Here is a 115,343-nt window from a genome sequence, read left to right as displayed (position 1 = left end):
AAACGGCTAGCACTGCCAAGAAAACAGCTATCCGCCTCACGATTTTGCGCTTCTTCATAAGCATTCCCCCCTTAGTAAAAAAAGACATTGCCCTCCAACCGGACAATGCCTCCCCAATCTTATGCCTGCTGCTGTTTAAAGTAGTTCATTACCCAGTTGACCCCGTATTTATCGGTTACCTGGGCATGGAGCGCGCCAAAGAATGTATCCTGGATCTCGACTGTTACTTTGCCTTCCTCGCTAAGGGAAGTATAGGCGTTCCTCATTTCATCCTCTGTATCGAACGTAAGGATAATCTTGACCATATCGCCAGGAACCGGTTCCTGCTTGAATTTGAATGCAAAATGGATGTAGGAGCCGTTGCCGAAATGAAGCTCGGCGTGGAGTAGATTTCCTGCATGTTCATTCAGGACTTTTACTTCACCGCCAAGTATCCCCTGGTAGTACTCGATTGCCTCCTGGCAGTTATCTACTAGAACATATGGGCTTGCGCTTCGCATATTTTTGTAACCTCCTAAATTGTGCATGGTTCTCAAGCAGTATAGCATATGGGTTTTGCAGTTGAAAGCATGCTAGAATATTTTTGAAAAAACGCATGTATCGCGCAATTCCCCGTCAACGGAAAGCTCATCGTTTCTCAGGATTCCTTCCAATTGAAAACCCAACCGTTCAGGTATCGCCCTGCTTTTCACATTCCGGGAATCACAGCGAATTTCAATTCTTTTGGCGGAAAGTTCGGAAATGGCAAAATCAACAATTCCCCGGACAGCTTCCGTCATAAAACCTTTTCTGCTGTGGCGGCTGTCAATCCAATAGCCAATTTCGAATTTCGGAATGCTCCAATTAATCCTGTGAAGACCGGATGAGCCGATTAGCATTCCCGATTGCTTGTCGAACACGAGCAGCCGGAGGTCTTCCCGTTTGATGAACTTAGCATAGGCCTCCCGGATGTTTGCTTCCACATCCTCTTCGGTTTGTTCGATATTGGCGAACGGCATCCATGGCTTTAATTCCTGAAGTGAGGCCTGGATCGCTTCAAATACTGCTTTTCCATCACCAGGTTTCGGCATCCTGATCAGTAATCTCTCAGTCTCAAATTCGCTGGGAAACTCTTTTAAAATAGGATCCATGCGACTCGCTTCCTTTCATACCCACCCATTCGGTTAATTCTTCCAAATTGATTTCACCAATTATATACCTAAACGCTACTTCTGCATAGATGTATTTCGGGCCACGTTTCAGAAAGCTTTTTAAGGCAATAATGTTTATACTAGTTTTAAAGTTTCCCGCCAGGAAAGGAGCCGAATCATGAAGTTCAGGATGATTTCCGGTTTTACAATCTTTTTCATTATTTATTCCTTGCTTGTTTCATATATAGGCTGGAATGGCTGGATCTGGCTTGAATCAGCCGGGGCTCCAATGCCTCCCGTCCCGCTGTATGGTGCTATTGTTTTCATATTGGCCTTCTCCTATCTATTGGGAAGAGCCAAATTCAGGATGCCGGTATTCACTATAATCGGTTCTTACTGGTTTGGCTTATTGCAATATGCGCTTCTCCTGCTACCGCTTGCGGACCTTGCAGGATATATTCTGATAGAAACGGGTCTTCCCTCTGGTCATGTTATTTTTTGGACGGGCCTGCTTGTACTTGCGGTCTTTGCAGTCATTTTCGTCGTTGGGACCTATAATGCCTACACCCCTGTGATTAAAAAATATTCGATTACGATTCCAAAACAAGCGGGCGAACGCGAAAAGCTGAAAATCGCGATGGCTTCGGATATGCATTTTGGCAATTTATCCGGACTTGCCCATCTCCGCAGGCTTGTTGAAAAAACAAACGGGCTCCAGCCAGATATTATTCTTTTGCCCGGTGACATTATTGAGGATGACCCTGAACCGTTTATCCGTAAAAAAATGGGTGATGTAATAAAGGAATTGTCCGCGCCGCTTGGCGTTTACGGGGTGCTTGGCAACCATGAATATTACGGCGGAGCCATCCCGGAGTTTGTGCGGGAAATGAACAAGGCCGGCATTCAAATCCTTCAGGATGAGGTAGTGGAAATCGATGAATCATTCTTCCTTGCTGGCAGGAAGGACAAAACCGATAAATTTCGCCAAGTAGTGAATGACCTTTTGGCCGCCGCGGACCCGTCCATGCCGATTATTATGATGGACCACCAGCCCGCCGAGGTCTCGATTGCGGCGGAAAATGGCGTCGACCTGCTTTTATGCGGCCATACACACCGGGGGCAGATGGCGCCGAACCATCTGATAACGAGAAAATTATTTGAAATTGATTGGGGCCATTTGAAAAAAGGAGACATGCATACTATTGTCTCATCGGGATTTGGCTTTTGGGGTCCGCCCCTAAGGCTTGGGAGCCGCTCGGAGATAATTGAACTTGATGTGGCGTTTGCCAAGAAGGCCGAACCGCACTTCAACAAAAACGAAGGAGCCATCCTCTAGGCTAAAGGGGCTCCTTTTTATTGATACCTTCCTTAACTTTTTAATTATATCCGGGACTTCCAACTCGATAGCCAAAACTGTAACATTTCCGCCACAATTATAGCTCCCCTTCCCCAAGTTAACCATACCGCCGAGGTGGCAACAGGTGAACGAACTGCCGGTTTTATAAAAGCACTCTCCTAAAAACAAGGCAACTGCCTATTCACCTGGACCGCTTTTCGGCAACCCGCGTATAATCCCTTAGTGAACTAGAACCCCTGTTAGAAAAAACTCTCCCATTCGCAGCAGAGCTTCCTAAACCAAAAAAAGGAGGGCTTTAAATGGCCTCCCGCATTAATTTTTCATTTTTGGATCAAGCACATCGCGAAGCCCGTCTCCCATCAGGTTAAAGCCGAGCACCGTCAGCATGATCGCCATGCCTGGGAAAAATAACGTCCACGGCGCCTGCATTAAATAGTTTTTCGAATCTGCAAGCATCCTTCCCCATTCCGGTTCTGGCGGCCGCGCCCCCATTCCGAGGAAGCCAAGCGCAGCCGCTTCAATAATCGCAGTTGCAATCGCAAGAGTCGCCTGGACGATGACAGGCGTTATGCTGTTCGGCAGGATATGCCTGAACAGGATGCGGCTATCCTTCATCCCGACCGCCTTTGCGGACATAATATACTCCTCCTGCTTTACACTTAGAACCTTCGACCGGACAAGCCTCCCGAAATTAGGAATATTGATGACTGCAATTGCAATTAAAGCATTCCGGAGCGACGGGCCAAGGATCGCGACAATCGCAATCGCCAGGAGGATACTCGGAAACGCAAGCATGATATCAAATAAGCGGGATATGAGCCCATCTACCCAGCGCCCATAATAACCGGCGATGATTCCTAAAAAAGTTCCAATTATCGATGAAGCCAATACAGAGAAAAATCCGACCCATAAGGAGATCCGGGCACCATAAAGAATCCTCGAAAAGATATCCCTACCAAAATCATCCGTTCCGAACCAATGTTTCTCGGATGGAGGCAAAAACCTGTCCGCCAGAACCTGGTCACGAAAACTGTATGGAGCAATATAAGGGGCTATAGCCGCAATGAAAATAAAGAATAGTACGATAAAGAGGCCAATGAGCGCGAGCCTGTTTTTGCGAAATGAGTGCCATGCTTCCTTCCAAGGGGATACCGCATCCTCCTCAACGGAATTGACCGGCATATTGCCTGTATGTTTTGCCAGTTCTGCCACGTTCTTTCCCTCCCATCCTCAATTGTATTTGATGCGCGGATCCACGAATGCATATAAAAGATCGACGATTAGATTAATCAATACAAAAATTCCCGCGATAATTAAAATCCCGGATTGGATGACAGGGTAATCGCGATAACTGATTGCATCGTATAAATAGCGCCCGATTCCCGGCCAGCCGAATATCGTTTCTGTCAGGATCGCTCCGCCAAGCAAAAGGCCTGTCTGAAGCCCGATAATCGTCATAACCGGAATGACGGCATTTTTCAATGAATGCTTAAAGACGACCCAGAACATTGGCAATCCTTTTGCCCTCGCCGTCCGGATATAATCTGATTTCATAACCTCAAGCATTGAAGACCTGGTCATTCGCGCTATAATAGCCATCGGGATAGTCGCAAGCGCCATGCTCGGCAAAATAAGATGCCTTGCCGCCACAACAAATTGGTCGAACCGCCCCTGGAGCAATGTGTCGAGCAAATATAAATTCGTTATCGCCGTTATTGGGTCCCTTACATTTTCCCTGCCGGTTGTAGGAAGCCAACCCAGTTCAATCGAAAATAAATATTGACCCATCAAGCCAAGCCAAAAAATTGGCATCGACACCCCGACAAGCGCGATGACCATGGCCACATAATCAAACCATGAATTCGAAAACCAGGCGGAAATAATCCCCGCGTTTACACCAATGATGACAGCGATGACCATGGCCGCAAACGCCAGCTCTGCTGTAGCGGCCAGATATGGCCAAACTTCCTCGCTTATTGGGCCTCTTGTCCTCAAAGAAGTTCCGAGATCCCCTTGAAGAAGGGATTTAAGGTAGTCAAAATACTGTATGTACCATGGACGGTCCAATCCAAGTTGGGCTGTCAGCGCTTCAATTGATTCCTTTGTCGCCCTTTGCCCAAGGATGACCTGGGCAGGGTCGCCGGGAATCGCATGTATGATTGCAAAAACGATGAGGGTCATTCCGATTAGGACAGGAATGAGTGATAGGATTCGCCTTATGGAGTATGTCATCATCCTTCCCGCACCTCCTCTTTTTTGTGTTTTCCCAAAAGGTTTATGTCGTTTCTTTCACCTGATTTATATCGGTCTTGAAAATAACATCGACATTATGAAAAACCTCTTTACGCGCCATTTAAGGCCAAAAGGGGAGCAAGCTCCCCTTTCAGCCGGCAACTTATTTAAACTCGACTTTCATGAGAGATTCGGATCCTGTTGGGTGTGGAACATAGCCGGTAATTTCTTTAACAGCTGCGGAAAGCGGCCTTGAGTGGACAAGCGGCACCCACGGGGCGTCATCGTGAATGATAACCTGAGCCTGCTTGTAAAGTTCCGCCCGCTTTTCTTCATCCGTCTCCGACTGGGCCTGGATCAAAATATTGTGAAGCTCCTCATTCACATAACGGGAATAGTTGCTTCCTCCGATGCTGTCCTTATCCAGGAGTGTATAAAGGAAGTTGTCGGCATCGCCATTATCTCCTGTCCAGCCAAGCATGAATGCATCAAATTCGCCTTTTTTCGCTTTATCGAGATACGTCGGCCAGTCAACTTGCTTGATTTCCGCCTGAACGCCAATTTTACTGAAGCTTTCCTGGATGATTTCGGCGACCTTTAGCCCTTCAGGCATATAAAGGCGCGCTACAGGCATAGCCCAGAGGTCCATTTTAAAGCCTTTTTCAAAACCAGCTTCCTTCAGCAATTCCTTTGCTTTCTCCAAATCATATGGATATGCTTCGATTTCTTCGTTGTACCCTTGGATTGACGGCGGCATCGGATTGATTGCTGGTTTAGCCATACCGGCATAGAAAGCCTCGATAATGGATTCCTTGTCAATCGCATGGTTTAGAGCCTGCCTGACAAGTTTATTGTCGAACGGCTTTCTCGTTGTCGTAAAGCCAAGGTAGCCCACGTTCATGGACGGGCGCTCAATCAACTGAAGCTTATCATTCCCTTCAACCTGGGCTACTTCTGAATAGTTGAGGCCATCCATCATATCGATTTCTCCATTGGCAAGTGCATTGAGGCGAGCAGTATTTTCAGGGATGACCCGGAAAATGACTTTGTTCAATTTAGGGAAGCCTTTCTGCCAGTAATTTTCATTTTTTTCAAGAGTGATGGTGTCATTCTCTTTCCATTCGACAAACTTGAACGGACCGGTTCCAACCGGGTTTTTGCGGTATGCTTCGCCGTACTTTTCAAGGGCTGCGGGGCTTGAGATTCCGAAGCATGACATAGCAAGGTTTACCAGGAAAGTTGCCTGGGGCCGTTTCAGGATAAACTGGATTGTATGCTCATCGACAACCTTTACTTCCTGGATGACATGCCCTTCGTCTCCCTTATAGCCGCCGAACATGGTGTAGTAAGGGAATTTTTCTTCATCGCCGCCTGCCCATCGCTCAAAATTGTATTTGACCGCTTCGGCATTGAAATCGGTGCCATCATGGAACTTAACGCCTTTTTGCAGTTTGAATGTATAGGTGAGGGAATCATCCGACAATTCCCAGCTTGCAGCCAATCCTGGCTGGGTGGATGTATCGCTATCACCGAAGCTGACCAGGGTATCATAAATATTTTCAGTTACCTTGAACGTTTCGCCTTCCGTCGTTGTAATTGGGTCAAGTGTTACCGAGTCTCCGCCACGCGCATAAACAAGCGTATCCTGTTTCGGCGTCGTATCCCCGGAGGATTGTTCTTTCCCGGTTGAGGACTTCTTTGTGCCGCCCCCGCTGTTGCACCCAGCCAGCAACAAGCCTACCGCCAGCAGCGCAATCAAGAGCACCTTAAGATTTTTTTTCATAGCCTTTTTMCCCCCGTTTTCTAATTTATCAATCCCGCCGCATTTCCTCAGCCATAAAGGTGGCATGCGACGTAATGACCATCATTCGTAATACCTTCAGGCCGGACTTTGGTGCAAACTTCCATGCATGCAGAACACCTTGTATGGAACGCGCAGCCAGACGGAGGATTGGCGGGGCTCGGCAGCTCCCCCTCAATCAAAATGGTTTCTTTCTTTAAATCAGGGTCGGGAACCGGTACGGCGGACAAAAGCGCCTTTGTATATGGGTGCTTAGGATTTTCATACAATTCCTCGCTTCCTGCCAATTCAATAAGGCGGCCGAGGTACATAACCCCAACCCTATCACTAATATGGCGGACGACTCCCAGATCGTGTGCGATAAAAATATATGTAAGGTGGAATTCCTTTTGAATATCCTTCATTAAATTCAATACCTGCGCCTGGATTGAAACATCCAAGGCGGAAACGGGTTCATCGGCAATAATGAGTTTTGGTTTTGTCATCAATGCCTTGGCAATACCGATCCGCTGCCTTTGCCCCCCGCTGAACTGGTGGGGATAGCGCCTGGCGTGAAAACTGCTCAGCCCAACGACCTCGAGCATTTCCTTCACCAGTTTCCTCCGTTCCTCCTTCGAGCCGATTCCATGGACAATCAAAGGCTCCTCCAAGATTTCTTCGACTGAATGGCGGGGGTTCAACGATGCGTACGGATCCTGGAATACCATCTGTATGTCCCGGCGCACTTTTCTCAGTTCTGCCTGCGACATTCTCGTAATCTCTTTATCTTCAAAAAGAATCGACCCGTAACTCGCCTCGATCAATCGCATAAGCAGGCGGCCTGTTGTTGATTTTCCGCAGCCGCTTTCCCCGACAATGCCGAGCGTCTCTCCCTTCCTCACATAAAAGGACACATCATCGACCGCTTTTACCTCGCCGACCTTCCTTCCGAACAGGCCGCCGGCTATTGGGAAATATTTTTTCAGGCCGTTCACTTCAAGAAGTAACTCTTGCATTTTCCCCGCTCCTCTCGCTCGTTTCATATAAAAAGCAGCGGACTTCATGCCCTGGCTGTCCCATTTTATACAAATCGGGCGTCTCTTCCATGCATCTCCCGAACACCTCCGCGCACCGCGGGGCGAATCTGCAACCATTCACAATTGTCCCTGGCCTTGGCACATTGCCGGGAATGCTGTACAGCCGATCTTTTTTTAATCGCAAGTCAGGAACCGACTTTAGGAGTCCCCGCGTATACGGGTGTTTCGGGTTTTTTAAAATTGTCCTGACGTCGCCTTCCTCCACAATCTGTCCCGAATACATGACGATGACTCGCTCGCAAATTTCCGCCACAACGCCGAGGTCGTGGGTAATGAGAATAACGGTTGTATCCGTTTTTTCGTTTAAATCCTTCATCAAGGCAAGAATCTGGGCCTGAATCGTCACATCCAGCGCCGTAGTAGGTTCATCCGCTATTAAAACTTTCGGGTTGCAGGCCATTGCCATCGCAATCATGACGCGCTGGCGCATTCCTCCCGAAAGCTGGTGCGGATACTCCTTCAAGATGCCTTCCGCTCTAGGTATTCCTACTAATTGCAGCAATTGCAGGCAGCGCACTTTCGTTTCCGCCTTTGAAAGGTTTGTGTGTAGGCGAATTGCTTCGGACAACTGGTTTCCGATTGTGAATAAGGGGTTTAATGAGGTCATAGGTTCCTGGAAAATCATCGAGATTTGATTGCCGCGGATTTTCCTCCACTCTTTCTCGGGCAGGCCGGCCAGGTTCCTTCCTTCAAAAAGAATTTCCCCATGCTCAATTTTGCCTGGCGGGGAAGGAATCAATCCCATAGCTGCAAGGGAAGTTACACTCTTTCCGCTCCCGGACTCGCCGACAATTCCGAGTATTTCTCCCTTTTTCACTTCAAAGCTAATACCGTCTACTGCAGGAAGCAGCCTTTTACCGGTTTGGAAGGACACTTTTAACTGATTTATTTTTAATATCGCCTCTTTTGCCATTTTGCCGCCCCCGCCTTAACTATGTATTATTAATAGAATATTGGGATTATACTAAATTTATAAACTATTATGACACTTAAATTTTCTTATTTGTGTCTAAATTTGTCAAACACCAAAAAATTTTCCCAACATAATCCACGCTATAATATAGGATGGGAAAATAGGATTTGCATGTTAGGTTAGGATGGATTGATTCTCTTGGAAAGTTACACAGAAACAGGAGGGAAACTATGAAGGAAAAATTGTGGCATTATCCAGGAGGGAAATACGGAAGGTGGATAACTTTGTTTAGTTGGATTGCTCTTCTGGCAATCCTGAATCTCGCTTTTCCGCAGGCGAACTCGCAAAAAACAGAGACAGCCGGTGATTTGGGGAAAGACGCCCCCTCCCAGCTGGCAAAGGCAATTGCGGATTCAGAGTTCCCTGCTGACAAAGGAATTCCCGCCTTGCTCGCATGGCACCGGGGAAGCGGACTGGAGACGAACGATTTGCACGCCATCCAGACCGTTGTAAAAAAACTCAGCGACCATCCGGCAAGCTACCAGGAGAGCATCCCCCCCTTTCACCAGTTGCCCCCCGAGGCTTTAAGAGGAATGGTTTCACAGGATGGGACGACCCTCATCATTCCTGTCTCCTTTCAGGAAGATGCAGGGCCGGAAGATCTTGAAAAAGGAATTGGGGAAATAGAAAGAACAATAAAGGGCAACTTTGTAAAAAATCCATTGGAAGTAAAAGCAGGAACGGAGAATGAACTACTTGCTAGGATAACAGGGCCGGCCGGTATTTCCCTGGATGCCAATAAGCTTTTTTCCCAGGGCGACTTGAGCCTGTTATTTGGCACTGTTGCCATTGTGCTTATCCTTTTGCTTGTTATCTACAGGTCCCCGATTCTTGCGCTTGTCCCGCTTATCGGCGTCGGCATTGCTTACGGGATTATCAGCCCGGTACTTGGCTGGGTCGGCGAGAATGGCTGGGCGGAATTCGATAGCCAGGGCCTTTCGATTATGACCGTCCTGCTTTTCGGTGCCGGAACGGATTATTGCTTGTTCCTCATCTCAAGCTATAGAAGCCATCTTGAAAAAGAGAAAGATAAATTCACAGCGATGCGCCTCGCCATCAGCAGTTCATCAGGAGCAATCGCAATGAGCGGATTGACGGTCGTCTTCTCTTTGCTGGCCCTGCTGCTTGCGAAATACGGTTCGATTCATCGGTTCGCCATTCCATTCAGTTTGTAAACCTGATTATGATGGCGGCAAGCCTGACACTCGTTCCGGCCATCCTTAGCATTCTCGGCCGCGTTTCCTTCTATCCTTTTATTCCATGGACCCCGGCAATGAAGAAGGAGCGGGCCGCACGGAAAGGAAAGCCCTATTCTCCTTCAGAAAAGAAAGAGGGGCTAGGGCTAAAAGTCGGTGGGCTGATTGGAAAGAGGCCGTGGACGGTTGTATTGGCAACCACACTGATCCTTGCGGGATTCGCGTTCTTTTCCACAAAGATAGACTATACGTACGACACGCTTTCCTCCTTCCCGAAAAATATGCCTTCGCGTGAAGGATTTGCATTGATTGCCGACCACTATAGCCCTGGCGACCTTGCGCCGGTGCATGTGATTGCCGATACGGAGGGAAAACAGACAGGAATAAAGGAAGTGCTTGAAAGCCTGCCCTTTGTGGCAAATGTATCGAATCCCGAGACAGGGAAAAACAATTCCGAAATGGAGCTTTATGAAGTAAAACTCGCCAAAAATCCTTATTCCAACGAAGCGATAGATCATATTCCCGACATCCGCGATAAAATAGTCTCAGCGCTTGAAGGGGCAGCAATTGACAATGCTCCCGACAAGGTTTGGATTGGCGGCTTAACGGCTGAACAGTATGACACGAGGGAAATTACTGTTAAGGACAGCAATGTTATCATACCCGTCATTCTTGCCTTGATTGCGATACTCCTTTTTGGCTATCTGCGATCCATAACAGCTACAGCCTATTTAATTGGTACGGTTGTCCTGTCCTTCTTCAGCGCGCTTGGGCTTGGCTGGATTGTCCTCCATTATGGGTTTGGAGTCGAGGCCATCCAGGGGTTCATTCCGCTGTATGCTTTTGTGTTCATCGTCGCGCTTGGTGAGGACTACAATATTTTCATGGTTTCGGGCATTTGGCGGAAAAGCAAGGAAATGCCTTTGTGGCGTGCTGTAAAAGAAGGAGTCGCCGAATCGGGGGCTGTCATTACATCAGCGGGATTGATCCTTGCCGGCACATTCATAGTCCTGACTACTTTGCCTATCCAGATCCTTGTCCATTTTGGGACGATTACAGCGATAGGCATCCTGCTCGATACATTCATTGTCAGGCCATTCCTGGTTCCGGCCATCACGGTTCTTTTAGGAAAGTGGGCATTCTGGCCTTCAAGAAGGAACATGGTAGCAACCGTAAGCCAGAAGGAACACCAGGCGGGTTAAGTTTAGAAAAGGCGGTAAGCGCCGCGTTTAACCTTAAATAGCGGTAAGCACCGGATTAAAATATTTTTAAAAGCCTTCCACTCACATGAAGGCTTTTTTTTCCAAAAGGCTGAAGTGAATACGCAAAACCCCAATCACACAAACTAACTTCCGAACAACAATAAAAGGAGTGAGTTTTGTGAAAAAGAGTTCCAAGGTATTGCTTTCAGCTTTATTGCTTCTCGGACTGGCTGGCTGCGGCACTAACAATAACGATAACGGAAAAAACAGGATCCAGTCCAACGGGGCCAGAATCAACACGCTTAACGATAACCAGCAGCTTCGGGTATCCGACCGGGCGGCACGTGCTGTTGAACGGCTGAAAGATGTCGACAGGGCGCACGTTATCATTTCCAACAACAACGCCTATGTCGCAGTGCGTATGAATGACAATAATGGACGTAATGGCGCTGGCACGTTCAACAATGGAAATCGCAATGATGGCAACGATGGGAATATGCTCGACAATGGCCGGATTAATCAGCATGGCAATGACGGCATCATCAATGGCAAAGGCGACGCCGGAAACAAAAACCGGAACGGCAATGACGGCATATTGAACAACAGGAATGATGGAAACCGTGATGCAGGATATGGCCCTGGAGGAACAGTCGGCTTCGGGAACGGCGATGGAATGGATGGACGATTTGGAGATAACAACGGGTTTGGTAACAATCGGGGCACAGTAACGGGCTATGGAAACGACAACCGGGATATCATCAGCGACCCGAATTACACAAGTGTAAATACGAAGTTCGAACAGAAGATAGCGGACCAGGTCCGGAAGGCTGACAGGGACATCCACAAGGTCTACATTTCCTTCAACCCTGACTTCTATGACACAATGAACGGCTATGCCAATGATATAAATGATGGCAGGAACCGCGGCGGCCTGTTTAACGACTTTACAGGGACAATGCGGGGAGTTTTCGGAAGGTAAAATAGGGCGGGCGGCATGGTTTGTGCCGCCCTTTCTTTATTTTGAAAATGGATATGGCCATTACTTAAGCGCGCTTTTTTGCCAAAATGACAATTGTGCTGATAATGCAAAAAGTTCCAAGCCATTCTTCCACGCCAAACGGGACGCTCAACCATAAGACAGATACAAAGGCCGCGGACAGGGGCTCAACAGAAGCGAGCAGGCTCGTTTCGGAAGCGCTGATGTATTTCAGGCTTTCCAAATAACAGTAAAATGCAATCAGCGTCCCGAAAATGACGACAAACACTACCGCAAGCAAGGATTCCGGCGAAACAGAACCTTTAAACATCCAGGGTGGATTAATGAAACTGAAACATAATCCGCCGGTGACCATCCCCCAGCCTGTTACGTTGACCGAACCCCATTTCGCAAGAAGGTTCCTTGGCTGAAGTGTATAAAAGGCAAGCGCGACCGCGGATGCAATTCCCCAAAAGACGGCAAGCCCTGAAATCGACAATGTCCCGATATTCCCCTTCGTCACAAGGAGAAGTGTTCCTGCTAGAGCGAGTATTATCGCCGAAATTTCCCATTTGTTAGGGAGCTTTTTTCCCTTAATCGCCAAATACCCGGCAATCATCGTTGGCGCAAGATATTGCAGGACCGTCGCCGCAGCCGCATTAGAATGGTCAATTGCCGCGAAGTAGGTATACTGCACTGCGAGCATTCCGAGAATGCTGAATAACAGGAGGGCTCCGGCATCGCGCCTGTTTTTCCATATGCCCATTATTCCGGCTGGATCCTTCACGCCACCGATGGCCAGCAAAATCGAACCAGCGAGAAGAAGCCTGATATCAACAAGCCAAGCCGGACTGAAGCCCTGCCTTTGAAATAAATATTGGGCAACGGTTCCTGATATTCCCCATAGTGTCGCACCGATAAGCACAAGGGCAATTCCCTTCCCCCGGACGTGCGGCATAGCCAATTGTTCCGCTTTCACCTGTTGCTTCCCCCTTTTAACCTCTGTATAGGTTCATGTTCTCTTAACCTTTCAGAATTTTCAAGGGATTTTTTTGAAACAAGCGGTTTTGAATGAGGAAGGGGATCAATCTTACTTTAACGCCCGAAGGAACGGCCGGCCAAAGCCACTCGGGCTTTAAATCTGCTTTTAACGCCCGAAGGATCCGCTGGCTACATCCCTTCAGGCTCTAATCTTCTTTTAGCACCTGTAGGATTAGAATGACGAACATGCAACACAGCTCTCACTTTTTCTGTCCGGTGTAAATATGAATTGCATCGCGAAGGAATTCAGCCGTACCGGGCTGACCCTTGTCATAATAGTTACGGAACCGTTCATCGTCGACATACATTTGGGCAAGGTTTGCATGGGCTTCGGGGCTATAGCTGCCCCAGTAGTGCATCAGCCATTTTTTATGCAGTTCTGCCGCTTGTTGTGCAAGTTCGCCAGATGGATCCCTGCCTGTCGCAATGGCTTTCGATATGTGTAGCATGATTTGTTCAGCTAGCCTTTCCGCCTCGCGATGCTGTTCCTCTGTCATCCCCCTGACCTTCGCGTACGACTGTTCCACCGCTTCGGCACCATATTTTTCACGAATTTCCGTTCCATATTTTTGTTCATTCTCTTCTATCATTTTTTGTTTGAAGCCTTCGAACTTTTCCTTGTCATTCATTTTCGTACCTCCTTCTGTCATTTTGATTGTTTTATCCACATTTGCCAGCAAAAGATCCAACTGCCTCCTTCTCTCTAGGAGCTTTTCCCGGTGTTCCTTAAGCGCTGCGACACTGTCAAACCCAGGCGATTGCAGAATTTCATTTATAGCCTCAAGGGAAACATCAAGCTCTCGGTAAAACAGGATTTGCTGCAGCTTATTTACTTCCGCCTCCCCATAAATCCGGTATCCGGATGAATTAATCCTTGCCGGCTTCAGGAGGCCAATTTCATCGTAATACCTTAAAGTCCTTGAACTTACGCCGGCCATCATTGCCAGCTTTTGAACCGTGTATTCCATTCCGGCACCTCCTTGCTATTACTGTACACCTTAACGCTACGTAAAGGTCAACTCCCTTAGTTGAAAAAATATGCCTATTTTTTTGTCACCTAAAAAGGCAAATAATAGTTGACAGAACTTTCACATATTATAAGATATGTTTAGAGGCACGAAATAAACTGGAGGGATAGTATTATGAACAAAACAATTGAAAAACGCCTTACCCGTTCCGAGGTTTCCGAGGAATTAACTTGGGATTTGTCCAGCCTTTTTTCAGGCATTGATGCCTGGGAAGCTGAACTGGAAAGCGTAAGGGAAGATCTTAAAGGTTTTGATATTTATAAAGGTAGGCTGGGAGCCGGCGCATCTGTTCTTTTGGAATGCCTTTCCGCGCAGGAACGCCTTGCAATGAAGCTAATCAAAGTCATGACCTATGCTAGCCTGAACCAGTCAGCCGACGGAACAGATCCGCTCAACCAGGCAAATTCCGCCCGGGCCGCCCAGGTAAGGACGGAAGCGAACGCCGCACTATCGTTTATTGATTCAGAAATTCTTTCCCTCCCGGATGGTGCCATCGAAGCGTACATAAACGAGGAACCGGGCCTTGAAGCCTTCCGCAAAAACCTTTTTGAACTCATTGATACAAAGAAGCATAGGCTTTCCCCTGAAACCGAGGAAACGCTTGCTGCCCTCGGGGAGGTCCATTCCGCACCTTATACAATTTATAACTTGAGCAAGCTTGCCGATATGGAATTTTCGCCTATCCAGGATAAGGACGGGAATGAATTGCCTGTTTCATTTGCCTTATTTGAAAACAGGTATGAGTTCTCCGCAGATACCGACCTTCGCAGGAAGGCTTATGATTCTTTTGTAAAAACATTGAAGCAGTATAGGAATACAATCGCCGGAACCTACGCTACCGAAGTAAAAAAACAGGTTACTCTCGCCCGTCTCCGGAACTACGAATCCGTTACCCATATGCTCCTTGAGCCGCAAAAAGTGACAATTGAAATGTACAACAACCAGCTGGACATCATTTTCAAAGAGTTGGCGCCGCATATGCGCCGATACGCAAAATTGAAAAAGGAGGTCCTGGGCCTGGATGAGCTGAGATTTTGCGACCTGAAGGCTCCTTTCGACCCTGAGTTCAATCCGGAAACGACCTATGAAGAGGCAAGCGAGATTATCATGGAATCCCTTAAAGTGATGGGGCCGGAATACAGCGAAATTATAAAGCGCGGCTTTGAAGAAAGATGGGTCGATCTCGCCGATAATGTCGGGAAATCAACCGGGGCGTTCTGTTCAAGCCCTTATGGCGCCCACCCTTACATCCTGATTACCTGGCAGAACAATATGCGCGGTGCGTTCACGCTTGCCCATGAGTTCGGGCACGCGGGCCATTTCTACCTTGCAAACAAGGAGCAGCGCATCATGAACACCCGGCCATCGATGTATTTTGTCGAAGCGCCGTCCACGATGAACGAGATGCTTCTCGCCCAGCACCTGATGGACAAAACCGAGGATACGCGGATGCGCCGCTGGGTTGTACTGCAATTGCTCGGTACGTACTACCATAACTTCGTGACGCATCTTCTTGAAGGCGAATACCAGCGCCGAGTATATGCGTTCGCAGAAAAGGGCGGCGCGCTGACCGCGAAAAAGCTGACAGAGATCAAGGGAGACGTCCTCTCTGAATTCTGGGGAGACAGCGTTGTCCTAGATGAAGGCGCCAGCCTGACCTGGATGCGCCAGCCGCATTACTATATGGGACTTTATCCGTACACGTATTCCGCCGGGCTGACCGCTTCAACAGCCGTCGCAAAGCTGATAAAAGAGGAAGGGCAGCCTGCGGTTGACCGCTGGCTTGAGGTCCTCCGAGCTGGCGGAACGATGAAGCCGCTTGAATTGATGAAACATGCGGGCGTCGACATGTCCACGCCTCAGCCAATCAAGGATGCCGTCGCTTATGTTGGTACCCTGATTGATGAGCTTGAAAAGTCCTACGAGGAAAACGAAAGAGTATAATATAAAATCAATGAAGGCGCACGGGACTTGTCCCATGCGCCTATAATTATTGCCCTTTTTTTGGATTACAAGCATTCCAGTTCAATGCTGACTGTTGTGCCAATCCCCGCCTGGCTGTCAATTTTCATTTCCCCGCCATGCTCCTGGAGGATTTTATTGCTCACCGTAAGGCCTAGCCCGATTCCTTTGTCCTTCGTTGTATAAAAAGGTGTACCGAGATAGCCAATAATTTCAGGGTCAATGCCGATGCCCTCGTCCTTGAACTGGATCAGGACCCGGCTGTTTTTAATTAGTTGCACTATGATATACACATTTCCCCCATCCGGCATGGCTTCAATGGCATTTTTAAGGAAATTTACAAATACCTGTTTCAGCTGGTTTGGGCTGCACATCAACTCAATGTTTTTAGCAGGATAATTTGTCTTAATCTGGACATTATGAAGCAAGGCCTGCGGTTGGAGGATGTTGATGGTACTTTCAATGATCGAGTAAAGTTGCGCCCTTTTAAACTCGATTGCCTGGGGCTTTGCCAGCGACATGAACTCATTCACAATGATATCAATCCGTTCTAGCTCATTCTGGATAATTTCCAAATATTGTTCCTGTTTTTCCGCTGAAGTTCCTCCGTGAAGGAGTTTCGAAAAGCCCTTCAGTGAGGTAAGTGGATTCCTGATTTCATGGGCAACCCCGGCGGCAAGCTGGCCGATGATGGAAAGCCGGTCAAGATTCCGCAGCGCCGCTTCATTGCGGACACGATCCGTAATATTCCTGGCGATTGCCAGGAAGGTTTCAATCTCATTGCTTTCATTATAAATTGGCGAAACATTGTATTCGAGGTAGATTGTATCGCCCTTGATCGTCCTCATTTCTTTTTCGAAAAAAATGGGCTCTCCGGTCCTTTCATACTCCTCAAGAAGAATCTTGAAGGAAGCCGCTTCCTCTTCCGTAATAAAATCATAAAGGCTCCTTCCCACAATTTGTTCCGGCGTCTTTCCAAACCATTTTTCATGCGAAGGAGAAGCAAACAGGAAGGTTTTATGCCGCGTGTTTGTAAAAATGCTGATTAGGTCGGTCGTATTTTCAGTAATGAGCCTGTAAAGTTCCCTGCTTTTCTTCAATTCCCTTTCAAGTTTTTTCGATTCGGTAATATCACGGAAAATTCCAATCACAGCCGCAACATTTCCGTTAGAATCCTTAAAAGGGGAGAAGGAGGCGGCAATATCAAGAAGGTTGCCATTTTTGTGGTAGCCTTCCGTTTTCAGATTGGTGAACGTTAACCCCTGCTTGACCTGTTCCAGAATTTCGCCATCCCTTTCCGGGTAGCCAAATTCATCAAAATTCTTCCCGAGCAGTTCACGTTCCTCATACCCAAAAATGGCCGTGTACATCGGATTTACCCGTATAAAACGGTTATCCATGTCCAAAATGACAAAGCCATCCGGGGTGCAGGTGAAAAACAGGTCAGCCAATTTTTCCGAATCGATATCCATCATTCCGGCCTTATAACCGAAAATAGGGTAGCTTTTGGACATGGTTCTTGCCTCCTAATTTTAAAACTTGTGGCCGACAATCAAATGTGGAAGAACTTCATTCCAGGTTCTGTTTTAAAAAGAATTCATTGACAAATCATTCATTTTACTTCCATTTTACTTAATATCAAGCCATCTTGTCGATAAAAGATTCCCAAATAAAAAAATGCCGAAAAAGCATGTGCGCGCTTCTTTGGCATTTCTCCTCATCATTTGTTTGAAAGTTGCCGGCAGCTCCCGTCCATCAAAGATAATAAAAATTGTCGCGGAACAAATTATGGTGATAGGAAAGGATGGTCGCCGCCTTGCTCACATCCTGGACTTTTGATGGCAGAATGGAGCAGTATCCAGCTTACTTTTGGAACACCTTTCTGTAAAAATCCGTTTCTAGTATTTTAGCGGAATAATGGAATTTCGCATTCACTATGTCCGAAACCATGTCAATATACTTCTTATCAACAGTTGCTTTCCCCGAAGAAGTAAATTCCCTTGTAACGGAATTGTATTTTCCCCGGTCTGTAATGAAGCTTTTATCGACAAACATGACGAGCGGCTCCGAGTTCGAAAAAATGTCCCTTCCCATCAGCAGGCGCGAATCGTATTCAAGCCCGAGGAGGTTTGATAAAGTTGGAATGATATCAAGGCTGGAGGCAGGCTTATCGATTTTTTCAGGCCTCATTCCTTTTGCATAAAGAATGAAGGGGCTTTTGTACAGTTCAAACGTTTTATCAACTTTGTGCCCGGCCAATTCATCAATCGCCTCAACTGAAAGGCCATATGGATAGTGGTCCGCGCTCAACGCAATCAAGGTGCGGTCTGCCACCCCATTCTCTTCCAGTCTTTCGAGCAATTGCGCAAGTGCCCGGTCCAGTTCAACTTGTGTGGCTAAATAAGCCCTTGCCTCGGTCGACAAAGGAAGCCCATCGACGGCTTTTTTATTTTTCCAGGCGATATAATTCCCGGTAAAGTTGTACTGCATATGCCCGCTCACTGTCATGTAATACGTGTGGAACGGCTGCTGCCCAATAAAGTCTGGCACGGTCTTTTCAATCATTTCAATATCCGATTCCGGCCAGGTTTTCTTCACCTCGAGCCCCTTGCCGACGGCTTTATAGTCATACCCCATATTCGGATGTGATACATCCCTTCCGTAATAGGAATAGGTATGGTTATGGTATGCCCTTGTTTCGTAGCCAAGCATTTTCAGCTGGTTTCCCATCGTAAAGGGCATATAGTTCCGGCCGGATGCCTTAAAGCTCCAGATGCCGCTTTTCGGAATAAGCCCTGTGCAGGCAACATACTCCCCATCGGAGGTGCTTACTCCCCATACCGGATTATAAAAGTTTGTGAAATGATAGCCCTCATGGACAAGCTTATACAAAGTCGGGGTAATTTCCCTGTTTACAGCGTACGGAGAAAAACTCTCAGCGGTTAAAAAAATTAAATTATAACCCTTGAATTTTCCTGTATAACGGTTTTTTTCAGTCGGCTCTACCGTGCTGAAATACGTATACATTTCTTTCAGATTACGGTCCTTTTCCTTACCCGCGAGTTGTTCCAGATTTATATTCATTACATTGTATCCACGTCCATTTTGTTCCCCGGATGAACGTTTTGAAGGAGGGGTGTTCCCTAAATCTCCTGATGGCTTTTTGATTGAAGCGGCAAGCTTGGGTTCCCAGCCTGACAGCTGCCTCTGCATGTCAATCCTCATTGTGGTGAGCAGCCCAAGCCGATCAACCGAAAGGAGAGGCATGCTGCTTTGGTAATAGAGGTCGTATGCTGAATTTATCCCTTTCCCGCTGGCCTTCAAAGTTCCCATCCCAGCTATTTGGACGAATATGATGCATACAATAAGGGTGAGTCTATTCAACTTGTCCTGCTTTTGAAAGGATAGGTAATGGCCGAAAAAAAGAAAACTCACTGTTGGCAACAGCAGTAGAGCCAGCCAAATAGCATTCTGCCATGCAAGGGTTCCAATATCTCTCCAAAACTCGGCAACCTGTCCTCCATTTCCTGCCGAATAGACTGTATAAAAGGTTTTAAAAAACTTAAAGTAAATAAATTGCGATACGTACAAAGTGGAAACAAGCCCAATCAAAATGCACGAAACCGTAAACCCTGCCTTGCCTTCCATAAAGCCGGTAATGAAATAGAGAAACAAGGATATTCCGAGCAAGAAAATTGCCGCCAGTATATAATCCCTAAGCAGGATTTTCTGAAAAACCCCTTCCCTAAAAGCGAATTCCATGAATAACAGTGAAAAAATGAAATAAAAAAGAAGACCATCCCTCTTTCCAAACTCAGCCATACTCCCCACCCTTTGCCCCGAATGCCGTACACAATTTCTCCCTGTCTGTACGTGCTGCTTTAAAAGTATACTCGGGCAAACAAAATAAAATTACTGCTTAAAAGGACGCTCTTCCATGCCAGCGGACCTGTTTCCTCCTCCTGCGTGACCTTGAATGAAGCGGGGACTTGATTCTTTGGCTTCCTCATTAAGCAGACGGCCAATGTTTCTTTTTCAGTTAGATGGGGATAAGAAAAAGGGTAGCAATTTTTGAAGGAGGGGCAAAAATGGGATTATTGGATGACAAAGTCGCTTTTATTACGGGAGCCAGCTCGGGTATAGGGAGAGCCGCCGCAATCAAGCTCGCCGAAGAAGGGGCACGGGTCGCCCTGGTAGACTTGAAAGCGGAAAACGGTGAAGAGGTCAAAGGCATCATCGAGAAAAAAGGGGGCAGCGCCATTACAGTAGAGTGTGATGTCTCAAAGCCGGAAGATGTTGAAGCCGCGTACAAAAAAGCATTGGATGAGTTCGGAAGGATTGATATCGTTTTTGCCAATGCAGGCATCAATGGCGTAATTGCTCCAATCGAGACACTCGCGCCCGAGGATTGGGACGAGACGATTACAACGAATCTGAAAGGCACCTTCCTGACAGTCAAATACTCGATCCCTTATTTGAAGGAACAGGGCGGAAGCATCATCATTACCAGTTCCATAAATGGGAACCGGATTTATAAAAATTTTGGGTTTTCCGCCTATAGCACCTCGAAAATCGGCCAGGCCGGATTTGGGAGGATGGCAGCCCTTGAACTCGCGAAATACAAAATACGCGTAAACACCATTTGTCCGGGAGCCATTGAAACGAATATTGATGAAAACACATTTCCCGCCGAAGACGAGCTGGAGGAAATCAAAATTCCGGTCGAATACCCGGAAGGGAGCCAGCCACTTGAAAATGGCCCCGGGAAGCCGGAACAGGTTGCCGATCTTGTATACTTCCTAGCTTCCTCCCTCTCCGACCACATTACCGGGACCGAGATTTATATCGACGGCGCGGAATCGCTCTTATAGTAACTTTTTTAATGGCAAAAAGGCAGGCCTTGTTGATGGCCTGCCCTCCCATTATTCCTCTTTAAAATTGACCTCGCCAACCCCCAGATTCGAATCGATAATAATCACATCATCAGAATCCTCAAACGCCTCGTTCACGTAAACATTTTTGCCCTTCTTTGTAAAGCCATCCATGCCCACTTGGCCAATTCCTTTATCTGTCGTGATTTTCACTCCAACATCCTTAGGCAAAATGATTGTCGTTTTGCCAACGCCGAGGTTTAAAATTGTATGGAATCCTTTTTCCCGCTTGCCGCCAAGGTTTATTTCTATATCTCCGATTCCGCCGTCAACCTCGAGATTGGACAATTCAACTCCGCGCAAATCAAGTTCCGTACTGGACACACCCGCATTTACCCGCAAATCGATCGGAATCTCATCTGTCAAGGCAATCTTCCATTTGTTTTCCGCCTTGCCAAAGCTGAAATTCCAGAATCCATTCTTTTGTTGCTCAATGACTGCCTTTCCCCTTTTCCCTGAAAGATGGTAGGAAAGCTCAGGCTTAAACTTTTTGTTTTCAACAACTGTTCCTTCAAGCCATTCATCCGCGCCTCCGGTTACTTGAAGCTTGCCAACCCCCAAGTTCATTTCAACATCGAGGCTTTCCGCCTTATCTTTTTCCACAACTAAATCCTTTTTACTGCCTCCGCCAAAAATGGCTCCCATTGCGTACTTTGCCGTAAAACCGAGTACGGTTGCAATTAGTAAAACAACCAATAACTTTTTCATCCAAATTCCCCCAACCACTGTTTATAGTTTCATAATAATATAGTTGTTGGGTTTCGCATACGGCCTCGTGCCATATTTTTCTATACGGCTAGGTCTTAGCCGGGTTCGGCTTTTGGGCTTGGGGAATACATGTGAAAAAGTTGGTATCTGGGTTCATAATTTCGTTTTAAAAGCAATGGATGTCCTGCAAACGAATAGTAGAACCCATAAATGATAAGCGGAATTGCTCTATCCAATGCAATCGAAATCATTTCCCCCTTTTTTCTGTTCCTAATCTAATGTATTTTGTAAATACGTTCCAAATTGACGGCCAACTTAAGAAATATTTTTGCAGTTTTTTGGCCCGGGAAAAGATATCGAAAGTTTCGGGCCACTTATCGAAAATTTTTTGATTTTATCCCCCACTTTTTTGTACTTATCGAAAATTTCAGCACAGTTATCGAAAACTGTCACTTTTCTGCCACATTTACAATTCCAAGCTCCCCGGTTAATCATCCCGCCATGATGGCAACAGGTGAACTAACTGCCGGTTTTTTAAAAGCACTCTCTTCGAAACAGGGCAACTGCATTTTAAACAGGCTGGACCTTTAGACGAGGTTATGCTGCCGTAGCTTTCCTGGTGGAGCTGGTTTTCAATAACTTGTTTAGAGTTATCCACAATGTTCAATTTTATAAATTCCTGGCAATAAAAAAGCAGGAACTCCGCAAAGTTCCTGCATCCCTCTTCATGTAGTCGCCAAAGTATTCTTCTTTTCCAAATCGAGCAAAAATCTCTTCATATCAAGGCCTTCACGGAAACCGGTCATGCTTCCGTCCTTTCCAACCACCCGGTGGCAGGGAACAACAATCAGCACCGGGTTGGCGCCAATTGCGGAACCGACTGCGCGGACGGCGGTTGGCTTGCCAATTCGGTTAGCGATATCGCTGTAACAGACGGTTTCACCATAAGGGATTTGCCTCAGTGCTTCCCAGACACTTTCCTGGAAGGCCGTCCCACTGCTATCCAGCGGCATGGCAAAAACGTTTTTCCGCCCCTCAAGATACTCGGAAAACTCTGTTTTATACGGCTCCAGAGGTTCTTTCTTCTTGATTAGCGTCACGCCAGGGTACCTTTTTTGGATAAGCGCCTCGCATGCCCTATCATCATTACCCGGTGACCCGGCATAGCACAATCCCTTTTCCGAGGCCGCGAGCAGCAAAGTCAAAGATTCATGCTCAAGAATTTCCCAGTAAATTGTCCGCACTCCATGTTCCATTCCTGTTCCTCCTCCCCCAATGGGGCGATTTTAATCTAAAAAGTAAACCCTCGCCTCAAACGGCTTTAGCGTAAACTCTTTCTTTAACTTGCTTTCAGGAATAGCATAATTGCTTAATGCCAGCCTGCTCGTTTTATACTGGATTGAAGAAGGCATTTTGAACCGGGTCGGCGTTCCGTGGAAATTGCAGATAACGACAGCCTTTTTCCAGCCCAATGTACGCGTGTAAACGAACAGCTTTGGATGGTTTGGATGATACAGCTCATATTTTCCGTAAATAAATAGCGGGTTTTCTTTACGGAGCCGGATGAGCTTTTTATAAAAAGAAAGAATCGAATCTTGATCGGAAAGCTGGCTTGCAACGTTGATATCCTTATAATTCGGGTTTAACCCAAGCCAGGTTTTGGGCCCTGACGTGAATCCCGCCATGTGGGAATCATCCCATTGCATCGGGGTTCTCGCATTGTCACGTCCGCGTTTCCAGATAATCTCCATTATTTCTTCGTGCGGGCGGCCTTTCGCTGTTTCCAGTTTGTAAAAATTGATCATGCCAACATCGTCATAGTCGTGGATGCTAGGAAACTTGACGTTTGTCATGCCAATTTCCTGGCCCTGATAAATAAAAGGTGTCCCTTTCATAAGGAAATACATGGCGGCCATCATTTTGGCGCTTTCCTTCCAATACTTTCCGTCATCCCCCCACGTTGACACCCGGCGCGGCTGGTCATGGTTTTCAATGAAGAGAGCGTTCCAGCCCCTTCCCTCAAGCCCTTTTTGCCATTTTGTCAGGACGCGCTTTAGCGCCTTCACATCGACTGAATCCTTTGCTTTTTTGTCCCAAAGGTCAAGGAACTCAAATTGGAAGATCATATTGAAATGGCCCTTTTCCTCACCGACCCATTTATCGGCGTCTACAAGACTTACCCCGTTTGCCTCGCCTACTGTCATAATGTCATAATTCTTGATTGTCCTAGCCGAAAATTCAGATAGAAGCTCATCGATTCCATTCACGTTCATCATATAGTCGAAGCACGGCACATAGTCGAGATTGTCCGGATTCGGCATATCCGGGAGGCCGGGCTGTTTTTTAATATGGGAGATTGCATCGACCCGGAAGCCGTCAATCCCTTTATCCAGCCACCAATTCACCATGCTGTACAGCGCTTCCCTGACATCGGGATTTTCCCAATTCAGGTCAGGCTGCCGTTCGGAGAAAAGATGCATGAAATATTGTCCGGTTTCCCCATCATATTTCCAGGCGGAGCCGCTGAAAATCGATTCCCAATTGTTCGGCACTTTCCCGTCTTTTCCATCGCGCCAAATATACCAGTCGCGCTTTGGATTATTCTTTGAGGAACGGGATTCAATGAACCATGGATGCTCATCACTTGTATGATTGATGACCAAATCAAGAATCAGCTTCATTCCCCGCTTATGTACTTCCTCAAGCAATTCATCAAAGTCATCCATCGTGCCGAACTCTTCCATAATATCCTGGTAACCGGAGATGTCATATCCGTTATCATCATTCGGCGATTTATACATTGGGGAAAGCCAAATGACATCAATCCCCAGCTCTTTCAAGTAATCAAGCTTCAGGGTAACCCCTTTCAGGTCGCCAATCCCATCTCCATTGCTGTCCATGAAGCTGCGTGGATACACCTGGTACGCGACGCTCTCTTTCCACCATTTTTTGCTCATTTCCACACCTCGGAATAAAGAAAATAGTATATATCTATATAGGTTGAATCAAAAATTGTAAACTAATAGAACCTTGGGGTTAATTTCCACTTCAGGCACACGCTTTCCGCGGGGCGTCAGTGGAGCCTCCTCGGCGCAAGCGCCGTGGGGTCTCCACCTTGCCGCTGCATCCCGCTGGAGTCGGTGCCCTACGCTCCAATCAACTTACATTCTTGAAAAAAGGGTGTAAAAATCTATTTCAACCTTATAGTTTAGAAACAGCTAAATTAAAAATCTCACTCATTGTAGCATATTTCCAGCAATCATTCACCGAATCCCCCTAAAGTTTCAATTAATGGGAGAATTGCGAAAAACAAAATAGCCAGCCCTGGTTATAAGGCTGGCCTTTCAATGTGATTTATTTCTGATTCCCTGGTCTGCTGGCAATTCAAGCGACTGTTGTCTAATCAAATGAAAAAACAGGTTTCTTCGATTACCTTGCCCAGGGACCTTAAGAGTTTGCATTACCAATTAGTTGGGGATGAAAAATGCCCTCACTGTACTTATAGAAAATCAAGCCAGATTTTAACCGCGGTCGCAGAGATGAGGACCGCCAAAATGCCCTGAAGCAGCTTCACATTCATTTTCTTGCCCGCTATCGCTCCGAGCGGCGAAGCGATCAGGCTGGCAACAACCATGATTAAAGCTGGAAAATAATCGACTTGCCCGGTTGTGACCTTTCCAATTGTCGCGCCAATCGAAGAAATAAACGTAATCGCAAGGGAAGATGCTATCGTCATCCGGGTCGGAATTTTCAGGACGACAAGCATGATCGGGACGAGCAGGAACGCCCCTGCGGCACCGACAATCCCGGAACCAATCCCGACCACGAAAGCTAGGCCGGCTGCCAGCCACTTATTGAATTTCACCTGGCCAAGGGGAACATCGTCAATTCCCTTTTTCGGTACAAACATCATCACCGCGGCGATTAAGGCGAGGATTCCATAAACAATATTAATCCCGTCCTCCGACATGATTCTCGATCCATAGCCTCCGATGAAGCTGCCAATGAGAATGCTTCCACCCATGTAAAGAATCAATGACTTATTCAGGTATCCGCCCTTCCGGTATGCCCAAACCCCGCCGATGGTCGCGAACAGTACCTGAACCGCGGATATACCTGATACTTCATGGGCGCTAAATGCCGCAAGCCCAAAAAGCGGCGGGATGTACAGCAGCATCGGATATTTAATAATCGAACCGCCTATTCCGAGCATTCCGGAAATATACGAGCCGATAAAGCCGATCAGAAATATGGTTATAATAAAGGAAATATCCATACTCCCCACCTCTAGCGTATCGCACAGCGGTTAGGGCCTATTTCCATTTGCCGCTGCTGCTCGCTATCCGGGGATATTTTCCCCATATTTGTCTGGCGGATTTCCTGGTAGGAATTTGGCTGTGGCGGAAGGTTCTCTGTAACAAGCTTCCGGAATTCCTGCTCATCTTCAATATTCAGCCCATGATTTTCAGCAAATAGAACCCCAAGCTTTTTGCCTACAGATCCATCTTCATTCAGTTCTTCAATAATCATGAAATGGGCTGGAAGGACTAGCAAATCATCAGGCAATTTCCGGTACCGCGTGTAAAGTGATTCCCTTAAATCCCCAACCCAGTCCTCCGCCATTCCGGCAAGGTCCGGCCTTCCGATTGAATCAATAAACAGAATATCTCCTGATAATAGATAGCTTCCATCGATAACAAATGATGTTGACCCAATTGTGTGGCCAGGTGAATAGAGGGCATGGATGCTGATGCTCGTATTCCCAATCTTCACTTCATTGCCGTCCTCAAGCGGTTCATAGGAAAATGTCACTTCAGCGGCATCCTTTGGTGGAAGCCAGTAAACAGCCCCTGTCGCTTCTGCTATCGCCCGTCCTCCGGAAATATGGTCGGCATGCAGATGCGTATCAAACACATGGGTGATTCTGGCACCGATTTTGGATGCGAAATCTAGATACACATCCGTCATCCTTGCAGCATCAATCAAGGCCGCTTCGCCATTTGAAACCGCCATGTAGGATAGGCATCCCTTTCCAATCCTGACGAACTGGTACAGTTCCCCGCCATCCTTCAAATCACCAACCTTTACCGGCTCGAGATGCTCGCTCCAGGCTTTCATCCCGCCTTCAAGATACGAGACTTCCCTACCAGCTTCGGATAGCATATCCGCCACCATGATGGATGAACCTTCTTTTGCGCAAACAACGAGTACATCCATGTCTTCAGGAATTTGGCCTAGAATCTCCTCGACCCCGTCAAGAAGTTCAAAGTACGGAATATTTAAATGGACAAAATTTTCGCCTTCAATTTTCCAATCTCTAAAATCCTCTTTATTGCGTACATCAAGAATAAATAACGAATCTTTATTAACGATTTTCTTTGTTACTTCTTTTGATGTCATTGGCTTAACGGCCATCTTTATATACCCCCTATGGTATTATTTTTTGTAAAAAATAGTGAGGAATCCATTGGATAACCTCATTTACATGCTCTCTGTTTCACCTTGCCATTGGCTCATTCCAGGAACGACATTCTTTACGTTCTCAAAACCCTTTTCAGCCAGTTTTTGTGCAGCAAGGTCACTTCTGCTTCCAGTCCTGCATACGACTAAAATCCGATCGTCCTTGTTTAGCTCTCCAAGCCGCTCTTCCAGTTCACCAAGCGGAATGTTCTTCGCGTCCGGGATATGGCTGAATGCAAATTCGGCCTCTTCCCTTACATCCAGGAGCACAAATCCTTTGTTCCCTTTTATCAATTGCTCCAACTCTTCATTGCTGATAACATCCTGAAAACTCATTTCCGCCTTTTCTTCTGTGGAAGTTTTACGCAAGTAATGCCTCAGCACATTTCCTTCTTCAACAGTTCCGAGATATTGGTGGCCATTGCTTTCGGCCCAGGCCTTCAAATCTGCCTTTGATCCTTTGTCGGTTGCTTCCACTTCCAGGACTCGGCCGGCCTCCATTGCGGCCATCGCTTTTTTTGTTTTTACAATCGGCATCGGGCAAGCAAGGCCCTTCGCATCCAATTGATTATCCGCCTTGATCATAGATACACTCTCCTCTATMCCCTAAAGGGTAAAATAGTTATTCAGTTTTTCCTTCCCAGGCAAGCATGCCACCTGCCATATTTATTGTTTTGAAGCCGTGGCTATCAAGAAATTGGCATGCCTGCCCGCTTCGTCCGCCTGAACGGCAAACCATTACATATTCCTTGTTTTTATCAAGCTCATGCATCCTGAATTCTATCAGGCCAAGCGGGATATTTACTGCGCCCGGAATTTTGCCCTCGGCAACTTCTTCCGTTTCCCGGACATCTATGATATTAAGTGACTTGCCACCAGCCAATCGTTGTTCAATTTCATTTGGTGTAATTTGTTTCATTGTCTTGATCCTCCCGTTAAAACTAGGCATTCATGCCGCCCTTGATATTGGTGATTTTTTTAAAGCCAAGCTTTTTTAACTGTTTTGCAGCTTTGTTGCTTCTCATTCCGCTTTGGCAAATAACTACCACTTCTTTCTCCTTATCCAGCTGTGGCGCTTTTTGTCCGAGCTGGTTTAGTGGAATGTTTTTGAACTCGCGGATATGGCGTGCCCCAAATTCCCCCGGTGTTCTTACATCGATAAATTGAATGCTTTTATTCTTCAGCATAGATTTCAAGTCTTCGGTTCCGATGGTACGGACACCTTTTACTGGGAGGAGCTGTTTTAACAGTAGTAATCCTGCCAATCCGATTATTAGCCAGTTTGCATATTCCATTGAATTGCCTCCCCTTATTCATTAAATGAACAAATTGACATTCCCGTCTTCGGCATCGGCAAGGTATGCGGCAACACCCGCGTATTCAATATTGTCCAGCAGCTCTTCTTCCTTAAGGCCAAGCAAATCCATTGTCATTGTGCATGCAATCAGTTTTATATCCTGTTCACGAGCCATCTCAATAAGCTGTGGAAGGGGCATTGCGTTATGCTTCTTAATGACTTCCTTTATCATTTTCGGGCCCATACCGGCAAAATTCATTTTGGATAACCCCAATTTATCTGCGCCCCTCGGCATCATCCAGCCAAACATCTTTTCCATAAAACTTTTTTTCGCTTGAATCGGTTCATCTTTCCGCAGGGCATTCAATCCCCAGAAGGTGTGAAAGATTGTCACCTCATGGTCGTAAGCCGCCGCGCCATTCGCAATAATGTAGGCCGCCATTGCTTTATCATAATCCCCGCTAAAAAGGATAATTGTCGTTTTCTTCTTTTCCATTTCTGCCTCCTCATTCACATTACCCCAAGGGGTATAATTTGTGGTAAAAAAATTATGCTTTTTTAATCCAGAATTTAAAGGTCCCGTTTACTTCTTCCTGTTTAATCAGCTCATTTCCTGTTGAAGAAGCCCATGCTGCGATGTCCGCTTTTGAGCCTTTATCAGTTGCATGAACCTCAAGCACTTGCCCGGACTCAAGCTCCTTCATTTCCTTCCTCGTTTTCACAATTGGCATTGGGCATGCGAGCCCTTTTGCATCCAAAACTTTTACTGGTTCCATTATTGTTTCCTCCTTTTATCTTATACACATACCCGTATAGGTATTTAATTTTGTAAATAAAAGAGGGTTTCCACCCCTTTATTTGTAAAGCAGGGACGTACCTCTTGCTTCACTTTTAAATCTATATTGTATAGGCGGATTACCGGCTTTTCACTAGCAGGTTTACCGCTTCCTTAATTATTTCGTCCGTCTTTTGTCCATTTTTCTCTGCATCAAGCACACACTCAACAAGATTGGAGCTTACAATGACGCCAATTGTCCGGTCTACGGCTGAACGGACTGCGGATAACTGTGTTATGACATCCTTGCAATCCTTGTCTTCTTCCATCATTCTGAGAATACCGCGAATTTGTCCTTCTATCCGTTTGACACGGTGTTTCATTTGATCATCGTATTTCATATTTACATACCCTCCTCTTTGCCAGCCAGCGTGTAAGCCACGACTTTAATGCCTTTTTTCCTCAATTCCCTTATGCCCCAATTTTTTTCGAGGTGGTCCGACGCAATGATCAGTACCTTTTCACCAGGGATTTCCGAGGCATACCTGGCCAGATAGGCCGCCGGGATGGGCAAAGACCCCTTAATCGGATTTTTTGATGAAGCAGCATAATCACGTATATCCACTATTATATCATTTCCGATTGTTTCCTCTTCAATAATTTTGAGAGGAATCCCGTAAACCGGCATATACCTTCTATATATCAATAAGAGAAGAAAAAGAGCAAGCACCGAACCTGCAAGTAACATCATTCCGGAGCCTCCATATACGTTTTGTGGTGCTGATTACATCACTCATAATATACCCCCACAGGTATATTGTCAACCCTTATTAATAAGAATCTTGAAATCAAAAAAACAAGCGTCCATAAAGCCGCTTGTTTTTTGAAATGTAGGCATTATACACTTTTGTCGATACAGACTGCGAGCCGGTTTTCAATATCCTCAGCAAATTTCTTCAATTGTTCATTCTCCAGCATGCTTATAAGGGCTGACGGCCTCGGCATACCAATTTTCGTCTTCCCCTTCTCTTTGTAAACAACTAGTTTGCACGGCAAAAAATATCCTACTAGTTTATTTTCTTTATTCACGTAGCTTTTTTTTCAAAAAAACAAATAAAGCAGCCTGATTTGGCTGCTTCCAAGTTGTTATGAATTGTTTGCAATCTACCTTCCATCTGCCCCTTCATGAAGATGATCTTCCGCCTGTGTGGCACGTTTAATGAAAAACGCGAGGACAAGTGCGACAGCGGCAATGAAGGTTGCAATCAGGAACGAAAAGTTAATGCCGTGGAGCATCGCCTCCGTCAATACCTGCTGCTTCATCTGGGCAAGCACTTCAGGGGTTGGCTGCTCGGTCAATTTCTTCATCGCTTCCTGGCCAAGTTCCTTTGCCTGTGACTCGGTCCGGTTCGTCATAATCGTGACCAGCAGTGCTGTACCAATTGCACCGGAAACCTGGTTCATTGTATTGTTCATCGCGGTTCCATGCGGATACAGGCGGGTTGGCAGCTGGTTCAGGCCGTTTGTGGAAACAGGCATCATAACCATCGACATCCCAAGCATCCGCACCGAATACAGGATGATGAGATGCGTATAGGATGTTTCCAGTGTAAGCCTGCTGAAGTCATATGTTGTAATGACGATAATGGACAGTCCGATAATTGCCAACAGCCTTCCGCCGACTTTATCAAAAAGGCGGCCGGTAATAGGCGACATAATCGCCATCAGAATCGCGCCCGGCATGAGCAGCAAACCTGCATCCATCGGGGAAATGCCTCTTAAATTCTGTACATAGATAGGGAGAAGGATCATCCCGGAAAAGAGCGCCATGTTCACAACCATCGAAATGACAGACGCAAGGGCAAACGCAGGATAGCGGTAAACACGGAAGTTAAGAAATGGTTTTTCAAGCTTGAGCTGGCGCAAGATAAATATGATTAGGGATACGACTCCTATTGCGATTGTCCCATAAACATAAGGGCTATCCCAGCCTTTGCTTCCTGCTGAGCTGAACCCGTACAGGAGGCCCCCAAATCCAATACTTGATAATACGAGCGAAAGTGTTTCAAGCCGGATATCGACCCTTTCTTTCTTATCCCTAAGAAGGAAAAAGCCAATTAGGATTATGACAATCGCAATTGGCGTTACAAAATGAAAAAGCATCCGCCAGTCGTAATGTTCAATAATCCAGCCTGATAAAGTAGGCCCGATTGCGGGGGCAAACATGAGGATTAAACCAAAAACCCCCATGGCGGTCCCGCGTTTTTCAATCGGAAAACTGACAAGCATTACATTCATTAACAGAGGCATAAGGATTGCCGAACCCGAAGCCTGCAGCATCCTTCCCGCCAGCAAAACCGGGAAAACATGCGCGGTCCCAGCGACAATGGTCCCGATTGCGAACAAGGTCATCGCCGCCAGAAACAAGCGTCTGACCGAATACTTCTGAATGAGGTAGGCTGTGGCCGGAATGAGTATGCCGTTCACAAGCATAAACCCTGTGGTCAGCCACTGTACTGTTGAAGGCTCAACCTTTAAATCCCTCATAATGGAAGGAAGCGCGATATTGAGCAATGTATTATTCAAAAAGGCGATAAAGGCGCCAATCATCAAAACGGCTATTATTCCATAAGGCGGCCTGCCGTGCTTATTTATTGTTTGTTCCATTGTTGTTCCTCCTGTATACTTGCGGTTCATTATTGTAGACCATCGTTACACACGCACTTTATCATAAACCATCGGTCTAAAATATTCAACATAAAATTCCTGCTCCATTATTGGGTTTTTCACTATTTTTAAAAAGTATAGTATACTTTTTATACAGGCAGTATAATAAGGCCGGGTGATTAAAATGAACGACAGAAAACAACATGTTATTACAACCGCGCACCAACTGTTTATTGAAAAAGGATTCCAGTCCACTTCCATCCAGGATATCCTTGATTATAGCGGCATCTCAAAAGGAACATTTTATAATTACTTTTCCTCAAAAAACGAACTGTTAATCGAGTTAATTAAATCGATTAACAAACAGCTTGAAATTGACCGAAATGATTTGCTGATTGGGCAAAAACGCTCGGATATTGGCATCTTCATTAAACAAGTAGAGCTGCATTTGAAAACGAACAGAGCGAATAAGCTGCTTTCCCTGTACGAAGAAGTCATGATCGCAAACGATTCAGGCCTGAAAGAATTCCTGAAGAAGAACCATCTTAGAAATGTGCATTGGGTTTTTCAAAGGTTCACAGACATTTTTGGCGATGAAAAAAAGCCTTATCTTCTTGATTGTGCCATCATGTTCATTGGCATGCTTCAACAAAACTTGAAATTCAATTCGATGTCGCCCGGCTCTAGGCTGGGGATGCACGAAATCGTCCGTTACAGCGTGGACCGAATCGTGAAAATTGTCCATGAAGTTTCAGAAGCGGATGACCGCTTGCTCGATCCGTCCATATTGGACCAATGGCTACCAGGATGCGCGAAGAAAAACATTGAATTCCAGCAACATCTCCATCAGGCAATTGTCAAAATGAAAAAAGCACTGCATGGAACAGATTATCAAAAACTGTACGAACTATTGGATTTTATGGAGGAAGAACTCCTCCATTCCAAGGTGCCCCGGGGGTTCCTGATTGAAAGTGTGTTAAACTCCCTGAAGGCTGCCGCACCGGATGAAAAGGCTCAAGCCTACCAGGCCGGGCTCGAAAAACTCGAAGGACTTGCATCCCTTATCCTTTCACATTCCTCCGCACGTGACCATTAAACCTGAAGATTGCTTTCGGATCCTGTCCGGAAGCTTTTTTTATCTCCATTTTCACAAACACTAAAATACTGCACTTTCCAGTCCGCATACATACTTATCTGGCAAAAATACATAATAAGGGAATAACGAGATTACCTAACAAGGAATATGGTGGGCACTATGTTCAAATGGAAGCGAAGCAATTCACAAAAGAAACAGGAAAATAGCCAAAAGAAGCTCGATGACATTCTTGAAGCCGCCAAACGTTCAGCCGATTTCCAATCGTTCTCCCCTCTGGATAATAACCGGCTTACAATAAGCTGCTATGCGCCATTAATAGATGAGAAGCTGTTGCGCCGCGTGCTGCTTCCAGCCATCCAGAGCCATTCGGACATGCTCATCGACCTTACCGATTTGAAAAACATCATTCCATTGGAAGGAATTGAAGTTACCGAAGATACGAGTTCCGCTGAGAAAAAACTCAACCAGGGCCATGCTATCCTCCAGTTAAAGGATGGCAAAAAGTTCGCACTGGTCAATATCGCCAATCCGACGAAAGGCTTGCGCCAAAACAATGAAACGGATAATGAGTTTAGTGTAATTGGCCCAAAAATCGGATTTATCGAAAACCTGGATACAAATTTGCATTTGTTACGGAGACAGCTTGTTACGACAGATCTGATAGTTGAAGAACACGAAGTGGGACATATTTCGAAAACTCGGGTTGCCATCCTTTATCTAAACGGGATAACCAACCAAGAGTTTATCCAGACCGCAAGGGAACGGATCAAGAATGCTGATTTTGATGTTATCCATGATAATACGATTGTCGAGCAACTGCTATCGGACAATTCCACAACACCGTTTCCGCCATTCTTGTCAACCGAAAGAGCGGACAAGGCTGCCTACGCTCTGAAGCTTGGCCAAATTGTTATTTTGGCTGAGGGCTCCTGTTATGCGATTACCGCTCCAGTTTCGATACTGGACTTCTTCAACTCTCCCGAAGATTATTATGCTTCATGGGTTCAGGGGTCTTTTTTCAGGTTGATCCGCTTTTTCGGGGTATCTTTTTCTGTCTTCGCCACTCCGATTTATATAGCTGTCCTAACGTACCATTTTGAAATTATCCCGGAAAACTTGCTTGGCCCAATTATTTTTTCCAGGGCAAACGTTCCTTTCCCGCCATTCCTGGAAGTACTCTTTCTGGAAATAACAATTGAACTCCTCAGGGAAGCGGGGGCAAGGCTGCCAAGTAAAATCGGCCAAACACTTGGAATTGTCGGCGGGATTGTCATCGGGCAGGCAACTGTGCAAGCGGCCCTTACTAGCAATATTCTGCTCATTATTGTCGCGCTAGCCGCTTTGTCATCCTTTACAACGCCCATTTACAAAATGTCGAATACGGTTAGACTTCTACGATTCCCATTTATATTTATCGCCGCAATCTGGGGCGGGTATGGGCTTGCCGTAGGGGCAGTCCTGCTTCTCGGCCATCTTTTCCGGCTTAAATCGCTTGGAATCCCTTATATGATTCCGTTGTTTCCATTCAGGCCAGCGAGTATGGGGGATGCCTTTATACGGTTTCCTTATTATAAAGCAAACAAGCGCCCAAGTTATTTACGGGCGCTGAAGGAAAACCGGTTTTCACCCTCGGGAAAAAATGATAGGGAAAAGGATATCAATACGGAATAAGAAAAGGCGGGGACATATGAATCGAAAAGCGCTCGTTGCTATAAGCCTTCTTTCGCTGCTAATAGCGGCTTGCGAGAGAACGAAGATTGTCGACCAATTGACTATCATCAATACGATTGGCTATGACACCTATGGGGAGGACGGGCTAATGGCTACTTCCCTTTATCCCGATTATACGAAAAGCAAAAGCCAGGAGAATATCCAGATCAGGAAAACACGTGGCAAAACCTCAGGTATGCTGCTCCACCGGACAAATGAACAAACAAAAAATCCAATTGAATTATCCAAAATACAGGTCATTGTATTCGGGGAGGAGTTTGCGAGGAAGGGTATAGGACATATTATTGACACGGTATTTAACAATCCGATGATTGCCACTGACATACAGATGGCTGTCGTTATTCCTACTGCCAGAAAATATTTGGAAGAGGTCAAAAAAAAAGGCGCACTTTCACTATCAGATACCATTGTCCAGAACTATACAACTGCCTCCTTCCCCCGGTCCAATCTACATATTTTTTTAAATAATTATTATGGCCGTGGACGGGATCCATACATGCCAATTGTGAAGCTAGGGACTGAACAAAATGTTTACATAAACGGGATGGCAATTTTCAAAAATGATCAATACACACTCTCCCTAAATGATAAACAGTCCTTTTTTCTTGGAATGCTGGATGAATACAAACATATGGGACTACTGGAGATACCTATTAAAGACGGATCCAGAAAAGATACCATTGTCGTGCGCACGATGAAGAATAAACCTGAATGGCTGGATATTAAACCAGGTACGGAGCCTTCGGTAAAGTTGTCTCTTAGTGTCTTTGTCTATATTCGGGAATACCCCTACTGGATCAACTTGCACAATCGAAAAGACATTCATTTGCTTGAAAAAGCAATTGAAAAAAATTTCAAGTCTGAACTTTCCAAGTTAATCGAAACTCTTAAGGAAAATGAGGTAGATCCTCTTGGGTTTGGCGACAGATTTAGGGCACACGACCGGAATTGGGAAGAAAAAAAGTTTTATAAGGAACAATATAAAAAACTAAAAGTCGCGATTGAAGTTAAAACAACGATCATTCAGGCTGGAATCATGAGATGACGGAATTGGGGTGAAATGATGGTAGCAGTCCAGGAAAAAAATAAAGTTTCACCGTTTCTTCTATTCTTCCTGCTCCATTCCTCGCAGGTTGGCTTCGGGTTGTTAAACTTTCAAACAAAAATCGCCCAAGCAGCCGGCCAGGATGCCTGGATATCAGTCCTCGCGGTTGGAGCGAGCATTAGCATTGTATTGGCAATGGGCTTTAGTGCAATAAAAACAAGTTCAGGAGGGGATTTGGCCTCTTTCCAGCTGGAGGCATTCGGAAATTTCTTCGGGAAGCTGGCGAATACAGGGCTTGTTTTTTATTTGTTGCTGGGCGGTTTCCTGACCATCTATAACTATATTGACGTTCTCCAAACCTTTGCTTTTGACAGAATTCCTCTCTGGGAACTATCTCTTGGGATTTGTATTGTCGTTTATTATATCGTTCTCGGTGGATTCCGGATTGTTACTGGCCTTGCTTTTTGGGGAGTACTCATCCCACTTCTCATTTCACTCCCCTTCATCATGCTTTTTCAATACTTCCAGATAAGAAACATCATGCCGATCTTCGCTCATGGATTTAGTGATTATCTGCAATCGGCCAAACACAGCACAATTATTTTTACGGGCTTTGAGTGTGTATTTATTTACCTCCCCTTTATTAAAAATGGCAACAAATCAACCAAATGGGCTTATTTGGGCCTATTGATGACGACATTGTTGTATTTCACTATAACGATCGTAACATTTTTGTACTACACCCAGGGAAAGCTTCTCCATACTCAATGGCCGACACTTACAATGATTAAAGTCATTTCTTTTTCAGTCGTGGAGAGTTTCGAGTTTATCTTTATTTTTGTATTTTTTATTGTGATTGTTTCGACAGTATGCATCTTTGTATGGTCGTGTACGCGGACACTGAAAATCACTTTTAACTTTAAACCTTCCAGGTCGCTGTTGGGAATCATGACAGCCTATTTCATATTAAATATCGGCTTTGAGGATATCTTGTTCGGGCAGAATATTAATAAAGCTGGCATGTATGTAATCATCTCCTTTATTTATGGCTACATTCCGTTTATTTTTCTCGTTAGCCTTATTCGAAAAAAACTTTTTAAAAAAGGCCGGTCTAACCAGCCTTGATGGGGCTGGCATCCCTCTTTGACATCTTTCTCGCCAATTTAAGATTTAATGCGAGAATACTGAAGATAAGGGGGTATGCGAGGAGGGAGTACCAAATCTCCCATCCCCGGTAATAAAAAGTATGAGTGTGAATCGAAATATACTCGGCTCCTCCTACAAGGCATGTACAGAAGATAATGTAGAATGTTTTTTTAAAAAACCCTCCTGAATGGGGGTAGAAATTAAGGTAAAGGATGTTTGCTGCTGGATATACAAACAACAATATAAGGATATATTCCCAATTTATCCTTTTATCCAAAAACCCGTACAAGTTAAGCTTTACGCCCAAGTATAAGTCAGTAACGACACCAAACAAGGATGCGAACAAGGAAGTGGTGTACATCTCCAGCACTGAAAGCCGCTTTGGGATAACGAGGACACATACTATCGAGATGATGGAAACGATAAGTAAAATAAGCAAGCTTTTCGCCCCTGCTTTCTATGAATAGATGGTTTTTTGCTAGTTTGCCCTCAAAGTAAACCTATTATCGAAAAACGCCTTTTGGAACATCAAAAACATTCCATAATAATACGATAAAAAGAATGGAGAGCAGCCATGCCAATATTGGCCTTGAGTAGTGGACTTTCAGCATTGAAAACATAACCGCATTGAAAAAGATTGACCAATAAAAATTCCAGCCGTTGTAATACTTTATTAAGTTTAACTTTATATCGCTAAGTTCATTCAGCGAATACAGAAGGACCCAGCACATAATATAAAAAAGCTGGGTGACTCCCTTTTTCTTTGGAAATTTCGAGAGGTAAATAAGGATTGTCGCGGGGTATTTTACTAAGATGATGGACAAGGAAATATGTGCGCTCGTCAAACCTTTCTCCAAGTCGATTCCCTGCGGGGTATATCTCCACATTGGATAACGGTCGGAGAGCAAGTAAAGATACAAAAGATCACCGAGTGCAAAAAACAAGATGGTAGAATAATACTTCTTCCAGTTTTTCAAATCTCCCCATTTAAAAAGCGCCGCAAGCCATAAAAGGCCGTAAACCGCATTCATTCCATACACATCCTTTACAAAAAAGCGCCATATGAGCTGTTGACTCTCAATAAGTTAATATCTTGCATCCAGGCTTAAGGTGACCGAAATACTCCTTGTGGTAGCCCGTTGGCCAGAAAATCCACTATACATTTTAGATTTGAAAAAGGCTCTCCGCAAATCAGAATCCTTTACCGAAAATTAGGTTGAATTTTATTAAGCAAAAAAAACAGCCTATTTGGTTCTTCACCAAAAGGAGTGGTTTATTCCTCTAATATTGCCCGAAGGAGGTGCTATCTACCGTTGTTCGGGCGCTAAATCTTCCTTTAGAGCCCAAGGGAGGTGCTGTCCATCGCTGTTCGGGCGTTAAAACTTCCTTTAGAGCCCGAAGGAGGCGCTATCAACCGCTGTTCGGGCGCTAAATCTTCCTTTAGAGCCCGAAGGAGGTGCTATCTACCGCTGTTCGGGCGCTAAATCTTCCTTTATTGTCCGAAAGAATTTCAGGAGGTTTCAGTCCTGCCATCTGGTTAGCAAACTTGTTTATTTTTTATAGAGGGCGGTACTCTTTATAGGGCTTTTCTTATATTTTTCGCATAATCGGCAGATGGTCCTGTTATCAATTCATTCGTTAAAACCACCCTTTGTGGTGTATTACAGCCTATTAAAGTGTTTTCCAAAAAGACCCAATCTAAACCTTGTTTTTTCCGGGACATTTTTTGTCTCCCTGTGTTGCCATGCATCAGGTTCAATATAAAAAAGGCCAGGTCTCTTCGTTAAAGGAGACCTGGCCTTTTCCTATTTATCTTTTATTCTTTTTATCTTTACCTTTTGACAGCCTGCCCGCCAAGAAAGCTCCAACAGCCACTCCAAGGATGGTATTCGTCTTTTTGTTGAACACTTGCTTGAATACAAGGTTCAGGTTCTGCGGCCTTTCGGCGAGGCGGCGCATAAAGTAGCCGTACCAGTCTTTTCCGAATGGTACGTATGTGCAGAAATTGTAGCCTTCCTTCGCAAGTTGAAGCTGAAGGTCCCGGCGGAATCCGTAAAGCATCTGGAATTCGAATTTGTCATTCGGGATATTGTTTTCCTTCACAAATTGCTTGACATAGTTGATGATGTTGTGGTCATGGGTTGCAATGGATGTGAATTTACCGTTCAGCAGGTGCCACTCGATAATGCGGACATAGTTCGCGTCGATGTCCTTTTTGTCCTGATAGGCGATTTCCGCAGGCTCTTTGTAGGCGCCTTTTACGAGGCGGATCCGCATGTTTTTATACTTCTCAACTTGTTCCTGGGCATCGTGGAGATAAGACTGGATAACGGTACCGATGTTTTCGTAGTCAGCGGAAAGAATGTCCACGAGTTCAAGGGTCGCCGCGAGATGGCCCGAATCTTCCATATCGATGTTGACAAAAATGCCATACTCATTTGCTTTCGCGACGATTTCCCTTACATTTTGCACACAGAACTCAAAGCCAATGTCAAGGCCAACCTGGGTAGGCTTGATGGAAATATGTGCATCGACCTTATGGTCATGGATTGCCTGAATGACCTTTAGAATCTGCTCTTTGGCTTCAATCGCCTCTTCCTCTTGGAAGACGAATTCGCCAAGGTTGTCAACGGTTGCAGAAATTCCGTGTCTATTAAGCTCTTTAATGCTTTCAATTGTTTCCTCAATAGTTGTCCCTGCGACAACGTTTTGCGCGCCGAGTTTCAAGCCGTAATTTTTGGCTGCAGTGTTCAGAAATTGGTTTTTAGAAAGCCCAATGAAAAAGTCTCTAAGCATCCCTTTTGCTCCTTGCTGTTTTCCTCTATTATAGCATGCCTCTTTTCAAAATTATCAAATTTAATTTAATTAAAATTTTTCTACAATAGCTTTTTTTACCATTTACACTGTGGTAATTAAAAGATTCGTCTAAGCTGCCAGTCTATAGCCCAAACCTGCTTATTTCTTTAGCAACAGCTTGTTTTACCGGCGGAAAATAAGGCTTTTTAAAACCGTAGGCGAAAAGCTTTTTTGTTTCGGAAAATCGCGCTTCTTTGCCGTCCGTCCCCATAACAACGCTGATCAGCCTCTTCCTGCCAACTTTTGCTGTACCGGCGAAGCAATAGCCGGCAGCATCCGTAAAACCGGTCTTAAGGCCATCAACGCCTTTAAAGGCAAAATCCGGATTACTTAGCATGGCATTTGTTGTAAGAATAACCAATCCATCATATTGTAATCTGTATTCCAGCAGGCTTGAAATGGCAAGTATCTCAGGGTAATCTTCTATCAGTCTTGTTGCTAGAGCGGCAACGTCGGCAGCTGTCATCATAGATTCTTGTCCGTTACGATTTGCCAGTCCGGTCGCGTTTATAAACTGGGTATGCTCCGAGAGCCCTATATCCCTTGCTTTCTGGTTCATCCATGCCGTGAATTCAGCTTCCGTTCCCGCTGCTTTTTCTGCCAAGGCGACAGCTGCATTGTTGGCCGATGCGATTTCCATCGCCATGAATAAATCCCGTACGGTAAGCGTATCTCCCAGTTTCACAGGGAGGGAAACCCCTTCACTGCCAACCGCACTCTCGGATATTTTCACCCCATCGTTCCAGCCGAACTTCCCCGCCTGGATTTTCTCCAGAATGAGATAAGCCGTCATTAGCTTGGTCATGCTCGCGGCGGGAAAAGGCATGTCCTCATTTTGCGCAAACAGAACATCCTTTGTTTCCGAGTCGATTAAAATCGCAGCCCTGGCATTAACAATAGGACCCTTTATGTAAAACGTCGAATAGCCCGCTCCTGCCAACAACGCAAAAATGATAGCGGCTGCCGCGGCCAGCCTGTATATTCTTTTCATTTGGCTCCCTCCCTCACCTCAAAAATCCTTTTTCCAAAAAGCATGATTACCCATTTATAAAAAAATGCTTTAAGGAGATAAACTGATATCATTTTTTAGGCAATAGAAAACAGGGACCTATAATTTGGCCCCTGCATTTTTCGAATTATTCCTTGGAAAATTCTATGGTACTTCTTACTGTATCTATTGGACGAACCTTTGCTTCAATTTGTTCCCGTTTTGGTTCAAGAAATGGCGGAAGTGATAATTTTTCCCCCAGGGTTTCGTACGGCTCATCACCCATGAACCCCGGCCCGTCTGTCGCAAATTCAAAAAGAATCTGCGGGGCGACCCTTACATAGAGCGATTTGAAAAAGAAACGGTCGATCAGGCCGGATGTCTGGAAACCGAAGCTTTCCATCCGTTTCATCCAATATTCCAGCGCCGAACTATCGTCCACTCTAAACGCTGCATGGTGGACTGTTCCAAACCCCTGCAACGCCTGCGGGAGCACTGTATTTGCTTCGACCACGATCCCCGCGCCGTTTCCGCCTTCMCCGCCTTCGAATAAGTGGAGGGATCCTTCCTCCGCCACTTTTGTGAATTCCATTACCTTTTCAACAACCTGTATAAAGTAATCATAATGGGCGGTGCGTACATATATTGGCCCAAGGCCGGTGATGGCATATTCAAGCGGGATCGGCCCTTTTTGCCATGGGGTACCCGGCAAAACCCCTTTTACGTTTTCGTCCGAAATCAACTGGTAGTGCTGGTCATCAAAATCGACAAACGGCAGTGTTTTTCTGCCAAACTGCTCCTTGATTCCGGTATGGCTGACCCCCATCCTGTCAAAACGCTTTACCCAGTAATCAAGAGCTGCATCACTTGGCACACGGAAAGATGTTTTATAAATTTCATTCGTGCCATGGCTCCCCTTAGGAATACCAGGAAAGTCAAAAAAGGTCATATCCGTTCCCGGGCTGCCAACATCGTCCGCGAAAAACAAATGGTATGTTTGGATATCATCCTGGTTGACTGTTTTTTTGACGAGCCGCATGCCAAGCACATACGTAAAAAACTCATAATTCTTTTCGGCGCTGCTTGTAATAGCGGTCACATGGTGTATACCTTTTAAACGATTCAATATAAAAACCTCCTATAAAGGTGCTTGATTTATTTTTTCCCCATTTGCTGGAGATTTACTCTTAATAAAAATATCTTTAATTTGAGATAAATTTATCATGAATTTTTTCATCTGTCAATGTAAAGAGCCTCTTAGTGATGAGGCCCTGTTGATTGCTGATACTCTTTTAACTCTTTTGTCGCAGCGATTGCGTTGATTAAAGTATTTGCTTGCTTAATCATGTCACCTTTACCCTGTAAATGGAGATACATGATCCTCGGACGCTCGTACATTAGATGATTATGGAGAGCGGTTACCTCCAATCCACCTTTTCTTAGTGCATCAATGACTGGATTGACCTCTTCCTCAAGCAAGGCCATTTCACCTATTAGTGCTGTCTGCCCGTCAGTTTTTTTGAAATTAAACCCGAATCCGAGTTCAATTAATTCTGGGGATACCTTATTTCCAAAATGCGTGACTTCCAGGTTTTTTCGGGTTATCTCAACCTTGCATACTCCATCCGCTTCCTTGACTTTTGTTTTAAAAATTTGTTCGAGCACCTTGCAGTCGGGGCTTTGTTTTGCGGATGTTTCCTCCGCGGGCAAAATAAAACTCAAAAACAATCCAGTTATTATCAATAGCTTTTTCATTTGGCACCTCCATCCTTAGGGTGCCCTTCTGGGTCGGCCATATGTAAAAAACCCGCAGGATAGTTAAGCCCTACGGGTTAACACCGTCTCCATCCGGAATGACAATTGGATTAACATCACTCCCTCCTCTTCCACCGCCATTGTAGTATTGAGGCACCTTCCCTGGTAAAAATAGGTCGCCAATTAATATTGAGTTTGACACATTTATTTCTTTTTTAATCAAAGGTATAATAACGCTCATTTGAACATGAGTTTTTGCATAAATCTCCAGGTATGTGTTATTTATCCCGGTTTCTCTTATTTTTGTCTCAATATTAGCTGTAACATCCCCTAATATTTCGAACCGTACCGGTACTTTTGGACCAAGGTTGGAAAACAATGAATTATTTGTTGCCATTCCAATCGGGATTTCATATATTAATCCCTGGTGTTTTTTAGAGTCACTAGCATTAAATTCCTTAAAAGCTTCAAGTTCTTCAATTTTGCCTGACTCAAGAAGGTTTAAATATTGTTGAATCCTTGTTGTTATGTCTGATATCACCTGTGTATATACTCTTTGGTTAAAGCTGTAACCAATCTCACCCGAATTATTATGGACGACAATAATTTCTTTGACTTCTATATTATCCAATACATATTGCGATATGGCTTTGTTTACTGCCTGAGACGCAAATTCTCTCGCCTTTGTTTCGGCAATTTTAATTAACCTAGGTTCAATTTGTTTATTGATAATAGTTAAACTTTGATACGTGACAAATACAAATGCTACTAGTGAAATTAAAAGTACATATCTTAATGGCAGTGGTCCCCGCCTGCGATAACTTCTCTTGATTTTCCTCAAATGGGACCCTCCCCGCATTTAGGCTATTACTTGTATATGCTTGAGGTCCTTTTTGTAGTACGTGCAGGTTAGGTTTCGATCGGGCTTTGCCATTGTTTCAGCCAGTTTACTTACCCTTCGTTTTACCAAGGCTCCTAAAGGGAATATCACCACAAAGGCTTTAAAGAAATAAGGTGTGAATAATATGAGAAAATTGGTTATTTGTATTTCAGTTTTACTTATGGCAAGCATTCCTTTCCCTGCTTTCGGGAGCGGAAACAGCAAATCTACTGAAGTAGTTATTTCGTATGATGGGATGCGCCAGGACTTGTTGGAAGCTTACATGAAGCAGGGGATCATGCCGAATTTTAAAGATGTTGCTGATAAAGGGATGTATGCAGAGAACATCCAAACGATATTTCCTTCCTTGACGTCAGCTTCCCATGCTGCCATCGCCACGGGAACAACGCCAAATAAATCCGGAATGGTCAGCAACGAAATCCATAAACCGGATAAAAAATTGACGAACATGGATAGCGCATTTTTTTCACCGCTTGATTCCGAACCCGTATGGTCTGTCGCTCGTAAAAAAGGAAAAACGACTGCGACGATCCTCTTTCCAGGTTCTAATCCAAAGTTTAAAAATCACGCAGATTACGCAATTTATTACGGAGAGACTTGGGCTGGCAGTGATTTAGTCGACCTTGATTTCCGTAAAACAAATTCTAAAAATAAAAAAGCCGTTTTTCCATTGAAGATTAGTAAAGGGGATACACGTTATATCCATCTGCTTGCCGCCAAATCAAAAAAGGGGACGGAGAAATTTTACGATACCTTCCAAGTTTCATTGGATCCAACTATGAAAGATGCAGAGACTGTACGTGCGAACGAATGGGGCTCTCTCTCATTCATGACAAAAGACAAAGACTTGGCGGGCTTTTCTTTTAAAATTAAAACAAATAAGGCAGACCTCTCCGATGCCAAACTGTACCGGACAGCAGTGACATCAGGAAATATTGAAGGGCCTGGGGATTTTAAAAATGACATTAATTCAAAGTTCGGCTACTTCCCTGTTCAGGATGACGATGAAGCTTTGGCGAATAAATGGATTACCCGGAAGGAATATGAGGAGATTAGTACGCGCTTCGCACAATGGACAACAGATGTATCATTATATATCAAGGAACGTTACAAACCGGACATTATGTTCTTCTATTATCCACAAATCGACCATGAATCGCATAACTACCTCCTTGTCGACCCAAGGCAGCCCGGTTATTCAAGGGAAAAGTCGGAACGTTATCTCAACTATATTCGCTGGTCTTACCGCTTGGCTGATGAAATGCTGGGCCAGGTCCTTTCAAAGTTAAATAAAAATGACCGCATTTATCTTGTATCCGATCACGGGATGGAGCCAGTCCATTCCCGACTTTCGCCAAATGAGGAATTGGAGAAGGAAGGGTTATTGGTGAAGGATGGAAACGGGAAGATCAATTACGAAAAATCAAAGGCGTTTGCTGTCGCCAGCGGGGAGATTGCACATATTTACATTAACTTAAAAGGGCGGGAAAAAAAGGGGATTGTCGAACAAAGGGATTACGACTCTCTCCAAAAAAGGATAGCTGAGATTTTCGAGAATGCGAAAGTTGAAAAAAAGAAAATCAAACTCAAAAATTATTTATCCTTCGTATCCGCCCAACTATCGAACAACAACACCGAGTTTAATGGTGATTTTTCCAATCCAGTAAGGGCCATAAAGCTGCTGTTTCCCTCGATACAACTAATTTCACCATATGAAAAAGTCATCAAAATCCAAAACAGCCACGAGAACACAGGAGATGTTCTTTTAGTTGCCCAAAAAGGCTACTATATGGCGCAGGGCGATGGCAACAAAGTAATGATGGTCAATGAACTTGGCAACCATGGGGGCGATCCATCCCGAAAAGAGCTGATTCCGGTCTTTATGGCAGCCGGGGAAGGAATAACCCGGGGAAAGATTGAATCAGAAATCACCACATTGGACATTGCGCCCACCTTGTATAAATTAATGAAAATCGATATACCCGACTTTGTTGAAGGAAAACCTATCCCCGAGCTAACAGAAAACTAAAGTTCAGGCTTGACAAAAAAAGGTGCCAGGCACTCAAATTTGTTAAGCCTGGCTTTTTTATTTAATAGCGTAAATCCTGCATTTTTCGTAAAGGCTTGTTTTGCCGATGTCGAGGAGTTTGGCTGCTTCCTGGCGGTTTCCGCCGGCAGCGGCGAGGGCTGTGAGGATGGCCTGCTTTTCGGCTTCAGCTATTGCTTCCCTTAACGGCTTTACCGTTGTTCCGGCTGGGTTTTCCGGTTGAGCGGCGGCATCAAATGGCAGTGCCTCCTGGTCCCGTAAATATAGCGGAAGGTGGTTAGGCTTAACTACATTCCCATCCAGAACATTGATGCACCGTTCAAGGACATTTTCGAGTTCGCGTATATTGCCCGGCCAGGAGTGCCGTTTCAGCAAACGGATGACTTCCTGGGACAGCCGCACGGATTTCCGGTGGAACCTCTTTTCGAGCTTTTCCACGAGGTTAAGGGCAATTTGCTCGATATCGTCCTTTCTTTCCCGGAGCGGCGGGATTTCTATTTTTATGACATTCAGCCGGTAATAAAGGTCCTGGCGGAATTTCCCTTCGGCTACCATCTTTTCAAGGTTGCGATTGGTGGCCGTAATGACCCTTACATCAACCGAGACTGATTTTTGTCCGCCGACGGGCTGGATTTCCTTGTCCTGCAATACACGGAGCAATTTGCTTTGCATGGCAAGCGRCATATCGCCTATTTCATCCAGGAAGATGGTCCCCCTGTTGGCAAGCTGGAAGTGACCCTTCTTTCCTCCCTTTTTCGCCCCTGTGAATGCCCCATCCTCATAGCCAAACAACTCGGATTCCAGTAGATGTTCCGGAATTGATGCGCAGTTTATCGGTACAAACGGATACGCAGAACGGAGGCTATTGGCATGAATTGAATGGGCAAACAGCTCCTTCCCGGTTCCCGATTCACCCAGCAGGAGTACAGCAGAGCGGCTGACTGAAATCCTTTCCGCAAGCGCTTTTGCATCCATAAAAGACCGGCTCGTCCCAATCAGGTCCGAAAAGCTATACTTGCTTGTAAATTCACTTCCTTCTCTCGTTTTATAGTATTTCAACTCTTCAACGAGATTCTGGATTTTGCTTTTATACAAATGCAGCTCCTCAGGATCCTTGAACATGACTGTTCCCACTGCCCCGACTAGTTCTCCCGACACAATGAGAGGAAACCTGTTGGCAATCATTTCACTCCCGTTGATGTGGTGGACAGCGGCAATTTCCGCCTGCCCGGTTCGGGAGACAATGTGCATCCTCGTATTTTCAATCACCTCCTGGACAGGCCTTTTCATCGCCTTTTCCACAGTGGTGCCAAGAAATTCACAATAAGCTTCGTTGATATAAATGATGATGCCGTCACGGTCGGTGACAACAATCCGCTCGGCAGACAGGTTCAATATTTCCTCGAGCCAGTTTACAGGAATATCATCGATTCGCGCGTTCACCATTTCCCCACCTTTTCAGACTAGTAAAGATAATTATATCAGTAATCGGCTTTAAATGTACTGAGATTTCTGACTAATCTCAACTAAGAAAAAGCCCTGCCGAGTAAAAAGGCAGGACTTCTCGTCTTATTTTAAAAAGGCGCTTTACTGCACAGTATAGCCTCCATCCAGGATGACAGCCTGTCCGGTAATCCCCCTGCCTTTGTCGCTTGCCAAAAAGACTGCGTAATCGGCAATCTCCGTTACCGATAAAAGCCTTTTTTGCGGAACAAGCGGATAAATGACCTCTTCCAACACGCTTTCCAAAGGTACATTTCTCGTCTTGGCCAAGTCGCCAAGCTGGCCTCTGACTAGCGGGGTATCGACATAGCCCGGGCAAAGGGCATTAACAGTAATTCCATCAGCGGCACCTTCAAGGGCAGCAACCTTTGTTAGGCCGATTACGCCGTGCTTGGCGCTATTGTATGCGGCCTTTCCGGCAAACCCAATGACCCCGTTAATTGAAGCCATATTGATAATACGCCCGAATCCCTGCTTTTTCATCATTGGAAAAACATTCTTAATGCCAATGAACGGTGCGGTCAGCATGACCTTTACAAGCAGCTCGAATTTTTCTGTCGGGAATTCCTCAATAGGTGATACATACTGAAGCCCGGCATTGTTGATCAGGATATCGATTTTCCCGAATTTTTCTGCCGCAAGCCCAAGCGCATTTTTATAAGCTTCTTCATTCGTTACGTCGCAAGGGGCTGATAAAGCTTCAAACCCTTCGTCCCGCAGCGTTTCTGCCACCTGATCACACTTTTCCCGATTTAAATCCGAGATCACAACACTTGCCCCTTCTTCAGCAAATGTCTTGGCGATTTCCAGTCCTATACCGCTTGCAGACCCTGTAATAAACGCTGTTTTTCCTTCCAATTGTTTCATAGAATAGCCTCCCTATTGGATTACAGCTTCTCTTTTTTAAACCCATCCAAACAATGAGTAGGTGCCAATGATGACGAATACGGCAACTGTCTTGATGATCGTTATGGCAAAAATGTCACGGTAGGACTGTTTATGGGTCAAGCCAGTAACAGCCAGCAAAGTGATAACCGCCCCGTTGTGAGGCAGGGTATCCATGCCTCCGGAAGCCATGGATACGACACGGTGCATGACTTCTGGCGGAATATTTGCCGCGGCGATTGCTGCGTTATATTTATCAGCCATCGCACTAAGCGCAATCCCCATACCGCCGGAAGCGGAACCGGTAATCCCGGCCAGGGTGGTCGTTGTTACAGCTCCGTTTACAAGCGGATTTGTGAATGTGCTCGAAATGCCATCGCTTATTTTCGCAAAACCCGGAAGAGCGGCGATGACTCCGCCGAATCCATACTCGGCACCTGTATTCATTGTGGCAAGAAGCGCGCCGGCAATGCTAAGGTTCAGGCCTTCCTTGAAATTAAGTGTTACCCGATTCCAGTCATAGGCAAGCGTGGCAATAATCCCGACTACGAGCGCCATTTCAACTGCCCAGATGGCCATGACCGCTGAAACATCGACCGTATAGGCATTCAGCCCAATTTTCGCAAAATCAAAGCCTTCCGGATACCATTTTGGAATCAGGGTAATAAACAGCTTATTCGTAACGCCAACAAGGATAAGCGGGACGAATGCCAATAGTTGTTTTGCTCTTGATTGCTCAAGTGACATATTTGGAACGGCGGCATTTTTCTCCGCTTCAGCCTGTTCCAGGGCCGCGGCATTTTCCGAATCAAAGCCGTAGTAGCCTTCACCCGCTTCTGCAGACTTCCTCCTCCTCCACTCCAGGTAAAGCATCCCCAATGCAAAAACGAAAATGGCTCCAATGATCCCCAGTGTCGGGGCGGCATAAATGTTCGTCTTAAAGAATGGAGCCGGGATAACGTTCTGAATTTGCGGCGTGCCCGGCAATGCATCCATCGTGAACGTAAATGCACCCAATGCGATCGTTCCTGGAATAAGCCGTTTAGGAATATTCGACTGCCTGAACATTTGGGCGGCAAATGGATAAATCGCGAAAACTGCAACAAACAGACTTACCCCGCTGTAAGTAAGAATTGCGCCGAGCAAGACAATTGTTAAAATTGCCCGCTTGGCACCGAGCCAGCCTACAATCGTCTTGGCAATCGACTCTGCAATCCCCGACATTTCAACTACTTTTCCGAAAATTGCACCGAGCAAAAAGACAGGAAAATAAGATTTAATGAATCCGACCATCTTTTCCATGAAGACCCCTGAAAAGAATGGCAGCACATGGCTTGGATCAATCAGGACAACAGCCAAAAGTGCGCAGATTGGTGCAAAAAGGATGACAGAAAAGCCGCGATAGGCCACGAACATCAGAAGGCCCAGCGCCAAAAGAATACCGAATAACTCCATATAAATCCCCCTTTGATTTTTTGTAAGCCCCATTCCATCCCCTTTGGAAAGCGTTTACAAAACAAAGCTTACAATCTATTAAGAATGCAAGTTTTGTGCCAACAATTATTTTTCTGATAATTTTGAATAAACACTTATCCCTTTACCCTTTTTTGACACTTACTAATCCGACGTTTTTCCGAAATTCCGGAAACCCGAATATAGTTATTCCGTAATTACGGAATGTTCTGTTATTTGTGATTTGAAATTTGGCTGGATGCCCGGGATATTCCATCCTCAGACTAGTTTCATTTTAAAAGGTTCACCCTAAACGCTGCTTCCGTTTTCTCATGGACCAGTTCCAATGTCGCCCCCTCTTGAAGTTCCTCCAGGACAAGTCCTTTAGCTGTTACTCGAAAAACAGCAAGCTCGGTCACGACCATGTCTACAACACCTCTGCCGGTAAGAGGCAGGCGGCATTCCTTAAGGATTTTGGAAGACCCACTTTTTGCGCAATGCTCCATTGCCACGATAACTTTTTTCGCTCCGGTTACCAAATCCATTGCACCGCCCATCCCAGGGACCATTTTGCCGGGAACCATCCAGTTCGCAAGGTTTCCTTTTTCGTCCACCTCAAGGCCACCAAGCACCGTAACATCGATATGACCCCCGCGAATCAGTTCAAAAGAAAACAAACTATCAAAAAACGCTCCGCCCGGAATGATTCCGGCTGGCTGGCCGCCGGCATTTACGAGGTCGGGATCAATCTCACCTTCAAGAGGCTTCAGCCCTACATATCCATTTTCAGATTGGAGGATGACATTCACATCTTGGGGCAAATAATTGGGGACCATAGTCGGAAGCCCGATTCCCAGGTTCACGACATCTCCATCCCTCAATTCCTTTGCGACACGCGAAGCAATCAGCTGTTTCGGGTTAACTAGTGTTATCGCCATTAATTACAGCCTCCTTGCACCAAAATTTTATCAACGAGGATGCCCGGGGTCATAACATCATCCGGGTCGATTTCCCCGACTTCGACGACTTTTTCAACCTGGGCGATGACAACATCGGCTGCGATTGCCATTAAAGGGTTGAAGTTACGCGCCGAACGGTGATAGACAAGATTGCCGGCCTTATCGGCTTTATACGCCTTAAGGATCGCCACTTCGGCACGGAGCGGTTTTTCAAGCAGGAATTCACGGCCATCAACCGTAATCTTCTCCTTTCCTTCCTCGACAACCGTCCCAATTCCTGTGGGCGTCAGCACCCCGCCAAGTCCAGAACCGCCTGCCCGGACGCGTTCGGCGAGCGTCCCCTGCGGAACAAGCTCAACTTCCATTTCTCCGGCAATCATTTGCCTGCCTGTTTCCAGATTCGTCCCAATGTGGGATGCGATTACCTTTTTGACACGATGATTGACAATCAATGGGCCAACCCCGGTTTCGATAAAAGCAGTGTCATTGGCAATTAGTGTGATATCCTTAATATTTTTTTCAAGCATTACGTCAACAAGGTCTTGCGGCGTCCCAACACCCATAAAGCCTCCCGCCATCACAGTCATCCCGTCCCGGAAAAATGAAGCAGCTTCTTCTTTCGAAATTACCTTATTCACTTTTCACACCCCCAAATCTATTTGTGGAAGTGAGTCCGATCCACTCACACACCCTATTACGGTGCAAGAAGCGTGCCAATAATTTATGCCAAAAAATCCATCAGTTCAAGACTTTTATAGCAAAAAAGGTATAACTCCCTCAGCTCATGAGGTGTTATACCTTTTGGTTTTTTATGGCTGCTTTTTTAGCACCATCGATAAAGAATGCAAGTTTTATCAAATGGCTGTAGTGAGTTTTTGAAAAATGGATAAATGGTGGAGATCACATGGAGAGGGGTATGGTTCAAAAAGTAAGTTAACGTGGTAGACTGCCCTTTGAAATAAAATGCCTCTTGAGAAAATCAGGATACACTGAAACTCGCTATTTGTTTTTCAGTAATACCTTCAATTAAGTGCAATTCACTAATTAAAAATTCATATGCATCATTCAACATTTTCTTTTCGCTTGAATTAAGGGCTTTTTCTTTCTTCATACGCATTAAATCACGTACAACTTCAGCACCTTGTTTCATTTCACCCGTTCTTATTTTTTCTGTATTTACTTTATACCTTTGTTTCCATGGCAGTGAACGATCTGATTCCCCATGCCGAAAACTGTCCAGGATGTGTTTCAATGCTAGTATATCAGTAACGGGCCGTATTTTTGAACTCAGAATTTTACGTGTTGGAATCATCACTTTCATATTAGTGACTGCCATTTTTATGACATAATACTCTTGACTTTCCCCAGAGAATTCTCTTTCTTCTATGGCTTCAATTCTACCTGCACCGTGCATTGGATAAATAATGTTATCGCCAACTTGAAACATCTAATCCACCTCCATAAATGCTAACCCCTTAATGGTAACACGGATTCACTTTTTAATCAAATCCCCTATAATATCATAATTATATTTTTATTGTCAATATATTTTTATAAAAAATATCGATCCTAACAAAAGAGGCTAACAGACCCGATTTCTAATAAAGGAAAGTAAGCTGGTCCGTTGAAAACACAGAACCTCACAAATAAATTTTTACTAACAAATGAGTGGATTCGTATATTTAAAATTGCGCTGTACTTCTAACAAGAACAAAATGCGCAAGCGCCTTGGTCAGCCCCGACAAGCATAAGACGGGTCCCGCAGGATGGGCCTGCCCTCCGGAGGGAACCGGCTTATGACCTCGAGGGGCTAGGCGCTGGAGCTGGATTACAATAACTTAATTCGAGTTATCCACAAGGTTCAATTCTGTAATTTCCTAGACAACAAGAAATCCGCCGGTTTTGACGCACCAGCGGATTTCTAATTAAAAAAAATTTTATTTATCCATAAACTTCAAAAATTACTGAMCCTGCCTGTCCCAGTGGCGGTGCGCTGCGATGGCTTGAACAAATTGCCCGGCAAACTCCTCTGGATCGCTGGAAACTACAACGCCCGGTTGACCGACGATACCGGCTTGTTCAGCTAACTCGGCCCCTGCATGGGTAGCGCCAATCGGCTTGTAATGCTCGAATGCTTCCTGGAGGAAGTAGAGGGCAGCCTTTTTGAATTTCGGGGTGCTTTCCGCCCCTCCCACCACATAGATTGCATCAAAGAGGACAGGATCGGCCGTCAGGAACGAATGATGGACTGGCAGTTCGAAATTGTCACTTCCTGGTACCGATCCCAGTTTTTCGCTAATGAATTCCAGGATCGCCCCTTCCGCCTTAAGTTCATCTATTATCGCTTTAACTTCATTGCCGCTGAAACCATCTCCCACGAGCACGCCAACCTTTCGCGTTTCCGCTGTTTTCACAGTGTTCGCCATGCTAAGCGCTGGGGATGACTTTAAAGATGCAGGCTCCCTCGATTCCGGCACCTTGGCTCCAATCGCCTCGGCAACCGGGGTGACCAGTTCCATGCTCACATTGGCGAGCATATCGACAACCTGCTGGCGTACATCCGGTGACTTCACCTTTCCAAGTTCAAAGGTCAATGCCTCAATGATGTGCTGCTTTTCAGGCGGAGTCATGCTATTCCAGAACATGGACGCCTGGGAGAAATGATCCTTAAAGCTGTCACTGCGGGCCTGGATTTTACGGCCATCGACCTTCTCCTGATAATGGACATATCCACCTTCCTCGGGAGACGCTGGTGCAGGCGTATTTTGCGCAAGGGAATTCTTATGGTAGCTCACCTGGCCGATATTGATCGTCTGGCGCCCAAACCCGTCGCGCTGGTTATTGTGGAACGGGCAAACTGGGCGGTTGATCGGCAACTCGTGGAAGTTTGGCCCGCCAAGGCGCAGCAACTGCGTATCCGTATAGGAGAATAACCTGCCCTGCAGCAGCGGGTCATTCGAGAAATCAATCCCAGGCACAACATGGCCAGGATGGAATGCGACCTGTTCAGTCTCGGCAAACACGTTGTCTACATTTCGGTTCAATGTCATCTTCCCGATAATCTTGACCGGCACCTCTTCCTCTGGCCATAACTTTGTTGGATCAAGGATATCAAAATCAAACCGGAACTCTTCTTCCTCAGGAATCATCTGGACGCCAAGCTCAAACTCCGGATAATTTCCGCTTTCAATTGATTCATACAAATCGCGGCGATGGAAGTCCGGGTCCTTTCCGGCAATTTTTTGTGCCTCGTCCCATACAAGTGAGTGGACGCCAAGCACCGGTTTCCAGTGAAATTTGACAAAATGGGCCTTACCCTGGTCGTTCACGAATCTGAACGTATGTACGCCAAAGCCTTCCATCATGCGGAAACTGCGTGGTATAGCCCGGTCCGACATTTGCCATAACAACATATGCGCCGATTCCTGATTATTGGCGATGAAGTCATAGAACGTATCATGGGCGGACGCACCCTGCGGCATTTCGTTATGCGGTTCAGGCTTCACCGCGTGCACAAAGTCCGGAAACTTGATCGCATCCTGAATAAAGAACACCGGAATGTTGTTCCCTACCAGATCATAATTCCCTTCTTCCGTATAAAACTTTGTCGCAAACCCGCGGACGTCACGGACCGTCTCCGCCGACCCCTTCGAACCTTGAACTGTTGAGAAGCGGACAAATACCGGAGTCTTCTTCGATGGGTCGTGGAGAAACTTCGCCATCGTATACTCCTGCATCGACTCGTACACCTGGAACTCCCCATGAGCCGCAAACCCGCGGGCATGGACAACCCTTTCCGGAATCCGCTCATGGTCAAAATGAGTCATCTTCTCACGGAAATGAAAATCTTCCATCAATGTAGGCCCACGCACACCGGCTTTCAGGGAAAACTCATCCTCCGACACCTTCAAGCCTTGATTCGTTGTCAGCTTCTTCCCATGGTCATCAACCTTGAACTGTTCAAGCTGTTCCTGCTTTTTACTCATATTCGGATCGCGATTCTCCTTTACCATTCATCATCCTCCTCACTAAATTGGTACCCCACTCCCCTTCTACCCCACCTTTGATAGAAAAAACGTTAAAATGAAATGGCCGCCACCAGCTAATCGATTTAAAAACAACGCTCTTTTATTCAAATAAAAAAACCGCCCGGTCATGTTACCAAACGGTTAATTTTTATAAATATCTCTATAGGCGCAAACGCGGACCTTTTCAGGCCAAAGCAGAATTCAGTCCATTCCCCCTGTGAAACACCTTGTGAAACAAGAATTTTCGGGGCGTGACAGGCACTGTTAGCATTTTAAAACATACTCAACGAGTACTTTTCCGCCAACAGCTCGAGCAGTTTGATGCCACCGATGCTGTTTCCCTTCTCATCGAGGGCCGGGCCGAAAATGCCGATGCCTACTTTGCCTGGCACCGATCCCATAATCCCGCCCGACACGCCGCTTTTTGCCGGAATGCCAATTTTTATCGCAAACTCACCGGATGCATTGTACATACCGCACGTCACCATGAACGTTTTGCAAATCCGTGCGACATCATGCGGCATGACCCGTTTGCCCGTCAGCGGGTGAACCCCGTCCATCGCAAACACCAGCCCAACATCCGCCAAATCCCGGCAATCCATCTCGATCGCGCATTGCTGCGAATACAACTCAATCAGCTGGTCGACATCCTCCGTAATCACCCCATGTTGCTTCAAAAAATAACACAAAGCCCGGTTCAAATGGGCCGTCTCAAACTCCGAATGGGCCACCGACTCATTAAACCCAACCGTCTCATTGTCCGAAAGATCCCGTATAAACGCCAACAGCCGCCCGAGCCGCTCCTCAACCGAGCCGCCCTTGATCATATGCGTCACCACAAGCGCACCCGCATTAATCATCGGATTCAACGGCTTTGCCACACCCATTGACTCCAATTTTGCAATCGAATTGAACGGATCGCCCGTCGGCTCCATCCCGACCCGCTCAAACACATAATCGTACCCCCGGTCCATCAGCACCAGCGCCAGGCTAATCACCTTCGAAATACTTTGCAGCGTAATCTTCCTTTCAACCTCCCCCGCCGCAACACAATCACCATTCGGATAATGGATCGCAATCGACAACTCAGCCGGATTCGCCTTCCCAAGCGCCGGAATATAATCCGCGACCCTCCCCTGTTTCGTAAAAGGCCGCGCCTCCTCCACTAGCGCATTCAACTCCTCATTCGACTCACACAACATCTTCATCACCCGTATTAGTATGAACCGAACTTCCCCAAACCACTCTTTTCGGAAAAATGCCCGGCTAACCGCCGGGCATGCCTACGCACATGATTGCCTAATCAAGCATCCTACGCACCATATTTAGCGGGACTCCCCAAAACGAAGCGAAACCTGAAGGTCGATGATTTCATTCCGTATTTTCTTGAAACCTGGCAACTCCGGCACGGCTCTTTCAGTTGGCGGCCTGTTCTGCTCGACAGCCCTCGCCATCGTTTCGAAAATATACAGAAGCCCGGAAAGCTCTTCGTCATTAAGAACGGGCCTTTTTTCATATTTTAACGCCGCATCCAGGTAAAAACCGAGCTGCTCAATCGAGAAAATAACCGGCCAGAACGATTCTACCTTTTTCTTGTTACCCGACAATTCTCCCAAAGCTGTTGTATACACAGTTGAGAGGTTAACAAGGTTTGTGTGCATCTTCCTCCGTTCCCTGCTCTCGTTAAACTCCATCTTCCCATTGTTGTCCGAAAACAGTGCAAGGACATACTGGCCTTGGCTGCGGAGAGTTTTCACAATGTAATGGTTCAGCATCCCCGAGGCTGTCCTGCGCCCAAACAGCAAAACCCCAAGAAGTCCGATGATGCTTCCGGCAATGATATCTGTCGCCCTCGCTGCGGCAAAGAAGTGAAAGTTATGTATCTCAGTGGAATATTCCGCAATAATTAAAGCGGAAGGAGTAATGAACAGAACGGCAAGCGCATAATTCCGGACGATGAAAAGCTCCGTCAGGAAGGAAAGGGATAAAATCAGCAAAGCCACCACAAAGCCGTTATGGATATTCATCAATAATAGCCCGGCAATCAAAAGTCCGACCAATGTACCGATCGTCCGCTGGATTGCCCGGTGAAAAGTGGAGATGATTGTCGATCCAAGCATAACCGATGCGCACGAAAGCGGGACCCAGTAGGACCTTTCAAACGGAAAAACATATGCAATCATGGATGCTGCCATCAGGATAATCCCAAAGCGGGCAGCTGTAAGAAAAACAATCGAGTTTTTATCAAACGCCCCCAACAGTTTGGATCGGAGTGAGGGCCTCGCCATCTTTACATTGCGCTGGATTTTCCCGGCCGGTTCGTTCACGATTGCATCCGCGTCATAAATTTCCCTGAATAAATCGGCAATTTTTACATCATCTGTTTCAGGCTGAAGAATTTTTTCCTCGTTCTTGTTGGTTGAGCCGATTGTCTTGGCCAATGCACGCAATGATTTGCCAAGCTCAGGGGGAAACCCATTCCTCCTTTTCTCCGCTAACTCAAGGATCGCAATGAACAGGCGATTTGCATGGTCATTCAGCAGGTACAGCCTTTTAAAGGAGTCCGTTTCTGTCCACCGGGAATAGCCAGCCAATAGAACTTCCTCGGCTTCCTTTAGAACAGCGACTGTTTTATGCCGGGCATTATTCATCTCTTCTCCCCCGGCAGAGTCGGCAAAGGCGGCCAGTTGGTCGTATACCTTTTTGACAGCCGTTGTTTCCGGCCCGTGCGGATTGAAAAACCAGCCAAGCATACTGATCAGCCAGGCAAGAACGCCGCCCAATAAAACGAGCCCGCCACGAAGAGGGGCATCAGCAGGATCAATCGGAATCCCCGTTGCAATTGAAAAACAAAGTACAAAAAAGATCGCCGATGGGCCCGTAATCCTGAGTGCTCCAAATACAAACGTCCCAATTGCTCCAATCGTCCCCATCCCAATGGCCACGCCAAGAGGATACGGGGAAAGAACGATGCCAAGGAACATGGACATAGCGAGGCCTACCGCAACAGAAAAGATCAATTTTGCCCGCTGCGCATAAGGCTGGTTGAACACGTACAAATAGGTGAATCCTCCCATCCCTGCAGCGATGCCATAGTGAAAATTCCCAAGGAGCAACCCAATCACGATTGGCAAAGATGCCGCCAGCCCCGCGCAAAAAGCCTTTCCCCAAGGAAAAGGGTTTTTCCTGTCCGTAAACGCGTTTTTAAATGTTTCCAATATTAGTTCTCTCGATGTTCGTTCATGTTTGTCCATCAACTTCTTTTACCCCGGAAAACACTTTCTGGAGCAAGTACCTCCCTACGTTCAAAAAGATTCACTTGAATTAGTATACGCCATTTTAAGTGAAACAACGATTTGCCCGCTTCCGGGCCCTTTTTGGAGCACATGATTCCTCGTCTTCCGTTTAAAGGAAATAGTTGTAAACATCTTCCTTTAGCGAGTTTCCATTTACCGGTTTTAAAAAAATTTTTCAAAAAATTATTATCCTTGTATTATCAACATTGTAAACGCTACCAAAGGAACAGAATATTTAAATTTGTCAGATTTTTAAATATTTTCCCTTGAACATTTAAAAGAACGGGAGTATCATTAACGGAAATCTCAGAAAAGTTCGCATTTTATTTCACGAACTATTTTTTTGAAATAAAAAATGAGGCTTTTCGGGATCAACCCTATTTAATTTTTTTCTTTCGATAGAGATTTTTAAAACAGAGCAACTGCTTAGGAGGAGTGATGTTTTTTGGAAAGCCAGTATATTTTTCTTGGCGGCGAGTTTGTGAAAAAAGAGGATGCGGTTGTTTCGGTTTATGACCACGGCTTCCTCTACGGCGACGGGGTATTTGAAGGCATCCGGGTTTACAGCGGCAACGTCTTCAGGCTGGATGCACACTTGAAAAGGCTTTACGAATCAGCCCACTCCATCATGCTGGAAATCCCTTATACGTTTGAGGAAATGACGCAAATCATCGTTGAAACGGTACGCAAAAATGAATTATCGAGCGCCTACATACGCGTGGTTGTTTCAAGGGGAAAAGGAAATCTCGGCCTTGATCCGGCATCCTGCTCCAATCCAAGGGTCATCGTCATCGCGGAACCACTCGCTCTGTTTCCAAAAGAGTTGTATGAACGCGGCCTGAAGGTCGGCTCGGTCGCTACGAGGCGAAACCGGCCTGATGTCCTTAGCCCGCAAATCAAATCACTCAACTATTTAAACAATATTCTTGTGAAACTTGAAGCAAACCAGGCCGGTGTCGATGAGGCCCTGATGCTGAATGACCAAGGCTATGTGACAGAAGGGTCCGCCGACAACATTTTCATTGTGAAGAACGGCGTTATCTACACTCCTCCAGTCTACCTTGGCGCCTTGGAAGGGATCACCCGCAACGCAATTATCGATCTGGCGAAACAAGACGGCTACGAAGTGAAGGAACAGCCATTCACTAGACATGATGTTTATATCGCTGATGAAGTGTTCCTTACAGGAACGGCGGTAGAGGTCATCGCGGTCATCGATGTGGATACAAGAAAGATTGGCGACGGCAAACCGGGGCCAATCACAAACCATCTCCTCGCTGAATTCAGGAAGCTCGTTACCGAGGATGGAGTCAAGTGCTATCCGGAAACCAAAACGAAAGCAGTCGTAGGTTAAAGGAGGGCAATTATGCGAAGCGATATGATCAAAAAAGGATTTGACCGGGCACCGCATCGGAGCCTGCTTTATGCAACCGGCGTTAAAACAAGCGACCTGGAAAAGCCCTTCATTGGCGTCTGCAATTCCTATATCGACATCATCCCTGGGCACAAGCACTTGAATGTTTTTGCCGAAGTGGTGAAAGAAGCGATTCGGGAAGCGGGCGGCGTGCCGTTCGAATTCAACACAATCGGCGTTGACGACGGGATTGCAATGGGCCATATCGGGATGCGCTATTCACTCCCAAGCCGGGAAATCATTGCTGACAGTGCCGAAACGGTCATCAACGCCCATTGGTTCGACGGGGTCTTTTACATCCCGAACTGCGACAAGATTACCCCAGGGATGCTGATGGCGGCGGCAAGAACGAATGTCCCTTCCGTTTTTGTTTCGGGTGGGCCGATGGAAGCAGGCGTTTCCTCGACTGGAAAGCAGCTCTCCCTCGCTTCCGTTTTTGAAGGGGTCGGCGCCTACAACAAGGGCACCATCACCCAGCAGGAATTGCTCGATATCGAAACGAACGCGTGCCCTACCTGCGGCTCCTGCTCAGGCATGTTCACCGCAAATTCAATGAATTGCCTTATGGAAATGCTCGGTATGACAGTCCCGGGCAACGGAACCATTGTTGCAACTTCCAATACAAGGCACGAGCTGATCAAGAAGGCTGCGAAGCACTTAATCGACCTTGTTAAAAAAGATATTAAGCCACGCGATATTATGACAAAAGAAGCGTTTGACAATGCCTTCGCACTCGATATGGCAATGGGGGGCTCCACCAACACGGTATTGCATACATTGGCAATCGCCCATGAGGCAGGTATTGATTATGACCTTCATGAAATCAACCGGATTGCGGAAAAAGTGCCTTATCTTTCAAAAATAAGCCCTGCTTCAGACTATTCCATGCAGGATGTGCATTATGCTGGCGGAGTGAGTGCGATTATTCACGAATTGTGCAAACTGGACGGAGTGATTAACAAGGACGCCATCACAATTACGGGAAAAACCCTTTATGAAAATGTAAAGGACGCCGAAATCACAAACGACGAGGTCATCAGGAGAAAGGATAATCCTTATAGCCCTGTTGGCGGATTGTCCATCCTGTTCGGCAACCTAGCTCCTGATGGCGGCGTCATCAAAGTCGGGGCTGTTGATCCAACGATAAAGAGATTTACCGGTGAGGCGATTGTTTTCGAATCACAGGAAGAAGCGCAGGCAGGAATCGATAGCGGAGCAGTAAAGCCTGGCCATGTTGTGGTCATCCGCTATGAAGGGCCAAAAGGCGGACCTGGAATGCCTGAAATGCTCGCTCCTACCGCCGCGATTGCCGGCCGGGGGCTTGACAAGGACGTCGCGTTGATTACGGATGGCCGCTTTTCCGGCGCAAGCCGCGGCATATCAATCGGCCATATTTCCCCGGAAGCAGCCGAGGGCGGCCCGATTGCCTTCGTTGAAGACGGCGACCTCATCATGATTGACCTTGAAGCCCGCTCAATCAACCTGATTGTCGACCGGGACGTTTTAGAGGATAGACAGAAAAACTGGGTAAAACCGGAACCAAAAATCAAAACCGGATACTTGGCCAAATATGCCAAGCTTGTCACATCAGCAAGCACTGGCGGCATCATGAAATTTTAAAAGAATCATAGCGGTAAAACGTTGACGGGAACAAAGGAATAAGAACCTAGTATTTACAGAGAGCCGGGGCAGCTGGAAGCCGGCAATACTACTTATTCTGACATCGTCCCTGAGTATTAAGCTGAACGGTCCTTCCCACTAGGCTTAATCGGGTGTTTTCGGCACTCGTTATTAAAACGGAGCGGATCTTTTTTCCGCTGCATGAGGCGGCAGTTGCAAGACTGCCGTGAATCCGGGTGGTACCGAGGAAAGACATAGGCCTTTTCTCCCCGAATATCCTGCTGTTTTTAAAACGGCGGGTTGTTCGCGGGAGGAAAGGTTTTTTTATTGGAAAAATGGGTCACGAATTATGCCAAACTGGCTACTATTTATCTCTTATTTTAAAAACTGGAGGGATTTCACGTGAAAGTGGAGACAATGCCAGCCATGGAACAGGCTGTTGCACCAAAAACGGGTGCCGATGTCCTGATTGAATCATTGGTGAATGAGGGGGTCGATACGATATTCGGCTATCCTGGGGGAGCTGTATTGCCAATTTACGATGCAATCTACCGCGCCCGAGGCCAAATTAAGCATTTATTGTTTCGCCACGAACAGGGCTCCATCCATGCTGCCGAAGGATATGCCCGCATTACCGGTAAGCCCGGCGTCGTCCTAGCAACATCCGGCCCGGGCGCAACCAACCTAATTACAGGAATTGCAGATGCAATGATGGACTCTTTGCCGCTCATTGTTTTTACGGGCCAGGTCGCAACCAGCGTAATTGGAACAGATGCTTTCCAGGAAGCGGATATCATCGGGATCACGACCCCTATTACAAAGCATAATTACCAGGTCCGGTCGATCGCGGATTTGCCGAGAATTATTAAAGAGGCCATCCACATTGCTTCAACTGGCAGGCCGGGACCAGTTGTCATTGATATGCCAAAGGATATTTCAGCTGATCTTGTTTACGAAAGTAACTTGGAAACGGACTTTCATCTGCCGGGCTATCAGCCGACAACAAGGCCGAATCCGCTGCAAATCAACAAGCTGGCCGATGCCTTATCAAAAGCAAAGAAGCCTGTCATCCTTGCGGGGGCTGGTATCCTCCACGGGAAGGCAACCGCGGAATTAAAGGCGCTGGCCGAGAAATACAGGATTCCGGTCACAACAACACTTCTCGGGCTGGGTAGCTTCCCCGGCACCCATGAGCTGTCGCTTGGAATGGCCGGAATGCACGGGACCTATACAGCCAATATGGCCCTATATGAATGCGACCTGCTTCTCAATATCGGCGCAAGATTCGATGACCGCCTAACAGGAAACCTGAAGCATTTCGCACCGAAAGCGAAGGTAGCCCATATTGACATCGACCCTGCCGAAATTGGCAAAAATGTGCCGACAAGCATTCCGATTGTCGCTGACTCGAAAGAAGCGCTGAACGAATTGATGAAAAACGATTTCGGGATGGAAAACCATATGGAATGGCTAAGCAAGCTCGCTGATAACAAGGGCAAGTATCCGCTTTGGTATACCGACTATAACGGGAGGTTAAGCGCACAACAAGTTATACAAGCGGTATATGAAGCGTCAAGAGGTGAAGCGATTGTCACGACTGACGTAGGACAGCACCAAATGTGGGCGGCCCAGCATTACACATTGGACAACCCGGACAAATGGGTAACATCCGGCGGGCTTGGTACGATGGGCTTCGGTTTCCCTGCTGCAATTGGCGCCCAGCTTGCCGCACCTGATAAAACGGTCATCGCATTCGTCGGCGACGGCGGGTTCCAGATGACACTTCAGGAGCTCGGCGTCCTGCAGGAGCTGAAACTTCCTGTAAAAGTCATCATTGTCAATAACGGGGCTCTTGGAATGGTCCGCCAATGGCAGGAGGAATTTTACGAGGAACGTTATTCTGAATCGCTTATGCCCGTCCAGCCAGACTTTGTCAAATTGGCCGAGAGCTATTCAATCAAAGGCGCCAAGATCCAAAACGAGGAAGAGCTTATGCGCATCCTGCCCGAAGCGCTTGCCTATGACGGCCCGGTCGTCCTTGATTGCAGGGTTGTCCTTCAAGAAAATGTCTACCCGATGATTGCACCGGGCAAGGGATTGCACGAAATGATAGGAGTGAAACCATGAAGCGGATCATTACAGCCACCGTCCAAAACAAAAGCGGCGTCCTTAACCGTGTTACCGGCCTCCTTCAGCGGCGGCAGTTCAATATTGAGAGCATTTCGGTCGGGCCAACAGAAATTGACGGCATCTCAAAAATGACCCTTGTTGTTGAGGTTGAGGACAGCCAAAAAATTGAACAGCTGACGAAGCAGCTTCATAAACAGATTGATGTTTTAAAAGTTTCCGATATTACCGATAAGGCGGTTGTTTCCCGCGAGCTTGCCTTGATCAGGGTTGCAAGCAGCGGCCAGCTCCGCAGGGAAATCAAAGAAATCATTGATCCATTCCGCGCGGCCGTCATTGATGTCTGCAAGGATAGCCTTGCCGTCCAGGTGACCGGGAAACCTGAAAAAGTCGAAGCATTAATTGAACTGCTCAGGCCATACGGAATTAAAGAAATTGCGAGAACCGGCATTACCGCCCTCTTGCGCGGAAGCCAGCCGCAAGTATCCGAATTACCTTCTTATTCGCTTCAGAGGTAAGAATTTAAAATATACATTCAAACATACTCGAAAGGATGATAACAAATGGCAAAAGTACTTTATAATCAGGACATTTTTGAAGAGGTATTGAAATCGAAAAAAATCGCAGTAATCGGTTATGGTTCCCAGGGCCATGCTCACGCTTTGAACCTGAAGGAAAGCGGATATGATGTCGTTGTCGGGCTTCGCGGAGGAAAGTCTTGGGACAAAGCCGCCGAGGATGGCGTAGCGGTTTGTTCCGTTGCTGAAGCAACTGCACAGGCGGATGTTGTAATGGTTCTCCTTCCTGATGAAAAGCAGCCACAAGTATACGAGGAGAGCATTAAAAATAACCTCAAGCCCGGAGCAGCGCTCGTTTTCGCGCATGGGTTCAATGTCCATTTCAATCAGATTGTCCCACCTGCAAATGTGGACGTGTTCCTTGTCGCACCTAAAGGCCCTGGCCATCTTGTCCGCCGTACCTACCAGGAAGGCGCCGGGGTCCCTGCCCTGTTTGCAGTCCACCAGGATTACTCCGGCCAGGCTAGGGAAATTGCGCTTGCCTATGCAAAAGGAATTGGTTCCGCCCGTGCCGGCGTATTGGAAACTACATTCCAGGAAGAGACCGAAACCGATTTATTCGGTGAGCAGGCTGTCCTCTGCGGTGGGTTGACCAGCCTTGTTAAAGCAGGCTTCGAAACGTTGACAGAAGCCGGCTATCAGCCAGAAGTTGCTTACTTCGAGTGCCTTCATGAACTGAAGCTGATTGTGGATCTCATGTACGAAGGCGGACTTGAAAACATGCGCTACTCCATCTCAGATACAGCGCAATGGGGAGATTTTGTTTCCGGCCCACGTGTTGTGAACGAAGAAACTAAGGCTCGCATGAAGGAAGTCCTTCACGACATCCAGACTGGCGAATTTGCAAAAGGCTGGATCCTTGAAAACCAAGTGAACCGCCCGCAGTTCAACGCCATCAATGCACGGGAAAACAGCCACCCGATTGAAACAGTCGGCCGCGAACTCCGCGAGCTGATGCCGTTTGTAAAACCAAAGCAAAAGGCAATGTCGCGTTAAATGTTTTTTGTCAAAAAATAGTAGGGTGTAAGTTGATTGGAGCGGAAGGCACGTAGACTCCAGCGGGATGCAGCGGCATGTGGAGACCCCACAGGCGCAAGCGCCGAGGAGGCTCCACTGGCGCCCCGCGGAAAGCGAAGTGCCAGGAGAGGAAATCAACAGCAAGGTTAAAGTAGAATATAAAACCTATGATGCAACCTATATAGTTTTATTGAAACCAAGGCCCCTTCCCTGCTATTTACGGCAAGGGGCCATACCTAACAAAGAAGGAAGGGAATTCTAGTGGTGCAGAACATTCACATATTTGATACGACCTTGCGCGACGGGGAGCAATCTCCCGGAGTCAATTTGAATCAGCTTGAAAAACTGGAGATTGCCAGGCAGCTAGAACGGTTTGGCGTGAATGTAATGGAAGCCGGGTTTCCCGCTTCTTCACAAGGGGATTTTGAAGCCGTACGGACGATTGCCAGAACCGTCAGGAATGCATCAATTGCAGGCCTTTCAAGGGCGACGAAAAGCGACATTGATATTAGCTGGGAGGCACTGAAGGAAGCAGAAGCCCCGCGCCTTCATATGTTCCTCGCCACCTCTCCCATCCATATGACATACAAGCTGAAAAAATCGCCGGAACAGGTTATACAGCTGGCTGTCGATATGGTCCGTTACGCGAAAGCCAAATTCCCGCAGATTGAATGGTCCGCAGAGGATGCCTCGCGCTCCGACCTTGACTTCCTTGTCCAAATCATTGAAAAGGTTATCGATGCCGGAGCGACTGTCATCAATTTGCCTGACACTGTCGGATATGCGACCCCCGCTGAATATGGCCGGATGTTCCGTTACGTGAAGGAAAATGTACGAAATATTGATAAAGCAATTTTATCGGCGCATTGCCATGATGACCTCGGGCTGGCCATCGCCAATTCCCTGGCCGCCATTCAAAACGGAGCAACCCAGGTTGAAGGAACGATCAACGGAATTGGTGAACGCGCCGGGAATGCGGCACTCGAGGAATTTGCCGTAGCGCTAGGCATCCGCAATGACCAGTTTCCTTTTTCCACAGGATTGAACTTAAAAGAAATCAAACGGACGAGCGATCTGGTCCGGAAGCTTACCGGGATGCCGATAGCCCCTAACAAGGCAGTCGTCGGGCAGAATGCCTTCGCCCATGAATCGGGCATCCACCAGGATGGAGTGCTGAAACACCCGGAGACCTATGAAATTATCAATCCATCAATGGTTGGTATCGAATCGAATGAGCTTGTACTCGGAAAACACTCCGGACGCCATGCCTTCAAGGAGAAAATTGAAAAGCTTGGCTTCTCGCTAACCGTGGAAAAGTCAGAAGAGGCTTTCAGGCAATTCAAATCGCTGACAGACCGGAAAAAAGAAGTGACCGACGAAGATTTGTTCACGATTCTTACGGACATCCAGACTGCTGTGTCCGATGTGAAAAAATATGAGCTGCTTGCCTACCAGGTCCAGTCCGGTTCCATCAACCTCCCGACCGCGACCGTTGCCTTGACAACGCCGGAAGGGATACGTACCGAAACTGCACGGACTGGAAAAGGCCCAGTCGAAGCTTTATACAACACGCTTGAAGCACTGATAAAAGAAGAAATTCATTTAACAAAATACCAATTAAGCTCCGTCGGCCAAGGACGCGATGCTTTGGCTGAGGTTCATGTGAAAATGATCGTAAATGAGATGCCGGTAAGCGGACGCGGCTCTTCCCAGGATGTACTCGAAGCATCGGCTAAAGCATTTTTAAATGCTGTCAACCGGGTCTTTTACGGCCAAACTACGAAAGTCCTGCAAACAGCGAATAGCTAAGGGCAGGGACGAAAAAACGATGATAGAGGAGGCCAAATCCATGAAAAAACATATTGTTATGCTGCCCGGAGATGGGATAGGCCAGGAAGTGATGGCCTCTGCCCAAATGGTGTTAAACACAATCGCCGAGGAGTTCAACCATTCATTCACCTTTGAAAGCCACGACATTGGCGGAATTGCGATTGACCGCCATGGCACCCCATTACCGGCAGAAACATCCACCGCCTGCAAGAAGGCTGATGCTGTCCTCCTTGGAGCGGTCGGCGGGCCAAAATGGGATACGAACCCTTCCCATTTAAGGCCTGAAAGAGGTTTGTTGGGAATCAGAAAGGAACTTGGGCTCTTTGCAAACCTTAGGCCGATCAAAGGATTTGAAAAGCTGCTTCATGCATCCCCCCTTAAGGAGGATGTTGTAAAGGGAAGCGACCTCCTTATCGTCAGGGAACTTACCGGCGGACTCTATTTCGGAACTCCAAGCGAGCGGCGCGACAATGGCCAGGCAGCTGTGGACACTCTCTTCTATACTCGCTCCGAGATTGAAAGAATCGTAGAAAAGGCTTTCCAATGCGCCCAGCAGCGCCGCGGCCATCTTACTTCAGTAGACAAAGCCAATGTGCTTGAATCGAGCAAGCTTTGGCGGGAAGTGGTCGAGGAAAAGAAACAGCAGTACCCGGATGTTACTGTTGAACATGTCCTTGTCGATGCGGCGGCGATGAAATTAATCACGAACCCCTCTCAGTTCGATGTCATCGTAACCGAGAACATGTTTGGCGATATTCTTAGCGATGAAGCCTCAGTTTTAACAGGATCGCTTGGAATGCTTCCGTCCGCAAGCCTAAGGGAAGATGGATTCGGCCTTTATGAGCCTGTCCATGGGTCGGCTCCCGATATCGCCGGAAAAGGAATCGCCAATCCGGTTGCAATGATTCTTTCGGCGGCGATGATGCTGAGGCATTCTTTTGGGCTGAATGAAGAAGCAGATGTGATAGAAGAAACAGTGGAATCCATCCTGAATGACGGGTTCCATACTGCGGACATTAAAGCTGGCAGCGGGCAAAAGGTTGGAACGGAAGAGATGACAAAAAAGATTATTGAAACAATTAAAACCAGAAACGCAGCCAACTGCATTATGGACTGCTACGCCTAAAGAAGGGGGATAACCATGCATTCACCAAAGACAATCATTGATAAAATATGGGAACAGCACGTTGTCCATCGGGAAGATGGCAGGCCGGACCTTTTGTATATTGATTTACATCTGGTACACGAAGTAACCTCTCCTCAGGCTTTTGAAGGATTGAGGATGAATGGACGCACTGTCCGCAGGCCGGATTTAACTTTTGCAACAATGGACCATAATATTCCGACAAAGGATCAGTCTGTCATTAAGGATTTAATTTCGAAGAAGCAGATTGAAACGCTGATTGATAACTGCCGCGAATTTAATATTCCGCTCGCGGATATTACCCACCCCGATAATGGGATTGTCCACGTAATCGGCCCGGAGCTTGGCCTTACCCAGCCAGGCAAGACGATTGTTTGCGGGGACAGCCATACATCTACGCACGGCGCGTTCGGTGCGCTTGCCTTCGGTATCGGGACAAGCGAAGTCGAGCATGTACTTGCAACGCAAACCCTTTGGCAGCAGCGCCCGAAAACATTGAACATCAAGGTAAACGGCAAGCTTGGATTCGGTGTGACTGCAAAGGACTTGATTTTGGCAATCATTGCCGAGAATGGGGTCCAGTTCGGTACAGGACATGTGATTGAATTTACAGGTGAAGCCATCCGCTCCCTTTCAATGGAGGAAAGGATGACCGTCTGCAACATGTCAATCGAGGCGGGTGCACGCGCAGGCTTGATCACCCCTGACGAAACAACATTCAACTATCTCCGCGGCAGAAGGTTCGTTCCTCAGGGCGCCGAATTTGATAAGGCGATTGAGAATTGGCGCATGCTTGCAACGGACGAAGGCGCCGTGTACGACAAAACAATCGAAATTGATGCCTCCGAAATCGCACCGCAGGTTACCTGGGGCACGAACCCCGGAATGTGCATCCCTGTTGATGCCATGATTCCGGCTCCGGAATCCGCGGCTTCAGAAAGTGAAAAACAGGAGATTGAGCGTGCCCTTGACTATATGGGCCTTGAAGCCGGGCAGCCAATTACCTCTGTCACAATCGAGCATGTGTTTATTGGCTCGTGTACAAATTCAAGGCTGAGCGATTTGCGCAGGGCCGCTTCCGTTATCGAGGGGCGCCATGTTAATCCTGGAGTAAAAGCAATCGTTGTTCCGGGTTCGAAAAGCGTGAAAGCCGCAGCCGAACAGGAAGGCCTTGATGTTATTTTTAAAAACGCGGGTTTTGAATGGCGTGACGCGGGCTGCAGCATGTGCCTCGCGATGAACGATGATGTCGTTCCGCCAGGCGAACGCTGTGCATCGACTTCTAACCGAAACTTTGAAGGGCGCCAGGGAACCGGCGCGCGCACACATCTTGTCAGCCCTGAAATGGCAGCCGCAGCTGCAGTTGAAGGCCGATTCGTGGACATTCGCCAATTCGCCGCAGTGGAGGTGCTGTAAATGGAACCAATCACAATCCATACCGGGCTTGTGTTTCCGCTTGACCGAAGCAATGTGGACACAGACCAGATTATCCCGAAACAATTTTTAAAACGGATCGAGCGCCAGGGATTCGGCCAGTTCCTGTTTTATAACTGGCGGTTCGACCAATCGGGCAAGCCGATTGAGGAATTCCCTCTTCATGATAAAAAATATGAGGGTGCGTCCATCCTCCTTGCAGGCGACAACTTCGGCTGTGGCTCTTCCCGGGAACATGCCCCCTGGGCTCTTCTCGACTATGGCTTCAAGATTATCATCGCCCCGAGTTACGCCGATATTTTTAAAAACAATTGTGTAAAAAACGGGATCCTGGCCATCGAAATGCCTTATGAGCAAGTCCAACAGCTTATGGAAAAAGCAGAAGCGGAAAGCTATTCGTTAACGGTGGACCTCTCTGCCCAAACAGTCCAGGATGGGGAAGGGTTCTCGTATCATTTTGACATCGGGGAGTATTCAAAGGAAATGCTCTATAATGGCTTGGATGAAATAGGCATTACTCTTTTATATGAAGAAAAAATTTCACAGTTTGAAAGAAGTCTTTAATTGATAAAACTTATGAAAAATGAAGGAGCGTGAACCCCTTGGGGATTCTTTAACGACTAAAATGATTTCCGAAGCGATGGAACAATTGGCAAAAACCGTTTATCGTACTCCACTAACGACCTCTGCATTTCTGAATAGCCTGGCCGGGAAGAATGTCTTTTTTAAAATGGAAAATCAGCAAAAGACCGGGGCTTTTAAAATTCGCGGGGCCAGCTATAAAATGTCATGCCTGACAGAGAAGGAAATGCAAAAAGGCGTTATAGCTGCATCGGCGGGCAACCATGCCCAAGGTGTCGCATTCGCCGCTTCAAAGAGAGGGATTGCAGCCAAAATCTACATGCCGGAAAATACGCCTCAGGCAAAAATCAATGCAACGGAATATTACGGAGCAAGGGCCGTCATTACAGGGGCCTCTTTTCAGGAAGCTTATCAGGCAGCGTGCAGTGAGCAGAAAAGGACGGGAAGTTTCTTTCTCCATCCATTCGATGACTACGATGTCATGGCTGGCCAGGCAACGATAGCGGTTGAAATGCTGATGCAGCAACCCTTTCTTGATACGCTGATTGTCCCGGTTGGAGGCGGCGGCCTGATTAGCGGGGTGGCGGTTGCCGCAAAGCATATACAGCCGAACATACGAATCATCGGCGTCCAGGCTGAAGGAGCAAAGGTTATGTATGATTCTTTTCATAACCATCCAGTACCAGGCAGCCGGTTTGCCGGCACCATTGCGGAAGGCATTGCCGTCAAGGAACCTGGAAAGTTGACCCTTCCTATTATCCGGCATTATGTAGACGATATGATTACTGTAAGCGAGAGCGATATCGCCACTGCCATTGTTTACATGCTAGAAAGGAAAAAAACATTAGTCGAAGGCGCAGGGGCGGCAGCTTTTGCTGCCCTCCTCGCCAACCGAAGCACCATCCGCTCCAAAAACTGCGGAATTATCGTCAGCGGCGGCAACATGGATGTCTCCAGGCTGGGATTCATTCAACAACTGGCCCAAGGCGGAATCTTATCCTGTTTGGCGTGAGCCGTGGTCAGATATATAGTAGAAAGCCAACTTATTATTGCGATAAGTTGGCTTTCTCTTTTCTAAAATCTTTTCCTAAACATACTTTAACTTGATTTCCTTCTGCGGGCGGTTTTTATAAACAGCAATTCTTTCGTTGATGTAAAAGCAATAGGTAATTTTTAGATATTTTCCTTGGTCTCTATTTCCCAAACAACAAAAAATAGATTATACTTTATAGACTAGCATCTATTTAAAAAGGAGACTTTCCTATGGAAGAGAACACGAATCCAGGAACCGAGAAAAAGAAGATCAGCCTGCAGGAGGCAATGAAGCAACAGCTTGCCAATAAGAAAAACCAGGCGGCAGCAGCAAAGGGTATGGGCGGCACAGATACTTCCACGAAAAAAATGAAGAGCCAGATGACGAAAAAGCCAAGCAACACACGCAGGAAAATGGGCTCTTAAAATGGACGGACAAAACAGGAAGGACATCACACCAGGAATAACAGTCGATATTGTCCTGAAAGCGGATCAACGTACAGGCAAGCTGACAAGGGGGATCGTAAAAGATATTCTCACAAAATCCCCAAACCATCCCCACGGCATTAAAGTCAGGCTCACGGATGGCCAGGTCGGCCGGGTAAAAAAAATTCATGCAGAAAACTAAAAAGCATTCAGGGACCGAAATCCTTGAATGCTTTTTTCTGTTCATGTTATGAAAGCTAAAGGTATTGCTTTTACAGCTTTAAACCGGCTGGATATTTTTCTCGACGAGGGACTTGCTTTCCCACACACGGCTTTTCCACCTGTAATACATGATGATTCCCCTGAACCATTCATCGGCTATAAAGGCAATCCAAATTCCGACGAGGCCCATTCCCATCGTAATACCGAGTAAATAGGCAACAGGCACCCCGATTCCCCACATCGACACAAAAGCCATTTTCACGGGGAAGTTGGCATCGCCGGCCGCCCTGAGTGCCGCGATGATAACGATATTGAATGTCCTCCCGGGCTCCAGGATAAGCCCTAGTAATAGAAGCTTTGCCCCTTCCGTAATAATCTTGTTGTTGTCCGTAAAAATGCCAAGAAGCGATTCCCTGAAAATGACCATCGGGATGACGACGGCAATCGTCATCACCAAACTCCACTTAAGGCTTTTCAGAAGGCGGTGATAGGCACCGTTATAGTCGCCCGCCCCAACTCGGTAACCAACCAGTATTTGCGTCCCCTGCCCGAGTGCGATTGCGAAGAGCATCATGAATGCCATGATATTCCACGTATACACTCTTGTTGTCAGAGCCATTGCCCCAAGCAGGGCGATGATGGCTGTTATGGCCATCTGGCTTGTATTGTAGACGAGGTTTTCCCCGGCTGACGGAATCCCGATTTTCAGGATTTTTTTAATAAATACCGGACTGAAATTCGTATAGTCTTCTTTTTTGATTTTTACCGGCAGTCGCTTATACAGCAGCCAGAAGATCATTATGACGGCGATGGCCCGGCTGACGGCGGTGGAAATTGCGACTCCCTGGATTCCCATCTGAGGCATCCCGAACAGGCCATAAATCAACACGCTGTTTCCTGCCAGGTGGATGATATTCATCAGGATTGAAATCATCATAGCTTCCTTTGAAAAACCGTTCGCGCGCAGAATCGATGAGGCTGTGACGAGAAGGGCCTGGGTAAACAAGGTGGCCCCTACAATCGCAAGGTATTGTTCAGCAAGCCTGTGGATTTCCGGAGTTAGGCCAAAAAGGGTTAGAAAACTCCCTTTGAACAGAACGACAAGCGCGCTGATTGCAACCCCAAAAATAAGATTGAGAGATATGGATATTCCCGATATCCTTCTGGCGTCCTTGACTAGGCCTGCACCCAAATTCTGCGAGACAAGCACTGTTGTCCCTGTTGCCACGAATCCAAAGATTAGAATCGTAAAAAATACAAGCTGATTGGCAACTCCAACGGCTGCCACCGCTTCGTCAGACACATAGGAAAGCATGAACGTATCCGTGCTGCCCATTAGCATATGCAAAAATGACTCAATGAAAATTGGCCATGTTAAAGCAAATAATCCAGGTTCTATGAAGCTGTTTTTTTTGGCCGCTTCTGCCATGTCTTCCACCTTCTTTTAAAAACTTCTTCACGTGCGGTTTTATTACGCAACCTCCCTACTCTAGAGCATTTCCCAGTTGGTGTCTATTCTTTTTTAAAAATAACATTTCTTCCGAACCACGGGTCCTTTAATTGTTGAGTTAAAAAAAGCCCACTGAATAAACCCCTCAACAGGCTAATCCAGTGGGCCGTGCATTTAGTTTGTTACGGATGTTTCAAACTGTACTTTATGGAGATTCGCAAAAATTCCGCCTTGCTCAATCAGTTCTTCGTGGCTGCCTTCTTCGGCGATGCCATCTTCTGTCACGACTACAATCCTGTCGGCATTGCGTATTGTAGCGAGCCTATGGGCAATGACTAGTGTGGTCCGATCCTTCGCCAATTCTGTGAGAGCTTTTTGGATGATTCGCTCTGTCTCTGTGTCAAGAGCGGATGTTGCCTCGTCCAGAATCAGGATTGGCGGATTTTTCAGGAACATACGGGCAATCGCGATTCGCTGCTTTTGGCCGCCCGATAGCTTAAGGCCGCGTTCACCAATTTGCGTTTCATAGCCATCTGGGAGTGATGCAATGAACTCCTCAAGATGGGCTTTTCTCGCGGCATCTTCAATATCTGCCTGTGATGCCCCGAGCGAGCCGTACGCAATATTCTCGCGGAGTGTCCCTGTGAACAGGAACACATCCTGCTGGACGATGCCGATTTGCGAACGGAGAGATTTTTTCGCCATATCACGGATGTCAATCCCATCAATGGAGATGCTTCCGCTATTAACATCATAGAAACGCGGAATCAATGAACAAATTGTTGTTTTTCCAGCACCTGACGGACCAACGAAGGCGACCGTCTCGCCATGATGGATATCGAGATTAATCCCCTCGAGGACAGGCTTATTATTGTCATAGCTGAACGTAACGTCCCTGAAAGTGATGTCTCCCCTTAAATATGGTACAGTGATTGCATCCGGGGCATCAACGACATCCGGGCTCTGGTCCATCAGCTCGGTGAACCGCTTGAAGCCGGCCATGCCTTTTGGATACAGCTCAAGAATGGCACTGATTTTGTCGATCGGCTTGAACAAGACGTTGATATACAGGACAAATCCGACCAGTTCACCATAGCTCAAGCTTCCTGTGAAGCTGAGCCAGGCGCCATATACGAGTACAACAAGAACCATCAGCCTTGTCGACATATAAATGCCTGAAGAGCTGAACGACATCACCTTGTAGGCAGCAAGTTTCGCCTTGCGGAACTTCCGGTTATTTTTCGTAAACCGCTCAATTTCGAAATCTTCATTCGTAAAAGACTGAACGACGCGGATGCCGGAAACACTGTCCTCGACCCGGGCATTCACGTCGGCGATATCGCTGTACATGTTTTTCCATGCAGCATTCATTTTTTTGTTTGCATAGGAAATCAGCCAAACGAGAAATGGAGCAATAATCATTGCTGTCAGCGCAAGCTTGACATTGATTGTCAGCATAATCCAAAAGGCCCCAACAAATGTCATCGCGGCAATGAACAAATCCTCCGGGCCATGGTGTGCGAGCTCCCCAAGATCGAATAAATCATTGGTAATCCTGCTCATGATGTGGCCGGTTTTCGTATTGTCAAAAAAGCGGAATGATTGCTTTTGGACATGCTGAAACAGTTCCTGCCTCATATCGGTTTCGATATTGATCCCGAGCTTGTGTCCCCAGTAGTTGACAATAAATTGGAGCATCGTACTCACGATATATAATAGAAGAAGTCCGATACTGACCCCAATGATTGCATTCCAGTCGCCGCTGGGCAGCAATTTATCAATGAACCAACTTACCGCAAGCGGAAAAGCCAGCTCAAGTGCCGCCACAATGACAGCACTGCCGAAATCAATAATAAATAGCCTTCTGTGAGGCCGATAATAAGTAAAAAAGCGACGTATCATTTCTGTATATCCCCCCTGCTCTTCTTGTGATTATATGCCAAACCGAGGAGAAACCACAACACTATAAACCTCTTTTCCAATATTTTTTTCGGAAACCGAAATAAAAACACGAACAGTGCCAGGAACCAACCGAAGTTTGTCGAATTTAATTCGACTAATCCTTTGTTCATTTTTTCGGATATATTGGTCATTTTTTTGGATTGTTCCAAAAAATGAAAGAGTTTAATATTTAGAGTAAGTTATGAAAGCGCTTCATATTCAGTTACGAACAGGAGAGATTGGAGAATGAAAAAGAAAAAGCTGTTGTCTGCGGCACTTGTGGCGGCACTAGGGATTTCAGGACTTCTTGCCGGCTGCTCTTCGGACAGTAAGGAAAGCTCAACAACAAAAAAAGAAGAGAGCAAAGAACTAGTCGTTTATTCCCCGAACCCAATTGAGTTCAATGAACCTCTTGTAAAGGAATTCGAGGACGAAACTGGAATCAAGGTTGAAGTTATTTCCGCAGGAGCGGGCGAACTCCTAAAACGCATTGAATCCGAAGGGGATAATCCACTGGGTGATGTTATGTGGGGCGGCTCCCTCTCTTCACTAGAGCCGTATACTGAAAGATTTGAATCATACAAATCCAAAAACGAAGGCAATGTTCCTGATGAATTCAAAAACAAGGACGGCAAAATCACAAGATTCTCCCTTGTTCCGAGTGTCATCATGGTAAATAAAAACCTTGTCGGCAATATGAAAATTGAAGGCTATGAAGACTTATTGGACAAGAGCCTGAAAGGGAAAATTGCTTTCGCCGATCCTTCCAAGTCTTCCTCCTCCTTTGAACAGGTCATCAACCAGCTTTATGCAATGGGTAACGGCGATCCTGAAAAAGGATGGGATTACGTCGGCAAGCTGATTAAAAACCTTGACCAAAAACTGCTGAGCGGTTCTTCCGCTACCTACAAAGGTGTGGCTGATGGCGAATACTCTGTCGGATTGACTTTTGAAGAGCCGGTCATCAATTACATGAATGACGGCGCTCCTGTTGAGGTTGTTTATCCAAAAGAAGGAACAATTGTAAAGCCGGATGGGGTCGCTATCATTAAAGGCGCAAAAAATATAGAAAATGCCAAGAAATTCGTTGATTTCATTACAAATGAAGAATCACAAACAATGGTCGCAAATGAGTTGAATCGCCGCCCAGTCCTTTCAACAGTAAAAATCAAGGACAACAACGGCATGAAGTCTCTTTCCGAGATTAAATTAATTCAGGACGACCAGGAATGGTCCAACAAAAACAAGGAAGCAATCCTGAACAAATTCAAGGATATGTTTACCAGCAATTAATAATCATCAATAGAGTATGAGTGGAAGCCTGCTCATACTCTATCATTTTCAGCAAGAATCAGCTTTCAAAGCAAGAGGAGGACTTATTTTGAGTACAGCGATTACCTTCGAACACGTACGCAAGGATTATGAGAAAAAAACTGTTATCCCCGACCTGAACCTGACGATTAAACCAGGCGAATTATTTACTTTGCTTGGGCCCTCAGGCTGTGGAAAAACAACTTTGCTCCGGATGATTGCCGGTTTCCATAGCATTGACGGTGGAACCATTTCTTTTGATGGCCAGGCTTTAAACGATATCCCTGCCCATAAACGAAATATCGGGATGGTTTTCCAAAACTACGCCATTTTCCCCCATATGACAGTCTACAATAACGTAAAATATGGTTTGAACAACAAAAAAATCAGTAAGGCCGAAATGATTAAACGGCTGGATGATATCATAGAAACAGTCAAAATCACCGAATATAAGGACCGCCTGCCGAATCGACTATCCGGCGGCCAGCAGCAGCGCGTCGCCCTTGCAAGGGCCATCGTTATCCATCCAAAGGTCCTTCTCATGGATGAACCGCTGTCGAACCTCGATGCGAAACTAAGGATTGACATGCGCCGGGCGATAAGTGAAATACAGAAAACCATTGATATTACGACCGTTTATGTCACTCATGACCAGGAAGAAGCACTTGCCATCTCAGACAGGATCGCTGTAATGAAAGATGGAGTAATTCAGCAGGTTGGGTTTCCTGATACCATTTATCTGCGACCAATCAATACATTTGTTGCTTCATTCATCGGGCATTCTAATTTATTCGAAGGGTATGTAGAAAAAGACGGCGGGAAGACCTTCGTTTCTATTATGGACGGCTACCGAGTTGAAATGAGTAATATCCATGGTTCTGTCCAGGATAAAGAAAAAGTTATGGTGGCAATCCGGCCGGAGGAGTTCACACTGTCCAGCAATGTGCAAGGCATCCGCGCGAGGGTAAAACACCGGAACTTCCTTGGCAAGTATATTAATTACGAACTTGTTCTGGATAATGGATCGAGTGTTGAGTTCACCCAGGATACAAACCTTAAAAATCGTTTTATCGAAGAAGGGGACATTGTTTATCTTGAGGCGATTGCGGAAAAGATTAACGTTTTTACAGCGGACGGCGAAGAAAGCCTGATAGATGGAGTGGTCCGTTATGCGGAATAAACTAAAACTCGATTTCTGGAATTTATCTACCATTGTTGTATTTATCTTCTTTGCGGTATTCTTGATATATCCATTGGGCTCCCTTTTGTTGAGCAGCTTCCAGGCTAATGATGGATCCTTTACAATGAAACATTTCATAACTTTTTTTGAACGGAAATATTACTATCAATCCTTGCTGAACAGCCTGTCGGTTACAATTTCTGTCACGATTTTGTCAATCGCGATCGGGGTCCCTCTTGCATACTTAATGTCAACTTTGAAAATAAAGGGAAAAGGTATCATTGAGATTTTAATCATCATTTCCGTCCTGTCCCCTCCTTTTATCGGGGCCTATTCATGGATTCTGCTGCTGGGGCGTAGTGGGGTTGTTTCCAAGTTCTTCATGGAACATTTTGGTGTCACATCGCCCAGTATATATGGATTCGGAGGAATATTGCTCGTTTTCACGCTGAAGCTTTTCCCTTATATTTATTTGTATGTGTCGGGAGCATTGAAGAAAATGGATTCTTCCTTAAGCGAAGCCGCGGAGAGCCTCGGGACAACCGGAGTGCGGAAAATGGTAACGCTCATTCTGCCACTGATTCTCCCTACAGTACTCGCTGGAGCCATGCTTGTATTCATGAATTCGCTTGCCGACTTTGGTACTCCGATGCTGATTGGGGAAGGATTTTCAACTATGCCTGTCCTCATCTATTCTGAATTTATCAGCGAGGTTGGAGGAAACGCCCATTTTGCGGCAGCTCTTGCAACAATCATGATTTTGATCACGACTGTTATCTTTATAGCGCAAAAGTACATTGTTAATAAAAAATCCTATGAAATGAGTTCGCTGCGACCAATCCAGCCGGAGCAGGCAAAAGGATTGAAAAACTTTTTTGCCCATGCCTTTATTTACGTTGTTGTTGGACTGGCCAGCATCCCGCAGGTGACGGTCATTTACACATCATTCCTAAAGACGCGCGGTGCGATGTTTATTGAAGGCTATACACTCGACAGCTACCGAAGAGTTCTTGAACGGATGGGTGATTCGATTCTGAACACCTACATTTATGGTATTATTGCATTGGCAATCATCATTGTGCTCGGCATGCTTATTTCGTACGCATCCGTTAGAAGAAAAAATGCCTTAACGGCCTTCCTTGATACAGTAGCGATGTTCCCATACATTGTCCCTGGTTCCGTTCTTGGTATTACACTCTTGCTTGCATTTAACAAATCGCCTCTGTTGCTTAGCGGAACAGCGGCGATTATGATAATTTCGTTCATCATCCGTCGCCTTCCTTATACGATGCGGTCAAGCGCGGCGATTATTTATCAGCTCAGCCCGAGCATGGAAGAGGCTTCCATCAGCCTCGGCTACTCTCCTTTCAGGACATTCCTGAATGTAACGGCGCGGTTAATGATGCCAGGCGTACTTGCGGGAGCGCTTTTGAGCTGGATAACTGTAATTAACGAATTAAGTTCATCGATCATATTATTTACCGGTAAAACCAGAACAATGTCGGTCGCGATTTATTCAGAAGTTATAAGGGCTAGCTATGGTACGGCTGCAGCATTGTCTACCATTTTGACTGTTACGACAGTTATATCATTATTGATTTTCTTTAAAGCAACCGGCTCAAAAGAAGTAAGCCTATAATTTTATAAGATGGGCAACTCCCAATAGGGGTTGTCTTTTCTTCATTCCGGCCAATCCTCATCGAAGCAGGTGAAAGAAATGGATTCAGCTAGAAAGGTTTCAAGCTTATACAGGAAGGAATTGAAAAGGTCGCTTATCAGTTTTGGGGTTGTCCCTGTTTCTATTATCACCCTACTATTCTATAACCTGTTTTTCTTAATCGGCCTCCACCTGGTGAAAGAAAATAATATGGAGGAAAATGACAGGATCACAGGCAGGATCCTGGCCAAGTTCTCGCAAATTTCCGAAGAAAGCCAACGCCTCGCAAATGAACTTGATCTCGGCCTTCTTGAATCTTCCGTCTCCTACAGGGCTGAAATGTATGGAAAGCTGTACGGCGCCGCCAATAAACAAGACCTTCGAAGCCTTTTTTCTGTCATTGATGCCGATGGTAATATCCTTGCAACCAACTGGACTGAAACCGTGGATGATAACCGAAGGAATACTGCCTGGTATATTAGCAAACGCCTGAAAAATGCCCCCGCCCAAAAAAGCCTAATGTATCCAAATCGCCAAAGCCTAAGAAATGACAGGATATTCTATAACATTGTTAATCCCATTTTCGACCGGAATGGAGCCGTTAAAGGCTATATCATCTTCAACCTGCTCGAAAACCAATTCAGGCAGCTAATGAATAATGTTAATTATACCGACATAATTGTAGCGGATCGATACGATAATAGCATTTTATCAACGAACGAAATGCTGGTAACAAAAGCAGGAAAAATAGCAACCGTGGAGAAGAACAGCTATATTTTAAACAAAAAGGAGATTTTAGATGGAACAATTTCCGTCTATTCCATCTCGTATACCGGACTTTTTAAAAAGATTTATAAAATCGGCCTTATTACATTGATTGCCTTCTTTTTATTGATTACTGCAGGAACCATTATTTTTGCCAACGATTCTTCGCGAAGAAAAATGAAATCGATTGATAAACTTTTATCTATTATTAATCGGGCCAAGGTTGGAGATTTCAATCAAAGGACTACGTTTGAAAAAGAAGATGAATTTCAGGTAATCGGTGAATACTTACAGCAGCTTTTAAAGGATATAGATACATTGATGCGGGAAAACAAGGAATATATCGAAAGAAGCGCCAGAGCCGAAATAAAACAACTCGAAATGCAGATAGACCCCCACTTCCTTTTTAATACGCTTGAAAACATCAGGTATGTAACCCGGATGGAACCGGAAAAAGCGGAGAAGCTCATCTTGATATTGTCCAGCCTGCTTCGTTACAGTATAAACAATCGAACCCAATATAACAGTGTCGATGAGGATATCCGCTACCTCAAAAGCTACCTTACCCTCCAGCAAATCCGGTTCGGGGATTCTCTTCAATATCATATTGAAGCCGAAGAAGGGGTTGGAAGCTGTAGTATTCCAAAACTTATTATTCAGCCGGTGATTGAAAACGCGATAAAATATGGCTTCAAAACAAAAACAACTTTAAAAATAGAAACCATAATTAAAAGCACAAGAAAAGCGCTTTATCTCATGATCCGGGACAATGGGGAAGGGATTGAAAAAAGCCGGCTTAAGGAATTGCAGTCATTTCTTAAGCATGATGAAAACAATACAAACCATATAGGAATTCACAATGTAAACAGGAGGATCAAGCTGCTGTACGGTCCACGATACGGTCTTAGGATTTTTAGCGAGGAAGGCTCCGGAACACTGGTAATAATCAGGATCCCTAAAATAAAGGAGGAATGAAATCCTATGATCAGCGCATTAATCGTAGAAGATGAGCAAATCATCCGCAAAGGATTAATTTATACGATGGACTGGAAAGGCATGCGGACTGAAATCATTGGCGAAGCCTCCAATGGGAAAGAGGGACTCGAGAAAATTATCGGCCTAAAGCCGGATGTTGTCATTACAGATATTAAAATGCCAATCATGAGTGGCATAGAAATGGTTGAGCAGGCCTTGAACCACCACGATTTTGAAACCATCATCCTTTCCAGCTACAGCGATTTCGAATATACCAAGAAAAGCATCCAGCTGCAGGTTTTTGACTATTTGTTAAAACCCGTTGACGAAGACGCTTTGAAGGAAGTCATGTTCTCCCTCTATGACAGGTTGGAAAAGAGAAAAAGGCAAAGTTTGCTCACAAACAGAGTGGACGTCGAAACTTTGGCAGCCATGTTCTTTCCGAATCAGGACAGCATATCGGACTACACTCCTTATACGAGAAGGCTGATTGAGAGCATCAAAGAGCGGTATTCCGAAAAAATTAGCTTGGAAGAGCTTGCTGCCGAAATGGGGGTAAGCCCCAGCTATTTAAGCAGGGTTTTTAAGAAGGACACGAACGGTACCTTCCACCATTACCTTAATCAAGAAAGAATTCGCAAATCCATTCCCCTTTTGCTATCGAATAATTATATGATTTATGAAATCGCCGAGTTAGCTGGTTTTAATGATTACAAACAATATAATAGTGTTTTTAAAAAGTATACTGGCTTCTCACCAACGGAATTTATCCAAAAAATAAAACTCGAAAAGGAATAGCCATGACAGGAAGGGAATCGCTTCCCTTCCTCCTTTTTACAGTCCTGTTTGTGTTGTTTCGGAAAATCTTAGTATGATAGGGTTTATGTCCCCCAGACAATTAGTGTACGCTAAATGACAGGTTCCCCTTGCACTTATATACTCTCGGCAAGCTTATTTGCCCATTCGATTACATTTCCCCCTATTGTCTTTTCCTAACTTCCGAAACAGCTTCCGTGACCATTTCATACATCTTTTCAACCCCTGTATGTGATGCCTCAAAATGGTATGAATGCTTTTGTGCGATGCCGAGATTCCCTGCTTCCTGGGCGGCATCGATATTCGCCCCCATAAAAATGAATTCCCAGCTGTATCTTTCCTGTTGATGCCGGATAAGTTCCTTTACTTTTTCATACGTGAATTCCCTGCTCGCATTTTCCATCCCATCCGTGGTAATAACAAAGATGACTTTTCCCGGTCTCCGCTCTTCCTCTGTTTTGGATAATCTGCAGCCAACATCAACAATGGTCCTTCCTACCGCGTCCAGGAGGGCAGTCGACCCCCTCACAAAATATTCCTTGTCGGTGAGTTCCGCGTTTTCAGCTTTAACCCCGTTCCAGAGGATTTGATACTTATCGTCAAACAGGACTGCCGTGACAAGCGTTTCCCCTTCAAGGCTGGTTTGCCTTTTCAAAAAGGAATTGAACCCGCCAATCGTATCCTGCTCGAGCCCGGCCATAGAGCCACTTCGGTCAAGGAGAACTATAATTTCTGTTAAATCTTTATTCATTTTTCACGTCAACTCCTTTGGTTTAGTTGATATAATAGTAACTTGATAAGCCAATCATTTGGTCGCCTGAGGGGCGACAAATAGGGGGTCACCCAGGATGCTCGATAAAAAGTTCTTTACGGAATTGCAGATATATATAAATGCCCACCTTGAGGTACTGATTTTAGAAGAATCCAGGAGCTTTCATGAAAGCTTTAAACGGGATGTGATTTTGGAAAGCATCTCGCCAATCGAGATTAAGGAGTTTATTGAAGACAAACGGAAGCCGGTCCTTAGGGAAGTCCTTTTCAACATTATTGATAGAAAAGGGGTGACCGATTCGGAGATTTATAAGAAAGCTCTAGTTGACCGCCGCCACTTTTCAAAAATCCGTTCCAATCCAAGCTACCGCCCGGGTAAAAATACGGTAATTGCCCTTGCGCTAGCCCTAGAACTAGATAAAAAAGAGACCGGCAAGCTATTAAGCTCGGCTGGCTATTCCCTGTCGGACAGCGATACATCCGACCTCGTCATTCAATTTTGCATTGAAAAGGGCATTTATGACATCCATCAAGTGAATGAGGCATTGGAGTATTTCAGCCTCAAAACGCTTGGCGGGATGAATGTGTAAAGAAAAATCCAGGGGTAAATGCTTCCCCTGGATTTTTCTTTCTTTCGTAAGTTTTATCGCCTCTTTGCAATCATCTCAATTTCCACCTCAGCCCCAAGCGGCAACCCCAAAACAGCTACCGTTGTCCTTGCCGGAAAAGGTTCGGAAAACTGTGTTTTATAAACCTCATTCATTTCCGAAAAACTATTCATATCAGTCAAATAGACATTTACCTTGATAACATCATCAGGGGTGAGTCCGGCTGCTTCAAGGACGGCGAACAGATTCGCAAAACATTGCTTCGTCTGCTCGCCAATGCCGCCGCTCACCAATTCCCCTGTCATTGAATCAATCGGCGTTTGTCCGGATAAATAAACCAGCTCACCTGCATCCACCGCATGTGAATAAGGCCCGACCGCCTTTGCATCCTTCGACTCATACACTTTCCTCGCCATAAAAACCCTCTCCTTTTCCCTTAGTGATCCCTTTATGATGCCTGGCACCATTACATTGCGCACCATCTATTTAAAATAGTTCGAGATAGGTTGCGCTTTTCCTCCAAGAGGCAAAGATTATCCATTCAGAAATGCGGATACGTTTATTGGACACCCTACTATATGGACCGAGCTACTTTTCTTATTATTTCGCCTGTATGGGGGATGTCAGTGTGAATGTAGGCCAGGGCGGATGTGATGGCTTGCTTTATTTTAGTGTCAGGAAGCGTGTTTGGATTTCCCGCTGGCTTGAAGTAGAGGTACATAGGGAGGGAGCCTTCTTTTGTCGGGAGCTGGTAATCGACGGGAAGCCTCGTTGCACCGTTCTTCTCGTAAAAGCGTATTCTCCTTTTTTGAATTTCCTGATTCGTCCCTACCTCTTCCCCCGGAATTTCAACCTCGAGAAAGACGCCAAGGGAACCTTCCCCTTTCTTGTACCCTGCAATTGAATGGAAAAGAGCCGATCCATAGCCTAAATTTCGGAATTGCACATCCACCGCTAGATAATCAAGCCAAAGGGCATTGATTTCTTCAATTTCATATATGCACGCATACCCAATTAACGAGTCCAATTCTATATGGTTAGCAAGAAGAATCTTATATTTTTCCTTTGCAATCAGGCTTTCAAGCTGGCTGTATTCCTTTAGTTCTTCAGGGGCAAAATCACGTTGAAGAAGTCCGTATATACGGCGAAGTTCGCCTGCCATACCTTCCCTTATATGAATCTCATTCAATTTGCTTTTCATAAAGAACCCCCATTATTTAAACGATATCTTTTTAAAATAATAACACTCCAATGATTATTCCCACAAAAAGTGGAGCCTTCGCCATGGCTCCTTTGCCCAATCCGGCTCATCCTCCCTTTTTCCGATCACTTCTTAATTTTTAAAATCCGGTTAGGGATTATGCCCTTTTGAAATATTTTACAGGTTAATATTGTAAAAACGACCTATATTTGATATAAATATCATATGATATATATCAATTGAAACTCATGAGAAACAGGAGTCGAAGATTATGCCACCTAAGAAAAAGTTCTCAAGGGAACAAATCATTGATGCAGCATTTGATATTGCACGGGATGAAGGCCTTGATGGAATAACTATCCGGAAAATCGCACAAAGAATGGGTAGCTCAATTGCGCCAATTTATGTGAATTTCAATGATGTGGAAGAGGTGAAAAATGCGGTTTTAGGGAAAATGCATGACATTTCCCTGAAGATGCTAAAAACAAATTATTCAGATGACCCCTTTCTTAATATTGGAATTGCCAGCCTCAAATTTGCCAGGGAGTACAGCGTTTTGTTCAAGGATTTAATTCTGAACAATAAAACCCGGTTGGAACGGGTTCAGCCCGATATTGGCAGTATCCTTGGCCGTATGCAAAAAAGCGAAAAGCTAATGGAATTTACACAAGAGGAATTGTCAGGGATTTCATTTAAAATGCGGGTTTTCCAACTCGGGCTATCTGTTATGGACGTCAACGGGATGCTTCCAAAAGGGATGGAGGAAGAGGACCTGGTTCGCATTCTTCAGAGAACAGGCGAGGATATCATTGAAGCCGCCCGCCTTCGTAAAAATAAATAAAAGATGTATGGGAGAGATGGGGAATGAAAAGCGGTCAAATAGAGGCGAGCATCGAGGATTTGTTCAGAAAGAGAGTAAAGAAGGACGACAAAATCCATAATGCCTTTTTAATGGTCCATTCCGAAAAACTAGGCATAAACATGAACGTGGCCGAGGGCCTGACTGACGGAAAGCCTTCAAATCCTAACCAGCCTTATTTCATAGCAAGTGTAAGCAAATTATTTGCCGCTGTTTTAACGGCGATTTTCGTTGAGCAAGGTAAGCTCTCTTTTGAGGATTACATCACATCGCATCTTGACGCTGAACTTTTATCCGGCATGCATATCATAGACGGCAGGGATTATATTCATGAAGTGAAAATCAGGCATTTGCTGAACCATACTTCGGGATTGCATGACATTTTGGAGGATACGCCAAAGAATGCCAAGGGAATGAGAGAATTAATTTTCGAGGAGCCTGACCGTACTTGGACACCGCGAAGCGTTTTGGAATGGGCTAAAAATAATCTAACATCCCACTTTCCTCCGGGTAAAGGATTTCATTACTCGGATACCGGCTATCATTTGCTGGGATTGATCATTGAGAAGGTTTCAGGCATGCCATACCATGAAGCCCTTACTGCCTATATCTTTGAACCGTGCGGCATGGACCACTCCTCTTTTGCGAATTATTCGGAGCCAAAGGTGAAGCCGGAGCATCCTTTAGCCAACTTGTACGGAAGGAATATGGATGTGTCCAAATACCGCTGCCTGACTTTGATGTTTGCCGGCGGTGCCATAATATCCACAACAAACGACCAGCTTAAATTCATGAAAGCCCTTGTGAACGGAGAGCTCATAAGCAGCGAAACGAGGGAGCAAATGAAAGATTGGGCAAAGTTTTTTTTCGGGATTGATTATGGGTATGGCATGATGAATTTTAAAACGATTCCCATCCTCATGCCGAAAAAATACAATGCATGGGGGAACGCCGGCTCAACCGGCACATTCCTGTTTTATCATCCCTCAACAGAGTCCTATGTAATTGGCGGATTGAATGAAATGACCTATGGACAAAAAGGGATTCGGTTCATGTTAAAAGTTGTCGACAAGCTGACGAAATAAAAAAGAAGGCAGCGGCCGGGTTAATGGGCAGCTGCCTTTTTCATATTATTTTTTCAGAAAAACGATCGCTTCATAAGGCCTTAATACAAGCCTTGATTTCCCCAGTTGAATATCTTTGTAGTTCTGGATAATCACTTCCAATCCGGTAACCTCGCCTATAAGAACCGGATCGTCCAGTTCTATCTCCTCCTCGCTGAAGTTGCAGAGCACAATAAGCTTTTCGTCGCCGGACCTGCGCTCATAGGCAAACAACGCGGGATGTTCACGGTAGAGCAAGTTGAAGTCACCGGTTGTAATGATGTCGAAACTCTTTCGTAATTCAATTAAGTGCTTGTAATGATAAAAAATAGACTCCTTATCTTTTAATGCTTCTTCCACATTGATTTCCGTATAGCGCGGGTTCATTCCAATCCAAGGGGTTCCGTCTGTGAATCCCCCGTTCGGCCCGCCATTCCACTGCATCGGAGTCCTCGCATTGTCGCGTCCTTTTACATAAATTGACTCCATAATCGTTTCATGCGGTATACCCATGCCCCGCTTTTCGTTGTACATGTTAATCGTCTCAACATCCTTATACTCGTCAATGGATTCAAACCGGACGTTGGTCATCCCGATTTCCTCCCCTTGATAAATATACGGAGTTCCTTGAAGCATATGGAGGCAGGTCGCAAGCATTTTGGCGGAAAGGACCCGATATTCCCTGTCATTCCCGAACCTGGAGACAATCCGCGGCTGGTCATGGTTGTTCCAGTAAAGGCTGTTCCACCCTACCCCATGAAGGCCTTTTTGCCATTTCTCAAAATTCTCCTTCAGGTCAACAAGGTTCAGGCTCTTTAAGTTCCACTTTTCCCCTGCACCGCTGTCCAGGCCCATATGTTCAAAGGTAAAGATCATATTCACTTCATTGTTTTCCGGAGCCGTGTATTCCTTCGCGTGCTCCACCCTCACCCCTGGCATCTCGCCGACTGTTAAAATATCATACTTAGAGAGTACTTCATTGTTCATTTCCCGGAGGAATTCATGAATTCTAGGGCCATTCATGAAAAACGGGCTTCCATTCCCGTAAAGAGCCCCTTCCTCCACGGTACCATCCGGAAGTCCATCCACTTTTGAGATGAAATTGATAACATCCATCCGAAATCCATCAATTCCCTTATCAAGCCAAAACTTCATCATCTTGTATACTTCTTTGCGTAATTCAGGGTTTTCCCAGTTCAGGTCCGGCTGCTTCCTGGAAAAGATGTGCAAGTAATATTGTCCGGACTCCTCATCGTATTCCCAAGCAGGCCCGCTGAACACGGATCCCCAATTATTCGGTTCACTGCCGTCCTTTCCATCCTGCCAATAATAGAAGTCACGATACGGATTATCCCGCCCGCTTCTCGACTGGACAAACCATTCATGCTCATCAGATGTATGATTAACGACAAGATCCATGATAATCTTAAGCCCCCGATTGTGAGCCTCGGACAAAAGGGCGTCAAAATCATCCATCGTCCCAAACTCTTCCATGATTTTGTAGTAATCACGAATGTCATAGCCGTTGTCATCATTAGGGGAATCATAGATCGGGCTTAACCAAATGACATCGGCTCCAAGCTCTTTCAGGTAATCGAGCTTTTGCGTAATTCCGGCGATATCGCCGATCCCGTCCCCGTTCGAATCATAAAAGCTTCTTGGGTAGATTTGATAGACTACGCTTTTTTTCCACCAATTCGTTTGCTGCATTTGCGCTATCCCTCTTTTCACATATGTATCTATCATTTGTTCCATAAGTTCCAAAACCACATCCTGCCAGTCCGGCAGCCGTTTCAATTGTACCATTCCAGACTGGATTTTTCCTCCCAGTTGCCCTTTAAATCCTTCTGCAGCCCGCCACATCTCAGATAACATGAAAAGCCTGGTAAAACAAAAATACTGCCTGGTCGGCAGCATTTAAAGCTGGTCTGAGCGATATCCGGGCATTTGGATGATGAATTTCGTCCCTTTTCCCTGTTCGCTCTCTACTTTAATAGACCCCTTAATCGAGTTGATAATCTTATAGGATACAGACAGGCCAACCCCTGTTCCTTTATCCTTGGTTGAATAAAATGGTGTTCCGAGATACCTTAACTGCTCCTTGGACATGCCGGCGCCATTATCTTCAATGACGACAAAGATATTCGCCCCTTTTTTCCAAGCTTTGACGGAAATTTCCCCTTTTGACCCAATTGCTTCAATGCTGTTTTTTATCAGATTCACAAAAACCTGCTTCATCTCGGAACTGTCAGCTTTAATGAACAAGCCGTCTTCAAGTGCGGATGTAATGGTAATGGCCTGGAGGTTGGTATACGATTTCATTAGTTCTATAATCTTATGAAGTTCATACTGCAAATCAAGAACTCCCAAATCGGTATTTGCCGGTTTGGCCAGGGAGAGGTACTCCGACAGGATTGCTTGGGAATGATTTAATTCTTCTATCGAGATATCTATATATCTCCTTTGCGAATCAGTCAAATTCTCATCTTTTTTCATTAATTGCAGGAATCCCCTGACAGCAGTCATCGGGTTGCGGACCTCATGCGCCACCGAGGCGGCCAGCTGGCCAATCACATTGTACCGTTCAGCCCGCTGGACCTTTTCTTCCAATTCAACTTGCTTTTTCAGGTTTTCGAAAATGAAAACGACGGACATGAGCGTAAGCCAGGCAATAACCGAAAAAATAAAAACGATTCCTATTTCCTCTGTATGCTTGCCTGCTATAAGCCAGATTTCACGCGTAATTGTAATGATCCAGTGTACAGCACTGATGGCAATAACCTTAAACCTTAAAGAGTGGTCCCTGAATTTTCTCGCAATTACCGCAAGCAGACCACCTGCTATCGCAAAATTAATAACGGTTACGAGAGGCGCACCATTCTGGAATAGAATCTTGTAGCCCATTGCAATTATCAGAAGAATCGAGCCGGTTAACGGGTTTCCATACAAAAACGCAATGATGATTGGAATCAACTTCAAATCGTAAATGAGCTTATCGGAATAGGTAACAGAGAAAGTAAGAGTCATGACGAGCGAGAGGGAAAGCACAATCAGGAGTCTTGGCTTCAAGCCGTTTTCCTTGTTTCCGTTTTTATGCAAAAACAAATGGTAGAACCATATCGGGAAAAGGACAACTAGTACCTGGTTTAAAACATGTCCGATATTCGCAAGCATGGGCCGTTCTCCTTAAACAATATTTTATTGCATGTTTCTACATATTACTCTAAATTCTCCAAAATCCTTCCATTTCCTGTTTCACTTCTTTTAAATTTAATAATTTTTTTACCAGGATATCGAAACAACCCCCTTTGCCAAAACGACAACATGAAAACCGGACGAAACTTCGTCCGGTTTTCATGTTTCATTTTCGCTTTTCAAAGGTTTTGCAGGCTGTTTCTTCTACATCGGCAGCCTCCCTGCCATTTTGGCCAATGACAAAGATTGAATCGGCGACACACTCATCACCTTCTGCCCAATACTTACAATTTTCCACATTGCATTTCACTTCTATTTTCAAGGTAAGCCCTCCTTATGAAAGGTTACAGGAACATTACCCCTTTTAATAGAACGATAATCCAACCAATTGCGCTCCTAATTTTCAGCAAACAAATAAATTCTCGCCTCATACGGCCTCAGCTGCAATGCAGTTTCGCTTTTATCCACAGCGGGTTCATAATTACCAATCAACAAGCGTCTCTCCGGCGAACAATAGCCTTCAGGAAGTACGGCGGAATGGCCGCTTTTCTGGAAGTTCGCAACGAATAGCAATGTTTCCGTGCCATACGTCCTTGTAAAAGCGTACAGTTGCTCCTCCCCTTCTAGTATCGGCTGATAATCACCATATATAAACACTTTATGAGCCTTCCTTAACTCTATCAATTTTTTATAAAAGTAAAAAATCGAATCGGGATCCTTTAAAGCGGCGTCCACATTGATTTCTTTATAATTCGGGTTGACTTTTATCCAAGGGCCCCCGGAAGTGAATCCCGCATTTGGGCTGAAGTCCCACTGCATCGGCGTCCTGCTGTTATCCCTGCTTAATGGCTGCAGAGCAGCAAGCGCCTGTTCCGGGCTCATCCCTGCATCCGCCAATTCCCGGTATTTATTTTTCATCGCGATATCGTTATAGTCATCAATCGAGTCAAAACGTGCCCCGGTCATGCCGATTTCCTCACCTTGATAAATATACGGAATGCCAGGCAACGAATGGAGCATCGCGGCAAAAAGCTTCGCCGATTGCACCCTGTATTCCCGATCATCCCCGTATCTCGTGACTAGCCTTGTATGGTCATGGTTATTCAAGAATTGTGAGTTCCAGCCTCGTCCCCATAATCCTTCATACCAGCGCTTTTGGATTTCCTTAAACCTTTTCAAATCCCATGTCGGCATTTCATCGCATACTTCAAAGTGAAACAACGTATTCAATTCATTCCTTCGCTCATCAACATAAAGCAGTCCCTCATCCGGAGAAACAAACGCAACCTCGCCAACCGTCAGGATATCATATTGGCTGAATACCTCCCTGTTCATTTCCTGTATATAACCATGAACACCGGGGTTATTTGTAAGATAGCTAATGTCCTCCGGATGGCCAGAGTTTGGAAACCCCTCCTGTTTGGCCAAAAGGGCGATGGCATCGAGGCGGAATCCGTCTATGCCCTTCTGCAGCCAGAAATGCATCATTTTGTAGATTTCCTTCCGCAGCTCTTCGTTTTCCCAATTCAAATCCGGCTGTTCAACAGCAAAGGAATGAAAATAATATTGCTTCGTTGCCGGGTCATATTCCCATGCGGATGGACAAAAATAGGAGCGCCAATTGTTCGGGGGCTTCCCGTCTACCCCTTCCCGCCAAATATACCAATCCCGCTTCGGGTTATCCTTTCCGGACCTCGACTCAATGAACCATGGATGCTCATCCGATGTATGGTTGACAACTAAATCCATAATAATCTTTAAACCGCGGCTATGCGCCCCTTCAAGCAGTTCTTCAAAATCTCGCATCGTCCCGGCCTTAGGCATAATGGAATAGTAATCGGAAATATCATATCCATTATCCTTATCAGGCGATGCATAAAATGGATTGAGCCAGATAACATCGACGCCAAGGCTCTTAATGTAGTCCAACTTTTCAATGACACCGCGCAGGTCGCCATAACCGTCCCCATTTGTATCGTAAAAGCTCCGCCAATACACTTGATAAACAACGCTTTCCTTCCACCATTTGTTATTCAATTCAATCCCCCGTTTCGACTGTATAGATAAAAACCCCAATCCCCGCGCAAAACAAGGATTAGGGCAACTATCTTCTTACTTACCGCCTGTGAACGAAATTCCTTTAATAAAATATCGGTTAAAGAATGCGTAAATCAATAACACTGGCAATGTAAATACCATTGAAGCAGCCATAATATAATTCCAATAGCTGACGAATTGTCCCTTGAACGTATTCAAGCCAAGTGGGAGTGTAAACATTTCGATATCTGTCATAACGATTAATGGGCGCATAAAATCATTCCAGAATCCCATGAAAATAAAGATTGCCTGGGCAGCAAGCGCCGGTTTAGCCAAAGGGAGCACGATTCGAAAGAAAGTCCCGAACCGGCTCAGTCCATCCATCTCGGCTGCTTCCTCCAATTCCTTCGGGAAGTTGATGAAGAATTGTCGCATCATGAAGATATACGTTGCATTAATCATTCCCGGGACAATCATGCCCTGGTAGGAATTGAGCCAGCCAAGCTGTTTTAAAATCAAGTAGTTCGGGATCATTGTTACTTGGGCCGGGATCATTAAGACTGCCAGGATTAGGATGAAGATGGGCTTTCTACCAGGAAAATTCAGGCGCGCGAGGGAATAGCCCGCCATAGAGTTAAAAATCAGATTCAGCACTGTTCCAACACATGCAATAAAGAGGCTATTGAACATCCAGCGCGGAAAATGCTCCTGCTCTACGAAAATCTGTTTATAGTTATCGAGCGTAAAATTTTTCGGGATGAAGCTCATTGAACCACTGACAATCTCCGAGAGTGGCTTAAACGATGATGACAAGGCCCACAAGAATGGCACGAGCGTTGTCACGGCATAAGCCCCAAGGACAATATAAAGAAATACTTTTCCAACACCTAGTTTTCCATTCATTTTTGTATACCCCCCTTTAGTACAAAGATTCTTCCTTGGAAAATTTACGCTGTACAAGCGTTGCGATAAGGATGACGACGGCCAATAAAAATGCGAGTGCGGATGCATAGCCCATCGTTCCCAAATTTTTAAACGCATATTGATAAACAAGAAGAACAATTGTTAAGGTGGAGTTGTCCGGCCCGCCGGACCCGCCTGAAAATATGTATGATTGATCAAACAATTGGAAGGTTCCAATGAGGCCCATAATGACGACAAAGGACGTAACAGGCCTTAAATGCGGCACAGTAATATTAAAGAACTTCTGGATGGCATTCGCACCATCAAGCTCAGCCGCTTCATATAGTGAATCCGGAATGTCCTGAAGGGCGGCCAGGTAAATGACCATAAAAAACGGCGCTGTTGACCAAATATTCATAAACATGATTGCATTTAAAGCAATATTCGGGTCGCCAAGAAAATTATAGGTTGGAAGTCCGATAGACTCGAGAACATTATTTATTAGCCCTTCCTTGTTATACATCCACATAAAAATCAGCGTTAATACGGCTGATGACGTCAAAGTCGGGAGAAAGTAAACAATCCGGAAGAAATTTTGCCCCTTAATTCCGGCATTCAATGTAGCCGCGAGGATGAGCGCAAGCATCGTTTGGCATGGGACTACAATCACGACATACTTGAACGTGTTCCATAAAGCGATTTTTGCCCTCGTATCATTCAATATCCTTTCAAAGTTGCCAAACCCGATGAAATCAAAAGTGGCTGTTCCAAGCAACTGAACTTTATGGAACGAAAGGAATAAAGTATAAAAAATCGGCCCAACAATAAAAACAAGCAATACCACTAATGCGGGCGAAATAAAGGTATACCCCTGGCCGGCTTCTCGCAGGTTCCTCCGGGAAAATGAGATTTTCATTTTTCTGCATCTCCTTTAATAAGAATTATGGCCGCCCCAATTTGCTGCCAGGACTGTTTCTGTCGAAGTCGGACGACTTCGGCACAAACAGTCCTGCAGAATAAAAGGAGGGGGAAAGGAGATTGCCCATTCCCCCCGTACTTTTCCATTACTTTGAATCAATTTCCGAATTCGCCTGTTTTTCCGCTTCTTTAAGGGCTTCATCAAGCGGACGTTTGCCGAGGAACGCACTCAAGAACTGGTTATTGAAATTGTTCATAATGATTGGAAGGTTCGTTCCTTCAGACCAAACTGTCGCGTACGATGCGCCGGCAACAAGGGCTGCACGCAGCTCATCCTTGTCATAGCCAAGCTTTTCCGCAACCGACTTTCGTGTTGGCAAGGCATACCCTTTGCTCGTCCACGTTTCCATGCCTTCCTTGCCTGTCAGATAAGAGATTAGCTTCCAGGAGGCTTCTTTCTTTTCCGATGCCGCATTCATCACGTAGGCAACTGAGTAAGCCATAGTTGAATGTTTTCCATTTACTGTCGGCAACTCTGCGGTCCCATACTCAATATCAGGGAATGTATCTGCAAGAAATGGAATCGCCCAGTTTCCTTCAATGACCATTGCCGCTTTGCCCTGTCCAAAGATTTCTCCGCCCCAGTTCGTTCCTACTTCCTTTGGCTCAATCGCTGATTTGTCCACATTGTGCATGTCAATAACAGGTTGGAGGGCACTAACGACTTCTTGTGAAGCAAAGTTCGCCTTATCCTCTTTTACGATATCTCCGCCAGTGGACTCGCCAAGCCAGAACATGCGGGCAAGCTCAGGAGCAACGCCAAACCCATACACTCCATCCTTGGTCAGTTTCTTTGCAGCTTCACGGAATTCTTCAAATGTTTTCGGAACTTCAACGCCGGCATCGCTCAACATCTTTTTGTTATAAAACAATGCAAGGGTTGAGTAATCCTTAGGGAAGCCGTATGTTTTTCCGTCCTGAATAAAGGCTTCAGCCAGAGGCTTTTCAAAATCATCAACATCGAAATCATCTGTTACATACTCATCAAGCGGCTCAAGGACACCCGTTTCGATCAAGGCCGGCGCTTCAAATGCATCAAGATAGAAAACATCCGGACCTTCCCCGCCAATAAGCCTGGTTTTAATGACATCCATGTACTGCTCGGAAATGACTTCGTATTTTACCTTGATATCTTTATGTTTCGATTCAAAGTCCTCAATTACCTGCTTCAATAGTTTTTCTTCGGTTGGGTTGCCACCCCAGCCGGCAAGCGTAACTTGGACTGGCTTTCCACTTTCTTTTGACCCCTCATTGTCTTTGCTGGATGATTCTTTGCTTCCGCTGCAGCCGGCAAGGATACCTGCCATTAGAACTGATGCTACTCCCACTGTTGAAAGCCACTTTCTCATTTTCATTATCAAAGCCCCTTTCAATTCTTTTTTTGATATCTTAAGAGAATTCATCTCTAGAGACTATGGTTGCTAAACTGGTAAATCTATTGCTTGAGGATTTTGTAGCCAGTCGAGTTTTCTATGATATTTACATTAACTCCCTCATCTGTACGTATAGCTTCAAGTGACAAACTGCCTTTGCCAATTCGCATATTATAGACGGAAAGCTCATTCATTTCCGGCAGCAGCACCGGTGAAAGCGACAATTCCTTTTTTGTGCTGTCCGTGAACAACCCGAGAATTGTCTGGACAAAAACGAGTGGAGTCCCTGCGGCCCAAGCCTGTGGTGAACACGCCACCGGATACTTTACAGCCTTTCCAAGCGAATCGCCATAACCGCAGAACAATTCAGGCAAGCGATTATATTCAAAGAAACTCGAAGCTTTTATCAGGCCGGCAATCACTTTATTCGCCATATCCTGGCGCCCTGTTTTGCTCAACCCTAACAGGATCAGGCTGTTGTCATGGGGCCAGATGCTTCCGTCATGGTAGCTCATCGGATTATAGCCCGCTTCTCCTTCACCCATTGTCCGAATTCCGTAACCGGAAAACATTTTCGGAGATAAAAGCATATTGCTTACCGCTTCTGCCCTCGTCTGATTTAAAATGCCCGAATAGAGAAGATGTCCCGGGTTCGAGGTGATTGTCCCTACCCGATTCTTCTCAGCATCCAGGGCGATTGCGTAGTACTCGCACTCCTCCATCCAGAATGCTTCATTAAATTTATTCATTAACATTTGTGCGCTTATCCGGAGCTTTTTTGCCTGTTCGGTTTTCCCTATTTGCTCATACAAATCAGCGATGCCTGTTTTCGCCTGGTACACATAGCCTTGCACTTCAGATAAGGCGATTGGCGATTTGGCATAATCCCCATTCCGGTGGACGATTGAATCACCGGAATCCTTCCAGCCTTGGTTTGCTATCCCCTTGCTCGCTTCCTGGTGGTATTCAACGAACAGATCCCCATCCCGGTCACCGTACAGATCAATCCAATTTAGAGCATTTTCTATATGTGGTTCAATGTCAGCCAAAATATCAAAGTCCCCCGTCCAGTTGATATATTCCTTCACAAGGATTAGAAAAAGCGGCGTTGCATCAATTGTGCCGTAATATGGGGTAAATGGAATCTGCCCTGTGCTCGCCAATTCACCATAGCGGATTTCATGCATAATCTTTCCGGGCTGTTCATCTCGCCATGGATCAAGCTTTTTCCCCTGATAATTAGCCATTGTCAAAATGGTGCCTTTTGCTATATTCGGATTAAATGCAAGCATTTGCAATGCCGCTATAATGCTGTCCCTGCCAAATGGAACGCCGAACCACGGAAGCCCCGCAACCGGGAACGGGCCAAAACCCACGTCAGTCAGCAGGACCCTTAAGTCGTCGATGCCTCTTTCTACAAGAGTTTGCAAAGGAGCATAATCCGTTTTGACCATGGTTGTTTCCCTGTTCCACCTGTCATAAGATTCCTGGAGTTGGGCTAACGCCGTTTTTACCGGAACTGGATTTTGGCCACTGCACTCGCCTATCTGCGGCTTGATGGAAAAAGTTACGCTATCTTCCTCTCCATGGTTAAGCATGAAGCCGAATGTAACATGCCCTGTATCTTCTACAGCTTTAGCATCCCTGTCCCAGCCAATGACTGTTTCTCGTGTTATATTGTCCGAACCAACATAGCCGAATGCGATAGAATTCCCATTAATCCTCTGGCCAGTCCTGTTTCCAATTTTTCCGCTCTGGAAGCCCCTTATTATGAACATATCTTTGAAATCAACATCCATTTCAAGCGTAATATCAAACGACACTTGTTTTGGGTAATAGCTTTTTACTTTGATTGTTTCGTAGAGAACATTGTTTGTTATGAATCGGGTCCTCTCAATTTCTACGGATTCCCTCCATAAAATCACTCCCTCGCTATTTTCCATATGTGGATTCGTAAGGAGGATTTTTGCCATATAATTCTCAGCAGCATCAGAAGATAATAGGATTGGCTCTTCCCCGTTAATGTACAGGCTCAGTTTACTCAAAAAACGGGTATCCTTTGTATAAAGGCCCAAGCCGTAAGGATGGCCGACTGGAATGTCTCCTTTATTATCCGTCAATAGGAATAAGTCATCTTCTTTAATTACACGATAGTCCATAAGCGCCTCCTGCAAACCATTTTTCCGAAACGTTTCGGATTTTATTTTAAAAGGATCATTGTTAAAATTTATATGATTGTGCTGTTAACTTAAACGTTTCGGATCAAGTTAACGACAGACTAAACCCTCCTGTTCTTTGCGGCCGAATCTCTTATCACAAGTTTTGTCTGCATCGTTACAATTTGCGGTTCGGACTTGCCTTCGAGCATATTTAACAAAAGGTGTGCGGCCTGGTATCCCAATTCAAAAAAGTTCTGGGATACTGTAGTTAACGGAGGATTTGAGTAGGATGCAAGAATGATATCATCATAACCAATAACCGATACATCTTCCGGTACCTTTAGACCAAGGGACTTTGCCGCCTTCAGTACGCCAAGGGCCATGATGTCACTCGCGCAAAAAATGGCGGTTATGTTTGGATGCTGGAGCAAAAGGTTCCTCGCTTCCTTAAATGCTGTTTCTTCCTTAAATTGGCCGTTGCAAACCCATTCCGGATTAACAGGCAAACCATGTTCTTTTAGGGCTTCCATATACCCCTCGATCCTTTTTTGGCTTACAAAGGCCTGTTCATGCCCATTGACCATGGCAATGTTTTGGTGCCCAAGGTTAATTAAATGCTCCACAGCTTTTCTTGCGCCAGAAACATTATCGGTAGTGACGTAGCCAACATTTTCAGTGTGGACTGGAATATCAATAAGGACACAGGGAATGTCACTTTCCACTACTTCCTTTAAATATGGATCATCCTTTTTAATCCCCTGAATGATTACTCCGTCCACCCTCCTCTCCCTGCATAGCTGGGAGTAAGTTTTTTCACGCTGCTTTGATGTATTTGTATTAAATAAAATTAAATCGTATTCCTTTTCCGATACTGATTCATTTACACCTGATAGGATTGAAAGAATGATTTGATCCTTTTCACTTTCCCTGTTCAAACCTGAAACGAGAAGCCCAATTGTTTTAGAAACATTCATCACGAGCCCTCTCGCCAAAGTGTTCGGGCTGTAATTCAGTTCCTTGGCAATATCCATGATTCTTTTTCTCGTCTTTTCACTTACATCGGAATAGCCATTTAACGCCCTGGAAACCGTTGTGACCGAAACTCCGGCAGTTTTAGCAATATCCTTAATCGTCGTACCCATAAAATCCTCCGAAACGTTTTGGTTCCTTGATAATTGAATCATAAACCAGTTTGAAACCGTTTGCAACCCTTTGGATTTCAGTCTTTAATTTTCCTAATTTACCAAAACGGTATATACTAGAATCATTGAATAAATAAATTTGAGCGAGAGGTTCCTATGACTGAGAATAAAAATGAACTCCAATTTCTTCGCGAAGAAACTAAAAAGCTGAAAGATAGGGTTTCTGAATTGGAAGGCTTGGTCAGGTCTGTTTCCACTCCCATAATCCCCTCAATTATTCCCGGGGTATTGCTTATACCCCTTGCTGGCGAAGTATCAGCCTCCAAATTCGACCTAATTATACCGGAACTGTTGGAACATGCAGGCTCAGAGGAAATTGACACGGCTGTTCTTGACTTTACCGCTATTAGTGTAGAGGGTTTGGATGATTTGAAAATTCTTGGCCACTACCTAATCAATATCACTTCTTCACTTAGACTTGTCGGATCTCAGGTTTTGGTTGTCGGCATTGCGCCGCGTTTTGCCCAGGAACTGGCCAAATCACAATTGCAATTCATCAAGGAATTGCAAACCTTTTCCACATTTAAATCTGCCCTTCAATACTTAATGAGAAAGAAAGGATTGGCTTTAATAAAAAAATAATATTTTTTTATTAAAAGTGGTTTGAGAGACCCCGCGGGCGGGTATTACAGTATCGGGGCATTGAGCGGCACCAGACTCGGAAAAATAAAAAGACTGTAGGAAAACCCGATCATGTCGGAGTTTCCTACAGTCTAAAACCCCTGTTTTCAGGGGTTTCACTTTTGTGATTCAGCTGGTATTCCAATGGATTCTACTACATCCACTTCCTCGTTTTGCAGTTTATATCCTATACCCCAAACCGTTTTGATTGTCAGGTTAACTTCGTTTTGCTTAAGTTTTTTGCGGATCCTGTTTAGATGCGTATCGATCATCCGGTCATCCTCCAGGTGCTCGTAACTCCAGACAACTTTAAGAAGTTCTTCTCTTGTCACGACAACATCCTGTTTCTTCGCAAGAATCCATAGGATGGCGAATTCCTTTTTCGTAAAATTCAATTCCTTTTTCCCATGGTACACCTTATAGTTATTCCGGTTCATCTTAAGCTTGCCAAATTGGATTACTTCTTCCTCGCCGCTTCGTTTCATGGAAACAAGGTCAAGCAGGACTTTGATTTTGCATAAAAGGACCGGATAACTGATTGGATTCAGGACTACGTCGTCCGCACCGGCTTCAAAGTACTTGATAATTTGGTCTTCAGGTAAGGGCTTGCCAAGAATGATGATGATTGTTTGAAACTTTTGGCGAATTTGACGGCAAAGTTCAATACTATTCACATCTATTAATGAATGATTGATAATAACGACGTTTGGCCTCCACTCAATCGCACTAATTAAACCCTGCAAACCGTTGTTATAGGAGGTGACTGAGAAGTAAGATCCGAAAAATTGCAAAAGCTTTGCGCATCTCTGACTATCTTCTTCTATTATTAATATCTTCTTTTCCATTTAGTACGCCCCCAAACAGCACTAAAGGCAGATTGGCCTTTTTATTATTATAGCAGTTGCTTTGATGGCGGTAAATATTACCTACGACAATGGATAATGGCAAGCAACAAAATGATCGTTATCCACTTTAGCAAACGCTGGTGCTTCTTCCCGGCATTTGGCCTGGGCAAATGGGCATCTGGTATGGAAATAACAGCCTGAAGGTGGGTTGATCGGGCTTGGCACATCCCCTTCAAGGACAATTCTATTCTTCTGATCTCTTAATCTTGGATTCGTAACAGGGTTTGCTGAAATCAATGCTAGAGAATACGGATGCTTGGGATTATCAAAAAGCTCATCAACGTCCGCCAATTCTACCAGTTTACCTAAATACATTACCCCAACACGTTTACTAATATGCCTTACCACATTCAATCCATGGGAAACGAATAAATATGTAAGGTCCATTTCTTTTTGGAGCTCTTCCAGAAGATTGATGATTTGCGCCTGGATTGAAACGTCCAGGGCGGAAACCGCTTCATCAAGGACTAGGAATTTCGGGTTTAATGCAAGTGCCCTTGCAATGCCGATCCTCTGCCTTTGGCCGCCGCTGAATTCATGCGGATATCTCCTGATATGGTAAGGGCTTAAGCCAACAATCCCCATCAATTCCTGTACGCGCTTTTCTCTTTCTCCCGGATCTTTCATGCCGTGGATTTTAAGGACGCGCCCGATTGTATCACCTACGCTCAGCCTTGGGTTGAGTGAGGAGTACGGATCCTGGAAAATAAGTTGCAGATCCTTACGGGTCTGGCGCATTTTATCACTTGATAAGTCGAAAATATTTTGGCCTTCAAATTCAACGCTGCCGGCAGTAGGTTCGAGCAAATTCAGCATAACCCGGCCAATAGTCGACTTGCCACATCCGCTTTCTCCTACAAGTCCCAGTGTTTCCCCACGATAAATATCCAGGCTTACACCGTCAACAGCCTTTACATATCCCTGGACCCGTCCAAGCAGGCCGCCTTTAATAGGAAAATGTTTTGTAACGCCCCGGGCGCTCAGAATGACTGAAGACTCTTTATTTGTGTCTTGTTCCTGCTCCAACATAGTATTCAGCATGCTTCTTATGCCTCCCAGCGATTAGTATATTTCCAGCAGCGTACTTGTTCTTCTTCCGAAATGACGACCGTTTCCGGCATCTCCGCACGGCATAAATCCCTTGCATATTCACAACGCGGTGCAAAACGGCACCCTGGCGGAAGATTCAATGGATTCGGCACGACACCGTCAATCGCATACAGTTGGCCTTGCTTCTTTTCCGGGGTCGGCATTGATTTCAGAAGGCCTTCGGTATAAGGATGTTTCGGGTTTTCAAAAATAGTGAACACATCGCCTTGTTCAACAATTTGACCGGAATACATAACGACAACACGATCGGCCATTTCCGCTACTACCCCTAGGTCATGCGTGATGAGCATAATGGAAGTATCCAGCTTCGCTTTAAGGTCTTTCATCAGTTCCAAAATCTGATTTTGGATTGTAACATCCAATGCTGTTGTTGGCTCATCCGCTATTAATAACTCCGGATTGCAGGCAAGCGCTATCGCAATCATGACACGCTGCCTCATCCCGCCGCTCAGTTCATGAGGGAATGCCTGGACACGGCGTTCAGCCTCGGGAATCCCAACCAATTTCAATAGTTTAATAGATTGTTCCATAGCCTGTTTCGGGGTCATTCCCTGGTGCAAAACAAGAGACTCGGAAATCTGGTCGCCAACGCGGAAAACCGGGTTCAACGATGTCATTGGTTCCTGGAAAATCATTGAAATTTTATTTCCCCTGATTTCGCGCATCTCGTGCTCGTTTTTTTCCAAAAGGTTTTCCCCGTCATAATTGATTTCGCCGGCAACGATTTTACCCGGAGGGGAAGGGATAAGGCGGATAATGGACAATGAAGTCTGGCTTTTTCCGGAACCGGATTCGCCGACTATCGCCAGTGTTTCACCTTTTTTAATTTTAAAATCAACGCCATCCACTGCTGGGACAACCCCATCTTCAGTGAAATAATGGGTTTTTAAATTTTTGATTTCCAAAAGAGTTTTTTTCTCTGTTACTGTTGTACTCATGCTTGTCCTCCCCCCTAGTTCTTGTTACGCGGATCCAAAGCGTCGCGTAAACCGTCTCCGACAAAGTTAACAGACATTACTGATATTAGTATTAATAAACCAGGGAAAATCGCTACCCATGGATAAAACATCAAGGTCGACAAGTCCTGAGCCTGGGTAAGCATATTGCCCCAGCTTGGTGTTGGCGCCTGGATTCCGAGCCCAAGGAAGCTAAGGCTAGCTTCAGCCAGGATATTCCCCGCAATGTCCAAAGTAGCAATTACCGTAATCGGCGCAATCGCATTTGGCAGGATATGATAGAAAATAATGCTAGGCTTTACTTCGCCAGTGGCCCGGGCAGCTTCAACAAAATCCCGTTGCTTCAACGTCAGGATTTCGCCGCGGACAATACGCGACATGCCTGTCCAGCCAACGATACTTAAAACAAATACAGTCGTCCAGATGGATGGGACCATAATTGACGCGATGATAAGCAGCAAAAATAGTGAAGGAATTGACTGAATGGCATCAACAATCCTCATCATGACGTTATCAACCGCACCGCCAAAATATCCTGCAACCGCTCCATATGTTATGCCAATTAACAGTGTGAACACCATTGCAGCCAACGCAACTGTCAACGATACCCTTGTCCCATATACAGCCCGGCTGAATACATCCCCGCCAAGGCTATCGGTTCCAAACGGATGTTTCAGGCTTGGGGATAGATTCGCTTCTTCATAAACATTGGTGTATGGATCATGCGGAGCAATTAATGGTGCAAGTATCGCCATCAAAATTAAACAGCTAAAAACGATTAGGCCGATAACAGCCAATTTATTCTTTTTGAATCTTTTCCAGACGGCAGCTGAGCGGGTCTCAATTTTTCCCTGCTCCTGCCACTCGGTCAATATTGCTTGATTATCTGCCAATTTTGGGACGCTCATCTTAGGCTACCTCCTCTAGTTCTTTCCATATTGGATGCGTGGGTCCACGATTGCGTAAAGGATGTCGGCAAGCAGGTTCCCCAGAACAACCATTACTCCCGCAAACATTGTTGTCCCCATGATTATTTGGTAGTCCCGGATAAAAATGGCATTTACCGCCAAGCGGCCCATTCCCGGCCATGCAAATATTTGCTCGACAAACAATGCTCCGCCAAATAGGGCAGGCAGCTGAAGTCCCAAAATTGTAATGAGCGGAAGAAGGGCATTCCTTAATGCGTGCTTATAAATAACCTTGTTTTCCGATACTCCTTTTGCTCTTGCCGTCCTAACATAGTCCTGTTTAATGACTTCCAACATACTTGAACGCATGTAACGGGACTTGCTGGCTATCAAACCGAAGCACAGTACGGATGCTGGCAAAATGAGATGCTTCAGGCGGTCCAGGAAATCGAAGCGATCATAGACAGACATCATGTCACTCGGAGGAAATAAATCAAGTTTTAGAGAAAAAAGTAGTATTGCCATCAAAGACAGATAAAACGAAGGCACTGCAATCCCCACATAGGTGAATGAGGTGAAAAAGTTATCGAAGAGAGAATATTTTTTCACAGCCGAATAAACCCCGATTGGAACCGCAAGAATAACCGAAAATACAATTGCAACCCCCATCAGGAGCATGGTTGCGGGTATCCTTTCAAGGATTTTTTCCATTACAGGGCGGCCATCCTCGAATGAATAACCTAGATCCCCGTCGACCACAAGCAGCTTCAGCCACATAAGATACTGTATGTAAATCGGTTTGTCTAAGCCTAATCTTTCTTCAATCGCTGATGTATCGACGGCATCCGCGCCTTCACTGCTTCTATATACATCGAGAGGGCTTCCTGGAGCCAATGTCATCAAAAGGAATGAGATTATTGAGATGATGATTAATAGAGGAATAGCTTGGAGACTACGCCGTATGATATACTTCCACATTTAAACTTCCCCCACTTTCCATTGCACGAATGGTGATTTATTTAACCTTTTAAGAATAAGAGCCGTAGGGACTAGACTGTCACCTACGGCTGCTTATGTCAGGTCATTTCTAGTTATTATGCTTAAATTTCAATTGGTGCCAATTGGCTGTTGGCCAAGTACTTTACTATTTCCTCTTCTTAGGATCATTCCAGTACCAGTCTTCTATATTGAAGTAACGGGAATAAAGTGAGAATTTAACGCCAGCCAAGTCTTTGTGCATGCCCGCGAATCCTTTTGGATGGTGCAGCCACAGGCTGTGTGCGTTGTCGTTCAGGATTTTGTGCAGCTCATGGTAAAGGGTGTTACGCTTTGCGGCATTAGGCTCTTTACGGAAATCTTCCAAGATTTTGTCAACGCGCGCATCTTTAACGCCTTGGTTGTTGTTGGACGGGATTTGGCCTGAATGCCATAGGCCATACTTGTCAGGGTTATTTCCAAGATTCCATGCGCTAACGTGTGCAGTTACTTCGCCTGAGTCGATTTTCTCGAGCCAGATTGAGAAGTCGTAAGAACGGATAGTCGTTTTTACGCCAATCTTCTTCCAATCCTGCTGGGCCATCTTGGCGATGTCTTCACGGACTTTGTTACCGTTGTTGTAAGTCAGGGTAATTTCCATAACCTTGCCGCCCTTTTCGCGGAAACCGCTTGAACCCATTTTCCAGCCGGCATCATCGAGAAGGTCATTCGCTTTCTTTACATCGTAAGCAAGTGGTTTAATATTTTTGTTGTATTGTGCTTCCATCGGATGGATTGGCCCACTAGCAAGCTGGGCATTCTTCAATAGAACTGTGTTGACGATTGCCTGGCGGTTAAGGCCAAAAGACAACGCCTGGCGTACTTTCATATCAGCAAACAATGGATCTTTCTGGTTCAAGCCGATGTAGTCGTAACGGCCCTGGTCATACTTAACAATTTTCAGGTTTTTGTTCTTTTGGACCGTTGCAACACTTTTCGGGTTGACTGATTCAACGAAATCTACCTGATACTTCAGAAGGTTAACAACTTCAACGTTCGCATCCGGAAGGATTTTCATTGTGACCTGATCCATATAAGGGCGGCCATCCCAGTAGTCCTTGTTTGCAACAAGTACAACGCGCTGGGCTGTTTTCCACTCTTTGAATTTGAACGGTCCGGAACCAACAGGGTTGCGGTGGAAGCTTGAGTCGTTAAAGCTCTTAACTCCATTAGGGAATTTATGCTTCGGAATAATAGAAAAGCTAATTGCATATAGGAACAACGGTGAAGGATCCTTCAAATCAAATACAACTGTGTATTTGTCTTTTGCCGAAACCTTGTCAATCATGGAAATAGTACCCTTGTATGGGTTGATGGAATCTTTATGCATCAGCATTTGATATGTGAATACAACGTCATCCGCAGTCAATGGCTTGCCATCATGGAACTTAACATCCTTGCGCAGGTTGAAAGTGTATTTCTTCGTATTGTTTTCGACTTTCCAGCTTGTTGCAAGGCTAGGGATGATATTGTTTTTGATGTCAGCAGATACCAGTCCATCAAACATCATGCCTTGTAGGCGGTTGGATACAGCGTCGCTAGTCGTTCCAGGTGTCAGGCGTGTCGCATCAGCGAATGTACTGAATACAAGTTTGCCCCCGACTTTCTTCGGATCGAAGCCTTTACGGGCTGCCGCATCGGCAGGCGCCGCAAATGTCGACAAGATCAGGATCAAAGCTATTCCTGATAGAAATAGTGTTTTAAACTTCTTGAACAAGTTGATTCCCCCTCAATTATTTTTTCGTCGTTGCGTCAATCGTTAATACTGAACCAAACTTTTCAGCAGTGATAGTTGCTTCCAGTTTTCCTTTCAGGTCTTCAAGCTTTGCTTCCTTGCCGTCAAGGGTAACTTTTACTTCGTCGTTGATCGTTAATGTTTCTTTATAGGAAGCATTTAGAACGACCGTCAACTTCTTTCCGTCTACTGTGATATCTTTCTTATTCACCTTTGTAATGTAAGGGTAGATCGCTGTTACTTCATCATCCTTCGTAAAGAATGCCTGTGCACCGAATTCCGCACCATTCTTCAGGTACTCATCGATTAACTTGATGGAGAATTCCTGAGTAGGGCTGTTTGGCAGGGATGCAACAAATGCATTAAGGTTTACATCTTTTGTGAATGAACCAAGGTTCCACTTTGCATTTGTCAGCTTCAGCGCGCCTTCTTCAGCATCAAGGATTTCACCGCCATAGAAGGCAGCCTGGCCTTTTTTGTTGAGGATGACTGTAGCTGGGCTTCCAATTTGGACATCCTCTGCTGTCACAGCCTGGTCACCTACAAACAAAGAAGCGTTTGACGCAAATGTGTAGTCAGTTGTGTCGGAACCGTTATTCAACGAGAAGCCTTTGTCCGTAACAGCTACGACTACGCCATTATCAGTCTCGAAGTTTCCTTTAAGAGTGATGAACTTGTCAAACGCAACCGCGGCTGCTTCCCTTGTTACTACTTCATCAAGGTCGACATCGATATCAAGGACATCTTTGCGGACCAGGTAGAATAAGAAATCGATCGGGCGGTTTGTCCAGCCCTTTTTCAAGCCCAAGCCCTGTGCCAATGCTTTGCTCATTTCCGCATATGTAACACCATTTTGCGGGTGAACGTTCCCATTGCTTACGGATAGGTAGCCGTTATTTACCAATTTAAGAGTATTCGTATAATTGGAGTTCTTTGAAGACAAATCCTTGAAAGCAACTTTCTTGCCGGTGCCCAAAGACATGACCTGGTTGACCATGTATGCGAAATCGAGCCTTGTCAGCTCACCTTCTGCATCAAATACATCACCAGGGTTTTTCATGACTCCCAGGGAAACTAACTTGTTAATGGATGTTTCGCTCTGGGAACCCGACGTATCGGCAAATTCCACTGCGTAGGCATTGTTCACTACTGCGAAGCTAGGTAAGACCAGGGAGCAGGATAACGCTCCGACTACAAGCAACTTCTTAAAATTCATTTTGTGGTTTCCCCTCTCTTGAATATCTTTTTCTTTATCTTGATAGTGTTTTCGGTTAAAGTTACGAGCCCTCCTTTTTAACATTTTTTGTACTTATTGGAAAATTGCGATACTTCTATAGTATTTATAACATATATTCCCTTGGAAAATACTCTCGTTTCGCTAAAAAAAGATTAACAATTATCAAACATATTCGAATAACGAAAGACTCTGATTTTTATAGTTGAACAGCTAGTTATAAGTGATATTCCTATTAAAAACTATGTTTTTTTGAAAAATTAGCTGCAGTCAACATAATAATTCCACCAAGGTTTAACGAAATTCTAACAAAAATGTTGCTTTTTTCTGATATTTCAGAGATAACAGAAAAAATAACCTCTTAAAATCTACTTTTAATTTTAAAGTTAAGTAATAAAAATAGGAAAAATTACCCTCAATTGTTACAGTTACAGGAATTTGAATTCTATTTTTCCCTGAAAGAAATTCTTCCTCTTTCGCCATAAATTTTTACTTCCGAGCTATTTAGTTAGTTCTATTATCAAAGGGATTGAAATAAGAAGGTTTGTAATTAAATACAGGAAGTTATTAAAAAGTTAATTAGGAAAAAGTTACTTTTACTGTCGAAGGTTAATATAGTACAAAAGAACCTCTCCGTTATTTGAACCATGCAGCTTCTTTGGCTATTCTCGTTAAAGGGAGCTTTAATTAGGCACTTAAAGGTGGAAGAATTTTTATTCTCGTCCTAAATGAAATTGAAGCACCTTTTTCCTCTGAATCTTTTTCCCTATCTCTCCAGCCATGAATTTCTAACGGAATTTCTAGTTTTTGCATCCACAATTTTTTAACAATTGTTAATTTGTTGGATTTAGTTTTAAGCTGTTAAGCACTTTTGGCTGCAATCAGCCAAATGGCAAGCTTCAATTAAATTACCCGAATTGGGGAATATAACTAAACAATCCAATTAAAAACCACCTAATGCCGGTAAGCATCGGTGGTTAATCAGTATTTCATCACTATATTTTTTGGCTGTAATAATTCCTGCCATTATAATCCTACCTGCACCCTGCAATTTTACGAACCTCAAACCTTTATTTCTAATAATTTCTACTTACACGCAAGCGAAATTAGCAAGCCAGACACATGCCCCTTCTTCACATTCTTCCATTGACCATAGTAAGCTAATAAATTTTTATAGTTTTAATATATGCTCCGTTGTTATGCTTCTATAACGGGATACATGCTTGATCCTTCTTTCGGGAAGCTTTCTCTGACAACCCATCTAAAACGACTCCCTTCTATAGTAGTAGGAAAGAGTAAGTTTCTCCTATTTTCGAATGGCTAAAAATTGAATTGCTCGCTATTCCCGGCAGTTCTTTTTCATACGATAAGGATTGAAAGCCAATAGAGATGCATAGCTGCAATTAGAAGATACACTCCATTTCCAACCGCAACGAAAATTTTAAAGATTGGCTTGGTCACATTGGCCTTCCTCACCAGTAAGAGAATGGCCAGGCTTAACGCCAGCTTCAAGAATAGGATAGCCCCGGGAGGCATCCCCGCTAACAATGGGTTAGCTTCATTAAACAGGAGTGCTTTCATACCTGCATATGTCGCGATACCGTCCAGAAAATTCAAGGCTGCCAAAAGGTAAATCCATTTTATCATCATCCTCCCCCTCATTGCCCTTTATGAAAGGTTACTCCAATGGTAAAGCCAATTATTCCTTTTAATTTATATTCAGGAGAAATGGGCGCCCATTTTAAATAAAAAAGGTACATGCCCCATACAGCTTGTACAAAAGATGCATAGTATATTCCAACAAACGATGGAGGGAGGGAAAAATATGGGACGCAATTTTTCAGGTCACAGAAACAAATGCCACAGGAGAAACTTTGAAGAAGAATTTGATTTTGAAAATGTGGCAGGKGCTTTTGAGGATGAATGTGATTTTGAAGATGTAGCAGGTATTTTTGACGAAGAAGATTTCAGGAGACGACCTATTAGAAGGAGCAGATTTTGCCGTGCAGTTCGACGCTGCCTGTGCCGAGGTATTTAATAATGGTTGATTACCGCTGCAAACATCACTGCCGTTTCTAAATATCCTCTCATTTTCAGGAAGGCCAGGGCGTAGTTTGCCCTGGTTTTCTTTTTTACAAAAAAAATCACCCGATCGATATGACCGAGTGATTGGTTAGTGTACTATTGGGCCTTCATAGCCAGCGCGCCGTCAGCTGAAAGGAGGTATTTCATGACATTTTTTTTAGGAAGGAGCGTTCCTGCAGCCGCCTCTTTAAAGGTGACAAGCAGACTGCCGTTTGTTACTGCCAGGTAATCAATTTCATGATTCAGTTCATAATGCTTGATTCTTTCAAATGTTGAGTAATCATAGATGTCGAGCCCTTTACCGGAGCTTGCATAAATCCTGTTGCTTTTCAGGTCAAATGCGATTTTTTTAAAAGGGCTATACAGGCTGCCCGCATATTTCATATCTTCACCGTACCTGGGGCCGGTTTGCAGGACAACGCCGGATCCATTGAAAATATAGTTCCCATCGGGGGAGACCTCCATATTTACCTTGAGGGAATAGTGCCCATGATACGGGGAATCGTAGGTGGCAGCTTCCTTTCCATCATTGAACTGGTACATCTGGATATCACGCGGGCTAGTTCCGCTATCGGTCGCATATAATTTTCCCCCGGCCGGGACGATTACCAGGGTGGAACCCCTGAGAACCGAAGTGAATTTCCCGGTTTCTTCAAACGTACTGCGCGAATAGGCCCTTAAGTCAGTCCAGCTGTAGCCTCCGTTATTGGAAATATAAATATATTGATCGTCGGCGACAATATCGGCCGGGTCCATTGGAATATCAAGCTGCCTTACCAAGGTGAAGCTATCTGCATCAACAACCGCGAATGCACCATCGGGTACCTCGCCATATACATAGCCTTGCTGTTTTTTGAGTGTTACGTATATCTCATTATTGGCAAAGAAAAGCTGGCCAAGCGGATATGTGAACGTAAGCTTTCGTGTTTGCTTCGTATCAAGATTGTATTCCAACAGGTCTTTCCCGTTCAATCCATAAAGGACTGGCTTCGCCGGATGAAGAATTTCTTCATTCATATCACTCGGCATGATAGCCTTGTCGAAAGACACAGGGATCTTTGGCAACGCCAGCCCTGTATTCACGATAGTTACAGCTTGCTCGGCAGGCTCCTTCGTTTCTGCTGAAGGCATAGTCAAGAGGCCTTCAGGTGTTAATGGATAGGTTTTAATCAATTGCTTTGGCAGTGTGCTCGTGGTGTCCTTGTAAACAACGACAAGCTGCCTATCACGGACAAACATTTGCTCCACATCAAATTGCAATGTAAATTGGCCAAGCTTTTGGAAAGTGGAGTAATCGTACACATCAATCCTGTTTTTCGAGCTTGTATAAAAACGGTTATTGGCAAGATTGAAAGCAATTTGTTTATACGTTTGAGGCAGTTTTGCCAAATACGTCAAGTCCGTGCTCCTTGCAACCGAGGCATTCAACACGACCCCCGATCCATTGAACAAATACTTTCCGTCCGGTGATACAGTCATGTTCGTATCCAGTGGGTAGTCGCCATGGTACGGAGAATCATATTTGCCGGAACTCTTTCCGCTAGTAAATTGATACGATTCAACATCCCTCGGGGAGGACTCGGTCGTGATCGAATATACCTTATTCCCTTCTGGATGCATCTCTAGGAACGACCTTTCCCGGACGCCAGTAACATTGGCTGTTTCCAGGAGCGTCTTCCTGGAAAACACCTTCATATTCGTCCATTGGCCCGAGCCGCTTATGATGTAGATAGATTCTGAGTCTGCTACAATATCAAATGGATCCAAGGGAATATCGACCTGGTCAATGAGCGTCATTGTTTCCGCATTGATAACGGCAAAGGCTCCCTCCTGATTCTCTTCCCACCAGTAGGAGCTGTGCTGGCCCTTCGGCAGGGTTACATACAACTCATTATTTGCAAAAAAGAGCCGTTCCGGGGCAAGATTAAGTGTAATTTTCCTAGCCTGTTTCGTTTCAAGGTTGATTTCGATGACGTCCTTGCCTTCCGCAAGGGCGTACAAGATTGGCTTTTCAGGGTTCATTGCAATTTCGCGCAGCTGTAATCCGGGTGCAATTTTCTCCAGGCTGGCAGGGAATGTACCTTGCGGTGCCGTTGATGGCGGAGGGTGCGTACCAGGATTTGCAGGCGGAGCCTCTTCCGTTTCCTCGTCCGCATATCGAGGCAGCGCATCATAGGGAATGATGGCTAGCTTTGAAGCCGGCTGGTTTTTAAACGCCTGGATCCATGATGTGGCATGGTTGATTCCAACAGCAAAGTTCAGATCCCCGCTTTCGAAAGCGGCAGCTGTAACCCCGATAACTTCCCCATATTTATTGAAAAGGGCCCCGCCTGAGCTTCCATGCGTGATTGGCGCTGTAAATTGAATAAGATTTGTCGTAATGCCTTCGTATGCTATTTTATGAAGATTACTGATAATCCCCGCCGAGACCGTGTTCATCAATCCCTCGGGACTCCCTATTGCTATAATGGGATCGCCTTTTTCCAGGTAATCGACGTTCCCTAGCTGCAATCCCGGCAGTACCATGTCATTGGCTGTCCCTAGCAGGGCTAAGTCATTATCGGCATCGTATTTTACAACACCGCGAATCCTGATTTCTTTTCCATCATTCGTAAAGGCTGTGACACGGTAACCGCCTTCAACTACATGAAAGTTCGTTAGGATCGTGCTTTTTCCTACTATGAAACCGCTGCCCTGGCTAAGCGGTTCATCATTTTCATCGTAAACCTCCAGATAAACAATACTGTTCTCACTGGCGATAATTTTTTTCATGATGATCGTTGGCAGCCCATTCGCGGACAGCCCCTTTTGTTTTAAAAGAAGCTCATAGGATTCCGCAAACGGACGGTAGAGGGCCGAATTGCCCCAAACAGTACCTAGCTGGTTATTCATTTTTTCAACCTGGCTGAAAATGGTATCGTTTTTTCCGGAATCCATAACTTTTGCAAGCAGGTTCAGTTCCCCTTTTAAAACGGCTGCCGTCCTGGTTTGGCTCAGGCTTCCTTCGGGTACTGGTTTGTATTTTTTTGAAAGAGCTTCCCTTGTCGATTTTCCATATACAAGCCCTAGTGATCTTGCAAATTTGCCAAGCTCGAATTTCAGGGAATTATAGGCCGTAAAAGTCCCGTCACTGGACGGATTCTTCCCATAGGCTGTCAGAAGGTTTTGCGACATGAGCTTCATCCGCTCGCCGACGCCGATTGTGTTGTTATAGGCAATTGCCCGGGCATAGGTGCCTTCAGCTGCCGTAATCCGCGCCTCAAGCTTTCGGCGGGTCGCTCCGCTTTTCAGTTTTTTCACAGCCGCGGCGGCATTGGCCAGGCTTGTTTTTGTACTGGCCATCAGCTTTGATGGCACAGCTTTCACCGTTTTGCTTTTTTCATAGTTAATGAGAGGTGAAACCTGCTTTATGTACGATTCGGAAATCCCAACAAGCTGCTCCGGCGTATACGTTTTCGCCATTCCCGGGATTGCTCCGACAGTACCGGTAAAAAAGAAAATTGTCATCATAATGACTATGATTCTGTGTTTCATCGATGTCCCTTCCTCGCAAATTGATAAAATTACCTAAACCGGCAATTAATTTTAACACCAAAAAGAAAAGGAAACACTGGCAATTTGAGGCAAGACTTAATGGGTTAAGAATCATGAATAGCCTGGACAGTTGTCCAGGCTTTCCTGTTCTTGAGAATGGAGAGTTGTTCTTTCCTTCGGATAATAAATATTCATAACTGCGAGGTGCCGAGTATCACATATCTCTCTTACCGGTAGACATCCTCTCTTGAATGGAATCCGTCGGCAATAATTGTTTCTTCAATATTATTCTTGTCGACGGCGATTGGAGTTAGCAAAACGGAGGGAACACCGATTTTTCCGTTGTTAATTTTCCTGTCCGCTTGCGTATGCCCCCCTTTTGCGAGTAATACCGCCAGTTCGGCTGCTTTTTCGGTCAACGACTTTATTGGTTTGTAGACAGTCATCGTCTGGTTTCCTTCAACAATCCGCTGGATTCCAGCAAGCTCCGCATCCTGCCCGGCTACAGGGATTTTTCCTGCCAGACCTTGTTTGGCAAGCGCATTGATGACCCCTCCTGCCGTTGCATCATTTGCGGCGATAACTGCGTCAATACGATTGTCATTCGCTTCAAGGGCAGCCTCCATGTTGGCCTGGGCGTTTACCGGGGTCCAATCCTTGCTCCATTGGTCGAATACAACCTTGATGTCCCCCCTGTCAATGAGCGGCTGAAGGACGTTGAACACACCTTTTTTTAACAGATGTGCGTTATTGTCAGTACTTGCCCCCCCTATGTATACATAATTTCCCTTTGGCACCAGTTTCGTAATTGCTTTTGCCTGCAGCTCCCCAACCTGTTCGTTATCAAAGGATACATATAAATCGATATTTGCATTTTTAATAAGCCGGTCGTACGCAATCACCTTGATTCCTGCCTTGTGCGCCTTGTTGACAATTGTGGCGGTCGCCTCGGCATTATGCGGAACCATAACGAGGATGTCGACGCCCTTGCTAATTAACATTTCAGCCTGGACGATTTGAAGGGCATCATCGCCGTTCGCCGCAAGAATTTCAACTTCCGCGCCTAGCGATTCGACAGCTCTCTGAAATAAATCCCGGTCCTTCATCCAACGTTCCTCCAGAAGCGTATCCATGGAAAAGCCTATTTTCAGCTTATCTTGCAATAGTTCCCTTCCCCCGGATTGAACGGTTTTTTGCGGTTGCGGCCGGCTTGGTCCGGTTTTGCGCTTATCCCATTGTTCACACCCACCGGCAGCCACACAGAAAACGAGAAAAAGCAGCAATAGTTTAATAGGACGAACAGTGTTTCCCATGAGGCCACCTCCTTTCCCCATCACCCTTTTTTCCAAAGGAGCGTCCTTCTATACTCCGTCGGTGAAAGGCCGTACATTTTCTTAAATACCTTGCTAAAGTAGTTCGGCTCATGATAGCCAACCTCAAAGGTAATCTCTTTCAAGCTTTTTTCCGGGTCGACCATTAATTTTTTTGCCTTTTCCATTCTGCACTCGGTCAGAAAATCAATATAATTGATCCCGAGTTTTTCCTTGAACATTTTACTAATGTAAATTGGGCTCAAGCCGACTTTCTTTCCCAAGTATTCAAGGGAGATATCCTTATGCGAGTGGTCAACGATATACTTCTTGATTGTTTGAATCGTGTCAGCTTCAAGTCGATTGTAGTGTTTTAGATAGGATTGCCTCATCCGTTCAAGGAGGTGGCCCGTCTCGGCCCGGAGCTGGCGGTAATCGCTTGCCTGGAAAGAATACAGCGGAAATTCTGCTTCCACTCCAATTTCGCTCATAATCCTCGAAGCTATCCAAAGCAATTCAAGCATGCGCTGCTGGATTTGAACCAAATCGGCGGACTCATTTTCATACCTTCTAATCAATTCCATAAAGTCTGTATATAGTTCATCCCACTTCCCGAGCCGGATTTGATCAAAGAATTGTTTTTCCCGTTGCTTTGCTACTGAATAATCAGCAGTGGCGTCCAAAACTGGTACGTCCGAATAAAAACGGAATCTCCTGGGCTGATTCGGATCCATCGTCGCAATCAATGATTCCTGGTATGATTGCCTCGTTTGATTTAGAGAGCGGCATGGATTTCCGATTCCGACAAACCAACCTGGCGAATCTCCTGATTTCGCAAGGGATAGAATTTCATTGGCCAGCGATACGGCCTGGGAGCGAAATTTTATCTCCTGGTCTCTGAAAACGATAATCGGCAACTGGCGGCCATACAATGCTCCGACCCAGCAACTAGAGGTTATTCGAACCTTTTCCTTGATTGCTGCATAATTTCCCTCTCCCCCAGCCGGGAGCAGGACGCTCATGACAAACTGTTCATCCGTTGACCGTATGCCGAGCATTTCAACAAGCATATCCAAATGGACTTCATGCACATGATCGAATAACAGTTGTGTGACGATATCCGTTTCGGCAAGGGCTAGCGCTTTTCGCAATGTTGCCTGCTGATGGCTTGTTTCCTTCCACTCCTCCTGAATCTGGGCAAGCACGTTCCCGACTGTTGCGATAATTTCACTCGCCTTGCTTGGTTTTAACAAATAATCCTTAACGCCCAGTTTAATTGCCTGGCGCGCATATTCAAATGTGTCATAGGCAGTTACCATCACAAATTTCGTTTCCGGAAAGGCTGTACTTATTTGTTCCACCGCTTCCAGGCCGCTCATTCCAGGCATCTTAATATCCATAAGGATTATATCTGGCATGAATTCCCCTGCCACGCGCACCGCGGCTTTTCCATTCTTCGCCTGCCTGATGGCGAGCCCAGGAAATGCTTTTTTCAAAATGGCCTCAAGTCCTTCCCTTTCAACCTGCTCGTCATCCACAATGAGGAGTTTGATCAAGCTTCTCCACCCTCCTTGTTTTCGGCAAATTCAGGATTACCTTGGAACCCGACCCGGGGCTGCTTTCGATTTCAATGACATCTTCCCTGTTATAATAAAGCCGTAGCCTTTTCACTACATTCGTAAAGCCGATGCCGGTTGATTGGCTATCGTTTTCAAAGTCAGCTTCCTCAAGAATTTGCCTGATTTTGCCGTAGGGAATGCCAGGCCCATCATCTTTAATTTCAATCCTTACCCTGTCACCATGATCTATTATCCCGACCATGACATTCCCGCCTTCCTCCCTTGGTTCAACTCCATGGATGACTGCATTCTCGATGATTGGCTGAAGCGTCAGGGCGGGAATCCGGATATCGAGGCATGATTCATCTATCTCCATATGAAGTTGAAGCCGTTCGGTGAACCTGGCTTTTTGAATTTCCATGTACTGGCGCAGGACTTCCATCTCTTCATAGAGCGTGACTGGCCTGTCCATCCCCTTCAGGTTGTAGCGCAGCAGCCCGGCCACGCTTACAAGTAAATCGCTCGTTTCTTCGGATCCATCAAGATACGCTTTTTTCGACAATGTATTTAACGTATTAAACAAAAAATGTGGGTTAATTTGGCTTTGCAGCCCGCGGAGTTGGCTTTCTTTCAGTAAAAGCTTGCTTTGCTGAAGTTCATGTTCGAGCTGCGCCTTTTGCTGAATTTCGGAGATCAGGTTATTAATGTTCATTCTCATCCGATTGAATGTTTCAGCCAGGAAGGAAATTTCATCGTTTGAACTCACCTTTATCTCCAGGTCAAAGCGGCCTTTTGACAATTCGTTGGCCGCGCTCGTCAATTGTTTAACCGGCCTTGTAATGCTAAGTGAGAACCAGTATGTCAAAAGGAGCAATAGAAATGTAATTAATAGAAGAAGCCAGACCCCAAGCTGTTTCAAGGCGGATGATTGCTCGATGATA

The 115,343-nt window shown here is 45.5% G+C and carries 102 protein-coding genes and 1 pseudogene (2 of these 103 running past the window's edge); 33 read left to right on the top strand and 70 right to left on the bottom strand.

Annotated features, from left to right (window positions below):
* The 3 genes from ADU24_RS03100 to ADU24_RS03090 all read right to left on the bottom strand — a co-directional run.
* Positions 1 to 64, bottom strand: the start of a protein-coding gene (locus ADU24_RS03100) for a glycerophosphodiester phosphodiesterase family protein (protein ID WP_053368757.1). Its footprint begins 911 nt before the window's first position; the window shows 64 of its 975 coding nt (coding positions 1–64); it begins with the start codon at positions 62 to 64; its stop codon lies beyond the left edge, outside the window.
* 55 nt (positions 65 to 119) lie between these two features.
* Positions 120 to 500 carry a VOC family protein gene (locus ADU24_RS03095; RefSeq protein WP_053365255.1) on the bottom strand — a complete coding sequence of 127 codons (381 nt, stop codon included), beginning with the start codon at positions 498 to 500 and terminating at the stop codon, positions 120 to 122.
* A 72-nt stretch (positions 501 to 572) separates the two neighbouring features.
* Positions 573 to 1,130, bottom strand: a complete 558-nt coding sequence (locus ADU24_RS03090; RefSeq protein WP_053365254.1) for a GNAT family N-acetyltransferase — start codon at positions 1,128 to 1,130, stop codon at positions 573 to 575.
* Between the two features lie 178 nt (positions 1,131 to 1,308).
* On the opposite strand from ADU24_RS03090, the gene ADU24_RS03085 reads away from it, so the two are divergent.
* A complete protein-coding gene (locus ADU24_RS03085; RefSeq protein ID WP_053365253.1) occupies positions 1,309 to 2,466 on the top strand; it encodes a metallophosphoesterase in 1,158 nt (385 codons plus the stop codon).
* 333 nt (positions 2,467 to 2,799) lie between these two features.
* Here the strand turns inward: ADU24_RS03085 and nikC are convergent, their stop codons facing one another.
* The 5 genes from nikC to ADU24_RS03060 all read right to left on the bottom strand — a co-directional run bounded on the left by nikC (position 2,800) and on the right by ADU24_RS03060 (position 8,509).
* Positions 2,800 to 3,699: a nickel transporter permease gene (gene nikC / locus ADU24_RS03080; RefSeq protein ID WP_053365252.1), complete on the bottom strand. Its 900-nt coding sequence runs from the start codon at positions 3,697 to 3,699 to the stop codon at positions 2,800 to 2,802.
* Positions 3,700 to 3,717: 18 nt separating this feature from the next.
* Positions 3,718 to 4,722 (bottom strand): ABC transporter permease, encoded by a 1,005-nt coding sequence (locus tag ADU24_RS03075; protein WP_053365251.1) that lies wholly within the window; start codon positions 4,720 to 4,722, stop codon positions 3,718 to 3,720.
* Positions 4,723 to 4,882: 160 nt separating this feature from the next.
* Positions 4,883 to 6,502: an ABC transporter substrate-binding protein gene (locus ADU24_RS03070; protein WP_053368756.1), complete on the bottom strand. Its 1,620-nt coding sequence runs from the start codon at positions 6,500 to 6,502 to the stop codon at positions 4,883 to 4,885.
* A gap of 47 nt (positions 6,503 to 6,549) precedes the next feature.
* Positions 6,550 to 7,515 carry an ABC transporter ATP-binding protein gene (locus tag ADU24_RS03065; protein ID WP_053365250.1) on the bottom strand — a complete coding sequence of 322 codons (966 nt, stop codon included), beginning with the start codon at positions 7,513 to 7,515 and terminating at the stop codon, positions 6,550 to 6,552.
* A complete protein-coding gene (locus tag ADU24_RS03060) occupies positions 7,496 to 8,509 on the bottom strand; it encodes an ABC transporter ATP-binding protein (protein WP_053365249.1) in 1,014 nt (337 codons plus the stop codon). The genes ADU24_RS03065 and ADU24_RS03060 overlap by 20 nt, the downstream gene beginning before the upstream one ends.
* A 230-nt stretch (positions 8,510 to 8,739) precedes the next feature.
* Here ADU24_RS03060 and ADU24_RS23735 point away from each other — a divergent pair, with 230 nt between their 5' ends.
* The 3 genes from ADU24_RS23735 to ADU24_RS03050 all read left to right on the top strand — a co-directional run bounded on the left by ADU24_RS23735 (position 8,740) and on the right by ADU24_RS03050 (position 11,946).
* On the top strand, positions 8,740 to 9,744 hold the full coding sequence (locus tag ADU24_RS23735) for an MMPL family transporter (protein WP_442853734.1): 1,005 nt from the start codon (positions 8,740 to 8,742) through the stop codon (positions 9,742 to 9,744).
* An 8-nt stretch (positions 9,745 to 9,752) separates the two neighbouring features.
* Positions 9,753 to 10,967 carry an MMPL family transporter gene (locus ADU24_RS23730; protein WP_442853733.1) on the top strand — a complete coding sequence of 405 codons (1,215 nt, stop codon included), beginning with the start codon at positions 9,753 to 9,755 and terminating at the stop codon, positions 10,965 to 10,967.
* A 178-nt stretch (positions 10,968 to 11,145) separates the two neighbouring features.
* Positions 11,146 to 11,946 carry a YhcN/YlaJ family sporulation lipoprotein gene (locus tag ADU24_RS03050; protein WP_053365248.1) on the top strand — a complete coding sequence of 267 codons (801 nt, stop codon included), beginning with the start codon at positions 11,146 to 11,148 and terminating at the stop codon, positions 11,944 to 11,946.
* Between the two features lie 64 nt (positions 11,947 to 12,010).
* Here ADU24_RS03050 and ADU24_RS03045 read toward each other — a convergent pair whose 3' ends face one another.
* A complete protein-coding gene (locus ADU24_RS03045) occupies positions 12,011 to 12,922 on the bottom strand; it encodes an EamA family transporter (RefSeq protein WP_082306793.1) in 912 nt (303 codons plus the stop codon).
* A 262-nt stretch (positions 12,923 to 13,184) separates the two neighbouring features.
* Positions 13,185 to 13,952: a MerR family transcriptional regulator gene (locus tag ADU24_RS03040; RefSeq protein ID WP_053365247.1), complete on the bottom strand. Its 768-nt coding sequence runs from the start codon at positions 13,950 to 13,952 to the stop codon at positions 13,185 to 13,187.
* 174 nt (positions 13,953 to 14,126) lie between these two features.
* On the opposite strand from ADU24_RS03040, the gene pepF reads away from it, so the two are divergent.
* Positions 14,127 to 15,956, top strand: a complete 1,830-nt coding sequence (gene pepF, locus ADU24_RS03035; protein WP_053365246.1) for an oligoendopeptidase F — start codon at positions 14,127 to 14,129, stop codon at positions 15,954 to 15,956.
* A gap of 65 nt (positions 15,957 to 16,021) precedes the next feature.
* Here pepF and ADU24_RS03030 read toward each other — a convergent pair whose 3' ends face one another.
* On the bottom strand, positions 16,022 to 17,488 hold the full coding sequence (locus tag ADU24_RS03030; protein WP_053365245.1) for a PAS domain-containing sensor histidine kinase: 1,467 nt from the start codon (positions 17,486 to 17,488) through the stop codon (positions 16,022 to 16,024).
* Positions 17,489 to 17,837: 349 nt separating this feature from the next.
* Positions 17,838 to 19,796 carry an LTA synthase family protein gene (locus tag ADU24_RS03025; protein WP_053365244.1) on the bottom strand — a complete coding sequence of 653 codons (1,959 nt, stop codon included), beginning with the start codon at positions 19,794 to 19,796 and terminating at the stop codon, positions 17,838 to 17,840.
* Between the two features lie 266 nt (positions 19,797 to 20,062).
* On the opposite strand from ADU24_RS03025, the gene ADU24_RS03020 reads away from it, so the two are divergent.
* Positions 20,063 to 20,845, top strand: a complete 783-nt coding sequence (locus ADU24_RS03020) for an SDR family oxidoreductase (RefSeq protein ID WP_053365243.1) — start codon at positions 20,063 to 20,065, stop codon at positions 20,843 to 20,845.
* A 51-nt stretch (positions 20,846 to 20,896) separates the two neighbouring features.
* Here ADU24_RS03020 and ADU24_RS03015 read toward each other — a convergent pair whose 3' ends face one another.
* The 14 genes and pseudogenes from ADU24_RS03015 to ADU24_RS02950 form a co-directional block, all read right to left on the bottom strand.
* A complete protein-coding gene (locus ADU24_RS03015; RefSeq protein ID WP_053365242.1) occupies positions 20,897 to 21,613 on the bottom strand; it encodes a toast rack family protein in 717 nt (238 codons plus the stop codon).
* A 725-nt stretch (positions 21,614 to 22,338) separates the two neighbouring features.
* A complete protein-coding gene (locus ADU24_RS03010; protein WP_053365241.1) occupies positions 22,339 to 22,869 on the bottom strand; it encodes a methylated-DNA--[protein]-cysteine S-methyltransferase in 531 nt (176 codons plus the stop codon).
* A 30-nt stretch (positions 22,870 to 22,899) separates the two neighbouring features.
* Complete coding sequence (locus ADU24_RS03005; protein WP_053365240.1) at positions 22,900 to 24,570, bottom strand: glycoside hydrolase family 13 protein; 1,671 nt, start codon at positions 24,568 to 24,570, stop codon at positions 22,900 to 22,902.
* 542 nt (positions 24,571 to 25,112) lie between these two features.
* Positions 25,113 to 25,889: a sulfite exporter TauE/SafE family protein gene (locus ADU24_RS03000; protein WP_053365239.1), complete on the bottom strand. Its 777-nt coding sequence runs from the start codon at positions 25,887 to 25,889 to the stop codon at positions 25,113 to 25,115.
* Positions 25,890 to 25,900: 11 nt separating this feature from the next.
* The gene (locus tag ADU24_RS02995) at positions 25,901 to 27,028 is read right to left on the bottom strand and encodes an MBL fold metallo-hydrolase (protein ID WP_053365238.1); all 1,128 of its coding nucleotides are present in this window, start codon (positions 27,026 to 27,028) and stop codon (positions 25,901 to 25,903) included.
* 66 nt (positions 27,029 to 27,094) lie between these two features.
* Positions 27,095 to 27,658: a sulfurtransferase TusA family protein gene (locus ADU24_RS02990; protein WP_053365237.1), complete on the bottom strand. Its 564-nt coding sequence runs from the start codon at positions 27,656 to 27,658 to the stop codon at positions 27,095 to 27,097.
* A gap of 37 nt (positions 27,659 to 27,695) precedes the next feature.
* Positions 27,696 to 27,992 (bottom strand): rhodanese-like domain-containing protein, encoded by a 297-nt coding sequence (locus ADU24_RS02985; protein WP_053365236.1) that lies wholly within the window; start codon positions 27,990 to 27,992, stop codon positions 27,696 to 27,698.
* A 22-nt stretch (positions 27,993 to 28,014) separates the two neighbouring features.
* On the bottom strand, positions 28,015 to 28,368 hold the full coding sequence (locus tag ADU24_RS02980) for a rhodanese-like domain-containing protein (protein WP_053365235.1): 354 nt from the start codon (positions 28,366 to 28,368) through the stop codon (positions 28,015 to 28,017).
* Positions 28,369 to 28,389: 21 nt separating this feature from the next.
* Positions 28,390 to 28,866 (bottom strand): DsrE/DsrF/DrsH-like family protein, encoded by a 477-nt coding sequence (locus ADU24_RS02975; protein ID WP_053365234.1) that lies wholly within the window; start codon positions 28,864 to 28,866, stop codon positions 28,390 to 28,392.
* 52 nt (positions 28,867 to 28,918) lie between these two features.
* Positions 28,919 to 29,146, bottom strand: a complete 228-nt coding sequence (locus ADU24_RS02970; protein WP_053365233.1) for a sulfurtransferase TusA family protein — start codon at positions 29,144 to 29,146, stop codon at positions 28,919 to 28,921.
* Between the two features lie 139 nt (positions 29,147 to 29,285).
* Positions 29,286 to 29,546 carry a metal-sensitive transcriptional regulator gene (locus ADU24_RS02965; RefSeq protein WP_053365232.1) on the bottom strand — a complete coding sequence of 87 codons (261 nt, stop codon included), beginning with the start codon at positions 29,544 to 29,546 and terminating at the stop codon, positions 29,286 to 29,288.
* 2 nt (positions 29,547 to 29,548) lie between these two features.
* The gene (locus ADU24_RS02960; RefSeq protein ID WP_053365231.1) at positions 29,549 to 29,896 is read right to left on the bottom strand and encodes a hypothetical protein; all 348 of its coding nucleotides are present in this window, start codon (positions 29,894 to 29,896) and stop codon (positions 29,549 to 29,551) included.
* Between the two features lie 146 nt (positions 29,897 to 30,042).
* Positions 30,043 to 30,234 (bottom strand): annotated as a pseudogene (locus tag ADU24_RS02955) (DUF302 domain-containing protein); the annotation flags it as partial.
* A gap of 75 nt (positions 30,235 to 30,309) precedes the next feature.
* Positions 30,310 to 31,812, bottom strand: a complete 1,503-nt coding sequence (locus ADU24_RS02950) for a DHA2 family efflux MFS transporter permease subunit (protein ID WP_053365230.1) — start codon at positions 31,810 to 31,812, stop codon at positions 30,310 to 30,312.
* A 184-nt stretch (positions 31,813 to 31,996) separates the two neighbouring features.
* Between ADU24_RS02950 and ADU24_RS02945 the strand changes: the two genes are divergently transcribed.
* From ADU24_RS02945 to ADU24_RS02930, 4 genes are all read left to right on the top strand, one after another.
* Complete coding sequence (locus ADU24_RS02945) at positions 31,997 to 32,908, top strand: TetR/AcrR family transcriptional regulator (RefSeq protein ID WP_053365229.1); 912 nt, start codon at positions 31,997 to 31,999, stop codon at positions 32,906 to 32,908.
* Between the two features lie 159 nt (positions 32,909 to 33,067).
* A complete protein-coding gene (locus ADU24_RS02940; protein ID WP_231689554.1) occupies positions 33,068 to 34,579 on the top strand; it encodes a spore germination protein in 1,512 nt (503 codons plus the stop codon).
* Between the two features lie 16 nt (positions 34,580 to 34,595).
* Complete coding sequence (locus tag ADU24_RS02935; protein WP_053365227.1) at positions 34,596 to 35,684, top strand: Ger(x)C family spore germination protein; 1,089 nt, start codon at positions 34,596 to 34,598, stop codon at positions 35,682 to 35,684.
* An 18-nt stretch (positions 35,685 to 35,702) separates the two neighbouring features.
* Positions 35,703 to 36,809, top strand: a complete 1,107-nt coding sequence (locus tag ADU24_RS02930) for a GerAB/ArcD/ProY family transporter (RefSeq protein WP_053365226.1) — start codon at positions 35,703 to 35,705, stop codon at positions 36,807 to 36,809.
* On the opposite strand, the gene ADU24_RS02925 is transcribed toward ADU24_RS02930, so the two are convergent.
* The 8 genes from ADU24_RS02925 to yunB all read right to left on the bottom strand — a co-directional run bounded on the left by ADU24_RS02925 (position 36,796) and on the right by yunB (position 43,270).
* Positions 36,796 to 37,269, bottom strand: a complete 474-nt coding sequence (locus ADU24_RS02925; protein ID WP_053365225.1) for a CBO0543 family protein — start codon at positions 37,267 to 37,269, stop codon at positions 36,796 to 36,798. The genes ADU24_RS02930 and ADU24_RS02925 overlap by 14 nt on opposite strands.
* Positions 37,270 to 37,333: 64 nt before the next feature.
* Positions 37,334 to 37,861 carry a CBO0543 family protein gene (locus tag ADU24_RS02920; RefSeq protein WP_053365224.1) on the bottom strand — a complete coding sequence of 176 codons (528 nt, stop codon included), beginning with the start codon at positions 37,859 to 37,861 and terminating at the stop codon, positions 37,334 to 37,336.
* A 545-nt stretch (positions 37,862 to 38,406) separates the two neighbouring features.
* A complete protein-coding gene (locus ADU24_RS22885) occupies positions 38,407 to 38,553 on the bottom strand; it encodes a hypothetical protein (protein WP_156324505.1) in 147 nt (48 codons plus the stop codon).
* Positions 38,554 to 38,639: 86 nt separating this feature from the next.
* Positions 38,640 to 39,626, bottom strand: coding sequence for a proline dehydrogenase family protein (locus ADU24_RS02915; protein ID WP_053365223.1), 987 nt, complete (start codon positions 39,624 to 39,626; stop codon positions 38,640 to 38,642).
* A gap of 142 nt (positions 39,627 to 39,768) precedes the next feature.
* The gene (locus ADU24_RS02910) at positions 39,769 to 40,677 is read right to left on the bottom strand and encodes a D-alanyl-D-alanine carboxypeptidase family protein (protein WP_053365222.1); all 909 of its coding nucleotides are present in this window, start codon (positions 40,675 to 40,677) and stop codon (positions 39,769 to 39,771) included.
* A 145-nt stretch (positions 40,678 to 40,822) separates the two neighbouring features.
* Complete coding sequence (locus tag ADU24_RS02905) at positions 40,823 to 41,800, bottom strand: ring-cleaving dioxygenase (RefSeq protein ID WP_053365221.1); 978 nt, start codon at positions 41,798 to 41,800, stop codon at positions 40,823 to 40,825.
* 131 nt (positions 41,801 to 41,931) lie between these two features.
* Positions 41,932 to 42,429: a DUF1259 domain-containing protein gene (locus tag ADU24_RS02900; protein WP_053365220.1), complete on the bottom strand. Its 498-nt coding sequence runs from the start codon at positions 42,427 to 42,429 to the stop codon at positions 41,932 to 41,934.
* A 70-nt stretch (positions 42,430 to 42,499) separates the two neighbouring features.
* Positions 42,500 to 43,270, bottom strand: a complete 771-nt coding sequence (yunB, locus tag ADU24_RS02895) for a sporulation protein YunB (protein WP_053365219.1) — start codon at positions 43,268 to 43,270, stop codon at positions 42,500 to 42,502.
* A 184-nt stretch (positions 43,271 to 43,454) separates the two neighbouring features.
* On the opposite strand from yunB, the gene ADU24_RS02890 reads away from it, so the two are divergent.
* Complete coding sequence (locus ADU24_RS02890) at positions 43,455 to 45,359, top strand: alkaline phosphatase family protein (RefSeq protein ID WP_053365218.1); 1,905 nt, start codon at positions 43,455 to 43,457, stop codon at positions 45,357 to 45,359.
* A 57-nt stretch (positions 45,360 to 45,416) separates the two neighbouring features.
* On the opposite strand, the gene ADU24_RS02885 is transcribed toward ADU24_RS02890, so the two are convergent.
* From ADU24_RS02885 to ADU24_RS02845, 9 genes are all read right to left on the bottom strand, one after another.
* On the bottom strand, positions 45,417 to 46,823 hold the full coding sequence (locus tag ADU24_RS02885) for a sigma-54 interaction domain-containing protein (protein ID WP_053365217.1): 1,407 nt from the start codon (positions 46,821 to 46,823) through the stop codon (positions 45,417 to 45,419).
* Between the two features lie 141 nt (positions 46,824 to 46,964).
* Positions 46,965 to 47,747 carry a 3-hydroxybutyrate dehydrogenase gene (locus ADU24_RS02880; protein ID WP_053365216.1) on the bottom strand — a complete coding sequence of 261 codons (783 nt, stop codon included), beginning with the start codon at positions 47,745 to 47,747 and terminating at the stop codon, positions 46,965 to 46,967.
* 36 nt (positions 47,748 to 47,783) lie between these two features.
* Complete coding sequence (locus tag ADU24_RS02875; protein WP_053368754.1) at positions 47,784 to 49,220, bottom strand: GntP family permease; 1,437 nt, start codon at positions 49,218 to 49,220, stop codon at positions 47,784 to 47,786.
* Positions 49,221 to 49,507: 287 nt separating this feature from the next.
* Positions 49,508 to 50,155 carry a 3-oxoacid CoA-transferase subunit B gene (locus ADU24_RS02870; RefSeq protein ID WP_053365215.1) on the bottom strand — a complete coding sequence of 216 codons (648 nt, stop codon included), beginning with the start codon at positions 50,153 to 50,155 and terminating at the stop codon, positions 49,508 to 49,510.
* Complete coding sequence (atoD, locus tag ADU24_RS02865) at positions 50,155 to 50,814, bottom strand: acetate CoA-transferase subunit alpha (protein ID WP_082306788.1); 660 nt, start codon at positions 50,812 to 50,814, stop codon at positions 50,155 to 50,157. The genes ADU24_RS02870 and atoD overlap by 1 nt, the downstream gene beginning before the upstream one ends.
* A 341-nt stretch (positions 50,815 to 51,155) precedes the next feature.
* Positions 51,156 to 51,623, bottom strand: a complete 468-nt coding sequence (locus ADU24_RS02860) for a CarD family transcriptional regulator (protein WP_053365214.1) — start codon at positions 51,621 to 51,623, stop codon at positions 51,156 to 51,158.
* Positions 51,624 to 52,137: 514 nt separating this feature from the next.
* Positions 52,138 to 54,189 (bottom strand): catalase, encoded by a 2,052-nt coding sequence (locus ADU24_RS02855; protein ID WP_053365213.1) that lies wholly within the window; start codon positions 54,187 to 54,189, stop codon positions 52,138 to 52,140.
* Positions 54,190 to 54,476: 287 nt separating this feature from the next.
* Entirely contained in the window at positions 54,477 to 55,406 is a 930-nt protein-coding gene (gene glsA, locus ADU24_RS02850; protein ID WP_053368752.1) for a glutaminase A, read from the bottom strand.
* A 123-nt stretch (positions 55,407 to 55,529) separates the two neighbouring features.
* The gene (locus ADU24_RS02845) at positions 55,530 to 57,422 is read right to left on the bottom strand and encodes an FUSC family protein (protein WP_231689553.1); all 1,893 of its coding nucleotides are present in this window, start codon (positions 57,420 to 57,422) and stop codon (positions 55,530 to 55,532) included.
* Positions 57,423 to 57,945: 523 nt separating this feature from the next.
* Between ADU24_RS02845 and ilvE the strand changes: the two genes are divergently transcribed.
* From ilvE to ADU24_RS02775, 12 genes are all read left to right on the top strand, one after another.
* A complete protein-coding gene (gene ilvE / locus ADU24_RS02835; RefSeq protein WP_053365211.1) occupies positions 57,946 to 58,854 on the top strand; it encodes a branched-chain-amino-acid transaminase in 909 nt (302 codons plus the stop codon).
* Between the two features lie 12 nt (positions 58,855 to 58,866).
* Entirely contained in the window at positions 58,867 to 60,534 is a 1,668-nt protein-coding gene (ilvD, locus tag ADU24_RS02830) for a dihydroxy-acid dehydratase (RefSeq protein WP_053365210.1), read from the top strand.
* 417 nt (positions 60,535 to 60,951) lie between these two features.
* A complete protein-coding gene (gene ilvB / locus ADU24_RS02825) occupies positions 60,952 to 62,661 on the top strand; it encodes an acetolactate synthase large subunit (RefSeq protein ID WP_053368750.1) in 1,710 nt (569 codons plus the stop codon).
* Entirely contained in the window at positions 62,658 to 63,179 is a 522-nt protein-coding gene (gene ilvN / locus ADU24_RS02820; RefSeq protein ID WP_053365209.1) for an acetolactate synthase small subunit, read from the top strand. The genes ilvB and ilvN overlap by 4 nt, the downstream gene beginning before the upstream one ends.
* A gap of 45 nt (positions 63,180 to 63,224) precedes the next feature.
* The gene (gene ilvC / locus ADU24_RS02815) at positions 63,225 to 64,235 is read left to right on the top strand and encodes a ketol-acid reductoisomerase (RefSeq protein WP_053365208.1); all 1,011 of its coding nucleotides are present in this window, start codon (positions 63,225 to 63,227) and stop codon (positions 64,233 to 64,235) included.
* 285 nt (positions 64,236 to 64,520) lie between these two features.
* Entirely contained in the window at positions 64,521 to 66,065 is a 1,545-nt protein-coding gene (locus ADU24_RS02805) for a 2-isopropylmalate synthase (RefSeq protein WP_053368749.1), read from the top strand.
* Between the two features lie 40 nt (positions 66,066 to 66,105).
* Positions 66,106 to 67,212: a 3-isopropylmalate dehydrogenase gene (gene leuB / locus ADU24_RS02800; RefSeq protein WP_053365206.1), complete on the top strand. Its 1,107-nt coding sequence runs from the start codon at positions 66,106 to 66,108 to the stop codon at positions 67,210 to 67,212.
* 15 nt (positions 67,213 to 67,227) lie between these two features.
* Positions 67,228 to 68,646 carry a 3-isopropylmalate dehydratase large subunit gene (leuC, locus tag ADU24_RS02795; RefSeq protein ID WP_053365205.1) on the top strand — a complete coding sequence of 473 codons (1,419 nt, stop codon included), beginning with the start codon at positions 67,228 to 67,230 and terminating at the stop codon, positions 68,644 to 68,646.
* Positions 68,647 to 69,228: a 3-isopropylmalate dehydratase small subunit gene (gene leuD / locus ADU24_RS02790; RefSeq protein ID WP_053365204.1), complete on the top strand. Its 582-nt coding sequence runs from the start codon at positions 68,647 to 68,649 to the stop codon at positions 69,226 to 69,228.
* 19 nt (positions 69,229 to 69,247) lie between these two features.
* On the top strand, positions 69,248 to 70,258 hold the full coding sequence (gene ilvA / locus ADU24_RS02785) for a threonine ammonia-lyase (protein ID WP_082306786.1): 1,011 nt from the start codon (positions 69,248 to 69,250) through the stop codon (positions 70,256 to 70,258).
* A 251-nt stretch (positions 70,259 to 70,509) separates the two neighbouring features.
* Positions 70,510 to 70,704, top strand: a complete 195-nt coding sequence (locus ADU24_RS02780) for a hypothetical protein (protein WP_053365203.1) — start codon at positions 70,510 to 70,512, stop codon at positions 70,702 to 70,704.
* 1 nt (position 70,705) lies between these two features.
* On the top strand, positions 70,706 to 70,906 hold the full coding sequence (locus ADU24_RS02775; protein ID WP_053365202.1) for a YwbE family protein: 201 nt from the start codon (positions 70,706 to 70,708) through the stop codon (positions 70,904 to 70,906).
* Positions 70,907 to 70,984: 78 nt separating this feature from the next.
* On the opposite strand, the gene ADU24_RS02770 is transcribed toward ADU24_RS02775, so the two are convergent.
* The gene (locus ADU24_RS02770; RefSeq protein WP_053365201.1) at positions 70,985 to 72,355 is read right to left on the bottom strand and encodes an MATE family efflux transporter; all 1,371 of its coding nucleotides are present in this window, start codon (positions 72,353 to 72,355) and stop codon (positions 70,985 to 70,987) included.
* A gap of 195 nt (positions 72,356 to 72,550) precedes the next feature.
* Positions 72,551 to 74,278 (bottom strand): ABC transporter ATP-binding protein, encoded by a 1,728-nt coding sequence (locus ADU24_RS02765; protein WP_053365200.1) that lies wholly within the window; start codon positions 74,276 to 74,278, stop codon positions 72,551 to 72,553.
* Between the two features lie 285 nt (positions 74,279 to 74,563).
* Here ADU24_RS02765 and ADU24_RS02755 point away from each other — a divergent pair, with 285 nt between their 5' ends.
* The 5 genes from ADU24_RS02755 (at position 74,564) to ADU24_RS02735 (ending at position 81,003) form a co-directional block, all read left to right on the top strand.
* On the top strand, positions 74,564 to 75,610 hold the full coding sequence (locus ADU24_RS02755) for an ABC transporter substrate-binding protein (RefSeq protein WP_053365198.1): 1,047 nt from the start codon (positions 74,564 to 74,566) through the stop codon (positions 75,608 to 75,610).
* An 88-nt stretch (positions 75,611 to 75,698) separates the two neighbouring features.
* A complete protein-coding gene (locus ADU24_RS02750) occupies positions 75,699 to 76,808 on the top strand; it encodes an ABC transporter ATP-binding protein (RefSeq protein WP_053365197.1) in 1,110 nt (369 codons plus the stop codon).
* Complete coding sequence (locus ADU24_RS02745; RefSeq protein WP_197277463.1) at positions 76,798 to 78,447, top strand: ABC transporter permease; 1,650 nt, start codon at positions 76,798 to 76,800, stop codon at positions 78,445 to 78,447. Before ADU24_RS02750 ends, ADU24_RS02745 begins: the two co-directional genes overlap by 11 nt.
* 78 nt (positions 78,448 to 78,525) lie before the next feature.
* Positions 78,526 to 80,205 carry a sensor histidine kinase gene (locus ADU24_RS02740; RefSeq protein ID WP_053365195.1) on the top strand — a complete coding sequence of 560 codons (1,680 nt, stop codon included), beginning with the start codon at positions 78,526 to 78,528 and terminating at the stop codon, positions 80,203 to 80,205.
* Between the two features lie 6 nt (positions 80,206 to 80,211).
* Positions 80,212 to 81,003 carry a response regulator transcription factor gene (locus ADU24_RS02735; RefSeq protein ID WP_053365194.1) on the top strand — a complete coding sequence of 264 codons (792 nt, stop codon included), beginning with the start codon at positions 80,212 to 80,214 and terminating at the stop codon, positions 81,001 to 81,003.
* A 181-nt stretch (positions 81,004 to 81,184) separates the two neighbouring features.
* On the opposite strand, the gene ADU24_RS02730 is transcribed toward ADU24_RS02735, so the two are convergent.
* Positions 81,185 to 81,772, bottom strand: coding sequence for a vWA domain-containing protein (locus ADU24_RS02730; protein ID WP_053365193.1), 588 nt, complete (start codon positions 81,770 to 81,772; stop codon positions 81,185 to 81,187).
* Positions 81,773 to 81,869: 97 nt separating this feature from the next.
* Between ADU24_RS02730 and ADU24_RS02725 the strand changes: the two genes are divergently transcribed.
* Positions 81,870 to 82,382: a hypothetical protein gene (locus ADU24_RS02725; protein WP_053365192.1), complete on the top strand. Its 513-nt coding sequence runs from the start codon at positions 81,870 to 81,872 to the stop codon at positions 82,380 to 82,382.
* 53 nt (positions 82,383 to 82,435) lie between these two features.
* Here ADU24_RS02725 and ADU24_RS02720 read toward each other — a convergent pair whose 3' ends face one another.
* Positions 82,436 to 82,816: a RidA family protein gene (locus ADU24_RS02720; protein ID WP_053365191.1), complete on the bottom strand. Its 381-nt coding sequence runs from the start codon at positions 82,814 to 82,816 to the stop codon at positions 82,436 to 82,438.
* Positions 82,817 to 82,974: 158 nt separating this feature from the next.
* The gene (locus ADU24_RS02715) at positions 82,975 to 83,601 is read right to left on the bottom strand and encodes a GNAT family N-acetyltransferase (RefSeq protein ID WP_053365190.1); all 627 of its coding nucleotides are present in this window, start codon (positions 83,599 to 83,601) and stop codon (positions 82,975 to 82,977) included.
* 271 nt (positions 83,602 to 83,872) lie between these two features.
* On the opposite strand from ADU24_RS02715, the gene ADU24_RS02710 reads away from it, so the two are divergent.
* Together ADU24_RS02710 and ADU24_RS02705 are read left to right on the top strand one after the other, a co-directional pair.
* The gene (locus ADU24_RS02710; protein WP_053365189.1) at positions 83,873 to 84,442 is read left to right on the top strand and encodes a TetR/AcrR family transcriptional regulator; all 570 of its coding nucleotides are present in this window, start codon (positions 83,873 to 83,875) and stop codon (positions 84,440 to 84,442) included.
* 23 nt (positions 84,443 to 84,465) lie between these two features.
* Complete coding sequence (locus ADU24_RS02705; protein ID WP_053365188.1) at positions 84,466 to 85,545, top strand: serine hydrolase domain-containing protein; 1,080 nt, start codon at positions 84,466 to 84,468, stop codon at positions 85,543 to 85,545.
* 45 nt (positions 85,546 to 85,590) lie between these two features.
* On the opposite strand, the gene ADU24_RS02700 is transcribed toward ADU24_RS02705, so the two are convergent.
* The 9 genes from ADU24_RS02700 to ADU24_RS02665 form a co-directional block, all read right to left on the bottom strand.
* The gene (locus ADU24_RS02700) at positions 85,591 to 87,273 is read right to left on the bottom strand and encodes a glycoside hydrolase family 13 protein (RefSeq protein WP_053368747.1); all 1,683 of its coding nucleotides are present in this window, start codon (positions 87,271 to 87,273) and stop codon (positions 85,591 to 85,593) included.
* Positions 87,274 to 87,480: 207 nt separating this feature from the next.
* Positions 87,481 to 88,737: an ATP-binding protein gene (locus ADU24_RS02695; RefSeq protein WP_053365187.1), complete on the bottom strand. Its 1,257-nt coding sequence runs from the start codon at positions 88,735 to 88,737 to the stop codon at positions 87,481 to 87,483.
* Between the two features lie 187 nt (positions 88,738 to 88,924).
* On the bottom strand, positions 88,925 to 89,080 hold the full coding sequence (locus ADU24_RS22460) for a DUF1540 domain-containing protein (RefSeq protein ID WP_082306785.1): 156 nt from the start codon (positions 89,078 to 89,080) through the stop codon (positions 88,925 to 88,927).
* A gap of 74 nt (positions 89,081 to 89,154) precedes the next feature.
* Positions 89,155 to 90,795 (bottom strand): glycoside hydrolase family 13 protein, encoded by a 1,641-nt coding sequence (locus ADU24_RS02690; protein WP_053365186.1) that lies wholly within the window; start codon positions 90,793 to 90,795, stop codon positions 89,155 to 89,157.
* A 75-nt stretch (positions 90,796 to 90,870) separates the two neighbouring features.
* On the bottom strand, positions 90,871 to 91,698 hold the full coding sequence (locus ADU24_RS02685; protein WP_053365185.1) for a carbohydrate ABC transporter permease: 828 nt from the start codon (positions 91,696 to 91,698) through the stop codon (positions 90,871 to 90,873).
* Positions 91,699 to 91,714: 16 nt separating this feature from the next.
* Positions 91,715 to 92,614 (bottom strand): carbohydrate ABC transporter permease, encoded by a 900-nt coding sequence (locus ADU24_RS02680; RefSeq protein WP_053365184.1) that lies wholly within the window; start codon positions 92,612 to 92,614, stop codon positions 91,715 to 91,717.
* A gap of 148 nt (positions 92,615 to 92,762) precedes the next feature.
* The gene (locus ADU24_RS02675; protein ID WP_053365183.1) at positions 92,763 to 94,031 is read right to left on the bottom strand and encodes an ABC transporter substrate-binding protein; all 1,269 of its coding nucleotides are present in this window, start codon (positions 94,029 to 94,031) and stop codon (positions 92,763 to 92,765) included.
* A gap of 80 nt (positions 94,032 to 94,111) precedes the next feature.
* On the bottom strand, positions 94,112 to 96,208 hold the full coding sequence (locus tag ADU24_RS02670; protein WP_053365182.1) for an amylo-alpha-1,6-glucosidase: 2,097 nt from the start codon (positions 96,206 to 96,208) through the stop codon (positions 94,112 to 94,114).
* Between the two features lie 119 nt (positions 96,209 to 96,327).
* Positions 96,328 to 97,350, bottom strand: coding sequence for a LacI family DNA-binding transcriptional regulator (locus ADU24_RS02665; protein ID WP_053365181.1), 1,023 nt, complete (start codon positions 97,348 to 97,350; stop codon positions 96,328 to 96,330).
* Between the two features lie 156 nt (positions 97,351 to 97,506).
* On the opposite strand from ADU24_RS02665, the gene ADU24_RS02660 reads away from it, so the two are divergent.
* The gene (locus ADU24_RS02660; protein WP_053365180.1) at positions 97,507 to 97,992 is read left to right on the top strand and encodes an STAS domain-containing protein; all 486 of its coding nucleotides are present in this window, start codon (positions 97,507 to 97,509) and stop codon (positions 97,990 to 97,992) included.
* A gap of 155 nt (positions 97,993 to 98,147) precedes the next feature.
* On the opposite strand, the gene ADU24_RS02655 is transcribed toward ADU24_RS02660, so the two are convergent.
* The 9 genes from ADU24_RS02655 to ADU24_RS02615 form a co-directional block, all read right to left on the bottom strand.
* Positions 98,148 to 98,876, bottom strand: coding sequence for a response regulator transcription factor (locus tag ADU24_RS02655; RefSeq protein ID WP_053365179.1), 729 nt, complete (start codon positions 98,874 to 98,876; stop codon positions 98,148 to 98,150).
* 81 nt (positions 98,877 to 98,957) lie between these two features.
* Positions 98,958 to 99,977 (bottom strand): oligopeptide/dipeptide ABC transporter ATP-binding protein, encoded by a 1,020-nt coding sequence (locus ADU24_RS02650; protein WP_156324502.1) that lies wholly within the window; start codon positions 99,975 to 99,977, stop codon positions 98,958 to 98,960.
* Between the two features lie 5 nt (positions 99,978 to 99,982).
* The gene (locus ADU24_RS02645) at positions 99,983 to 100,984 is read right to left on the bottom strand and encodes an ABC transporter ATP-binding protein (protein ID WP_053365178.1); all 1,002 of its coding nucleotides are present in this window, start codon (positions 100,982 to 100,984) and stop codon (positions 99,983 to 99,985) included.
* A 14-nt stretch (positions 100,985 to 100,998) separates the two neighbouring features.
* Positions 100,999 to 101,910 carry an oligopeptide ABC transporter permease gene (gene opp4C / locus ADU24_RS02640; protein WP_082306784.1) on the bottom strand — a complete coding sequence of 304 codons (912 nt, stop codon included), beginning with the start codon at positions 101,908 to 101,910 and terminating at the stop codon, positions 100,999 to 101,001.
* Positions 101,911 to 101,925: 15 nt separating this feature from the next.
* Positions 101,926 to 102,888, bottom strand: coding sequence for an ABC transporter permease (locus ADU24_RS02635; RefSeq protein WP_053365177.1), 963 nt, complete (start codon positions 102,886 to 102,888; stop codon positions 101,926 to 101,928).
* Positions 102,889 to 103,054: 166 nt separating this feature from the next.
* Positions 103,055 to 104,662 carry an ABC transporter substrate-binding protein gene (locus tag ADU24_RS02630; RefSeq protein WP_053365176.1) on the bottom strand — a complete coding sequence of 536 codons (1,608 nt, stop codon included), beginning with the start codon at positions 104,660 to 104,662 and terminating at the stop codon, positions 103,055 to 103,057.
* A gap of 16 nt (positions 104,663 to 104,678) precedes the next feature.
* Positions 104,679 to 105,896, bottom strand: a complete 1,218-nt coding sequence (locus ADU24_RS02625; RefSeq protein ID WP_053365175.1) for an S-layer homology domain-containing protein — start codon at positions 105,894 to 105,896, stop codon at positions 104,679 to 104,681.
* Between the two features lie 312 nt (positions 105,897 to 106,208).
* Positions 106,209 to 106,397 (bottom strand): hypothetical protein, encoded by a 189-nt coding sequence (locus tag ADU24_RS02620; RefSeq protein WP_053365174.1) that lies wholly within the window; start codon positions 106,395 to 106,397, stop codon positions 106,209 to 106,211.
* 876 nt (positions 106,398 to 107,273) lie between these two features.
* A complete protein-coding gene (locus ADU24_RS02615) occupies positions 107,274 to 107,561 on the bottom strand; it encodes a DUF5658 family protein (RefSeq protein WP_053365173.1) in 288 nt (95 codons plus the stop codon).
* A gap of 178 nt (positions 107,562 to 107,739) precedes the next feature.
* Between ADU24_RS02615 and ADU24_RS22880 the strand changes: the two genes are divergently transcribed.
* A complete protein-coding gene (locus tag ADU24_RS22880) occupies positions 107,740 to 107,952 on the top strand; it encodes a hypothetical protein (RefSeq protein WP_156324500.1) in 213 nt (70 codons plus the stop codon).
* Positions 107,953 to 108,095: 143 nt separating this feature from the next.
* Here the strand turns inward: ADU24_RS22880 and ADU24_RS02610 are convergent, their stop codons facing one another.
* The 4 genes from ADU24_RS02610 to ADU24_RS02595 all read right to left on the bottom strand — a co-directional run.
* The gene (locus ADU24_RS02610; protein ID WP_053365172.1) at positions 108,096 to 111,533 is read right to left on the bottom strand and encodes a trypsin-like peptidase domain-containing protein; all 3,438 of its coding nucleotides are present in this window, start codon (positions 111,531 to 111,533) and stop codon (positions 108,096 to 108,098) included.
* A 227-nt stretch (positions 111,534 to 111,760) separates the two neighbouring features.
* Positions 111,761 to 112,846 carry a D-xylose ABC transporter substrate-binding protein gene (gene xylF, locus ADU24_RS02605; RefSeq protein WP_082306783.1) on the bottom strand — a complete coding sequence of 362 codons (1,086 nt, stop codon included), beginning with the start codon at positions 112,844 to 112,846 and terminating at the stop codon, positions 111,761 to 111,763.
* Between the two features lie 20 nt (positions 112,847 to 112,866).
* A complete protein-coding gene (locus ADU24_RS02600) occupies positions 112,867 to 114,399 on the bottom strand; it encodes a response regulator (RefSeq protein ID WP_053365171.1) in 1,533 nt (510 codons plus the stop codon).
* Positions 114,374 to 115,343, bottom strand: the 3' portion of a protein-coding gene (locus tag ADU24_RS02595; RefSeq protein WP_053365170.1) for a sensor histidine kinase. Its footprint extends 497 nt past the window's final position; only the last 970 of its 1,467 coding nucleotides appear in the window; the start codon falls outside the window, past its right edge; it ends in the stop codon at positions 114,374 to 114,376. Before ADU24_RS02595 ends, ADU24_RS02600 begins: the two co-directional genes overlap by 26 nt.

This window comes from Bacillus sp. FJAT-27245, assembly GCF_001273955.1.
GTDB lineage: Bacteria > Bacillota > Bacilli > Bacillales > Cytobacillaceae > Bacillus_D.
This window is presented reverse-complemented; position numbering and strand designations above follow the sequence as displayed.

Excerpts from the sequence above, each read along its gene's own strand:
- ADU24_RS02675 (WP_053365183.1), bottom strand. The coding sequence starts at position 94,031 with ATGAAAATGAGAAAGTGGCTTTCAACAGTGGGAGTAGCATCAGTTCTA.
- ADU24_RS02710 (WP_053365189.1), top strand. The coding sequence starts at position 83,873 with ATGCCACCTAAGAAAAAGTTCTCAAGGGAACAAATCATTGATGCAGCA.
- ilvA (WP_082306786.1), top strand. The coding sequence starts at position 69,248 with ATGAAGGAGCGTGAACCCCTTGGGGATTCTTTAACGACTAAAATGATT.
- xylF (WP_082306783.1), bottom strand. The coding sequence starts at position 112,846 with ATGGGAAACACTGTTCGTCCTATTAAACTATTGCTGCTTTTTCTCGTT.
- ADU24_RS02740 (WP_053365195.1), top strand. The coding sequence starts at position 78,526 with ATGGATTCAGCTAGAAAGGTTTCAAGCTTATACAGGAAGGAATTGAAA.
- ADU24_RS02765 (WP_053365200.1), bottom strand. The coding sequence starts at position 74,278 with ATGATACGTCGCTTTTTTACTTATTATCGGCCTCACAGAAGGCTATTT.
- ADU24_RS03005 (WP_053365240.1), bottom strand. The coding sequence starts at position 24,570 with ATGAGCAAAAAATGGTGGAAAGAGAGCGTCGCGTACCAGGTGTATCCA.
- ADU24_RS23730 (WP_442853733.1), top strand. The coding sequence starts at position 9,753 with ATGATGGCGGCAAGCCTGACACTCGTTCCGGCCATCCTTAGCATTCTC.
- ADU24_RS02965 (WP_053365232.1), bottom strand. The coding sequence starts at position 29,546 with ATGAAATACGATGATCAAATGAAACACCGTGTCAAACGGATAGAAGGA.
- ADU24_RS03010 (WP_053365241.1), bottom strand. The coding sequence starts at position 22,869 with ATGGAACATGGAGTGCGGACAATTTACTGGGAAATTCTTGAGCATGAA.
- ADU24_RS02735 (WP_053365194.1), top strand. The coding sequence starts at position 80,212 with ATGATCAGCGCATTAATCGTAGAAGATGAGCAAATCATCCGCAAAGGA.
- ADU24_RS02910 (WP_053365222.1), bottom strand. The coding sequence starts at position 40,677 with ATGAAAAGAATATACAGGCTGGCCGCGGCAGCCGCTATCATTTTTGCG.
- ADU24_RS02970 (WP_053365233.1), bottom strand. The coding sequence starts at position 29,146 with ATGGAACCAGTAAAAGTTTTGGATGCAAAAGGGCTCGCATGCCCAATG.
- ADU24_RS02650 (WP_156324502.1), bottom strand. The coding sequence starts at position 99,977 with ATGCTGAATACTATGTTGGAGCAGGAACAAGACACAAATAAAGAGTCT.
- ADU24_RS02670 (WP_053365182.1), bottom strand. The coding sequence starts at position 96,208 with ATGGACTATCGTGTAATTAAAGAAGATGACTTATTCCTATTGACGGAT.
- ADU24_RS02930 (WP_053365226.1), top strand. The coding sequence starts at position 35,703 with ATGGTAGCAGTCCAGGAAAAAAATAAAGTTTCACCGTTTCTTCTATTC.
- ADU24_RS03070 (WP_053368756.1), bottom strand. The coding sequence starts at position 6,502 with ATGAAAAAAAATCTTAAGGTGCTCTTGATTGCGCTGCTGGCGGTAGGC.
- ADU24_RS03000 (WP_053365239.1), bottom strand. The coding sequence starts at position 25,889 with ATGGATATTTCCTTTATTATAACCATATTTCTGATCGGCTTTATCGGC.
- ADU24_RS03020 (WP_053365243.1), top strand. The coding sequence starts at position 20,063 with ATGGGATTATTGGATGACAAAGTCGCTTTTATTACGGGAGCCAGCTCG.
- ADU24_RS02975 (WP_053365234.1), bottom strand. The coding sequence starts at position 28,866 with ATGGAAAAGAAGAAAACGACAATTATCCTTTTTAGCGGGGATTATGAT.
- ADU24_RS02715 (WP_053365190.1), bottom strand. The coding sequence starts at position 83,601 with ATGAAAAGCAAATTGAATGAGATTCATATAAGGGAAGGTATGGCAGGC.
- ilvD (WP_053365210.1), top strand. The coding sequence starts at position 58,867 with ATGCGAAGCGATATGATCAAAAAAGGATTTGACCGGGCACCGCATCGG.
- ADU24_RS02720 (WP_053365191.1), bottom strand. The coding sequence starts at position 82,816 with ATGGCGAGGAAAGTGTATGAGTCGAAGGATGCAAAGGCGGTCGGGCCT.
- ADU24_RS03025 (WP_053365244.1), bottom strand. The coding sequence starts at position 19,796 with ATGGCTGAGTTTGGAAAGAGGGATGGTCTTCTTTTTTATTTCATTTTT.
- ADU24_RS02990 (WP_053365237.1), bottom strand. The coding sequence starts at position 27,658 with ATGATCAAGGCGGATAATCAATTGGATGCGAAGGGCCTTGCTTGCCCG.
- ADU24_RS03095 (WP_053365255.1), bottom strand. The coding sequence starts at position 500 with ATGCGAAGCGCAAGCCCATATGTTCTAGTAGATAACTGCCAGGAGGCA.
- ADU24_RS02880 (WP_053365216.1), bottom strand. The coding sequence starts at position 47,747 with ATGAAACAATTGGAAGGAAAAACAGCGTTTATTACAGGGTCTGCAAGC.
- ADU24_RS02900 (WP_053365220.1), bottom strand. The coding sequence starts at position 42,429 with ATGAAAAAGCTATTGATAATAACTGGATTGTTTTTGAGTTTTATTTTG.
- ADU24_RS02705 (WP_053365188.1), top strand. The coding sequence starts at position 84,466 with ATGAAAAGCGGTCAAATAGAGGCGAGCATCGAGGATTTGTTCAGAAAG.
- ADU24_RS02700 (WP_053368747.1), bottom strand. The coding sequence starts at position 87,273 with ATGCAGCAAACGAATTGGTGGAAAAAAAGCGTAGTCTATCAAATCTAC.
- leuC (WP_053365205.1), top strand. The coding sequence starts at position 67,228 with ATGCATTCACCAAAGACAATCATTGATAAAATATGGGAACAGCACGTT.
- ADU24_RS02960 (WP_053365231.1), bottom strand. The coding sequence starts at position 29,896 with ATGATGTTACTTGCAGGTTCGGTGCTTGCTCTTTTTCTTCTCTTATTG.
- ADU24_RS02870 (WP_053365215.1), bottom strand. The coding sequence starts at position 50,155 with ATGGCGATAACACTAGTTAACCCGAAACAGCTGATTGCTTCGCGTGTC.
- ADU24_RS02655 (WP_053365179.1), bottom strand. The coding sequence starts at position 98,876 with ATGGAAAAGAAGATATTAATAATAGAAGAAGATAGTCAGAGATGCGCA.
- ADU24_RS02635 (WP_053365177.1), bottom strand. The coding sequence starts at position 102,888 with ATGTGGAAGTATATCATACGGCGTAGTCTCCAAGCTATTCCTCTATTA.
- ilvC (WP_053365208.1), top strand. The coding sequence starts at position 63,225 with ATGGCAAAAGTACTTTATAATCAGGACATTTTTGAAGAGGTATTGAAA.
- ilvB (WP_053368750.1), top strand. The coding sequence starts at position 60,952 with ATGCCAGCCATGGAACAGGCTGTTGCACCAAAAACGGGTGCCGATGTC.
- ADU24_RS02945 (WP_053365229.1), top strand. The coding sequence starts at position 31,997 with ATGAACGACAGAAAACAACATGTTATTACAACCGCGCACCAACTGTTT.
- ADU24_RS02775 (WP_053365202.1), top strand. The coding sequence starts at position 70,706 with ATGGACGGACAAAACAGGAAGGACATCACACCAGGAATAACAGTCGAT.
- ADU24_RS02950 (WP_053365230.1), bottom strand. The coding sequence starts at position 31,812 with ATGGAACAAACAATAAATAAGCACGGCAGGCCGCCTTATGGAATAATA.
- ADU24_RS02890 (WP_053365218.1), top strand. The coding sequence starts at position 43,455 with ATGAGAAAATTGGTTATTTGTATTTCAGTTTTACTTATGGCAAGCATT.
- ADU24_RS03085 (WP_053365253.1), top strand. The coding sequence starts at position 1,309 with ATGAAGTTCAGGATGATTTCCGGTTTTACAATCTTTTTCATTATTTAT.
- ADU24_RS02610 (WP_053365172.1), bottom strand. The coding sequence starts at position 111,533 with ATGAAACACAGAATCATAGTCATTATGATGACAATTTTCTTTTTTACC.
- pepF (WP_053365246.1), top strand. The coding sequence starts at position 14,127 with ATGAACAAAACAATTGAAAAACGCCTTACCCGTTCCGAGGTTTCCGAG.
- ADU24_RS03075 (WP_053365251.1), bottom strand. The coding sequence starts at position 4,722 with ATGATGACATACTCCATAAGGCGAATCCTATCACTCATTCCTGTCCTA.
- ADU24_RS02645 (WP_053365178.1), bottom strand. The coding sequence starts at position 100,984 with ATGAGTACAACAGTAACAGAGAAAAAAACTCTTTTGGAAATCAAAAAT.
- ADU24_RS02980 (WP_053365235.1), bottom strand. The coding sequence starts at position 28,368 with ATGGAATATGCAAACTGGCTAATAATCGGATTGGCAGGATTACTACTG.
- ADU24_RS02725 (WP_053365192.1), top strand. The coding sequence starts at position 81,870 with ATGCTCGATAAAAAGTTCTTTACGGAATTGCAGATATATATAAATGCC.
- ADU24_RS02995 (WP_053365238.1), bottom strand. The coding sequence starts at position 27,028 with ATGGCCGTTAAGCCAATGACATCAAAAGAAGTAACAAAGAAAATCGTT.
- ADU24_RS02660 (WP_053365180.1), top strand. The coding sequence starts at position 97,507 with ATGACTGAGAATAAAAATGAACTCCAATTTCTTCGCGAAGAAACTAAA.
- ADU24_RS02685 (WP_053365185.1), bottom strand. The coding sequence starts at position 91,698 with ATGAATGGAAAACTAGGTGTTGGAAAAGTATTTCTTTATATTGTCCTT.
- ADU24_RS02875 (WP_053368754.1), bottom strand. The coding sequence starts at position 49,220 with ATGGAGTTATTCGGTATTCTTTTGGCGCTGGGCCTTCTGATGTTCGTG.
- ADU24_RS02770 (WP_053365201.1), bottom strand. The coding sequence starts at position 72,355 with ATGGCAGAAGCGGCCAAAAAAAACAGCTTCATAGAACCTGGATTATTT.
- leuD (WP_053365204.1), top strand. The coding sequence starts at position 68,647 with ATGGAACCAATCACAATCCATACCGGGCTTGTGTTTCCGCTTGACCGA.
- ADU24_RS22885 (WP_156324505.1), bottom strand. The coding sequence starts at position 38,553 with ATGTCCCGGAAAAAACAAGGTTTAGATTGGGTCTTTTTGGAAAACACT.
- ADU24_RS03040 (WP_053365247.1), bottom strand. The coding sequence starts at position 13,952 with ATGGAATACACGGTTCAAAAGCTGGCAATGATGGCCGGCGTAAGTTCA.
- ADU24_RS02625 (WP_053365175.1), bottom strand. The coding sequence starts at position 105,896 with ATGAATTTTAAGAAGTTGCTTGTAGTCGGAGCGTTATCCTGCTCCCTG.
- ADU24_RS02695 (WP_053365187.1), bottom strand. The coding sequence starts at position 88,737 with ATGCTTGCGAATATCGGACATGTTTTAAACCAGGTACTAGTTGTCCTT.
- ADU24_RS02755 (WP_053365198.1), top strand. The coding sequence starts at position 74,564 with ATGAAAAAGAAAAAGCTGTTGTCTGCGGCACTTGTGGCGGCACTAGGG.
- ADU24_RS03065 (WP_053365250.1), bottom strand. The coding sequence starts at position 7,515 with ATGCAAGAGTTACTTCTTGAAGTGAACGGCCTGAAAAAATATTTCCCA.
- ADU24_RS02680 (WP_053365184.1), bottom strand. The coding sequence starts at position 92,614 with ATGAAAATCTCATTTTCCCGGAGGAACCTGCGAGAAGCCGGCCAGGGG.
- ADU24_RS02915 (WP_053365223.1), bottom strand. The coding sequence starts at position 39,626 with ATGCTTAGAGACTTTTTCATTGGGCTTTCTAAAAACCAATTTCTGAAC.
- ADU24_RS03060 (WP_053365249.1), bottom strand. The coding sequence starts at position 8,509 with ATGGCAAAAGAGGCGATATTAAAAATAAATCAGTTAAAAGTGTCCTTC.
- ADU24_RS02745 (WP_197277463.1), top strand. The coding sequence starts at position 76,798 with ATGCGGAATAAACTAAAACTCGATTTCTGGAATTTATCTACCATTGTT.
- ilvN (WP_053365209.1), top strand. The coding sequence starts at position 62,658 with ATGAAGCGGATCATTACAGCCACCGTCCAAAACAAAAGCGGCGTCCTT.
- ADU24_RS02940 (WP_231689554.1), top strand. The coding sequence starts at position 33,068 with ATGTTCAAATGGAAGCGAAGCAATTCACAAAAGAAACAGGAAAATAGC.
- ADU24_RS03015 (WP_053365242.1), bottom strand. The coding sequence starts at position 21,613 with ATGAAAAAGTTATTGGTTGTTTTACTAATTGCAACCGTACTCGGTTTT.
- ADU24_RS02615 (WP_053365173.1), bottom strand. The coding sequence starts at position 107,561 with ATGATAAAATGGATTTACCTTTTGGCAGCCTTGAATTTTCTGGACGGT.
- ADU24_RS03090 (WP_053365254.1), bottom strand. The coding sequence starts at position 1,130 with ATGGATCCTATTTTAAAAGAGTTTCCCAGCGAATTTGAGACTGAGAGA.
- leuB (WP_053365206.1), top strand. The coding sequence starts at position 66,106 with ATGAAAAAACATATTGTTATGCTGCCCGGAGATGGGATAGGCCAGGAA.
- ADU24_RS03030 (WP_053365245.1), bottom strand. The coding sequence starts at position 17,488 with ATGTCCAAAAGCTACCCTATTTTCGGTTATAAGGCCGGAATGATGGAT.
- ADU24_RS23735 (WP_442853734.1), top strand. The coding sequence starts at position 8,740 with ATGAAGGAAAAATTGTGGCATTATCCAGGAGGGAAATACGGAAGGTGG.
- ADU24_RS02920 (WP_053365224.1), bottom strand. The coding sequence starts at position 37,861 with ATGAATGCGGTTTACGGCCTTTTATGGCTTGCGGCGCTTTTTAAATGG.
- ADU24_RS02620 (WP_053365174.1), bottom strand. The coding sequence starts at position 106,397 with ATGGCGAAAGAGGAAGAATTTCTTTCAGGGAAAAATAGAATTCAAATT.
- ADU24_RS02985 (WP_053365236.1), bottom strand. The coding sequence starts at position 27,992 with ATGAAACAAATTACACCAAATGAAATTGAACAACGATTGGCTGGTGGC.
- glsA (WP_053368752.1), bottom strand. The coding sequence starts at position 55,406 with ATGTTGTGTGAGTCGAATGAGGAGTTGAATGCGCTAGTGGAGGAGGCG.
- opp4C (WP_082306784.1), bottom strand. The coding sequence starts at position 101,910 with ATGAGCGTCCCAAAATTGGCAGATAATCAAGCAATATTGACCGAGTGG.
- ADU24_RS02665 (WP_053365181.1), bottom strand. The coding sequence starts at position 97,350 with ATGGGTACGACGATTAAGGATATTGCTAAAACTGCCGGAGTTTCGGTC.
- ADU24_RS02860 (WP_053365214.1), bottom strand. The coding sequence starts at position 51,623 with ATGTTTCAAGTTGGCGATAACATTATTTATCCAATGCACGGTGCAGGT.
- ADU24_RS02935 (WP_053365227.1), top strand. The coding sequence starts at position 34,596 with ATGAATCGAAAAGCGCTCGTTGCTATAAGCCTTCTTTCGCTGCTAATA.
- ADU24_RS02780 (WP_053365203.1), top strand. The coding sequence starts at position 70,510 with ATGGAAGAGAACACGAATCCAGGAACCGAGAAAAAGAAGATCAGCCTG.
- ADU24_RS02730 (WP_053365193.1), bottom strand. The coding sequence starts at position 81,772 with ATGAATAAAGATTTAACAGAAATTATAGTTCTCCTTGACCGAAGTGGC.